At 38.0% G+C, this 115,343-nt stretch carries 102 protein-coding genes, 2 tRNA genes and 1 pseudogene (2 of these 105 only partly in view); 59 read left to right on the top strand and 46 right to left on the bottom strand.

Annotation, left to right across the window (positions count from 1 at the left end; genetic code table 11):
• Both purF and BS34_RS0107345 read left to right on the top strand, forming a co-directional pair.
• Nucleotides 1–617: the 3' end of an amidophosphoribosyltransferase gene (gene purF, locus BS34_RS0107350; RefSeq protein WP_029407884.1), read on the top strand. Its footprint begins 901 nt before the window's first position; the window shows 617 of its 1,518 coding nt (coding positions 902–1,518); the start codon falls outside the window, past its left edge; it ends in the stop codon at nucleotides 615–617.
• A 14-nt stretch (nucleotides 618–631) separates the two neighbouring features.
• A complete protein-coding gene (locus BS34_RS0107345; RefSeq protein ID WP_029407883.1) occupies nucleotides 632–1,810 on the top strand; it encodes an O-succinylhomoserine sulfhydrylase in 1,179 nt (392 codons plus the stop codon).
• 83 nt (nucleotides 1,811–1,893) lie between these two features.
• Here BS34_RS0107345 and yhbY read toward each other — a convergent pair whose 3' ends face one another.
• Complete coding sequence (gene yhbY / locus BS34_RS0107340; RefSeq protein ID WP_029407882.1) at nucleotides 1,894–2,199, bottom strand: ribosome assembly RNA-binding protein YhbY; 306 nt, start codon at nucleotides 2,197–2,199, stop codon at nucleotides 1,894–1,896.
• Between the two features lie 66 nt (nucleotides 2,200–2,265).
• Here yhbY and rlmE point away from each other — a divergent pair, with 66 nt between their 5' ends.
• The 33 genes and pseudogenes from rlmE (at nucleotide 2,266) to BS34_RS0107170 (ending at nucleotide 37,838) form a co-directional block, all read left to right on the top strand.
• On the top strand, nucleotides 2,266–2,886 hold the full coding sequence (gene rlmE, locus BS34_RS0107335) for a 23S rRNA (uridine(2552)-2'-O)-methyltransferase RlmE (RefSeq protein WP_029407881.1): 621 nt from the start codon (nucleotides 2,266–2,268) through the stop codon (nucleotides 2,884–2,886).
• A gap of 359 nt (nucleotides 2,887–3,245) precedes the next feature.
• Nucleotides 3,246–5,225, top strand: coding sequence for an ATP-dependent zinc metalloprotease FtsH (gene ftsH / locus BS34_RS0107330; RefSeq protein WP_029407880.1), 1,980 nt, complete (start codon nucleotides 3,246–3,248; stop codon nucleotides 5,223–5,225).
• Between the two features lie 278 nt (nucleotides 5,226–5,503).
• Nucleotides 5,504–6,343 carry a dihydropteroate synthase gene (gene folP, locus BS34_RS0107325; RefSeq protein ID WP_029407879.1) on the top strand — a complete coding sequence of 280 codons (840 nt, stop codon included), beginning with the start codon at nucleotides 5,504–5,506 and terminating at the stop codon, nucleotides 6,341–6,343.
• 56 nt (nucleotides 6,344–6,399) lie between these two features.
• Nucleotides 6,400–7,737, top strand: a complete 1,338-nt coding sequence (glmM, locus tag BS34_RS0107320; RefSeq protein WP_029407878.1) for a phosphoglucosamine mutase — start codon at nucleotides 6,400–6,402, stop codon at nucleotides 7,735–7,737.
• A gap of 68 nt (nucleotides 7,738–7,805) precedes the next feature.
• On the top strand, nucleotides 7,806–8,561 hold the full coding sequence (gene tpiA / locus BS34_RS0107315) for a triose-phosphate isomerase (protein WP_029407877.1): 756 nt from the start codon (nucleotides 7,806–7,808) through the stop codon (nucleotides 8,559–8,561).
• Between the two features lie 2 nt (nucleotides 8,562–8,563).
• A complete protein-coding gene (secG, locus tag BS34_RS0107310) occupies nucleotides 8,564–8,881 on the top strand; it encodes a preprotein translocase subunit SecG (protein WP_029407876.1) in 318 nt (105 codons plus the stop codon).
• 10 nt (nucleotides 8,882–8,891) lie between these two features.
• Nucleotides 8,892–8,976: transfer RNA gene (locus tag BS34_RS0107305), tRNA-Leu, on the top strand.
• Nucleotides 8,977–9,036: 60 nt separating this feature from the next.
• Entirely contained in the window at nucleotides 9,037–9,393 is a 357-nt protein-coding gene (locus BS34_RS0107300) for an NADH-quinone oxidoreductase subunit A (RefSeq protein ID WP_029407875.1), read from the top strand.
• On the top strand, nucleotides 9,384–9,860 hold the full coding sequence (locus BS34_RS0107295; RefSeq protein WP_029407874.1) for a NuoB/complex I 20 kDa subunit family protein: 477 nt from the start codon (nucleotides 9,384–9,386) through the stop codon (nucleotides 9,858–9,860). The genes BS34_RS0107300 and BS34_RS0107295 overlap by 10 nt, the downstream gene beginning before the upstream one ends.
• Nucleotides 9,861–9,884: 24 nt before the next feature.
• The gene (locus tag BS34_RS0107290; protein WP_029407873.1) at nucleotides 9,885–10,556 is read left to right on the top strand and encodes an NADH-quinone oxidoreductase subunit C; all 672 of its coding nucleotides are present in this window, start codon (nucleotides 9,885–9,887) and stop codon (nucleotides 10,554–10,556) included.
• 12 nt (nucleotides 10,557–10,568) lie between these two features.
• Nucleotides 10,569–11,822, top strand: a complete 1,254-nt coding sequence (locus BS34_RS0107285; protein ID WP_029407872.1) for an NADH-quinone oxidoreductase subunit D — start codon at nucleotides 10,569–10,571, stop codon at nucleotides 11,820–11,822.
• On the top strand, nucleotides 11,819–12,325 hold the full coding sequence (gene nuoE / locus BS34_RS0107280) for an NADH-quinone oxidoreductase subunit NuoE (protein WP_029407871.1): 507 nt from the start codon (nucleotides 11,819–11,821) through the stop codon (nucleotides 12,323–12,325). The genes BS34_RS0107285 and nuoE overlap by 4 nt, the downstream gene beginning before the upstream one ends.
• A complete protein-coding gene (nuoF, locus tag BS34_RS0107275; RefSeq protein ID WP_029407870.1) occupies nucleotides 12,326–13,606 on the top strand; it encodes an NADH-quinone oxidoreductase subunit NuoF in 1,281 nt (426 codons plus the stop codon).
• Between the two features lie 51 nt (nucleotides 13,607–13,657).
• On the top strand, nucleotides 13,658–15,766 hold the full coding sequence (gene nuoG, locus BS34_RS0107270; protein ID WP_029407869.1) for an NADH-quinone oxidoreductase subunit NuoG: 2,109 nt from the start codon (nucleotides 13,658–13,660) through the stop codon (nucleotides 15,764–15,766).
• A 4-nt stretch (nucleotides 15,767–15,770) separates the two neighbouring features.
• On the top strand, nucleotides 15,771–16,832 hold the full coding sequence (gene nuoH, locus BS34_RS0107265; RefSeq protein WP_029407868.1) for an NADH-quinone oxidoreductase subunit NuoH: 1,062 nt from the start codon (nucleotides 15,771–15,773) through the stop codon (nucleotides 16,830–16,832).
• Nucleotides 16,833–16,843: 11 nt separating this feature from the next.
• Nucleotides 16,844–17,335, top strand: coding sequence for an NADH-quinone oxidoreductase subunit NuoI (nuoI, locus tag BS34_RS0107260; RefSeq protein ID WP_029407867.1), 492 nt, complete (start codon nucleotides 16,844–16,846; stop codon nucleotides 17,333–17,335).
• 17 nt (nucleotides 17,336–17,352) lie between these two features.
• Nucleotides 17,353–17,994 (top strand): NADH-quinone oxidoreductase subunit J, encoded by a 642-nt coding sequence (locus BS34_RS0107255; RefSeq protein ID WP_029407866.1) that lies wholly within the window; start codon nucleotides 17,353–17,355, stop codon nucleotides 17,992–17,994.
• Nucleotides 17,991–18,296 carry an NADH-quinone oxidoreductase subunit NuoK gene (nuoK, locus tag BS34_RS0107250; protein WP_029407865.1) on the top strand — a complete coding sequence of 102 codons (306 nt, stop codon included), beginning with the start codon at nucleotides 17,991–17,993 and terminating at the stop codon, nucleotides 18,294–18,296. Before BS34_RS0107255 ends, nuoK begins: the two co-directional genes overlap by 4 nt.
• A gap of 6 nt (nucleotides 18,297–18,302) precedes the next feature.
• Nucleotides 18,303–20,276 carry an NADH-quinone oxidoreductase subunit L gene (gene nuoL, locus BS34_RS0107245; protein WP_038126312.1) on the top strand — a complete coding sequence of 658 codons (1,974 nt, stop codon included), beginning with the start codon at nucleotides 18,303–18,305 and terminating at the stop codon, nucleotides 20,274–20,276.
• Nucleotides 20,277–20,307: 31 nt separating this feature from the next.
• Complete coding sequence (locus BS34_RS0107240; RefSeq protein ID WP_029407863.1) at nucleotides 20,308–21,822, top strand: NADH-quinone oxidoreductase subunit M; 1,515 nt, start codon at nucleotides 20,308–20,310, stop codon at nucleotides 21,820–21,822.
• Nucleotides 21,823–21,845: 23 nt separating this feature from the next.
• Entirely contained in the window at nucleotides 21,846–23,291 is a 1,446-nt protein-coding gene (gene nuoN, locus BS34_RS0107235; RefSeq protein ID WP_029407862.1) for an NADH-quinone oxidoreductase subunit NuoN, read from the top strand.
• A gap of 62 nt (nucleotides 23,292–23,353) precedes the next feature.
• On the top strand, nucleotides 23,354–23,674 hold the full coding sequence (locus BS34_RS0107230; protein WP_029407861.1) for a DUF2818 family protein: 321 nt from the start codon (nucleotides 23,354–23,356) through the stop codon (nucleotides 23,672–23,674).
• Nucleotides 23,675–23,770: 96 nt separating this feature from the next.
• A tRNA-Met gene (locus tag BS34_RS0107225) sits at nucleotides 23,771–23,847 on the top strand.
• Nucleotides 23,848–24,174: 327 nt separating this feature from the next.
• Entirely contained in the window at nucleotides 24,175–26,976 is a 2,802-nt protein-coding gene (locus tag BS34_RS0107220; RefSeq protein ID WP_029407860.1) for a type I restriction endonuclease subunit R, read from the top strand.
• Between the two features lie 241 nt (nucleotides 26,977–27,217).
• Nucleotides 27,218–28,684: a restriction endonuclease subunit S gene (locus BS34_RS12610; protein WP_051640737.1), complete on the top strand. Its 1,467-nt coding sequence runs from the start codon at nucleotides 27,218–27,220 to the stop codon at nucleotides 28,682–28,684.
• Nucleotides 28,681–29,621 (top strand): annotated as a pseudogene (locus tag BS34_RS13120) (Abi family protein). The gene BS34_RS12610 and the pseudogene BS34_RS13120 overlap by 4 nt, the downstream one beginning before the upstream one ends.
• A gap of 115 nt (nucleotides 29,622–29,736) precedes the next feature.
• Entirely contained in the window at nucleotides 29,737–30,651 is a 915-nt protein-coding gene (locus BS34_RS0107200) for a restriction endonuclease (protein ID WP_029407858.1), read from the top strand.
• A gap of 189 nt (nucleotides 30,652–30,840) precedes the next feature.
• The gene (locus tag BS34_RS0107195) at nucleotides 30,841–31,083 is read left to right on the top strand and encodes a helix-turn-helix domain-containing protein (protein ID WP_029407857.1); all 243 of its coding nucleotides are present in this window, start codon (nucleotides 30,841–30,843) and stop codon (nucleotides 31,081–31,083) included.
• A gap of 5 nt (nucleotides 31,084–31,088) precedes the next feature.
• Complete coding sequence (locus BS34_RS0107190) at nucleotides 31,089–32,417, top strand: type II toxin-antitoxin system HipA family toxin (RefSeq protein ID WP_038126311.1); 1,329 nt, start codon at nucleotides 31,089–31,091, stop codon at nucleotides 32,415–32,417.
• An 8-nt stretch (nucleotides 32,418–32,425) separates the two neighbouring features.
• Entirely contained in the window at nucleotides 32,426–33,928 is a 1,503-nt protein-coding gene (locus BS34_RS0107185; RefSeq protein WP_084151587.1) for a type I restriction-modification system subunit M, read from the top strand.
• Between the two features lie 651 nt (nucleotides 33,929–34,579).
• On the top strand, nucleotides 34,580–35,728 hold the full coding sequence (locus BS34_RS0107180) for a glycosyltransferase family 4 protein (RefSeq protein WP_051640736.1): 1,149 nt from the start codon (nucleotides 34,580–34,582) through the stop codon (nucleotides 35,726–35,728).
• 21 nt (nucleotides 35,729–35,749) lie between these two features.
• Nucleotides 35,750–36,616 (top strand): DMT family transporter, encoded by an 867-nt coding sequence (locus tag BS34_RS0107175; RefSeq protein WP_029407853.1) that lies wholly within the window; start codon nucleotides 35,750–35,752, stop codon nucleotides 36,614–36,616.
• A gap of 271 nt (nucleotides 36,617–36,887) precedes the next feature.
• The gene (locus BS34_RS0107170; RefSeq protein ID WP_029407270.1) at nucleotides 36,888–37,838 is read left to right on the top strand and encodes an IS110 family RNA-guided transposase; all 951 of its coding nucleotides are present in this window, start codon (nucleotides 36,888–36,890) and stop codon (nucleotides 37,836–37,838) included.
• 79 nt (nucleotides 37,839–37,917) lie between these two features.
• Here BS34_RS0107170 and BS34_RS0107165 read toward each other — a convergent pair whose 3' ends face one another.
• Complete coding sequence (locus tag BS34_RS0107165; RefSeq protein WP_029407852.1) at nucleotides 37,918–38,757, bottom strand: MYG1 family protein; 840 nt, start codon at nucleotides 38,755–38,757, stop codon at nucleotides 37,918–37,920.
• 585 nt (nucleotides 38,758–39,342) lie between these two features.
• On the opposite strand from BS34_RS0107165, the gene BS34_RS0107160 reads away from it, so the two are divergent.
• Both BS34_RS0107160 and BS34_RS12845 read left to right on the top strand, forming a co-directional pair.
• Nucleotides 39,343–39,912 carry a hypothetical protein gene (locus tag BS34_RS0107160; RefSeq protein ID WP_029407851.1) on the top strand — a complete coding sequence of 190 codons (570 nt, stop codon included), beginning with the start codon at nucleotides 39,343–39,345 and terminating at the stop codon, nucleotides 39,910–39,912.
• Between the two features lie 431 nt (nucleotides 39,913–40,343).
• Nucleotides 40,344–43,265 carry an EAL domain-containing protein gene (locus tag BS34_RS12845; RefSeq protein ID WP_084151586.1) on the top strand — a complete coding sequence of 974 codons (2,922 nt, stop codon included), beginning with the start codon at nucleotides 40,344–40,346 and terminating at the stop codon, nucleotides 43,263–43,265.
• 81 nt (nucleotides 43,266–43,346) lie between these two features.
• Here BS34_RS12845 and BS34_RS0107150 read toward each other — a convergent pair whose 3' ends face one another.
• Together BS34_RS0107150 and BS34_RS12965 are read right to left on the bottom strand one after the other, a co-directional pair.
• Complete coding sequence (locus tag BS34_RS0107150; protein WP_233993165.1) at nucleotides 43,347–44,666, bottom strand: 6-phosphofructokinase; 1,320 nt, start codon at nucleotides 44,664–44,666, stop codon at nucleotides 43,347–43,349.
• Nucleotides 44,667–44,728: 62 nt separating this feature from the next.
• On the bottom strand, nucleotides 44,729–45,919 hold the full coding sequence (locus BS34_RS12965) for a ribonuclease D (RefSeq protein WP_158660987.1): 1,191 nt from the start codon (nucleotides 45,917–45,919) through the stop codon (nucleotides 44,729–44,731).
• 47 nt (nucleotides 45,920–45,966) lie between these two features.
• Here BS34_RS12965 and mpl point away from each other — a divergent pair, with 47 nt between their 5' ends.
• Nucleotides 45,967–47,376, top strand: a complete 1,410-nt coding sequence (gene mpl, locus BS34_RS0107140; protein ID WP_029407847.1) for a UDP-N-acetylmuramate:L-alanyl-gamma-D-glutamyl-meso-diaminopimelate ligase — start codon at nucleotides 45,967–45,969, stop codon at nucleotides 47,374–47,376.
• Nucleotides 47,377–47,528: 152 nt separating this feature from the next.
• Here the strand turns inward: mpl and BS34_RS0107130 are convergent, their stop codons facing one another.
• From BS34_RS0107130 to BS34_RS0107020, 20 genes are all read right to left on the bottom strand, one after another.
• Complete coding sequence (locus BS34_RS0107130; RefSeq protein ID WP_029407846.1) at nucleotides 47,529–50,354, bottom strand: EAL domain-containing protein; 2,826 nt, start codon at nucleotides 50,352–50,354, stop codon at nucleotides 47,529–47,531.
• Nucleotides 50,355–51,293, bottom strand: coding sequence for a cytochrome-c peroxidase (locus BS34_RS0107125; RefSeq protein ID WP_038126309.1), 939 nt, complete (start codon nucleotides 51,291–51,293; stop codon nucleotides 50,355–50,357).
• Nucleotides 51,294–51,533: 240 nt separating this feature from the next.
• The gene (locus tag BS34_RS13225; protein WP_051640735.1) at nucleotides 51,534–51,848 is read right to left on the bottom strand and encodes a DUF4282 domain-containing protein; all 315 of its coding nucleotides are present in this window, start codon (nucleotides 51,846–51,848) and stop codon (nucleotides 51,534–51,536) included.
• A 337-nt stretch (nucleotides 51,849–52,185) separates the two neighbouring features.
• Nucleotides 52,186–53,484, bottom strand: coding sequence for an APC family permease (locus BS34_RS0107110; RefSeq protein WP_199774079.1), 1,299 nt, complete (start codon nucleotides 53,482–53,484; stop codon nucleotides 52,186–52,188).
• Nucleotides 53,485–53,583: 99 nt separating this feature from the next.
• Nucleotides 53,584–53,790, bottom strand: coding sequence for a hypothetical protein (locus BS34_RS0107105; RefSeq protein WP_029407842.1), 207 nt, complete (start codon nucleotides 53,788–53,790; stop codon nucleotides 53,584–53,586).
• Nucleotides 53,791–53,866: 76 nt separating this feature from the next.
• On the bottom strand, nucleotides 53,867–54,328 hold the full coding sequence (locus tag BS34_RS0107100; protein ID WP_029407841.1) for a DUF302 domain-containing protein: 462 nt from the start codon (nucleotides 54,326–54,328) through the stop codon (nucleotides 53,867–53,869).
• 102 nt (nucleotides 54,329–54,430) lie between these two features.
• Nucleotides 54,431–54,628 carry a hypothetical protein gene (locus BS34_RS0107095; RefSeq protein ID WP_029407840.1) on the bottom strand — a complete coding sequence of 66 codons (198 nt, stop codon included), beginning with the start codon at nucleotides 54,626–54,628 and terminating at the stop codon, nucleotides 54,431–54,433.
• 108 nt (nucleotides 54,629–54,736) lie between these two features.
• Nucleotides 54,737–54,919 carry a hypothetical protein gene (locus tag BS34_RS0107090; protein WP_029407839.1) on the bottom strand — a complete coding sequence of 61 codons (183 nt, stop codon included), beginning with the start codon at nucleotides 54,917–54,919 and terminating at the stop codon, nucleotides 54,737–54,739.
• Between the two features lie 127 nt (nucleotides 54,920–55,046).
• Nucleotides 55,047–55,829: a nuclease-related domain-containing protein gene (locus BS34_RS0107085; protein WP_029407838.1), complete on the bottom strand. Its 783-nt coding sequence runs from the start codon at nucleotides 55,827–55,829 to the stop codon at nucleotides 55,047–55,049.
• Nucleotides 55,830–55,874: 45 nt separating this feature from the next.
• Entirely contained in the window at nucleotides 55,875–56,174 is a 300-nt protein-coding gene (locus BS34_RS0107080; RefSeq protein ID WP_029407837.1) for a hypothetical protein, read from the bottom strand.
• A gap of 804 nt (nucleotides 56,175–56,978) precedes the next feature.
• Nucleotides 56,979–57,425 (bottom strand): hypothetical protein, encoded by a 447-nt coding sequence (locus BS34_RS0107070; RefSeq protein ID WP_029407835.1) that lies wholly within the window; start codon nucleotides 57,423–57,425, stop codon nucleotides 56,979–56,981.
• Nucleotides 57,426–57,891: 466 nt separating this feature from the next.
• Nucleotides 57,892–58,419, bottom strand: coding sequence for an elongation factor P hydroxylase (locus BS34_RS0107060; RefSeq protein WP_029407834.1), 528 nt, complete (start codon nucleotides 58,417–58,419; stop codon nucleotides 57,892–57,894).
• Nucleotides 58,420–58,518: 99 nt separating this feature from the next.
• Nucleotides 58,519–59,799 carry a glutamate-1-semialdehyde 2,1-aminomutase gene (gene hemL, locus BS34_RS0107055; RefSeq protein WP_029407833.1) on the bottom strand — a complete coding sequence of 427 codons (1,281 nt, stop codon included), beginning with the start codon at nucleotides 59,797–59,799 and terminating at the stop codon, nucleotides 58,519–58,521.
• Between the two features lie 120 nt (nucleotides 59,800–59,919).
• Nucleotides 59,920–60,579 carry a thiamine phosphate synthase gene (thiE, locus tag BS34_RS0107050; protein ID WP_051640734.1) on the bottom strand — a complete coding sequence of 220 codons (660 nt, stop codon included), beginning with the start codon at nucleotides 60,577–60,579 and terminating at the stop codon, nucleotides 59,920–59,922.
• Between the two features lie 13 nt (nucleotides 60,580–60,592).
• On the bottom strand, nucleotides 60,593–61,096 hold the full coding sequence (locus BS34_RS0107045) for a peroxiredoxin family protein (RefSeq protein WP_029407831.1): 504 nt from the start codon (nucleotides 61,094–61,096) through the stop codon (nucleotides 60,593–60,595).
• A 283-nt stretch (nucleotides 61,097–61,379) separates the two neighbouring features.
• Nucleotides 61,380–62,045 carry a ribose-5-phosphate isomerase RpiA gene (gene rpiA / locus BS34_RS0107040; protein ID WP_029407830.1) on the bottom strand — a complete coding sequence of 222 codons (666 nt, stop codon included), beginning with the start codon at nucleotides 62,043–62,045 and terminating at the stop codon, nucleotides 61,380–61,382.
• 247 nt (nucleotides 62,046–62,292) lie between these two features.
• Nucleotides 62,293–62,790 (bottom strand): hypothetical protein, encoded by a 498-nt coding sequence (locus BS34_RS0107035; protein WP_051640733.1) that lies wholly within the window; start codon nucleotides 62,788–62,790, stop codon nucleotides 62,293–62,295.
• A gap of 116 nt (nucleotides 62,791–62,906) precedes the next feature.
• Nucleotides 62,907–63,443, bottom strand: coding sequence for a copper chaperone PCu(A)C (locus BS34_RS0107030; protein WP_084151584.1), 537 nt, complete (start codon nucleotides 63,441–63,443; stop codon nucleotides 62,907–62,909).
• Between the two features lie 70 nt (nucleotides 63,444–63,513).
• Entirely contained in the window at nucleotides 63,514–64,116 is a 603-nt protein-coding gene (locus BS34_RS0107025; protein WP_029407827.1) for an SCO family protein, read from the bottom strand.
• 31 nt (nucleotides 64,117–64,147) lie between these two features.
• Nucleotides 64,148–66,148 carry a TonB-dependent receptor domain-containing protein gene (locus tag BS34_RS0107020; protein ID WP_029407826.1) on the bottom strand — a complete coding sequence of 667 codons (2,001 nt, stop codon included), beginning with the start codon at nucleotides 66,146–66,148 and terminating at the stop codon, nucleotides 64,148–64,150.
• A 450-nt stretch (nucleotides 66,149–66,598) separates the two neighbouring features.
• Between BS34_RS0107020 and ilvA the strand changes: the two genes are divergently transcribed.
• On the top strand, nucleotides 66,599–68,125 hold the full coding sequence (gene ilvA / locus BS34_RS0107015) for a threonine ammonia-lyase, biosynthetic (RefSeq protein ID WP_029407825.1): 1,527 nt from the start codon (nucleotides 66,599–66,601) through the stop codon (nucleotides 68,123–68,125).
• Between the two features lie 34 nt (nucleotides 68,126–68,159).
• Nucleotides 68,160–68,573, top strand: a complete 414-nt coding sequence (gene arfB / locus BS34_RS0107010; protein ID WP_029407824.1) for an alternative ribosome rescue aminoacyl-tRNA hydrolase ArfB — start codon at nucleotides 68,160–68,162, stop codon at nucleotides 68,571–68,573.
• Nucleotides 68,574–69,092: 519 nt separating this feature from the next.
• Here arfB and BS34_RS0107005 read toward each other — a convergent pair.
• The 6 genes from BS34_RS0107005 to purM all read right to left on the bottom strand — a co-directional run bounded on the left by BS34_RS0107005 (nucleotide 69,093) and on the right by purM (nucleotide 75,025).
• On the bottom strand, nucleotides 69,093–69,845 hold the full coding sequence (locus tag BS34_RS0107005) for a DUF4395 domain-containing protein (RefSeq protein WP_038126308.1): 753 nt from the start codon (nucleotides 69,843–69,845) through the stop codon (nucleotides 69,093–69,095).
• Between the two features lie 391 nt (nucleotides 69,846–70,236).
• Nucleotides 70,237–71,280: a glutathione synthase gene (gene gshB, locus BS34_RS0107000; RefSeq protein ID WP_038126306.1), complete on the bottom strand. Its 1,044-nt coding sequence runs from the start codon at nucleotides 71,278–71,280 to the stop codon at nucleotides 70,237–70,239.
• 476 nt (nucleotides 71,281–71,756) lie between these two features.
• The gene (gene dcd, locus BS34_RS0106990) at nucleotides 71,757–72,380 is read right to left on the bottom strand and encodes a dCTP deaminase (protein ID WP_029407820.1); all 624 of its coding nucleotides are present in this window, start codon (nucleotides 72,378–72,380) and stop codon (nucleotides 71,757–71,759) included.
• A complete protein-coding gene (locus BS34_RS0106985; RefSeq protein ID WP_029407819.1) occupies nucleotides 72,377–73,129 on the bottom strand; it encodes a DUF3108 domain-containing protein in 753 nt (250 codons plus the stop codon). Before BS34_RS0106985 ends, dcd begins: the two co-directional genes overlap by 4 nt.
• Nucleotides 73,130–73,178: 49 nt before the next feature.
• Entirely contained in the window at nucleotides 73,179–73,832 is a 654-nt protein-coding gene (gene purN, locus BS34_RS0106980) for a phosphoribosylglycinamide formyltransferase (RefSeq protein ID WP_029407818.1), read from the bottom strand.
• Between the two features lie 143 nt (nucleotides 73,833–73,975).
• Nucleotides 73,976–75,025, bottom strand: coding sequence for a phosphoribosylformylglycinamidine cyclo-ligase (gene purM / locus BS34_RS0106975; protein WP_029407817.1), 1,050 nt, complete (start codon nucleotides 75,023–75,025; stop codon nucleotides 73,976–73,978).
• A 283-nt stretch (nucleotides 75,026–75,308) separates the two neighbouring features.
• Between purM and BS34_RS0106970 the strand changes: the two genes are divergently transcribed.
• From BS34_RS0106970 to BS34_RS0106940, 7 genes are all read left to right on the top strand, one after another.
• On the top strand, nucleotides 75,309–76,433 hold the full coding sequence (locus tag BS34_RS0106970; protein WP_029407816.1) for a DUF2066 domain-containing protein: 1,125 nt from the start codon (nucleotides 75,309–75,311) through the stop codon (nucleotides 76,431–76,433).
• A gap of 293 nt (nucleotides 76,434–76,726) precedes the next feature.
• The gene (gene hda / locus BS34_RS0106965; RefSeq protein WP_029407815.1) at nucleotides 76,727–77,434 is read left to right on the top strand and encodes a DnaA regulatory inactivator Hda; all 708 of its coding nucleotides are present in this window, start codon (nucleotides 76,727–76,729) and stop codon (nucleotides 77,432–77,434) included.
• Between the two features lie 76 nt (nucleotides 77,435–77,510).
• Nucleotides 77,511–78,092, top strand: coding sequence for a TlpA disulfide reductase family protein (locus BS34_RS12275; RefSeq protein WP_233993163.1), 582 nt, complete (start codon nucleotides 77,511–77,513; stop codon nucleotides 78,090–78,092).
• Nucleotides 78,093–78,143: 51 nt separating this feature from the next.
• Complete coding sequence (locus BS34_RS0106955) at nucleotides 78,144–78,683, top strand: thioredoxin family protein (protein WP_233993162.1); 540 nt, start codon at nucleotides 78,144–78,146, stop codon at nucleotides 78,681–78,683.
• Nucleotides 78,684–78,742: 59 nt separating this feature from the next.
• Nucleotides 78,743–80,170, top strand: coding sequence for a TolC family protein (locus BS34_RS0106950; protein WP_084151583.1), 1,428 nt, complete (start codon nucleotides 78,743–78,745; stop codon nucleotides 80,168–80,170).
• Nucleotides 80,171–80,240: 70 nt separating this feature from the next.
• Entirely contained in the window at nucleotides 80,241–80,783 is a 543-nt protein-coding gene (locus BS34_RS0106945; RefSeq protein WP_051640731.1) for an efflux RND transporter periplasmic adaptor subunit, read from the top strand.
• A gap of 112 nt (nucleotides 80,784–80,895) precedes the next feature.
• Complete coding sequence (locus BS34_RS0106940) at nucleotides 80,896–81,159, top strand: hypothetical protein (RefSeq protein ID WP_029407810.1); 264 nt, start codon at nucleotides 80,896–80,898, stop codon at nucleotides 81,157–81,159.
• A 54-nt stretch (nucleotides 81,160–81,213) separates the two neighbouring features.
• Here BS34_RS0106940 and BS34_RS0106935 read toward each other — a convergent pair whose 3' ends face one another.
• Both BS34_RS0106935 and ylqF read right to left on the bottom strand, forming a co-directional pair.
• On the bottom strand, nucleotides 81,214–82,071 hold the full coding sequence (locus tag BS34_RS0106935) for a 23S rRNA (adenine(2030)-N(6))-methyltransferase RlmJ (RefSeq protein WP_029407809.1): 858 nt from the start codon (nucleotides 82,069–82,071) through the stop codon (nucleotides 81,214–81,216).
• Nucleotides 82,072–82,114: 43 nt separating this feature from the next.
• Nucleotides 82,115–83,059, bottom strand: coding sequence for a ribosome biogenesis GTPase YlqF (gene ylqF, locus BS34_RS0106930; RefSeq protein WP_029407808.1), 945 nt, complete (start codon nucleotides 83,057–83,059; stop codon nucleotides 82,115–82,117).
• A 211-nt stretch (nucleotides 83,060–83,270) separates the two neighbouring features.
• Between ylqF and BS34_RS0106925 the strand changes: the two genes are divergently transcribed.
• Together BS34_RS0106925 and BS34_RS12605 are read left to right on the top strand one after the other, a co-directional pair.
• Nucleotides 83,271–83,828 carry a DUF2058 domain-containing protein gene (locus BS34_RS0106925; protein WP_029407807.1) on the top strand — a complete coding sequence of 186 codons (558 nt, stop codon included), beginning with the start codon at nucleotides 83,271–83,273 and terminating at the stop codon, nucleotides 83,826–83,828.
• Between the two features lie 87 nt (nucleotides 83,829–83,915).
• The gene (locus BS34_RS12605) at nucleotides 83,916–85,187 is read left to right on the top strand and encodes a GGDEF domain-containing protein (RefSeq protein WP_051640730.1); all 1,272 of its coding nucleotides are present in this window, start codon (nucleotides 83,916–83,918) and stop codon (nucleotides 85,185–85,187) included.
• 24 nt (nucleotides 85,188–85,211) lie between these two features.
• On the opposite strand, the gene BS34_RS0106915 is transcribed toward BS34_RS12605, so the two are convergent.
• From BS34_RS0106915 to BS34_RS0106870, 10 genes are all read right to left on the bottom strand, one after another.
• Nucleotides 85,212–85,451 (bottom strand): hypothetical protein, encoded by a 240-nt coding sequence (locus BS34_RS0106915; protein ID WP_029407805.1) that lies wholly within the window; start codon nucleotides 85,449–85,451, stop codon nucleotides 85,212–85,214.
• Between the two features lie 309 nt (nucleotides 85,452–85,760).
• A complete protein-coding gene (locus tag BS34_RS0106910; protein WP_029407804.1) occupies nucleotides 85,761–87,476 on the bottom strand; it encodes a proline--tRNA ligase in 1,716 nt (571 codons plus the stop codon).
• Nucleotides 87,477–87,749: 273 nt separating this feature from the next.
• Nucleotides 87,750–88,250, bottom strand: coding sequence for a DUF2062 domain-containing protein (locus BS34_RS0106905; protein WP_233993160.1), 501 nt, complete (start codon nucleotides 88,248–88,250; stop codon nucleotides 87,750–87,752).
• Between the two features lie 118 nt (nucleotides 88,251–88,368).
• Nucleotides 88,369–89,133: an SDR family NAD(P)-dependent oxidoreductase gene (locus tag BS34_RS0106900; RefSeq protein ID WP_199774078.1), complete on the bottom strand. Its 765-nt coding sequence runs from the start codon at nucleotides 89,131–89,133 to the stop codon at nucleotides 88,369–88,371.
• Between the two features lie 351 nt (nucleotides 89,134–89,484).
• Nucleotides 89,485–91,839: a S8 family peptidase gene (locus BS34_RS0106895; RefSeq protein ID WP_029407801.1), complete on the bottom strand. Its 2,355-nt coding sequence runs from the start codon at nucleotides 91,837–91,839 to the stop codon at nucleotides 89,485–89,487.
• Nucleotides 91,840–91,860: 21 nt separating this feature from the next.
• The gene (locus BS34_RS0106890) at nucleotides 91,861–94,200 is read right to left on the bottom strand and encodes an AsmA family protein (protein WP_029407800.1); all 2,340 of its coding nucleotides are present in this window, start codon (nucleotides 94,198–94,200) and stop codon (nucleotides 91,861–91,863) included.
• Nucleotides 94,201–94,341: 141 nt separating this feature from the next.
• Entirely contained in the window at nucleotides 94,342–94,695 is a 354-nt protein-coding gene (locus BS34_RS0106885) for a YdbL family probable chaperone protein (protein ID WP_029407799.1), read from the bottom strand.
• Between the two features lie 11 nt (nucleotides 94,696–94,706).
• Nucleotides 94,707–94,949, bottom strand: coding sequence for a YnbE family lipoprotein (locus BS34_RS0106880; RefSeq protein WP_084151582.1), 243 nt, complete (start codon nucleotides 94,947–94,949; stop codon nucleotides 94,707–94,709).
• A 110-nt stretch (nucleotides 94,950–95,059) separates the two neighbouring features.
• Nucleotides 95,060–98,272, bottom strand: a complete 3,213-nt coding sequence (locus BS34_RS0106875) for an intermembrane phospholipid transport protein YdbH family protein (protein ID WP_029407797.1) — start codon at nucleotides 98,270–98,272, stop codon at nucleotides 95,060–95,062.
• A gap of 217 nt (nucleotides 98,273–98,489) precedes the next feature.
• A complete protein-coding gene (locus tag BS34_RS0106870; RefSeq protein WP_029407796.1) occupies nucleotides 98,490–98,717 on the bottom strand; it encodes a hypothetical protein in 228 nt (75 codons plus the stop codon).
• Nucleotides 98,718–99,483: 766 nt separating this feature from the next.
• On the opposite strand from BS34_RS0106870, the gene BS34_RS0106865 reads away from it, so the two are divergent.
• Together BS34_RS0106865 and BS34_RS0106860 are read left to right on the top strand one after the other, a co-directional pair.
• Nucleotides 99,484–100,848 (top strand): anti-phage deoxyguanosine triphosphatase, encoded by a 1,365-nt coding sequence (locus tag BS34_RS0106865; protein WP_029407795.1) that lies wholly within the window; start codon nucleotides 99,484–99,486, stop codon nucleotides 100,846–100,848.
• A 318-nt stretch (nucleotides 100,849–101,166) separates the two neighbouring features.
• Nucleotides 101,167–102,117, top strand: coding sequence for an IS110 family RNA-guided transposase (locus tag BS34_RS0106860; protein WP_029407270.1), 951 nt, complete (start codon nucleotides 101,167–101,169; stop codon nucleotides 102,115–102,117).
• A 54-nt stretch (nucleotides 102,118–102,171) separates the two neighbouring features.
• On the opposite strand, the gene queG is transcribed toward BS34_RS0106860, so the two are convergent.
• Nucleotides 102,172–103,440: a tRNA epoxyqueuosine(34) reductase QueG gene (queG, locus tag BS34_RS12270; protein WP_029407794.1), complete on the bottom strand. Its 1,269-nt coding sequence runs from the start codon at nucleotides 103,438–103,440 to the stop codon at nucleotides 102,172–102,174.
• Nucleotides 103,441–103,657: 217 nt separating this feature from the next.
• On the opposite strand from queG, the gene tsaE reads away from it, so the two are divergent.
• On the top strand, nucleotides 103,658–104,140 hold the full coding sequence (tsaE, locus tag BS34_RS0106850) for a tRNA (adenosine(37)-N6)-threonylcarbamoyltransferase complex ATPase subunit type 1 TsaE (RefSeq protein ID WP_029407793.1): 483 nt from the start codon (nucleotides 103,658–103,660) through the stop codon (nucleotides 104,138–104,140).
• Between the two features lie 177 nt (nucleotides 104,141–104,317).
• Nucleotides 104,318–106,033, top strand: coding sequence for an N-acetylmuramoyl-L-alanine amidase (locus BS34_RS0106845; RefSeq protein ID WP_029407792.1), 1,716 nt, complete (start codon nucleotides 104,318–104,320; stop codon nucleotides 106,031–106,033).
• 69 nt (nucleotides 106,034–106,102) lie between these two features.
• Here BS34_RS0106845 and BS34_RS0106840 read toward each other — a convergent pair whose 3' ends face one another.
• Nucleotides 106,103–106,699, bottom strand: coding sequence for a 5-formyltetrahydrofolate cyclo-ligase (locus BS34_RS0106840; RefSeq protein WP_029407791.1), 597 nt, complete (start codon nucleotides 106,697–106,699; stop codon nucleotides 106,103–106,105).
• 387 nt (nucleotides 106,700–107,086) lie between these two features.
• Complete coding sequence (locus BS34_RS0106835) at nucleotides 107,087–107,374, bottom strand: cell division protein ZapA (RefSeq protein WP_029407790.1); 288 nt, start codon at nucleotides 107,372–107,374, stop codon at nucleotides 107,087–107,089.
• A 154-nt stretch (nucleotides 107,375–107,528) separates the two neighbouring features.
• Between BS34_RS0106835 and BS34_RS0106830 the strand changes: the two genes are divergently transcribed.
• The 6 genes from BS34_RS0106830 to BS34_RS0106805 all read left to right on the top strand — a co-directional run bounded on the left by BS34_RS0106830 (nucleotide 107,529) and on the right by BS34_RS0106805 (nucleotide 114,337).
• Entirely contained in the window at nucleotides 107,529–108,116 is a 588-nt protein-coding gene (locus tag BS34_RS0106830) for a UPF0149 family protein (RefSeq protein ID WP_029407789.1), read from the top strand.
• A gap of 67 nt (nucleotides 108,117–108,183) precedes the next feature.
• Complete coding sequence (locus tag BS34_RS0106825) at nucleotides 108,184–109,491, top strand: aminopeptidase P N-terminal domain-containing protein (RefSeq protein WP_029407788.1); 1,308 nt, start codon at nucleotides 108,184–108,186, stop codon at nucleotides 109,489–109,491.
• 74 nt (nucleotides 109,492–109,565) lie between these two features.
• Nucleotides 109,566–110,798 (top strand): FAD-dependent monooxygenase, encoded by a 1,233-nt coding sequence (locus BS34_RS0106820; RefSeq protein ID WP_029407787.1) that lies wholly within the window; start codon nucleotides 109,566–109,568, stop codon nucleotides 110,796–110,798.
• Entirely contained in the window at nucleotides 110,795–112,036 is a 1,242-nt protein-coding gene (locus BS34_RS0106815; RefSeq protein WP_038126305.1) for a UbiH/UbiF/VisC/COQ6 family ubiquinone biosynthesis hydroxylase, read from the top strand. The genes BS34_RS0106820 and BS34_RS0106815 overlap by 4 nt, the downstream gene beginning before the upstream one ends.
• A gap of 51 nt (nucleotides 112,037–112,087) precedes the next feature.
• A complete protein-coding gene (locus tag BS34_RS0106810; RefSeq protein ID WP_084151581.1) occupies nucleotides 112,088–112,972 on the top strand; it encodes a potassium channel family protein in 885 nt (294 codons plus the stop codon).
• 408 nt (nucleotides 112,973–113,380) lie between these two features.
• Nucleotides 113,381–114,337, top strand: a complete 957-nt coding sequence (locus tag BS34_RS0106805; RefSeq protein ID WP_029407784.1) for a LysR family transcriptional regulator — start codon at nucleotides 113,381–113,383, stop codon at nucleotides 114,335–114,337.
• 107 nt (nucleotides 114,338–114,444) lie between these two features.
• Here BS34_RS0106805 and BS34_RS0106800 read toward each other — a convergent pair whose 3' ends face one another.
• Nucleotides 114,445–115,343: the 3' portion of a PhoH family protein gene (locus BS34_RS0106800; RefSeq protein ID WP_029407783.1), read on the bottom strand. Its footprint extends 508 nt past the window's final position; only the last 899 of its 1,407 coding nucleotides appear in the window; its start codon lies off the right edge, out of view — the gene reads right to left on this strand; it ends in the stop codon at nucleotides 114,445–114,447.

Below are 115,343 nucleotides of genomic sequence, written 5' to 3'. Positions count from 1 at the left end.
CGATTCCGGATACTAGCCGTACCTCAGCTTTAGAGTTAGCGTCAAAATTAGAACTTCCATATCGTGAAGGTTTAATGAAAAATCGCTATATTGGACGTACTTTCATAATGCCGGGTCAACAATTGCGTAAAAAGTCAGTTCGTCAAAAGTTAAATCCTATTAATCTTGAGTTTGAAGGTAAAAATGTACTATTAGTCGATGACTCTATTGTGCGTGGTACAACCTCTGGACAAATTGTTGAAATGGCTCGTGAAGCGGGGGCGAATAAAGTTTATTTTGCTTCTGCCGCACCAGCGGTTAGATATCCATATGTATATGGTATTGATATGCCTTCGGCCAGTGAATTAGTGGCGAATAATCGTACAACGGAAGAAATAGCTGAATTTATTGGTTGTGATAAGTTGATTTATCAAGATTTAGAAGACTTGATTGATGCGGTTAGTGTTGGGAATGAAAATATTCCAAAATTTGATACATCATGCTTTAGCGGTGAATACATTACGGGTGACATTTCACCAGAATATTTAGCATCTTTAGACACAAGTCGTAATGATGATGCCCAAACAACAAAAAAAGCGCCAGGACAAGAGACCGTTGGTCTTTATAATGGTAATTAATGACTGGGGTTTAAGTGGACAATTTTGAAATAGAGACACTGGCTATTAGAGCCGGTTATGATCAAACCGCTGAGCAAGAAAATAGTGAGGCCATTTTCCCTACCTCAAGCTTTCGCTATGAATCAGCCGCTCAAGCTGCAGCTCGTTTTAGTGGAGAGGAAGAGGGGAATATCTATTCACGGTTTACCAATCCTACCGTAAGAGCATTTGAGAAAAGACTGGCTTTAATGGAAGGGGGTGAATCTTGCGTTGGTACGGCTTCGGGTATGTCGGCAATTTTATCGACTTTTATGGGGTTATGCCAAGCCGGTGACCATATTGTCTCTTCGCAAAGTATTTTTGGAACCACAAAGGTTCTGTTTACTAAATACTTAGCTAAGTTTGGGGTAGAGGTTACCTTTGTCTCTCAGACAAATATTGCAGAATGGCAATCGGCTATTCAAGAGAATACCAAGGCATTCTTTTTAGAAACACCATCAAACCCATTAACTGAAGTGGCAGACTTAAGTGCGCTTAGCGCTTTAGCGAAAGCGAATGCTTGTTTGTTAATAGTGGATAACTGTTTTTGTACCCCCGTGTTACAAAGACCTTTGGAGCAGGGTGCAGATATTATTATTCATTCCGCAACGAAGTTTATTGATGGGCAAGGTCGAGGAATTGGCGGTGCTGTTGTCGGTTCTGCAGAATTAATTGAGGAACCTGTTAGAGGGTTTATGCGAACAGCGGGCCCGACAATGAGTGCATTTAATGCCTGGATGTTTTTAAAAGGTTTAGAAACATTACCCGTTAGAATGCGTGCACATTGTGAAAGTGCTAGAGAGCTTGCTCTATGGCTTACTAACCATTCTGCAGTTGAATCAGTTTTTTACCCAGGTCTAGAATCTCATCCTCAGTTTGAACTTGCACAAAAACAACAGTCTGCTGGCGGTGGTTTGGTGAGCTTTAAAGTTAAAGGTAGTACAGAGGATGCTTGGAGCGTGATTGATAATACCAATATGTTATCTATTACCGCTAACTTAGGGGATGTCAAAACAAGTATTACTCATCCTGCAACAACGACACATAGTCGAGTTGAGCCTGAAGCAAGGTTGCAAGCCGGAATTACGGATAACTTAATTCGTGTATCAGTGGGATTAGAGTCGATTGAAGATATTAAACAAGATTTGGCAAGGGGTTTAGATAAGCTCGTTTAAATTGTCAGATTGAGTTTTATGGATAGTTTATTGATAAAATATAAAAGGGTTAGGCCTAAAGCTTTAACCCTTTTAAATGCATTTTATCTAGGTAGAGGTAATTCTGTCTCTTCGCTTTGGCGATAGATAACGCAGATTTTACCAATAGTTTGAACAAGTAACGCTCCGGTCTGCTCTAGAATATAGTCAACGATTTTTTTTCTATCTTCACGGTCAGCGGAAGCCATTTTTATTTTAAGTATTTCATGGTGTTCGAGGGTGCTTTCTAGTTCAGCCATCAAACTTTCTGTCACCCCGTTTGCTCCAATAATAATCATTGGGTTTAAGCCATGAGCGATTCCTCGCAAGTATTTCTTTTGGTTTGTTGTAAGTTTTTCAGGTTGGCTCATTGAAATATCCAGTTGAAGTCATTATTAATAATTTAAAGTTTTATATATTGTAGTTGAAAATACATTATGGCGAGAAGTAAATCGAGTGCAGGTTGGTTAAAAGAACATTTTGACGATCCTTATGTTTTAAAGGCAAAGCAAGAAGGATGGCGCTCACGGGCTGTTTATAAGCTTCAAGAGGTTGATGACAAAGATAAGTTATTCAAGCCTGGTATGTGTGTTGTTGATTTAGGTGCCGCTCCAGGAGGTTGGTCTCAGTGGACAACGCATAAGATTGGAGGTAATGGAGAGGTGTTTGCCTTAGATATTCTTCCGGTAGAACCTTTTGCTGGAGTAACTTTTATTCAAGGTGATTTTAGAGAGGATGATGTTTACAATCATTTACTAGCTTCTTTGGATGGGCGTGATGTAGATGTAGTTATGTCTGATATGGCACCCAATATGAGTGGCAATAAAGGGGTTGATATCCCACGAGCAATGTATTTGGTTGAGCTGTGTGTTGAATTGGCGGATCAAGTCTTAAAGAAAAATGGAGATTTGCTAATGAAGGTTTTTCAAGGTGAAGGCTATAATGAATTAATGAATGATCTTAAGTCTAAGTATACCAAGGTCATAACTCGTAAACCCAAGGCTTCAAGAGCGAGAAGTAAAGAAATATACCTGTTAGCACGCGGTAAAAAATCCTAATTAATAAGAGACCTTTGCACGAGAGTATGCGCGAGTAAAAATGGTTAAAATTGACCTGATTTTTGTTGTAAACCTTGTGAATAGCTAGCTATTCCCTGCGTTTTCCGCCGCAATCAGGCAAATTTTCCCTCATTTTTCTTTCGCACCTATCTCGTGCAAAGGTCTCAATAAGCAATGATGATTAAATTTGATAAAACTTCAATAAGTTTTATTTATGAAAAAATGTGATAAAGTAGCCGTATTAAGAAATTAAGCGGTTGAATGTGTTTTAAGAGACTTGTTTACAATTAATTTGTGTAGAATTAGTTGTAAACAAGTCTCTTTGAAAAATACATAGATTAGAAAGAGTAAGGTTAATAATGAAAAACGATATGCTAAAAAATGTACTAATTTGGACAGTAGTAGCGATGGTGTTGATGTCTGTCTTCAATCATTTTAGTACTCAAGGGCAAAATTCTTCTAGTCGCTTAGACTACTCAGATTTTATTGAGCAAGTTCACCTTCAGCAGGTAAGTAAGGTTTCTATTGAAGGCCAAACCATTCGTGGTGTTTACACCAACGGTGATGCCTTTACCACTTATAATCCTGGCGACCCTGGTTTAATGGGGGACTTGTTAGACAATCACGTAAAAGTGAGTGCTCAACCACCAGAACAGCAAAGTGTTCTGATGCAAATATTCATCTCATGGTTCCCAATGCTACTGTTAATTGGTGTGTGGATTTTCTTTATGCGCTCTATGGGTGGCGGTGGAATGGGCGGCAAGGGTGGCCCAATGTCATTCGGTAAAAGTAAAGCAAGAATGCTTACTGATGATCAGAACAAAGTTACTTTAGATGATGTGGCAGGGGCAGATGAAGCTAAGCAAGAAGTTGGTGAAATTGTTGATTTCCTAAAAGACCCAACTAAATACCAAAACTTAGGTGGAAATATTCCTCGTGGAGTGTTGATGGTTGGTCCTCCAGGGACAGGTAAAACCTTATTAGCAAAAGCCATTGCCGGTGAAGCGAAAGTTCCTTTCTTTACTATTTCAGGTTCTGACTTTGTTGAAATGTTTGTAGGTGTCGGTGCTTCACGTGTTCGAGATATGTTTGAACAGGCTAAGGCGCATTCTCCATGTATCATTTTTATTGATGAGATTGATGCGGTTGGTCGTAGTCGTGGTTCCGGTATGGGTGGTGGAAATGATGAGCGAGAGCAAACATTAAACCAAATGCTGGTTGAAATGGATGGTTTTGAAGGCAATGAAGGCGTTATTGTTATTGCTGCGACTAACCGTGCTGATGTACTTGATCCGGCTCTACTTCGTCCTGGGCGTTTTGAACGCCAGGTTAGTGTCGGTTTACCTGATATCCGTGGTCGTGAGCAAATCTTGAAAGTGCATATGCGTAAAGTTCCTTTAGCTGATGATATTGAACCGTCAGCAATTGCTCGTGGTACGCCAGGATTTTCTGGTGCTGATTTAGCCAACTTAGTTAATGAAGCTGCTCTTTTTGCCGCGCGTAATAACCAAAAGTTAGTAACTCAAAAACATTTTGAGCAAGCTAAAGATAAGATTCTTATGGGTGTTGAACGTAAGAGTATGGTTATGAGTGAAAAAGAGCGTCGTATGACCGCTTATCACGAGTCTGGCCATGCAATTGTTGGTTGGGTAGTGCCTGAGCATGATCCTGTTTATAAAGTTAGTATCATGCCAAGAGGAAGAGCTTTAGGTGTCACTATGTATCTTCCAGAAGAAGATAGCTATAGTTACAGTAAGCGTAAATTGGAGAGTCAGCTTTCTAGTTTGTACGGCGGTCGAATTGCTGAAGAGTTAATTTATGGTCCTGATTCGGTAACAACGGGTGCCAGCAATGATATTGAAAGAGCAACAAGTATTGCCCGAAATATGGTAACTAAATGGGGTCTTTCAGATAGTTTGGGGCCTCTTATGTATGAAGAAGAAGACAAGGGCGGCTTTATGGGAACATCTCGTAATGCCAATGTTTCAGGAGAAATTTCTAAAGAAATCGATCATGAAATACGTAATTTGATTGATCGTAACTATCAAAGAGCTACAGATATTTTGAAGGATCACTCTAAAGAGTTAGAAGAAATGACTGAAGCGTTAATGAAGTATGAAACGATTGATGCTCAACAAATTAAAAATATTATGGAAGGTCTTCCTGCAGGTGAACCAAAAGATTGGCAGGATTCTGATGATAATAGTTCTAATTCCTCAAGCGGCACAGAAGTTGAATCGCAATCTGAAACTGAAAAAGAAGCGGATATGGTTAAAGATGACTTGAGTGGTGAAAATTCAGATAAAGATAATGAAAATGGTGAGCCAAAGCTTCACTAAAATTATTTATTAGAGACCTTTGCATGAGATAGGTGCGAAAGAAAAATGAGGAAAAATTTGCCTGATTGCGGCGGAAAACGCAGGGAATAGCTAGCTATTCGCAAGTTTTTCAACAAAAATCGGGTGAATTTTAACCATTTTTATTCGTGCATACTCTCGTGAAAAGGTCTCTATTAATAAATGAAACCCCGAATTTCGGGGTTTTTTTTTGGATAAGATAATCTCATAATTAGTTATTTATATGATTTTATATATTTTTTTAAAAAGAGTGTGCCTCAATGTTTGATTTAAAAAAAGAATTACAAACAAAACATTTAACCAGGCCTGGTACTCCTTTGGTGATGGGGATATTAAATGTGACTCCCGATTCATTCTCTGACGGAGGGTTATTTATCTCTCAAAAGCTCATGGAAGTAAGAGTTGTAAACATGATTGAAGAAGGGGTTGATATAATAGATGTTGGTGGTGAATCTACCAGGCCTGGTGCAGCCATAGTTTCTTTAGATGTTGAGTTGAATAGAGTGTTGCCAGTTATTGAGTGGGTGACTCAACGATTTGATGTCCCTATCTCAATCGATACTTATAAAACACAAGTTATGTATGAGTCCATTCAGGCAGGAGCTAGTATTGTTAATGATGTTAATGCTTTACAGTCTGAGGGTGCAGTTGAATGTGTTGCTCAAGCGGGCGTTAGTGTCTGTTTAATGCATAAAAAGGGCGAGCCAGCCAATATGCAGGTTGCTCCTTCATATGATGATGTGATTGATGAAGTAAGGTCTTTTTTATTGCAAAGAGTAGAAGCTTGTGAAAAGGCTGGTATAGAAAAAAACAGGATAATATTAGACCCCGGATTTGGATTTGGTAAGACTTTAGAGCATAATGAACGGCTGTTTGTAGAGATGTCTGAATTTGTAAATTTAGGTTACCCAATTTTAGCTGGCGTTTCGCGTAAACGAATGATTGGTGAAATCTTAGGTGGCGTAGATATGAGCGGTCGTTTGCATGGTAGTGTAGCGGCAGCGATTTTAGCTGGAATTAAAGGCGCTGAAATTGTTAGAGTGCACGATGTTGGACCTACAGTGGATTCTTTTAAAGTTATCAGTCATTTGAATGCATAGCAGGCCAGCTTTTATTGAAAAGATTTGATTGCTAGTACTTAAGTTAGAAGGTTTTAATGGAAGACGTAAAGAAGAAGTATTTTGGAACAGATGGAATACGTAACCGAGTAGGGTCAGGCATGATTCGTCCTGATCAAATTCTTAAGTTGGGTTGGGCAACAGGCAAGGTGATGAAGGCTCGTGGTGAGTCTAAGGTAATGATTGGTAAAGATACCAGAATATCAGGTTACATGTTTGAATCTGCTTTAGAAGCCGGATTTATTGCAGCAGGTATTGATGTGATGTTATTAGGGCCGATGCCAACGCCAGCAGTTGCTTACCTTGCGCAAACTTTTCATGCTGATGCCGGTATTGTTATTAGTGCGTCTCATAATCCTCATCATGATAATGGAATTAAGTTTTTTTCATCGCAGGGTAAAAAGATTAGTGATGAAATAGAATTAGAAGTTGAAGCGGCTTTTGAAGAAGAGATAGAAGTAGTGCCTTCTGAGTTACTTGGAAAAGCAAGGCGTATAGATGATGCTGCTGGACGATATATTGAGTTTTGTAAGAGTACTTATGACCCGCAGATTAAGCTTGATGGGTTTAAAATTGTTTTAGATTGTTCAAATGGTGCAACCTATCATATTGCTCCTCATGTGTTTGAAGAATTAGGCGCCGAAGTGTTTACGATTGGGGTTGAGCCTAACGGAATCAATATTAATGATGAATGCGGAGCCACGCATGTAGAAAGTTTGCAAAAAGAAGTGTTAAAACAAAAAGCAAACTTGGGTATTGCCTATGATGGTGACGGCGACCGAGTCGTAATGGTGGATGAGTATGGCAAGGTTGTTGACGGTGATCTAATTCTTTATATATTAGCAATGCATTCAGGGTTAATGGTTAAAGGTGTTGTTGGAACGGTAATGAGTAACCTTGGTGTTGAAAACGCACTTAAAGAAAAAGGTATTGATTTTCACCGGTCACAGGTCGGTGATCGCTATGTTATGCAAAAACTTGTAGAGGATGATTTGAATTTTGGCGCAGAGCCATCGGGTCATGTTTTATGTTTAAATAAAATTTCAACGGGAGATGGAATTGTTGCATCATTACAAGTTTTATCGGCATTAATTACTACTGGGAAATCATTGGCCGAATTGACGAGTGAAGTGTCTTTTTATCCACAAATTTTAAAGAATAAACGAGTTGATGATGCACAGAAGATTATGGCGTCATCAGTGCTGATTAATGCAATAACTCAAGCAGAACAACGCCTTGGCAACCAAGGTCGAGTATTGGTAAGAGCTTCCGGTACTGAGCCGTTAATAAGAGTTATGGTTGAAGGTGCTGATGCAGAGTTAGTTGAATTGTTAGCAAATGAATTAATTAATGTAGTGGAATCAGAAATTTCATAAAAATGCAATATTGTTTTTAGTAAAAGAAAAAGCTAATATTGTAAAACTTTTGTGTTGGAGATTAGTAAATGAGAAAGCCATTTGTCGCAGGGAACTGGAAAATGCATGGTTCAAAAGCGTCTATTTTGAGCTTGGTAACAGGGCTAAATGCTAAAGCTGACCAACTTGAAAATGTAGATGTCGCTGTTTGTCCACCTGCAGTTTATATTGACTACACTCAACGAGTACTTTCAGGTGCAGGGATAGCGTTAGGAGCACAGAATATGGCTGTTGAGCCTATTCAAGGCGCTTATACCGGTGAAAATTCTGTTGAGATGTTAAAAGATTTTGCTTGTGATTATGTGATTTTAGGTCATTCAGAACGCAGAGCTATTTACGGTGAAACAGATTCTGAGATTGCGCAGAAAGTTAAAGTTGCTTTAGAAGCCAATGTTACACCTATTCTGTGTGTTGGTGAAACACTGGAAGAGCGTGAATCGGGTGTTATGGAAGGGGTTATTGCAACTCAATTAGATGCCGTTATAAATTTAGTGGGAATCGATGCGTTTGCACAAATTGTTATCGCATATGAGCCTGTTTGGGCTATCGGTACTGGTGTTACTGCTTCTCCTGCACAAGCTCAAGAAGTTCATGCTTTTATTCGCGGCAAGTTAGCTGCGTTAAATTCTGCTGTTGCAGATAAAGTAATTATTCAATATGGTGGAAGTGTAAAACCAGGTAACGCTAAAGAGTTATTTGGTCAAGCAGACATCGACGGTGGATTAATTGGTGGTGCATCATTAGATGCAGACGATTTCATCGCAATTTGTAAAGCGGCGGGTTAAACATGTTTGGAATTGTATTAACAATACATTTAATTATTGCTCTTATTCTTATTGCACTTGTTTTAGTGCAGCACGGAAAAGGAGCAGATGCAGGGGCTAACTTTGGTGGTGGTTCCTCACAGTCTGTATTTGGTAGTGGTGGTTCAGCTACTTTTCTATCAAGAATGACGGCTGTAGTAGCAACAATCTTTTTTATTACAAGCTTGGTTCTAGCTTATATAGGCAGTCAGCAAGCTAAGGGTTACCAAAGTGTTACCCAGACACCTGTAGAACAGGTTAAAGTTGAAAAAGACAATAAAGCGCCAGTTGTCCCTGAATAAAAAGTTTACTGCCGATGTGGTGAAATTGGTAGACACGCTACCTTGAGGGGGTAGTGGCGCAAGCTGTGCCGGTTCGACTCCGGCCATCGGCACCATATTTTTATGCTATTGCATTGATGTGATAGCGAATTAAACCTAGACGAGGTCTAAAACCCATGCTAGAAAATTATCTTCCTGTCTTAGTATTTATCGTGCTAGGAGCCCTTTTTGGGGTAGGTCCAATATTAATCGGATATCTATTAGGTCCGCAAAAGCCAGATGCAGAAAAGAACTCACCTTATGAGTGTGGTTTTGAGGCTTTTGAAGATGCTCGTATGAAGTTTGATGTACGTTTTTATCTTGTAGCGATTTTATTTATTATTTTTGACTTAGAAATTGCATTTTTATTCCCGTGGGCGATTGTTTTAGATGAAGTTGGTACTTTTGGTTTATTAGCCATGGGTGTGTTTTTATCTTTATTGGTTGTTGGGTTTATTTACGAATGGAAAAAAGGAGCGCTGGAATGGGAGTAGAAGGCGTTTTAAAAGAAGGGGTTGTAACCACTTCTGCGGATAAGTTAATCAACTGGGCGCGAACAGGGTCTCTGTGGCCAATGACGTTTGGTTTAGCTTGCTGTGCAGTAGAAATGATGCATGCAGGTGCATCTAGATATGATTTAGATCGTTTTGGAATTATATTTAGACCGAGTCCTCGACAATCAGATGTAATGGTTGTGGCTGGAACATTGGTTAACAAAATGGCACCCGCCTTGAGAAAGGTTTATGACCAAATGGCTGAACCACGCTGGGTTATTTCAATGGGGTCTTGTGCAAATGGCGGTGGTTATTACCACTACTCATATTCCGTAGTACGAGGATGTGACCGAATTGTCCCTGTTGATGTTTATGTTCCAGGATGTCCTCCAACGGCAGAAGCTTTGTTGTACGGTATTGTTCAGTTACAGAACAAAATTAAACGTACCAATACCATTGCTCGATAAGAATTAAAGAAAGTAGACATTACTATGAAACAGTCAGTATTAGATTTACAAAGCAATGTTAATAAAGAGCTAGGTGATTCTGTTGTTTCTTCTAATATCGCATTAGATGAGTTAACAATTGAAGTTGCCCCTAGCAATGCTTTTAATGCTCTTAAACATTTACGAGATGGGTTAGGTTTTGAACAGCTTATTGATCTTTGTGGTGTTGATTATTTAGATTATGGCCAAGCAAATTGGGAAACGATGACAGCGGTTAACAGTGGTTTTAGCCGAGGAGTGTTTGATTTTGCTGAAGATGATTCTTCAGAAGCCGATTCAATGGAAAGGCGTTTTGCAGTCGTTTACCACCTTCTTTCTGTCTCAAATAACCAAAGAATTCGTGTCAAGGTATATCCAGAAACGACTCAAATGCCTACAGTAGATAGTGTTATGGATATTTGGAGTGTAGCAAATTGGTTTGAACGTGAAGCCTTTGACTTATTTGGTATCTTATTTAAAGGGCATCCAGATTTACGAAGAATTCTTACTGATTATGGTTTTGTTGGGCATCCTCTTCGAAAAGACTTTCCGCTGGTTGGAAATGTTGAAATGCGCTACGACGCAGATAAAGGTCGTGTTATTTACGAACCTGTCTCTATAGAAAATAGAGTAAATGTACCTCGTGTGATTCGTAAGCAATCGCCTAGCAACGTGTAATTAGGAATAAAAATGTCTGAAATTCGTAACTATACTCTTAACTTTGGTCCTCAGCATCCGTCAGCGCATGGAGTGCTACGTCTAGTTTTAGAGCTGGATGGTGAGACGATTGTTCGTTCTGATCCTCATATTGGACTATTGCATCGTGGTACTGAAAAACTAGCTGAATTTAAACCCTATAACCAGTCTATTGGTTATATGGACCGTCTTGATTATGTTTCTATGATGGCTAATGAGCATGCTTATGTTATGGCGATTGAAAAAATGTTAGACGTAGACGTTCCAGAACGTGCTCAGTATATTCGTGTAATGTTTGATGAAATTACTCGCGTACTGAACCATTTGATGTGGCTTGGGGCGCATGCTTTAGATATCGGAGCTATGACCGTATTCCTCTATGCCTTCCGCGAACGAGAAGACCTAATGGATTGCTATGAAGCCGTGTCTGGTGCCCGTATGCACGCGACTTACTATCGTCCAGGTGGCGTATATCGTGACCTACCAGATACGATGGCCAAATATGAAGCTTCCAAATGGAACTCTGGCAAAAAACTCGATAAATTAAATGAAACCCGTGAAGGTTCGTTGCTTGATTTTATTGAAGCTTTTACCGAGCGTTTCCCTGGCTATATTGATGAGTATGAAACCCTTCTAACAGATAATCGTATCTGGAAACAACGTACTGTGGATATTGGTATTGTTTCTCCTGAAAGAGCTTTACAGTTAGGTTTTACCGGTCCAATGCTTCGTGGTTCAGGTATTGAGTGGGATTTACGTAAAAAACAACCATACGAAGTGTATGACAAAATGAAATTTGATATACCTGTTGGTGCAACAGGCGATTGTTATGATCGCTACTTGGTTCGTGTTGCAGAAATGCGTGAATCAAACAAAATTATTAAGCAATGTGTTGATTGGCTTAAGGCCAATCCTGGTGAAGTGATGTCATCTGATAATAAGGTTGCGCCTCCTTCACGTGAAGATGCTAAATCGAATATGGAAGCGTTAATACATCACTTTAAACTCTACACCGAAGGGTATACGGTACCTGAAAATGAGGTTTATTCAGCGGTTGAGCATCCTAAAGGTGAATTTGGTATTTATATGGTTTCTGATGGAGCCAATAAGCCTTATCGTATGAAAGTTAGAGCACCAGGATTCCCCCACCTTGCTTCATTAGATGAAATGGTTAAAGGTCATATGATTGCTGATGTAGTTTCAATCATAGGTACCCAAGATATTGTATTCGGAGAGGTGGATCGATGAGTTCGGTAATGACAGATACAACTAATTTTATACAGGGTGATGTTAAGTCCCGTATTGACAAGTGGATTGCAAACTATCCGGCAGACCAAAAAAAGTCAGCGGTAATGCCCGCATTACGTATTGTTCAAGAGTGTCATAATGGTTATCTAACCAATGACCTAATGGACCAAATTGCACATTATTTAGAAATTACCCCAATGGAAGTCTATGAAGTAGCGACCTTTTACGGTAACTATGAGCATGCTCCAGTTGGAGAAATCAAGCTTTGCATTTGTAATAGTATTTCTTGCATGCTTAGAGGTCGTGATGAAATTCTGGCCCATTTAGAGAGTAAGCTGGGAATAAAACCAGGTGAAACAACTAAAGATGGGCGTTTTTCAATCAAAATGGTTGAGTGTTTAGGTGCTTGTGGTGGTGCTCCAATGATGCAGGTTGGCAAAGATTATCATGAGAATCTAACACCCCAAGCAATTGACTTGCTGTTAACTGAGTGGGAGAAATAAATGGTCGCATTAAATGAAAACTGTTTCCGTTTAAATCACCTAGAAAATTCTTGGGATATTGATGTTTATATCGCCAATGGTGGATACGAAGTATGGAAGAAAGTCGTAGCTGGTGAAATTGAACCAAACGAAATTATTGAAGAAGTAAAGACTTCTAATATTAGAGGGCGTGGTGGAGCTGGTTTTCCTACAGGGTTGAAGTGGAGTTTCATGAACCGCTTTGCACCGGGACAAAAATATATTGTATGTAATTCCGATGAAGGCGAGCCAGGTACATTTAAAGATCGTGATATTTTACGTTATAACCCACATGCCTTAGTAGAAGGTATGGCAATCGCAGCCTATGTTATTGGTGCTTCAGCAGGTTATAACTATATTCGTGGTGAGTTCTGGGAACCTTATAAGCGTTTTGATAACGCAATTAATCAAGCTCGAGAAGCGGGCTTGTTAGGTAAAGATATCTTAGGCACAGGCTGGGATTTTGATCTTTATACCCACTTGGGTGCGGGTGCTTATATTTGTGGTGAAGAGACAGCCTTAATTGAGTCTATTGAAGGTAAAAAAGGTCAGCCACGTTTCAAACCACCATTTCCAGCAAGTTATGGTTTGTATGGTAAGCCAACTACAATCAATAATACTGAAACCTTAGCCTCAATTCCTATGATTTTGGCTAAAGGTGGTGATTGGTTTAATGATCTTGGTGTTGAAAACGCCGGTGGAACAAAATGTTATTCAGTATCAGGGCATGTTAATGCGCCTGGTAACTTTGAAGTTAGAATGGGGACCCCATTTAAAGATCTTCTTGAATTAGCAGGTGGAATATGGAAAGGACGCGAATTCAAAGCGGTCATTCCTGGTGGTGCATCAACAGCCATTATTCCTGCTGAAAAAGCAATGGCAATGAATATGGATTATGATTCAATTGCTAAAGCAGGTTCTTTCTTAGGTGCTGGTTCGGTCATTATTATGGATGATCAAACTGACATGGTTAAAACTATGCAAAACTTGAGCCATTTCTATTGGGATGAATCTTGTGGCCAATGTACCCCTTGTCGAGAGGGTACGGGTTGGCTTTATCGTGTATTAACACGCATTGTTGAGGGTAAAGGACGTCCAGAAGACATCGATGCCCTTAAGGATGTATCAGGAAAAATTATGGGTAATGTTATCTGTGGTTTAGGTGATGCGGCAACAATTGCGTTAACCAGTGCATTAGAGCACTATGAGCACGAATTCCAACACTACATTGAGCATGGATGTAGTATTTTCGATCGTACTTAATCGTTTTGATTAGGTGCCGGTAAATACGTAAGAAATTTTAGGTTAATAATTATGGTAAAAGTTGAAATAAACGGTCAAGTTATTGAAGCTCATGAAGGTGACATGTTAATAGATGTTGCTGATGATGCTCAAATCTCCATTCCCCGTTTTTGTTACCACAAAAAACTCTCTATCGCCGCAAATTGCCGTATGTGCCTTGTAGAAGTAGAGGGCGCATGGAAGCCTCTTCCAGCTTGCGCGACTCCAGTTACTGATGGTATGAAGGTACATACTAAGTCGGCAAAAGCTATCGCTGCACAAAAATCAGTTATGGAATTTTTGTTGATTAACCATCCTCTGGATTGTCCAATTTGTGACCAAGGTGGTGAGTGTGAATTACAAGATGTTTCTATGGATTATGGGGATGATGTTTCCCGTTATTCGGAAAGCAAGCGTGTTGTAAGTGACAAAGAAACCGGTTCATTAATTAAAACCGAGATGACTCGTTGTATTCACTGTACTCGCTGCGTACGTTTTGGCCAAGAAATTGCCGGAATGATGGAGTTAGGAGCAACTGGTAGAAGTGAATGGATGGAAATTGGTACTTACATCGAAAAATCAATTACATCTGAAATGTCTGGAAATATGATTGATTTGTGCCCAGTAGGCGCTCTTACATCTAAACCATTCCGTTACACGGCACGTTCTTGGGAATTAAAATCTCACAAGTCAATTGCTGCTCATGACAGCATAGGCTCAAATATTATCATTCACACTAAAGGACAAGACGTAAAACGTGTTGTTCCTAATGAAAATGAATCAATTAATGAAGTTTGGTTATCAGATAGAGATCGTTTTGCCTATGAAGGGGTTAATTGTGAAAGCCGCTTAACTCAACCAATGATTCGCGAGAATGGCAAATGGCAAGTTACTGATTGGGAAACGGCTTTAGCGTTTGCTGTTTCAGGCCTCCAAAATGTACTTAAAACATCTAAAGATATTGGTGTTTTAGCGTCTGCAAATTCAACGGTTGAAGAATTACATTTATTGCAAAAACTAGCTCGTGGTTTAGGAGTTGAAAACCTAGATTATAGACATCGACAAGTTGATTTCAACGCAGATCAACAAGGATTTAATACCCCTTATTTAAAGCATAAATTGGCGGATGTTGAAAAGTTAAATGCAGTATTAATGGTTGGTTCTTACTTACGTAAAGAGTTACCTATTCTTAATCATCGTGTTCGTAAAGCGATACAGGCTGGTGGTAAGGCTTTTGTTGTTAATCCAATGGACTTAACGTTTAACTACAAGGTTTCAAATCAACATAATGATGATGGAATGGTATTGAATTTAGCAGGTATTGCAAAAGCAGCCTACGATTTAAAAGGCTTAGACCAGGCCTGGTTAAATGCAATTAATGCAACAGATGAACAAAAACAAATCGCTCAAACATTACTTGATTCATCTAACTCGAGTCTTATGTTAGGTCAAATTTCGCAAAGCCACGCTGATTACACAGTTATTCAAAAGTTATCAGCGATTATTGCTGATGCCACTGATTCTCAAATCAGTATATTGCCTTTATCTGCTAATGAAGTCGGTGCTCATTTAGTTAACTTTTTACCAAAGACAGGTAAAAATTGTTCTCAGATGTTAAAGGATGGTATGAAAGCCTTTATCAATATGAACATTGAACCTGAAGCCGATAGCTCAAATAGTGAGGCTGCAAAAAATGCGATGTTAAGTGCAGAATTTGTTGTAAATTTAACCGCTTTTGATAGTGAATTCCAGCGTGATTATGCTGACGTAATGTTACCGATTGCTACATTTGCCGAAACGGCCGGTACTTTTGTTAATGCAACAGGACTAAAACAGTCTTTTAAAATGTCTGTTGAACCCAAAGGTGATGCAAAAGCTGCGTGGAAAATAATTCGCGTATTAGGCAATATGTTTAATATTGATGGTTTTGAATACACTCACTCAAATGAAGTTTTGGCTGATGTACTTGATAATCAAATTATGCAAACGAATTTAAGTGATTTAAATTGTGAGTTGCCATCTAAAAATAATGATTCTGAATCAACTTTAGTTTCTCCTTATCAAGTAGATGCTATTGTACGTCGTTCACCATCTTTACAGGCGACTCCAGATGCTAATATTGAAACAATGGGAAGAGGGTAAATAGATGTTTGATGCACTACAAGCCTTTTTATCTGGCTTTTTATTTGACTGGTTAGCAATTGTTATCACGCTTGTTTTACAAGCAGTTTCAGTTGTATTACCGATTATGTTAGTGGTTGCTTGGTTAACTTACGCTGAGCGTAAGGTCATTGGCTTTATGCAAGTACGAATGGGACCTAACCGAGTAGGTCCTCTTGGTTTATTACAACCTATTGCTGATGCGCTAAAGTTAATGACAAAAGAAGTTATTTTCCCAGCGCAATCTAATAAATACCTATTTATTATTGCACCGGTTTTAGCTTTGGCCCCTGCTGTAGCCGCCTGGGCGGTTATTCCTTTTTCTGAAGGTATGCTGGTATCAGATATTAATGCTGGGGTTTTATACGTTTTAGCCGTCTCTTCTATTATTGTTTACGGAACGATTATTGCGGGTTGGGCATCTAACTCTAAGTATGCTTTTTTAGGTGCTTTACGAGGTTCAGCGCAAAAAATTTCTTATGAAATTGCAATGGGCTTTGCCCTTGTTACTGTATTGATGATTGCTGGAAGTATGAATCTAACTGAAATTGTTAACGGCCAAAAAGGCGGGTTCTTTCATTGGTACTTATTACCATTGCTACCTATGTTCTTTGTGTATTTTATCTCTGGTCTGGCGGAAACAAATCGTACCCCTTTTGATGTCATAGAAGGTGAAGCAGAAATTGTGGCAGGGTTTCATGTTGATTACTCTGGTATGACATTTGGTGTATTCATGTTAGCTGAGTATGCAATGATGATTTTAATCTCATTCATGACCTCAATTATGTTCTTAGGTGGTTGGTTATCACCTTTTGAAGGAATTCCTTTTTTAGAGCCTATGTTTGCATGGGTTCCGCAATTGGGTTGGTTGGCATTTAAAGTATCATTCTTATTATTCGTATTTTTGTGGTTACGAGCGACATTCCCGCGTTATCGTTATGACCAACTAATGCGACTTGGATGGAAAGTATTGATTCCATTAACCATTGTTTGGGTATTTGTTGTTGGCGCAATGCAGTACTTTAGCTTTGGTCCTTGGTTTAATTAATGGAGGCTGACATGGGTAAATTTATAAAACATCAAATTAAAACCTGGGGTCTTACTGAGCTTTTCAAAGGGCTATCAGTTACAGGTAAATACTTTTTTAAAAGAAAGATAACGGTTCGTTATCCTGAAGAAAAAACGCCTATCTCTCCTCGTTTTAGAGGGCATCATGCGTTACGTCGTTATGAAAATGGGGAAGAGCGTTGTATTGCTTGTAAGTTATGTGAGGCTGTTTGTCCTGCTAATGCAATCACGATTGAATCAGAAGAGCGTGATGACGGTACTCGTCGAACGACACAATACGATATCGACATGTTTAAGTGCATTTACTGCGGTTTTTGTGAAGAAGCTTGTCCGGTAGATGCGGTAGTTGAAACCCGTGTTTTTGAATATGAGTTCCACGAGCGTGGCCCCCATATTCGTACTAAAGAAGACCTTTTGGCATTTGGTGATAAACATGAAGAGCAAATCGCTGCCGATCGAGCAGTAGATGCAAAATATCGTTAATAGAAAGAGAGATTGCTATGACATTTGAACAATTCATCTTTTATCTGCTGGCGACAATTGCAACTGTTGCTGGACTGATGATGATTTCTGTTAAAAACCCCGTGAAAGCCGCACTTTGGTTAGTGCTTGCATTTATTTCGACAGCGGGTATTTGGATTATGGCTCAAGCTGAATTTTTAGGCTTGGTTTTAATTTTGGTTTACGTAGGAGCGGTAATGGTTCTTTTCCTTTTTGTCGTCATGATGCTGGATATCAATATGGCGATACTTAAGGAGGGGTTTACCAAGTACTTACCATTAGGTGCAATGGCCGCAATTGCAATATTTGCATTAATGTATATGGTATTGGGGCCAGAACATTTTGGACTAGAGGTGACAGGTAACCCAGTTATTCAACCTGCTGATTATAGTAATACTGTTGCTTTAGCTGTCCCACTCTATACCCAACATGCTTATGCATTTGTGTTAGCTGCGGTACTTCTTTTATTAGGGATTGTTGCTGCTATTGCATTAACGCTTAGACGTCGTTCAACGACAGAAGTCCTTTATCAAGATATTGATAAGCAAAATAAGACTTTGGCTGTTGATCGTTTCCGTATGGTTAAGATGGAAGCAGTGGTAGAAAAAGATATTGTTACTAAAGAGGAGGATGACAAATGATCGCATTATCAGATTATCTAATCTTTGGGGCTGTACTGTTCATGATTAGTATGGCGGGTATCTTCTTGAACCGTAAGAACGTGATTGTTCTTCTTATGGCAATTGAATTACTACTGTTAGCTGTTAATACTAATTTAGTCGCATTCTCACACTACCTAAATGATGTTACCGGACAAATTTTTGTTTTCTTTATCCTAACCGTTGCCGCTGCAGAAGCTGCAATTGGTTTGGCTATAATTGTTTTAGTATTCCGTAATCGTAAGAGCATCAATGTTGATGATCTTGGATCACTGAAGGGGTAGTTGTTGATGTTGCATACGATTCTTATTGTTATTCTTCTTGCACCACTGGTCGGCTCATTAGTAGCCGGTCTATTTGGTAGACAAGTTGGGCGCAAAGGTGCGCACTATTCAACAATTACTGGTGTTGCCATTTCAATGGTTTTGGCCGCTTACGTATTTGTTGAATTTGTTTTAAAAGGCGCTGAAGCTTATAACGCAAGCTTATATACTTGGTTAGTCAGTGATGGAGTCAAGTTCGAACTTGGTTTCATGATTGACGAGCTTTCAGCTACGATGATGTTAGTGGTTACATTTGTATCATTGATGGTTCATATTTATACCATTGGGTATATGGATCACGATGAAGATTACGCACATGACAACCCTTACTATCAGCGTTTCTTCAGTTATATCTCTTTATTTACCTTTTCAATGCTTTCATTGGTTATGGCAAATAACTTCTTACAATTATTCTTTGGTTGGGAAGCGGTAGGTTTAGTGTCTTATTTGTTGATTGGTTTTTACATGAAACGTGAATCAGCAATTCAAGCTAATTTAAAAGCCTTTTTAGTCAACCGCGTTGGTGACTTTGGTTTCATTCTTGGTATTGCCTTGGTATTCGTTTATTTCAATACTATGGATTACAACGAATTTTTTGCTCAGCTTGCATCTAATAAAGACGTCATGATTGAAGTCTTTCCTGGTGTTGAATGGTCAATGATTACGCTAATGCTTATTCTGTTGTTTATTGGTGCTATGGGTAAATCGGCTCAAATGCCGTTACATGTATGGCTACCAGAATCAATGGAAGGTCCTACACCTATTTCAGCATTGATCCATGCCGCAACCATGGTTACGGCTGGTATCTTTATGGTGGCACGCTTATCACCTGCATTCGAGCTTTCCGAAGCGGCCTTAAGTTTTGTATTAGTTATTGGTGCTTTAACCGCATTTATGATGGGGCTTCTAGGCTTAATTCAAAATGATATTAAACGTGTTGTTGCTTACTCAACATTATCACAGTTGGGTTATATGACCGCTGCTATGGGAGCTTCAGCTTATGCTGCAGGTATGTTCCATGTATTGACTCATGCTTTCTTTAAGGCATTGCTTTTCTTGGCGGCGGGTTCGGTCATCATAGCGATGCACCACATTCAAGATATTCGTCAAATGGGTGGTATGCGTAAATATATGCCTATTACCTATGCCGCTATGTTAATTGGTTCATTAGCACTTATTGGTTTCCCAGGCTTCTCAGGATTCTTTTCTAAAGATAGTATCTTAATGTCTGTTGACGCTTCAGAACGTTTTGGAGCAACTTTCTCTTATACCTTGCTATTGATGGGCGTGTTTATCACTGCTTTTTATAGCTTCCGTATGTTCTTCCTTGTGTTCCATGGTGAAGAGAGTGAATACGTTAAAACGCATGATATCAAAGAGTCACCATGGGTAGTTACCGTTCCATTAGTCCTACTAGCTATTCCAGCAGCGGTAATGGGGTTACCTTTAATTGAGGGTATGTTTAGTGGCGAATATTTTGGTAACTCTTTATTCATTTTGCCTGCAAATGATGTGATGTTATCTCTGTTTGAACATCATTATCATGGTGTCGTAAACATGATTGTTCATTCCTTTATGACATTACCTGTATTGCTAGCCTTATCAGGTGTATTTTTAGCGTGGTTGATGTATATCAAAATGCCTAGTCTTCCCGGTAAGCTTAAGTCAATGTGCCCTAGAGGTTACTATGTGCTAGACAATGCTTATGGTTTTGATCGTTTAAATGAAATCGTATTTGTTGAAGGTGGGCAGAAGTTAGGTCGTTTCTTTACTAAGTCAGTTGATTCTAAATTAATTGATATCGGTATGGTAACTAATACCTTTATGGCGGTTGCTAACTCGGCGGCTGCTTTGCGCCAGTCCCAAACAGGTTTAATGTATCACTACGCGTTCGTGATGATTTTTGGTCTGCTAGCCATGCTAGTTTGGACTCTGTGGTAATTAAGAAGAATAAGAGAAGGGATTAGAATACATGCTTTCAAGCTATCCTATTTTGAGCACGCTGGTATGGCTACCAATTATTGGTGGTTTACTGGTTTTATTTGCTGGTCGTAATAACGATGCAGTAGCAAAATGGTTATCACTCGCGGTCGCGGTGGTCACGTTTATTCTTTCAATACCATTGTGGACTGATTTTGACACCACAACATCGGCCATGCAATTTGAAGAAAAAGTTGTTTGGATACCTATGTTTAACATTTACTACCATTTGGCGGTAGATGGTCTTTCAATGCCATTGGTATTATTAACAACATTTACCCAGGTACTAGTTATTGCTTCGGCATGGGATGTAATTAAAGAGCGCGTCGAGCAGTACATGGGTGCTTTCTTAATTATGGGTGGTATTATGGTTGGTGTCTTTGTGGCACTTGACTCTATTCTGTTCTATATCTTTTGGGAAGCGTTACTGATTCCAATGTTTATTGTTATTGGTAAATGGGGTGGTCCACGTCGTGTATACGCCACTATGAAATTTTTCCTGTACACCTTCTTTGGTTCGGTATTCATGTTGATTTCATTCATCTATATGTATTACCAATCCGGAAGTTTTGCAATCTTAGACTTCCAAGCAATGCAATTAGGGATGACAGTACAAATCTTAATATTCTTGGCGTTCTTAATTGCATTTGCAGTAAAGATTCCAATGTTTCCAGTACATACATGGTTACCTGATGCTCACGTAGAAGCGCCAACGGCAGGTTCAGTTGTTCTAGCAGCCATTATGCTTAAGATGGGTGGTTATGGTTTTGTTCGTTTTAGTCTACCCATTACGCCAGATGCCTCTATGACGCTAGATTGGTTAGTAATTGGTCTATCGCTAATTGCCATTGTTTACATTGGTATTGTTGCCATGGTGCAAAGTGATATGAAGAAATTAGTCGCTTACTCCTCAATTTCTCACATGGGATTTGTTACCTTAGGTATGTTCGTGCTATACGATATTCTTGAAAAAACCGGTTCTCTTCAAGGAGCTCAAGTTGGTATGGAAGGGGCAATGGTTCAGATGATTTCTCACGGATTCATCTCAGGGGCAATGTTCCTAGCTATTGGTGTACTTTATGATCGTATGCATACTCGTGAGATTTCAGCTTACAGTGGTGTAGTCAATAAAATGCCATGGTTTGTCTTTTTCGCAGTGCTTTTCTCTATGGCTAATGTCGGGTTGCCTGGTACTTCTGGTTTCGTTGGTGAATTTATGGTTATTATCAGTTCATTCAAAGCAAACCTATGGTTTGGTACGCTTGCAGCATTAACACTAGTGATTGGTGCAGCTTATACATTATGGATGGTTAAACGAGTCTATTTTGGCCCTATCACCAATGAAAATGTTGAACAATTGACTGATTTAAACAAACGTGAGTTTGCCATTATGGCAATCCTAGCAGTAGCCGTGGTTGGTTTGGGTGTTTATCCTGCTCCAATAATGGAAGTGATGCACACTTCTGTCGCTAACCTGTTGGTTCAAGCCACAACATCAAAACTGTAAACGGATATAGGTGAATTATTAATATGAATTTTGTTATTCCATCATTTGCACCAGCTATCCCTGAAATGGTGCTTTTAGGACTTATTTCCTTTATTTTGGTCGCAGATACTTTTTGGTCAAAGCGTTTCCAATTTGCAACTTATTATGCAACTCAAATTACACTTGTTGTTGTTGGCTATTTAATTTTAAGTAGCTTCACCACTACTCAAGTGATTACTTTTGATGGCAGTTTTGTTCGTGATAGCTTTGCTGATATTCTTAAGTTATTTACCATTGTTGTCAGTTTGGGTATTTTCTTATTCTCACGCGAATATCTTTTACAACACAAGTTCTATACGGGTGAATTTTTTATCCTAGGACTCTTTGGTGTACTGGGTATGTTCGTCATGATTTCTGCGAATAACATGATTACCATGTATATTGGATTGGAAATTATGTCACTTGCCATGTATGCAATGATTGCTCTAAGAAAAGACTTTAGCCAAGGCTTAGAAGCCGCCATGAAATACTTTGTATTGGGTGCGCTTGCAACGGGTATGTTACTTTATGGTTTTTCTATGATTTACGGTGCAACGGGATCAATTACTTTCCCAGAAATGGCGCAGATCATTGCATCAGGTAACGTTGATAGGGTCGTACTTTCATTTGGTGTTGTTTTTGTTGTTATTGGTTTAGCTTTCAAGCTTGGAGCCGTTCCTTTTCATATGTGGATGCCTGATGTTTATCAAGGCGCACCATCTTCAGTTACACTTTATTTAGGAACCGCGCCTAAAATAGCAGCATTTGCTATGCTATACCGCCTACTCGAAGAAGCTCTACCAGGCCTGGTAGAAGATTGGCAATCACTTATTATTATGATTTCAATCTTATCGATGGTAGTTGGATCGCTTGTCGCAATTGTTCAAGACAACTTAAAACGTATGTTGGCTTATTCGGGTATAGGGCATGTAGGTTTCATATTATTAGGTGTTATTGCAGCGAATCCTGAAGGTTATTCCGCAGCTATGTTTTATGTAATTGTATACGCAATTACGGGTGTTGCCGGTTTTGGTATGATTGTCGCACTTTCTAAAACAGGAAACGAATTTGATAAAATATCTGATTTTATAGGTTTGAATGCGCGTAATCCATGGTTAGCATTTATGATGTTAATAGTGCTTTTCTCAATGGCAGGTATCCCACCATTCATTGGCTTCTGGGCAAAAATTATTGTTATAGAAGAAGTGATTAAAGCAGGCTTTACTTGGATTGCTGTTATTGCTGTTATTATGGCGGTAATCAGTGCCTTCTATTACTTGAAAGTGGTTAAAGCAATGTATTTTGATAAACCTGAAAATGAATCACGTATTGAAACTACCAGTTCAGGTGCAAATTGGGCTGTCAGCTTCTTCGCTTTATCTTTACTAATATTAGGTTTAGTGCCCAGTTCGTTAATTGATTTGTGTTATGAAAGCTTAAAGGCAATATAACTCAAAGACTTGTTTATAAAAAAGCCCGTGAATACGCGGACTTTTTACGTTTAGGAGATATCATGGATTCATCACAAGCTGTATGGTTACTATTAGTCACCGCAATTATTCTGTCAAATATTCCATTTATACTATCAAATAGACTCTTTATCTTTTTGAAAGTCCCAGAGAAATCTATTTGGATAAATTTAGCGGAATGGTTCTTATATTTTATTGTTACCGGTTTTTTTGCCTATGCTCTAGAAAATAAGACGATGGGACACGTCGCAGAGCAGGGTTGGGAGTTTTATACCATCACATTATTTATGTTTATTATCTTTGCTTTTCCTGGTTTTATTTATCGCTACAACCTCAAACAATTCATCAAAAGTAACAAAGTATAAATAAACTGAAATAAAGCATATTAGGGGGTTGTAATATTTCTGTAACCCCCTATAATACGCCCCATCGAAACGGAAACGTTACGAATTAAAAATTGTCGCGGGGTGGAGCAGCTTGGTAGCTCGTCGGGCTCATAACCCGAAGGTCGTTGGTTCAAATCCAGCCCCCGCTACCACATTCTAAAACCAGATATTCTCTTATGAGATGTCTGGTTTTTTTATACCTAAAATATAGTACTCATCCATCGGGTTATGAGCCCGAACGTCGTTAATTAGTATGTAATGTATTACATTTATTTCTAGCCAAAATCAATCGTGTCTCAAGCTATGGATTTATGACTTATCTAAAAAAGAAAAAGTAATATGGTTCAATCAAAAACAGCAGTAATGATTATATTGGATGTTTTAATGGTGTTTTAATGGTATTTTTTACTTATTAATGTAAAAAGTTTGTATACTCAATAAATTGATTTTAGTGAGTGTTTACAGGTTTATTGTTATTGATGAATGTGCTTACCCAGAATGAAAGCCAATCTCGTCAGGAGATTGATCAAAAATTAGAGCAGGCTGGTTGGCTAATTCAAGACAAAGTTAAGCTGAATCTATACGCTGGCTTAGGCATAGCGGTTAGAGAAATGGATACTGACACTGGGCCTGCGGACTACATGCTCTTTATTGATGGCAAAGCCTGCGGCATTATCGAAGCTAAGCGTGAAGGCACATCATTAGGCGGCGTTGCTGAGCAATCTGGGCGTTATGCCACTTCTAATACCAAATTCATTCAACGCTGGGCAGAAGAGGGTGAGCCACTACCATTTCTCTATGAAGCTACTAATCACGAGATTCGTTTTCGTGATGAACGCGATCCCATGCCGCGCTCTCGAGAAGTGTTTCACTTTCACCAGCCCAAAACGCTACTTCAATGGTTGCAAGAGCCAGATACTTTAAGAGCACGTTTACAAACCCTACCAGGCCTGGATATTTCAGGATTGCGTGCATGTCAAATTGATGCCATTAATGGCATAGAGCATAGTTTAAAACAAGCCAAACCTCGTGCCTTACTGCAAATGGCCACGGGTGCGGGTAAAACCTTTACCGCTGTTACGGAAGTGTATCGTTTGGCAAAATACGCCAAAGCCAAAAGTGTGCTGTTTTTAGTGGATCGCGGTAATCTTGGACGCCAAGCTCTAAAAGAATTTCAAAACTACACCGTACCCAATGACGGCCGTAAATTCACCAGCCTGTATAACGTCAACCAACTGGGTACCGCTGGTATTGGCGATGACATCAAAGTCACCATCTCTACCATTCAACGTCTTTACTCACAACTTAGTGGCAATGAATTGGATGATGAAACCGAAGAGCATTCAGGTTATGAAATTGATACCAACCCCAATCAAAAAGCCAAAGAGGTTCAATACAATTCCGCCATTCCCATTGAACAGTTTGACCTAATCATTATTGACGAATGTCACCGCTCTATCTACAACCTATGGCGCCAAGTGCTGGACTATTTTGATGCCTTTCTCATTGGCCTAACCGCCACGCCCACCAAAAAAACCATTGGATTCTTTGGGCAAAACCTCGTGTCGGAATACACTCATGAAGACGCCATTGTCGATAAGGTCAATGTCGGTTATGACATCTACCGCATCAAAACCGAGCTTTCCGAAGAGGGCAATACGTTAGACGCCGGCACCACCGTGCAAATGCGTGACAAACTCACCAAAGCCAAACGCCTGCAAACGCTGGATGAAGAAGAAACTTACCAAGCCACCCAAATTGACCGCAGTGTGATTGCGCCCAACCAAGTCAAAACCATTATTCAAGGCTTTAAAGACCGCTGTTTGCCAGAATGTTTTCCAGAAAGAAACTGGCAAGGCGAAGGCTTGGAGAGGCATATGGAATGGATTCCCAAAACCTTGATCTTTGCCAAAGACGATGACCATGCCGACCGTATTATGGATGCGGTGCGCGAAGTCTTTAACCAAGGCAATGAGTTCTGCAAAAAAGTCACCTATAAAGTCGGTAAAAAAGTCGCCGATGAAACCATTGCCGAATTCCGTACCAGCCCCCGTTTTAGAATCGCCATTACCGTTGATATGATTGCCACCGGTACCGACATTAAACCGCTGGAATGTGTCTTGTTTATGCGTGATGTCAAAAGCCAAGCCTATTACGAACAGATGAAAGGCCGTGGTACCCGCGTGATTGATGCCGACAGCCTACAAAAAGTCACGCCCGATGCCATTGCCAAAACCCGTTTTGTACTGGTGGATGCCGTCGGAGTCACCGAAACCGACAAAACCGAATCCAAATCCCTAGAAACCAAACCCTCCGTTTCCACCTTTAAACTCATGGAACAAATCGCCCGTGGGGAACGTCACTCTGACAGCTTGCGTTCTTTGGGGAATCGTCTGATTCGCTTAGATTTAAAACTCTCTGACAAACAACGTGCCCAAATCAGCAAAATGGCTGGCAAGCCTCTAGCTCTATTAGCCGGTGAATTGATTCACGCCACCAATGAAGACATATTAATTCAACAGGCCTGTATCAAAACGGGCAAAATTGAAGACGACATTACCGATCAAGATATACAACAAAGTTTTCAACCCCAAGCCAATGATTTGGTTAAACCTTTCCACAATCCAGATCTGCGCGAACTGATTGAAGAGCTTAGAAAAGACACCGAACAATTAATTGACGATTCTGCCGATATTTTGGTTGAAGGCACAGGTTATGACAGTGAAAAAGCCGAACAGCTCATCTCCAACTGGCAACAATTTATAAAAGACCATCAAGACGAGCTTGACGCCATTACGCTGATATACCAAAAGCCCTACCAACAGCGCCATCTGAGTTACGATTTAATTGAACAACTCACCGACGAAATCAAACAACCACCGTATAATATCGCGCCACTCGAAGTCTGGAAGGCCTATGAGCAACTGCAAAAAGACAAAGTGAAAGGTGTACCCGCCAAAGAGTTACTGACCAATTTAGTCAGCCTGATTCGCTACGCCACCCAACAAAAAAACCAACTCGAACCCTTTGAAATAACGGTTAATCAAAATTACCAGGCCTGGTTAACTCAAACGGCTAATGCAGGCGCAAACTTTACGGACGAACAACTTAACTGGCTCACTAAAATCAAAGAACAAATTGCCCACAATGCCGAAATGACATTAGAAGACTTTGAATACACACCCTTTAATCAAGATGGTGGCCTAATCAAAGCTAGAAAGCTCTTTGGTAAAGAACTGAATACCATAATACAAGAACTTAACGGCTATTTAATTGCGTAAAGAAAATCAATTTGAAAGTAAGCAGGCCTGCTAAGTTTGTAAATTTTTGACCACGAAGTCACGAAGACACGAAGCGTTAACATTGACGAAACAAACAACACAGGGGCGAAGGCTTTAGCCTTCTAGAGTCTCAAAATAAAGAGAAGCAGGCTAAAGCCTGCGCCCCGAATCAACCTCATTCCCATGCTTAAGGGTAGGAATGTAGAATTTAAAACTTAATGGATACTTAACTGCTTGAATAATGAATCATATTAATCATTTTGAAAAACTTCCTCAGGGTTGGAAGTGGTTGGCAATAAAGGATTTTGGGACTACGACTAGTGGTGGGACACCAAAGAGAGGCAATCCTGAGTTTTATAACGGTGATGTACCTTGGGTGAAGTCCGGGGATTTGAATAACGGAATTTTGTATAAAGTTGATGAATATATATCAGAGCTTGGCCTTCAAAAGTCTAGTGCAAAAATGTTTAACCCAAATACCGTGTTAGTTGCAATGTATGGTGCAACCATTGGTAAGCTATCCATTCTTGGGGTTTCGGCGTCAACAAATCAAGCAATATGTGGAATTTCGTTGCCAGAAAGCTTTGAGCCGAAATATCTTTTCTATTATTTGTTAAGCATTAAAAAGAAGCTTATAGAGCAGGGACAAGGTGGTGCGCAACCAAATATAAATCAGCAAATAATTAAAGAAACTTTTGTACCCGTAGCACCACCAGCCCAACAAAAACAAATCGTAGCGAAAATTGAAGAATTGTTTTCGCATATTGATGCGGGCATTGAGAGCCTAAAAATCGCCAAACAAAAACTCAAACAGTACCGCCAATCCATCCTAAAAGCGGCCGTCACCGGCGAGTTAACCAAAGACTGGCGGGAACAGAATGCCAATGCCGAACAGGGATGTTCAAATGTCGCGGGAGGCACGACGCCGGGAGCGACCAAAATCGAACCCGCCAACCAACTCCTAAAACGCATCCTAAAAGAACGCCGCCAACGCTGGGAACAACAGCAACTAAAACAATTCCAAGCCAAAGGCAAACCACCCAAAAACGAAAAATGGAAAGAAAAATATAAAGAACCTAAGCCTTCTAATGTCGAGTTGTTACCTGTAATACCTGAGGAATGGGTATGGGTAACTCTTCCGCAAATTGGAGAATTGAATAGAGGGAAATCTAAACATAGACCAAGAAATGATCCTTCACTTTACGGTGGCAAGTATCCATTTGTACAAACGGGTGATATTCGTCATGCAAATAGATGGGTGAAAACCTATACCCAGACTTATTCCGAAAAAGGATTATCCCAAAGCCGTTTATGGCCAAAAGGTACTTTGTGTATAACTATTGCAGCTAATATTGCAGATACAGCAATCCTTGATTTTGAAGCTTGTTTCCCAGACAGTGTAGTCGGTTTTTTGCCAATTAATGACACTATAAATGTAGAGTTTGTAGAGTTCTTTATTAGAACTGTAAAAAATGATTTAGAAAAATTTGCACCAGCTACGGCACAAAAAAATATTAACCTAGCAATTTTAGAAACGGTCTCAATTCCATTAGTTTCAGAGGCTGAGCAAAAGGAAGTAGTTCAAAGAGTCGAAGAAAAACTAACCGCCGCCGACCGCTTAATGAAAGAAATCGAAACCAAACTAACTCAAGCCCAACAACAAAAACAAACCATCCTCGCCTCGGCGTTTAAGGGTGAGCTTTTATGAGTAGAACTAAAGAATGGAAATCATTTGATGATCAACTGGCTTTATTAAAAGAGAGAGGGTTGATTGTTGAAAATGATGAGGCTGCATTGGATTACCTAGAACGCGTTGGTTATTATCGGTTGAGTGGTTATTTTTATCCGTTTCGAGAGTTGGAAATTACTTTGCAAGGCGGTTTGAGTTATCAGCGCAATAACCGTTTTATTGAAGGCAGTCGATTTGAAGAAGTTGTTCAGCTGTATGTTTTTGATAAACGCTTAAGATTATTGGCTTTAGATGCGTTAGAGCGTATTGAGTTGGCTATTCGCGTTGATATTGCTTATCTGTTAGGTAAAAGAGATATTTATGCTCATGAAAACTCAGCATGCTTACATGGTAATTTTGCAAAGAAAGTTCTGAAACATTCCGGGAAAACACGCCATGATGAATGGCTCGAAAAATATCATGGGTTTGTTCATCGTGCTAGAAAAGAACAGTTTGTAGCGCACTATTTGAACAAATATCAGAAATGCCAATTTGGGTGGCGATCGAGATTTGGGATTTTGGTGCTCTGTCCAAATTGTTTTCGGGTTTGAATGTCGCCGATCAAGATCAAATAGCGGGTAAATATGGCATTGCAAGTGGTCAAGAATTTGCAGGCTGGTTACGAGGTCTAAACTTTGTTCGTAATGTGTCTGCTCACCATAGTCGCTTATGGAATATTAATATCTTGGAGCGTGCTAAGGTTTGGCAGAAAGATAACGATTGGCAAATGCAAAACAATGCCAGAGCTTTTTACTATTTTTGCCTAATGCAACAAATGTTGACCGTGATATGTCCAAATTCAACTTGGTCAAATAGATTTAAAGAATTGTTAGCGACATTTCCTGAAAATGGAGCGGTTAAATTGTCTGATTTGGGAACGACTGAAAATTGGCAAGATTGGAATTTGTGGCAGTAGAAATGAAAACCGACGCGTACACAAAAAGTGAAGAGGCGCCGGGCGTATTAAGTGCAATTATGCATGTTTTGTTTCATAAAGTAAACATTTTGTTTAACCGTAAAGAGTTTTAACCGTGAATATTCCTGATTTCCAAAGCGTAATGCTTCCCGTAATGAATTGCTTAACTTTTGGTGAAATGGTGAGCAATGCTGATGTGATTAATCACATCAGTGATGAATTCAAGCTCACCGAAGAACAGCGCGCTGAATTATTGCCTTCTGGCAAACAAACCATTATTAAAAACCGTATTGGTTGGGCGATTACGTATCTTAAAAAAGCAGGCCTGCTTAAATCGCCTAAACGAGCGCATATTCAAATTACGGAATTAGGCCAATCTGTTTTGGCTGAAAACCCTGAAAGAATTAATGTTAAGTTCTTAAAACAGTTTGAAAGTTTCCGTGAGTTTCATTCGGTTAAACCTAAAGCGAATGACTCGGCTCAAGAAATTAATCAAGCATTACCCGATACCCCTGATGAACAGTTGCAACAGGCTTATCAATCTTTAAACCAAAGTTTAGCCGAAGAGGTTTTGGAAAACGTTAAACAAGTCACACCACAAGCATTTGAACAGTTGGTAGTCGATTTAATGATTGCGATGGGCTATGGCGGTGCGCGAAAAGAAATGGGTCAAGCCACTAAACTCACGGGCGACGATGGTATTGATGGCATTATTAATGAAGATAAACTCGGTTTAGACTCTATTTATCTGCAAGCTAAACGCTGGGAGAATACCGTTCACCGCCCTGAAATAGATAAGTTTATCGGCTCGTTAACGCGTCAGGGTGCGACCAAAGGCGTGTTTATCACCACCTCTAATTTCTCGCAAGGTGCTAAAGACTCCGTTAATGGCCTAAATTTATCAGTAGTATTAGTAGACGGTCAAACACTCGCAGAGTTAATGATTGAATACAATCTAGGTGTTAGTACCAAAGAAACCTACCAAGTAAAAACCCTCGATTCTGATTATTTTGATGGGTTTTCGTTTTAAAAAATAACCAGGCCTGGTAATTTGTTGTTCAATTTATATTGTTGTTCAATATTTTTGAACAAGACGTTATTTTGAACAGATTATTGTATCTTAGTGTCTGTAATACGCTTAAGCGTATAATTTGCATTTTATACGGTAAAGCGTATAATTTTGTTTTTATACGGTATGGCGTATAAAAGGATAAGTATAATGCGTGTAAACTCTTTAAAAGAATTATCGGTTTTGATTCAAAATCAACGATTAAAAAAGGACTATTCTCAAAATAAGGTGGCTGATTTAGCAAGTATGCGACAGGCCACGGTTTCTAGTTTTGAGGCTAACCCTGCAAATGCTAAGCTAGAAACTTTGTTTAAGCTCTTATCTGCTTTGGACTTGGAGTTAGAGGTGAGTCCAAAAGGGCAAGGCAATTCAGTCAGTGAACTTGATTGGTAAACAGTATGGCTTCTAATCAATTATGGATTTCTATGAATGGCTTACTGGTTGGTGAGTTATTTAAAAAGAAAAGTGGGGCTTTGCAGTTTCAGTACGCCGATGAATGGTTAAGCTCTGCCTTTTCTCGAAGTTTATCTTTGTCTTTACCCTTATCTAAAAAAGTCTATGAAGGCGACGTTCTGTTTAACTTTTTAGATAACTTATTGCCTGATAACGAAGCAATTAGGGCTAAGATGCAGGCACGCTTTCATACGGCAACCATTCAACCTTTTGATCTCTTGGCTGCAGTGGGTAAAGATTGCGTGGGGGCGATACAGTTATCATCTGACATAGAAAAGCCGCTGCAAGTCATTAAGGCTAAATTATTAACTGAAACTGAGATAGCTCATTTATTAAAGGGCTATGCGACCGTGCCTTTGGGTATGCAAGATTCTGATGATGATTTTAGGATTTCGATTGCGGGTGCTCAAGAAAAAACGGCCTTACTTAAAGTGGGGGATCAGTGGTGTTTACCTAAAGGTGCAACACCCACCAGCCATATCTTGAAATTACCGATTGGTGTATTAACGCACAATAATTTAGATTTATCTCAGAGCTGTGAGAACGAATGGTTGTGTATGGAGATTGCCAGAGCTTTTGGTCTACCTGTGGCAAATGCAGAAGTTCTCTCTTTTGACGGTGAAAAGGTGTTGGCCGTTGAACGCTTTGACCGAAAATGGCTTAGTGCCGACAAATTGATTCGTTTACCACAAGAGGATATGTGCCAAGCTTTAGGGATTGCCCCAGCGTTAAAATACGAGGCGGATGGTGGGCCTGGTATTAAAGCGATTATGGATATTTTGCGAGGCTCGCAAAAAGCACAAGAAGACAGAGCTGTTTTTTTTAAAGCACAAATTTTATTTTGGCTTTTGGCGGCACCTGATGGACATGGCAAAAATTTTAGTTTGTTTATTGAAGCCAACAATGCTTATCGTTTAACGCCTTTATACGACATTTTATCAGCCTATCCATTTATGGGTGGGACAGGGTTGCAAAAACAGAAAGTAAAAATGGCCATGGCACTACAGGGTAAAACTAAGCACTTTAAATGGGATAGTATTGTGCCAAGGCATTTTGTTTCGACCGCTAAGGCACTAGGTTATTCAGAAACCTTAGCCTTTGATCATTTTAAACAAATGATGGAAAAAACGGATTCAGTTTTAGAAACCATAAAAACAAATTTTCCAGCAGGTTTTCCAATAGAAATCTCTGAACCTATTTTGAATGGCTTAAAACAAAAATCACAATTAGGACTACGTTTTATCGAGTCCATTGAAACGAATAAAACCAGTTAAGGAAAATTATGTCTAACACCAGTGCATCAGATATGCAGAATTTGGCGATGAGCCGAGAGATTGTCAATAAGGTTTGGAACTACGCACAAGTTTTACGAGATGACGGCGTAGGTTATGGCGACTATGTTGAGCAGATCACCTATCTCATCTTTCTAAAAATGGCAGACGAACGTTCGGCTGAAGGATTGAATGATGTGGGGGTGCCAGATGAATATCAGTGGTCGCATTTGGTGAAAACGGATGGTGATGATTTAGAAATGCAGTATCGTCATACTTTAGAGCATTTAGGGAAAATAGGTGGAATGCTTGGAACCATTTTCCGGAAAGCGCAAAACAAGATTCAAGACCCTGCTAAGTTAGAACGCTTAATCAAAATGATTGATAAAGAGTCTTGGGCAACGTTACCCGTTGATGTAAAAGGCGAAATCTATGAAGGTTTATTGGAACGAAATGCACAAGATGTAAAGGGAGGAGCTGGTCAATATTTTACCCCTCGTTCATTGATTGAGGCGATGGTTGACGTTATGCAGCCTAAACCAACTGATGTGGTGGCAGATCCTGCTACAGGTACAGGTGGTTTTTTGTTGGCAGCGCATGATTACATGGCAAAACAAGTTACCTCTAAAGCCGAAGCTAAGCATCTTAAAAATGAAGCTTTACGGGGTAATGATATTGTGGATTCAGTGGTGCGTTTGTGTGCCATGAACTTGTATTTACATGGGATTGGTGGAACAGAATGCCCAATAGTGAATCAAGATGCCTTAGCCAAAGAAGTAAACGAAAAGGTTGATATGGTTTTGGCTAATCCGCCTTTTGGTAAAAAGAGTTCGATTACGGTAATTAGTGAAAAGTCAGGTAAAGCGGAATCGGAAAAGCTGACTTATGAACGCGAAGATTTTTGGGCTACGACTTCTAACAAACAGCTTAACTTTGTGCAGCATATTGCTAATATGCTTAAAGTGAATGGTAAAGCCGCCGTGGTTTTGCCTGACAATGTACTATTTGAAGGTGGTGCAGGTGAGACCATTCGTAAAAATCTGTTAGAACGAACCAATGTGCATACGTTGTTGCGTTTACCGACTGGGATTTTTTACGCTAATGGAGTGAAAGCGAATGTGGTCTTTTTTGATGCCAAACCGGCTAGCAAAGAGCCATGGACACAAAAGCTTTGGGTTTATGACTACCGAACCAATGTCCATAAAACGCTGAAACAAAACCGTTTAAGTAAAGCTGACTTTTCTGAATTTATTGAACTTTACCAGGCCGATAACTTATCTCAACGTCATGCAACGTGGAGTGAAGAGAATCCAGATGGACGGTGGAGAAGTTATGACTACTCTGAGTTAATTGCTCGAGATAAAACCAATCTGGATATTTTTTGGTTAAAAGATAAATCACTGGAAGACTCAGAAAACCTTCCTGCACCAGAAATCCTAGCTGCTGAGATTGTAGAGCAGCTAGAAGCGGCGCTTAGTGAATTTAGAGAGGTTGAAGGTATTTTAAATCAATAGTAAACACTGTTTTAGTATATGGTTCAAACAGAAAACTCTATTGATGAGAATTGGTATTCTCATTGGTAAATCAAAGTAGTTTTAATAACTATTCACCTTATTTCAGTCTTGAGTTTAGATTATCAGTCAATGTTTTCAATCAACTGAATATTCTATATATATTTACACAAAATAATTGTTTGTAGTGGTGCAGTAATTTTGGCCACCTAAATAGAGATGAAAAAATGCATTTAATATAAAAGGTGACTCAAAATAGACGGCATTATCTAGAAACTGGAATAATCTAATGATGTCTGTGTTTTTTTAACTTACTGAAATATAAGATTTATTTTTGATTTATGATTACTGTCAAGAAGTGACTAAATTCAGTCCCCGCTACCACATTCTAAAACCAGATATTCTCTTATGAGATGTCTGGTTTTTTTATACCTGAAATAAATGGGATGGCTTTTTTGTTGAGCATTCTCGTTTATCTTATTGTTAGTAAGGTAATGCACAAAGTCATTATCACTTTATGCTATTTTATTTTAAGGCTATCCCCATTTAAATAGAATTTTCATCGTTTGTCATAAACGTTTCATGTAGTTATCACTTGGTTATTCTTTTCACTATTTAAGCTAATATAAATCATAATTTTAGTGAGTATTAGCAATGAAAATAGCCTTATTTACCGATACATTAGGGGATTTAAATGGTGTGTCACGTTTTATTCAAGATATGGGTGAGTTGGCAGCTATTAGTGATGTTGAGTTACATATTATTACTTCTACAAGTAAATCGTTACCTGATAAGAACTATATTCATAATTTATCCTACCGTTTTAGAATGCCTATGCCGTTTTATCAAGAACTTGACTTGGTTTGGCCTAATAAGAAATCAATCGTTAACGCATTAAATGAAATTCAGCCTGATGTCGTTCATATTTCTACCCCTGGTCCTTTTGGGTGGTTAGCTAAGAATGCTGCTTTGGAACATCACTATCCTTTGATTGGAACTTACCATACGGATTTTCCGGCATACTTATATGATTTAAGTGGTTGGCAATGGGTAAAGCATAAAACGGATGCTGTTATGGCTAAGTTTTATAAACCATTTATTCATATATTCTCACGTTCAGAGAATTATTTGGAAGTGATGGCGAGTGATATAGAAGTTGACTATGATCGAGCGTCACGACTGTTTCCGGGCACTAACTTACAAACGTTTAATCCTCGTCATAATAATCCCGATATATGGCATCACTACGGTCTTTCTAACCAACGTTTAAAGGTTTTATATGTTGGCCGTATCAATGTTGAAAAGAATATTCCTTTTTTGGTGGAGTTATGGCAACGCTTTTGTGATTTGAATCCTGACATCAAGGCAGATTTAGTCATGGTTGGAGAGGGGCGTTATCGTAAGTGGGCTGATAAGCTAAGGCCTCATCATGCTTATTTTCTTGGTCCGGTAGAAGGGGATAATTTATCGCAAGTTTATGCTTCGTCTGATCTGTTTGTTTTTCCTTCTATCACAGATACTTTAGGGCAGGTGGTGATGGAGGCTCAGGCTAGTGGGTTAGGATGTCTGGTTTCTGATATTGGTGGGCCACAAACTTTGGTTATAGAAGATGAAACTGGAAAAATCATTAAAGCCAATGACCATAACGCCTGGATTGATATTCTTTCTAGTGTTTTAACCGATGATGAATTACGTCAAGAATGGTCAAGTAATAGTCGACAGCATATTGAACAGTATAATATTGTTGATTCGTTTAATCATTTTATTGAAATACATAACAATATTTTACAAAGTAAAGCATGAATTTAGAAAAGCTCACTACCAATGACCTCTAACAATGATAAAAGAGGAGAATTCTACGCTTTAAGTTTGACGTTAATTGAAGCATGGTTTCCGATTTTTGCATTTTTTAGTGTTGCGGCGCTAGGAGGGTTACATGCTTATTTTTATAGCTTATCAATTGCTGTATTCTTTTTATTCGTATATTGGTTGGTAAGAGGTAAACAGTATGAAATTCGGCAACGTTCAGCTTATAAAAACCTTGCTTTAACCAGTCTATACATTACCTCACTATTTGCGCTTACCTTTATTGGTTTACAATATACTTCGGCAACTAATGTTGCCATTATTCTGTTTTTGCAAATTCTATTCAGTTATCTATTCTTAGGTAAAAATCAGGGTGAGTCTTTAAATCGTCAACATTCGGTTGGTGCGGTATTAATGACGGTGGGTGCATTATTGGTTTTATTTCGTGGTACTTGGCAGGTTAATATCGGTGACTTATTAGTTTTGCTTGCGGCAATGATTGCTCCAATTGCTAACGCTTACCAAAAAAAGTCTCGTGCTCAGGTTTCAGCAGAGACTATTCTTCTTGTACGTTCTGTCATCGCTTTACCATTTTTATTTCTTCTGGCCTACTTATTTGAAGATTCACCAACTTGGCAGCAAATTCAGTTGCAATGGCCTTGGTTACTGTTGACGGGTTTTTTAGTTTTTTTTGTAGCAAAAATATTATGGGTAGAAGCAATTCACCTATTACCAATCACTAAAGTTAACGCTCTTTATGCGTTTGCGCCATTGATGACGATGGGACTAGCCTACATCGTTCTGCAAGAAGTGCCGAGTTGGTCGCAAGTGATAGGGGTTTTACCGATATTACTGGGTGGTTATTTAATTACGAGAAAACATTAAAACTACCAGGCCTTATATGTTGAAAGTGTTCTCCAGAAGTGGAGAATTTATTAAGGACGCTTAGTAAAGGGATAAAGAGATCTTGCTACCAGGCCAATGACACCCAGAGTGATCCAGGTTATCAGATTAAGACCTTTATCCCCACACACTATAAACTGAACGGTATCTTAGGCAGGACAAGACTCCTAGCCTGTATTCATAAGGTTAGTATAGCCATAGTGTGAACTTACTAAACGAAATTAAATCCTAGCATAAAATAGGTATTTCGAACATGAAAATATACATCGGCATAGACATCAGCAAAGACACCTTTGACGTAGCGGTTTCAACTCAAAAGCAAAGTGTCACTTTTAATAACACCCCAGCGGGGTTTAAAAAGTTTATCAAATGGATGAGCCTTTTTGATTCTCCACACATCGCGATGGAAGCCACCGGGAAATACTATTTAGGCCTCGCATTGCATCTTTACGAACAAGAATACCCTGTGTATGTGATCAACCCATTTAAAATCAAACATCATGCACAATCCAAACTAAAGCGTGTTAAAACCGACAGTGAAGATGCTAAGCTCATCGCAGATTTTTGTGAAGTACACAAACTCAAACCTTGGCAGCCTGACAGTCCGATTATCGCTAAGCTACAAGAGTTCTCAGCACTTCAATCCTTGTTAATTCAAACAAAAACCCGCATTAAAAACCAAATGCAAAGTTCGACAGAAATTGAAGTACAGAAAATTCAAATAGCTCAGATTAAACAGTTAGAAAAGCAGATTGAAAAGATTCAATCCCAAATGAAAGGCTGCGTTCAACAGGATGTTGAATTGGCTAAGCAGATGGCATTATTAAAGTCCATTAAAGGACTGGGTGAAAAAACAGCGATTGAACTCATCACTCATATCAAAGACATTTATCGTTTTGATAATGCAAAGGCCTTAGCCTGTTACTCTGGTCTTGTTCCACAAATACAGCAATCGGGTAGTAGTTTAAATCGCTCATCGCTTTCAAAAATGGGCAATGCAAATTTAAGGAAGTGTCTCTACATGCCTGCGGTAAATAGTATTGCATACAACCCTGTCTTAAAATCCTTTGCAGACAATCTGAGAAAAAGAGGGGTTGCAGGTAAGAAGATAGTTGCCGCGGTAATGCGCAAATTAATTCATCTGGTTTATGCTATTCTGAAGAGTGGTAAACCCTTTGATCCAGAATATAAGATTGGTGCTTGACTATGAAAATCAAACACGGTATCTGGTAGTTTTATTTTGTGAGTGTTCAATTTCTTGATAATTGACGAGTCTCTAGTAATTAGTTGCTATTGGCTAAAAATAGAGCACTTTCTAAACTTAGAGTTACCGCCATAAATCCAGATTTGTGGCAAAAGATAGTATCTTTTAATCCACTTACTTCATTCAGCTCTGAATCTCTTAAGCCTCTAAAACGTTCTGGCAGATGATTTATTTGGCTATTGCAGTAAACACCAAATTGTTCTTCATTTCTTGGATAAACGACTCTCTTAATTTCAGGGTGAGAGCGAATAAAGTCTTTAAAAGGCAGGTTTTTATCCAGTACTAAAATTCCATTTTCAACCGTCTTTGCATATTCTTCTAATTCAACCAACACTTCAGCTTCTTTGATAGCGGCATTAATGAAGTTCTCCAAAGTGTCATGGGTAAATTCTAAGGCTTTATTAAAGGCGATTTCTTGTTTTTCAGGTTCATCAGAACTTTCATTCATCATTGCAATTAAAAGTGACACAGAAGGGCGAGGGTCTTCTTGATATAGACCGTTATCAACAGCATCAATATCTGCAATCAGTTTGTCATCTACCCACTGTGTTGCAAAGTTGACTTCATAATCACCTTTTAAACCTTTTAGATTAAAGATGCGTTTAGCATAGTGGCGCCAAATTAAACCTGCAGTGGCATAAGGAATACCGTTTGTACGCTCTTCAGTAAAACTATTTTGATGATGATCAAAGCGTAAGGTTTCTGGATTGTATTCAGCGCCTACATCTAAAACGATATCGGCTTGTTTAATAATTTCCTCGTCTCTAGTGCGAGTAATCTCTCGATCTTCAACCATAAGCACCATTGATATGGCAAAAACTTCGTCGGCATGAAAACGGCCAGAGTGAGTAACAAGCATGAATTGTCCTTTGTATCGATAATGGGTAGATAATTGGTTGTTTATGATAGATTATTGCACGAGACGGTTGTTGCACGAATAAAAATGGTTCTAGGTGCCCCTTGAGGGTAAAAAAACCGCCCGATTGTTGGTGTACTCCAAAGGCACTTACGTTGGGCGATAACTTACCAATAGCTAGATATTATGAGCTATTACTAGTTATTAGTAGCTATAAGCTGCATTTTTTACCTAAATCAGATAGTTTTTACCACATTTTTCTTTCGTACCCACTCGTGCGAATATCTCATTGTATTTTAGCGTATTTAATAGACTTTTAGCAGTAAAGCTCTCATGTAGGCAATTTTTTGATAGGTGTTGATAATAAATTACCCATAATATGTTTCTTTATAAACCTACCAGGCCTGGTAAGTCATAAAACTGTCATCTATTTGTTACTTAAGTTTTAAAAAGCTTTTTTAGAATAATCACAAGTTTTGAGTTTGCTTAGGTTTTATTGGTGATTAGCTTGTTAATTTACTTTTCAAGTGATATCTACAAATTATCTAAGCAAATAACATTTATTAGAATTATATTTAGGAAGGTATTATGCGTTTATTCTCTATATTTGCAGCAACGACTTTAACTGCTTCAATGGCCCTAACGGCTTGTAATGCAACAGAAACTAAGCAGGCTGAATCTAAGCCTGCTGCAATGAGTACTTCAGAAGTTGCAAAGACTTCAATTACTTTATTTGAGTCTCATGATGAAGGGCGTATTAATATCTTTTACGACCTACCTACTTTTAAAGGATATAAAGCAGTAGGCGAGACTTCTTTTAGATTGACTCGTATTGGTGCTGGTCCAAATGGTGAAACAGTTGTATTTGGTTTACCTAAAGCAGATAAGAAAAAAGGTGCAAACACTCCAGCAGCTATGCTTTGGGATGGTAAAGCAAGCTACGATGATTTCTACGGTGAAATGTACGCAAATAATAGAATTTATGTATTTGACAACAAAGCTGACATGGACTTCGTTCGTAAAATTGGCGAGCCTGTTTTCATGTTTACAGACATCGGTGCTGGTCCAAAAGGTGAGACAGTTGTTTTTGTTTTAAACAAACACAATAAAAAGAAAAAGCCTACTGACTTAATTGCTAAGTTCAAAAGCTTTCACTAAACGTTAGTTAATATCTAACCTAAAAAAAGCTCGCTATATGCGAGCTTTTTTTTTAATTTTTTTATGAGAGCCTTGCACGAAGTGAGGTGCGAAAGAGAAGGTGGTAATAAATGTGATAAGTAAATGTGATAAGTAAATGTGATAATAATTGCCTGATTTAGGAAAAAATCTAGTCAATATCTAGCTATTGGCAATTTTTAACAAAAATCAGCTGGTTTTTTATCATTTTTATTCGTGCAACTACCTCGTGCAAGGCTCTTTTTTACTCAAATTTATTTTTCAGGTGTTATCGCGATATAGCGAATATTATTTTAAAAACTACATTACAAATAGTAATTGGTTTTTTATGAGTAAAATGTATACTTATTTCAATACGCGCTTTCAAGTAAATAAGTGCAATTACTAAAATTTTCTGTTAGTGGTTAATTTCGATGAATTCAAAGATAAATCAATTAGATTATGACACGCTAATTAACTTATTAAGTCTTTTCCCAAATCCTATCACATTGAATCGTACGCAAATAGATGATCAAAATCAGGAATACGATGAGATCGTCTATGTTAACCCTGCTTTTACTAAAAGTTTAGGTTATGAGGTTGAAGATATTCCTACGGATAGGGTTTGGTTCAAAAAAGCCTATCCTGATGAGTCATATGAAAAATTTATTTCTCAAGAATGGTTTAATGCCCTTAATATTGCACGAGAAAATAAGCAGGATTTACTCGGTATTCCAGCCAGAATTATGTGTGGAGATGGCGTTGAAAAATGGTTTCAAGTAACTTCTCATACAGACCGTTTTGCTATTGGTGAATTTCATCTGATTATTTTCGTTGAAATTGATACACCTGAAGAAACGATTTTAAAACTTCAAAAAACCTCGCAAGAATTAATTACCAAAAATCGATTATTAACCCATAAAGAGTCTGTTTTAAAAGAAACTCAACAAGTCGCCCAAATAGGTAGCTGGGAGATAGATTTACTATCTGGTGCAGTGAGCTGGTCTGAAGAGATGTATAAGATTTATGGAGAGGATTCAGAGCATGTCCCTAATATGGATGATTTTTATTCTCGGTTAACAGAATCTGATGCGACTAAGGTTAAAAGTAAAATTGAATCAGCGATAAGGACAGGTGAACGTCAACATGTCATTATCGATATTACTCGCAAAAACTTACCTAATATTACCGTTGAGATTTTTGGTCAAGCGGTTTATGACCAAAATCATCAACCGGTTAAGGTGATTGGTTCTAGTATGGATGTAACCAGTAGAGTTGCATTACAAAACCAAAATGATGAACTTGCTACTATTTTGAAAAAAACGCATCAAGAACTCTATATCGTTGACCTTGATACGGATAATTATGTCTATGCAAATGAAAGTGCAAGTTTGTGCACTGGATATACTAATGAAGAAATTTTGAGTTTGTCTGTTTACGATTTAAATCCATTACTGACAAAAGATCATGTTAAGCAACTTAAAGCATTAGCAGGAACTGAGTTAGATACAATTAGTAATGTTTCAATGCACAAAAGAAAGGATGGCACCACTTATCCCGTATATGCATCGCTGCAAAGAATTACTTATAACAATAGAAAATGCTATGCAATTTTTGATGCGGATATATCTGAATTAAAGCAAGCAGAAATGGCGTTAAAAGATCAGTTTAACTTGCTTCAAAATATCATTGACAGTATGCCGGTACGAATTTTTTGGAAGAATCTAGAGGGACGATATTTGGGGGCCAATAAGCTATTTCTAGATGATGCCCAAATAACCGATAGTAGTCAGTTAATAGGTAAAACAGATTTTGAACAAACCTGGGCTGAAAAGGATGCAGAGGCTTATAGAAAGGATGACATGTCAGTTATGACGAGTGAAGTTCCTAAGTTATATTTTGAAGAGTCTCAAACAAATAAGCATGGCGAAAAAATTATATTATCGACATCTAAAGTTCCTTTAAAAAATTTAGAGGGAGAGGTGATTGGGCTTTTAGGAACCTATGAAGATATTACTGAAAGAAAACAAATTCAAGAAACCTTAATTGAACAGCAAAATATACTACATCACCAGGCTCATCATGATGCCTTAACCGGTCTTCCAAATCGCTTACTAATTAAAGATAGATTAGATCATGCGATTAAATACTCTAAACGCCACCATTTGAGTTTTGGTCTTTTGTTTATCGACCTAGATCAGTTTAAACAGATAAATGATGCCATGGGGCATGATATAGGCGATGTGGTATTAACTAAAATTGCCAAGAAGCTTCAAAATTCAATTAGAGATTCAGATACTTTAGCTAGATTAGGTGGCGATGAATTTACCATTCTAGTCGAGGAAATCGAATCCGAAGAAGATTTATCTCTATTTGCGGAGAAGATTATTGAAGTTTCAAAAGAAGCTATTGAAGCAGACGGACAAGTCTTTTACCTTTCAAGTAGTATTGGGGTGAGTATGTACCCTAAAGATGCACAGACAGTAGATGAATTACTAAAATGTGCTGATTCTGCGATGTATAAAGCCAAAGAACAAGGTAGGAATAATGTTCAGTTTTATACTGAGGATATGACACAAAGAGCGTTTGAGCATGTGGCCATGCAAGCGAGTCTTAGGCAAGCAATTCAAAATGATGAATTTATTTTATATTACCAGCCTCAAATTAATGCAGAAAATCATTCAATAACTGGGCTAGAAGCTTTAGTTAGGTGGCAACATCCTTCTTTAGGTTTAGTTGCGCCAAACAAGTTTATTCCTTTAGCAGAGTCAACAGGAATGATTGTTGAATTGGATCGACAAGTGATGAAAATGGCCATGAAGCAAGTGGTTCATTGGCATTCTCGAGGAATAAACCCTGGAACGGTATGGATTAATTTAGCCGCAAAACAGATTCAACATCCTGGATTTATTGAGTTTGTTGAAGGTTGTTTAGCAGAAACAAAATGTAAGCCTGAATGGATTGCTTTAGAAGTGACAGAAAGCGATATTATGACCAATTTGGATGATGCAAAAAATGTGCTTGTTAAGGTTGATAAATTGGGGATTAGAATGGCTATTGATGACTTTGGAACCGGTTATTCTTCACTGGCCTATTTAAAGCGCCTACCGGTAAGTAAGTTAAAAATAGACCAATCATTTATAAGAGATTTACCAGAGGATGAGGACGATAAAGCTATTACTAAAACAATCATTACCATGGCTGAAAATTTAGGTTTTGATGTTATTGCTGAAGGCGTAGAAACAATAGAACAACGTGATTTTTTGTTAAAAAACCACTGTTATAATATTCAAGGGTACTTTTACTCTAAGCCTATTCCTAGTGATGCTGTGCCTGAGTTTATTACCAACTTTTAAAGCTGATGGTTTAAAAAATCAGGTTTTCCAATCTAACTAAAATTTATCGCTAATTACTAAGTTTGTCGCTTTATAAGTTTTCTACTTAATAGCCCAAAATTCAGCAAGCTGTTTTGCAACGGGTGTAAAGTGAATAGGCGATATATTTGGTAATCCGTTTTTAAAAGGTGCGCCGTGTTCGCCTTGAATGAGTGGGCGTAAATAATCGAGTGCCTCTTCGGTAATATCCATACCATCTTCTGTTAAAAAATTGTCTGGAACATGTTTCTCTAAATCGGCAACAATATTTAATTCTACAGTCTTAAACTCATAAGAAAACGGATTTGAAGACGTTAGTTTTACAACAGGCAAAACACCATGCTCACCTCTAATGGCTGCATAAACAGCTTCCTTACCTGCATCATAGGCTAGCTGCCAATCTGTTTTTGAAACCATGTGACTAGCCGAACGTTGGCAGTAGTCTGGAATAGCGTAGTGAGTTTTACTGTTTAGGTGTTTACCAACCATGTGCGATAAAGTCGCCGCAACGCCGCCTAACTGGACATAATCGCGTTCGTGTGTGTGCTCAATGCCAGCAATAGAAATGTAATCTCCATTTTCTCTAACTAAACCTTCCGAAACAGCACATACACAGTAACCTTTAGAGGCAATTAACTCATCAAGCTTTTCAAAAAAGGCAGCTTCATTAAACGGGCGTTCAGCCGGCAAAATAATAATGGGTAAATCTTTAACCACATCTTTAGCCAGGCCTGCTGCAATGGTTAGCCAACCTGTATTTCGTCCCATGGCTTCAATCACAAAAAATTTAGAGGAGGTTTGATGCATAGAAATTACATCTAGGGTTGCATTTAGAAAGCTAGTGGCTAAGTATTTAGCTGCACTACCAAAACCTGGACTACAGTGAGAAAAGTCGAGATCATTATCTATGGTTTTAGCTACACCGACACAGGTCATTGGGTGACCATTTTGAGAACAATAATCAGCGACTTTTTGAGCCGTAACCATTGAGCCATTACCACCATTGTAAAAAAAGTAACCAATCTCGTAAGTTTTAAAGACTTCTAACACGCGTTGATATTGTGCTGGGTTGTGCTCTAACGGGTCAAGGTCAAAACGGCACGCTTTAAAAGCCGCTCCAGGCTGATATTTAAGCTGGGCGATTGTTGCTTCGCTAATATCCGTTAAATCTATGAATTCTTCTTCTAAAACGCCTTTTATGCCATTGACTGCCGCATAAGTTTTGCCAAATGTCTCAGGGTGTTTTTGTACGGTTTCAATCACCGCAGCAGCACTGACATTAATAACAGCGGTTACTCCACCAGCTTGAGCGTAGAGTACATTTTTAGCTTGTTTTATTTTTGATGTTTGCTGGTTAGGTTTTGCCGAATGTGCAGTGTTCACAAGTGTTCCTTAGTAAGAAATCATTAATGCATTAATTATGAAGAAGTATACGATGGGTTATTTTACAGTTTCTTGAACAATACCACTTTGTCTTGTTCGATATAAAGTTGAGCTTGACCTAGCAGAAGGGCTTGTAAATCTTGACCGACCAATACTTGTCGCCAACCAGTTAACTTTTTTACCTGCGGTTCACGAATCTGCTCAAGTAGTATAACTTTATTGATGATATGGCTACTAGTCATTTTGTATTCTAAAGCCACTTGCTGTAAAAAAGCATTAGCTAAATGCAATAATATTTCTTCCTGAAGCGTTTCTTTAGCAGGGGACTCTTCAGCTTTAGGCAGGGCGTCTGCGGGTAAATTAAACACCTCGTCAATTAAGGCTATCCACTGCTCTCCGTAAGATTTTACCGAAGACGATTTTATATTGGGGACTTTATATAAAGCTTGAACGGTTTGTGGAGGGCGTTTGGCAATGCCTACAATGACTTCATCACTCATGATCCATTTTTTAGGGCGGTTATGCTCAATAGCATAGAGTTCACGCCATTCAGCCAAGGTATTAACAATGGCCATGCCTTTACCTTTTAAGTTTTTAGTACCTTTAACTTTTTCACCCGCTTTAGCTGGGTTTGGCTTGTAAAGCGTTTCATTTAATAAGGCATCCGAATCTTGTTTGACGGCAGTTAATTGCTCTGCTGTTAGGGTCTGCAGATACTTTTCATATAATGGAGCTAAGAAACGTACATCATCAAGCGCATATTCAATCTGTTTTTGGGTCAGAGGGCGATGATGCCAATTGGTGCGAGTCTGGCTTTTCTCAAGTTGGGTATTTAGCTCGTTTTCAATGACTCTTGCAAACCCAGCTATATCGCCATGTTTTCTGAAAATAGAGGCAATTTGAGTATCAAATATTTGAGTAGGCATAATACCCTCTAATTGATATAACACCTCAATATCTTGGCGAGCAGAGTGAAAGACTTTTGTTACACTGGAATGACTTAATAATGTAACTAAAGCATGCAGCGGCGATTCACCTTGCGCACTTTCTTTAATGGCAATAGGGTCAATAATTACCGCTTGGCCTAAACAATCCTGAATTTGCACTAAGCTTAATTCTGGAAAATAAGTATCAACGCGCACAAATTCTGTGTCAATCGCAATCCATGTGATGGCGGAATTTGCTAGAATCTGTTGGCAGTAATCAGATAGTTGTGATTCGGTTAGAATCGATAGATAGGTTTGTTTAGTCATAACCACAGAGTTTAAGAGTAAGTGACAGTCAGAGCAAGGATAATTCAGTGAAACCACAAAAAATTCATATCTTAGGCATTGCCGGAACATTTATGGGCGGAATCGCTCAAATTGCTAAAGCCATGGGGCATGAGGTTAGCGGATCCGATAAAGCGATTTATCCTCCAATGAGCACTCAGCTTGAACAAGCTGGAATTGACGTTTTAAATGATGACTCAATTGAATTTTTAAAAACCGAACCTGATGATGTGGTCATTGGTAATGCCAAAAGCCGTGGTCATGCAGCTGTAGAAGCGACTTTAAATCATCAACAATCATATACTTCTGGGCCACAATGGCTGGCTGAACATATTTTAAAAGACCGCTGGGTGGTTGCGGTTGCTGGTACACACGGTAAAACCTCAACGGCCTCAATGGTGGCGTGGATTTTAGAATACGCCAAACTCAACCCAGGATTTTTGATTGGTGGTGTGCCAGAGAACTTTGGGGTTTCTGCTCGATTAGGAGATTCGCCTTTTTTTGTTGTAGAAGCCGATGAATACGACACCGCTTTTTTTGATAAGCGTTCTAAGTTTGTACATTATCACCCAAGAACTTGTGTTTTAAACAATTTGGAATTTGATCATGCAGATATTTTTGATTCAGTAGCTGATATTCAAAAGCAATTTCACCATTTAGTTCGAACCGTACCGGGCAATGGCCTGATTGTCATGCCAACAGATGAAGCTAATTTAGATGAAGTGATAGAAAAGGGCTGTTGGACACCCATTGAAAAACAAGGTTCTAACGGAGAGTGGAGTTACAAACTTTATGAAAAAGATGGCTCTGAATTTGAAGTCATGTATCAAGGGAGTTGCTTAGGTCGAGTTTCGTGGCCATTAACAGGCCTACACAATGTGCGTAATGCATTAAGTGCTGTAGCCGCTGCGGTTCATTGTGGTGTCATGGCTCGTGTTGCAGTAGAAGGCTTATCAGAGTTTAAAGGCATTCGCCGCAGAATGACGTTAATTGGTGAAGTGCCATCAGGCAATAAGCAGGGCATTAAAATCTATGACGACTTTGCACACCATCCAACTGCAATAGAAACTACTCTAAAAGGCGCTAAAAACCAGTTAATTAAGCAAAAGGCAAATGAACCTACCAGGCCTGGTAACTCTGGAAGACTCATTGCGGTGTTTGAACCTCGTTCTAATACCATGAGAATGGGAATCCACAAAGCCACGTTACCATTAGCCTTTAAAGAAGCTGATGAAGTCTACGCATTTATAGATGATGATTGGAATTGGCAATTACCGATTGAAGAATTTAGCCAACCGATTCACATACAAAATAGCTATGAAGCTTTGCTAGCCCAGTTAGTGAAAGAATTACAATCTGGCGATACGGTTGTAATGATGAGTAACGGCAGTTTTGGTGGTTTGCACCACAAACTGTTTACGGCCTTAAAAGAGAAATAGAGTAATGGGCTGGGCTTTTCTTGAATTGGCTATTTTGTTGATGATAGTCGGATGGATTGTTTGGATGATCAAACCTCCTAAGAAACATAAATAATGAAACAAAGTTAATAGAGTAACAGGCTTGCTTGTTTAAGTTTCTGGCTTAAAATCGATTAGTTTTTGCTGTACTTTTCTATTAATGTCTCAACGTCAAGCGGTTTACTAAAGAGATAACCTTGTCCAAGATCACATCCACTGTCTCGTAAGAATTGTTCATGTTCTTCTGTTTCTATGCCTTCAGCAACAATATTGTATTTTAAGGATTTTGAAAGGGCGATAATCGCTTCTATGATGGCTTTGTCGGATACACCTTCATCGATTCCACGAGTAAAAGACTGATCTATTTTTATGGTATTAATTGGCAGATGCTTAAGGTAAGACATGGATGAGTAACCGGTACCAAAATCATCAATAGATATTTTAAATCCAGATTTTCTAAAGGCTTGTAGTTTTTCTAAATTAGAAGCGGTATTCGACATTAACAGACGTTCCGTTATCTCTATTTCAATCTCTTCAGGTTGAATGTTGTAACGTTTTAGAATGGCTAAAAAATTCTCCAATAAATCGGGTTCTTTAAATTGCACCGTTGAAACATTGATAGCAACCCATTGTAAAGCGACACCGCTTGCTTGCATCTGTTTTAATTTTTTACAGGATTCTTCAAAAATAAAGTAGCCAAGGCTGACAATTTGACCATTTTCTTCAGCAATTGGAATAAATTTATCTGGTGGGATCATGCCTAATGATTGACAATTCCAACGCACCAAGGCTTCAGCAGAAACAATATGGTTATCTGAGAGACGATACTGTGGTTGAAAAACCATGAATATCTCATTCTCTTTTTGAGCACGTTTGAGTGCAATCTCAATGTTATATCGCTCCTCAAGCTCTTGGGATAAGGATTGGGAATGGAAAACATAATTATTTTTGCCACTCTCTTTAGCTCGATACATCGCACCATCGGCATACTGTATTAGCGTGGAGCCTTCGTGACTATCTTCTGGGTAGATAGCAATACCTATGCTGGCGGTAATTGTAAATTGATGTTCGTTTATATTAATGGGTGCCTGCAAACAGTTAATAATTTTATCTGCAACAATGTTAACCGAGCTTTTTGAGATATCTCCCTCGTGAAGGATTGCGGCAAACTCATCACCTCCCCATCTTGACAAAAAGTCACTTTCACGCAACACAGAACGTAATCGTTCACTCACTTTTTTGAGAACCTTATCTCCAATGCCATGTCCCAAAGTATCGTTAATAATTTTAAAGCGGTCTAGGTCAATATACAGAATTGCAAAACGGTCTTGTTCTCTTTTGCCGATAGATATTGCGCGAGCTATGAATTCTTCAAAACTGGCTCGGTTATACAAACCCGTCAGAGAATCATGGTAGGCCAAATACTCAGCTTTTGCTTCTGATTTTTCAACCGCACGTAAGTCGGTCTGGGCATTAATATAATTGAGGATTTCACCATTGTCATCGTAAACCGATTTAATGGTTGTCCACATGGGTATTTCAGTATCCTTTTTGGTTTTATTAAACAATTTGCCTTGATACAAGCCGTTAAGTAAAACCTCATCCCACATGTGTTTAAAAAAGCTTGGATCATGTTTGGTAGAGTTAAGAACGTTAATATCTTTGCCTTCTACCTCACTTAATGTAAAACCATAAATATCATTAAAGGCTTTGTTGACAGAGATAATTTTTCTTTCTTTATCTGTTACGACAATGACCTCTTGGGTATTTTCAAATACATTAGCAGCTAGTGTTAAAGCTTTGTTTTTTTCGATATATTCGGTGATATCTTGCTTAATGGCTAGGTAGTTAATCAAAGTATTATTAAGATAAACCGGAATAATGGATGCTTTTTCATAAAATAAAGAGCCATCTTTTTTCTTATTTACAAGTTCACCTTGCCAACTTTGACCATCGTTGAGTTGGCCATACATCTCCTCATAAGTTATTTTCGGTTGTAAGCCTGATTTAAGAATATTAGGGTTTACGCCAACGACTTCAGCAAATGTATATCCAGTTGATTTTTCAAAGGCTTCATTTACATAAACAATCTTTCTTTGCGGATTAGTCAAAATGATTGAACTGTCACCGTGTTCCACAGCATATTTAAAGGCCACTAATTCTTTCTGGTTTTTAAGTGATTTTTTATAGTAAACCACAAAAATTGCGAGGCTGATAAGTGAGGCTATAAAAAAGAAAAGGGCGATAAAACGCTGTTTCTTAAGGTCGCTTGCAAATTGATTATCTTGTTGATTATGCAGTGTGTGAAGTTCAGTATATAAAACTCTATTTTGAACCTCTCGAGCAACCTCTTTTAGGCTAGTGAGTCTGTTTACTAATACCTCGGCTTGGGTACAAAAGTTATTCACAATAGCATGGTTTTCTTTTTTATTAATGCGCTTGATATCTTGGAGTTTTTGAAGCACGAGTTCTTTGTTAATTTGTTCGCTATGAGTGAATTGTAAAATTTGAAAGAGACTCTCATTCAAGATACTTTTAAGGTGAGAGCTGATATTTGGGCTTTCGGAAATGCTTCTTTGTAAATCAAAAAGGAAATCAGAGCCGGCAACTAATGAAGCATTGAACGATTTAAAATCTTCTAGGTGTTCAACTTTCTTTTGAAATGCAGATTTTATTGTATTGGTCTCTACCTTTCCATCTTTCTTTAAACGGGTTATCGCGTAGCTAAAATCATCAATATCGCGGTTAATATCATCAAAGTTAGCAACTTTTGTAATCGTTTTTGTATAGGAGTCAAAACGCTGATCTAAAAGCTTCATACTTACGATAGTGTCACGCACTATGTTATAACGCTCTGCATTTTGTTCAATCTTGTTAAGGTAGAAAACCATTAGGAGCAATAATGTAACAAACAGCGATAAAAATAGAGTTACGGGTTCTAGTTTAATTTTAAGCGGCATCTATTGAATACTCTCTTTTGGAAGCTCACCGCTTAAGGATTCTAAAAAGGCGACAATCTTTTTTACCTCATCATCAGTAATTTTGCGCCCAAGTTGATACTTGGCCATGGTTCGTACCGCTTCTGCAAGTTCATAGGTTTTACCATCGTGAAAATACGGCGCGGTTTTTGCCACATTTCTTAAGCTAGGCACTCTAAAGCGATGCTTATCCTGCTCTTTATGTGTTATTTGGTATCTACCTAAGTCAGGACTGTTACTTTTTGTAAAAATACCAAATTTATTAAACGAGTTACCGCCAATATTTATACCATTATGGCAGGCAATACACCCTTTACTTTTAAACAGTTCATAGCCCGCTTTTTGCTCTTGAGTTATTGCATTTTTATCTCCTCTTAAAAATTGATCAAAAGGAGCATTTGGCGTAATCAGCGTTTTTTCATATTCTGCAATAGCATCTGAGAGGTTAAGGGCGGTAAGGCCATCATGATAAATGTTCTGAAATTTTTGTTGGTAATTGGTTTTTTGTAGTTCTTTGATGAGTATTTCTATTTGATGTCCCATTTCTAGTGGGTTTTCTATGGGAACGAGTACTTGTTCTTGTAGAGTTTTTACGCGACCATCCCAGAATTGATAGCGATTAAATACCGCATTAAAAACGGTTGGTGCATTTCTTATACCATGCTGTCCTTTGATGCCAATTGATACCGATAAATTATCATCGCCACCTTTAGCGAGTTGATGACAAACTGCACAATTAATAGTTCCATCTTTAGATAATTTGGGATCAAAAAAAAGTGACTTTCCAAGCTTTACTTTGCTAGGGTTAACATCAATTTTATTGGGAATAGGTTGAATAAGTTCGGACGCATAAACCGCTGTGGCCTGTAACATTGTTAGGGATGTTGTAATGTACAAAAAAAACATTAAAAACGTTTTCATTTTTATTGACTCACAATGGGCGTTTAGTTGGTTGTAATAGTACTATAAAATGATGATTCTGACATATTTATAAGTATTCGTTCATATCGAATTTAGCCATTAATATAAGTAAATTTTTTATTTAAAAAGATATTTTGAAACTCGGATTGCCCTTTTTCTTTACGAATACCTATTCGTCTGAGTGAAGCCACTCCACTGTTTTAAAACATGAATGGTTGGTCATTTTGGTTATGAAACTGGTTACATTGGAGAGTGTAATAGAGCATCGCGTATTTGCATGTAGGCAATCAAAAATTCAAATAGCATTCGCCAAAATAATTCCATAAACAAAAACGAAGTAAGGAAAAAAATGATTAAATTTCGTTTTTGCCGTTTATTTAAGGTTTTTAAGAGGGTTTCTTTTCCTTGTTTATATGCGAGATTAACCAGTTCATATTTTTGAAATAACCAAATCATTAATAACCAGGTTCCAAAGGGTAATATGATTGCACCTAGGTAATAAAAGGTAATTAGAACCTCTATACTAATGAAGCTTTTAAAGGTAAGAAAATCCATTATTGTATGAGTCTCCATAATTTATGGTGCTAACAAATGTAACTTTGGTATGCCTATTATAATCAACACAGATAAGACATTTTTATTAATGTAACGACCTCTTGAAAAGCTCTGTTTATAAATAACCACTAGTTTGATTTTAAGAGCTTAAGCTAAGCAATCCCATTAATTTTTTAATGGAAAGGGGGATTAAATATGAAGATATTTTTGTTTGGTTTAGGTTTTTCACGCTGGAATGTATCGTGCAAAAAACTGGAGTGGTTTCACTTTCTCGCATAAAGGTCTCAAAATATGATTTTTTATCAAAAAAAGAATCGAATTTAAAAAGCTACCAGGCCTAGTTGTTTATCCTTGGTTTAATTTCTCGTTTTGTTATTTTTTGCAATAAAATTTCTGTAAGTGACGCAACAAGAACAAACCCAATAAGAATAAACATAATATTATCTAATTCCTTGCTGACATAAATCAGGGCAAGCACCATCGCAATAAAACTTAGCATGGCGGCCATAAAAACTAAGACTTTAGAACCGCCGGTTTCAGAAATGATTTTTAGATGGCCAATGTGAGTAATGGTATGAATAAACAGTATGGATATTGAACCAATCGCAGCAATCTCAGATAAATCAAATAAAAGAGAGAAGGTAATCACTAAAATCCCACTGATAATTAATCCTTCACGACTATGTCCAATGGGTTTGCCAAAAGGGGCGGGTAATTCACCGTCTTTCGCTAATTGGTAAGTCACGTTGGTTACCGCATATAAATTGGCGTTAATAGCGGATGCTGTGGCAATTAATGCGGTAATGGCAACAATAGTAAATCCAATCTGACCAAAGATAGGTAAGGCTGCTTCTGCTAAGGCAACATCTTTAGCCTCAATGACTTTATCGACGGGTAAATTACCAAAAACAGCAAATGCTATCGCTACGTAAAGCACCATTACTAATACAATAGCGGTCATCATTGAACGTGGGAGCGTTTTAGAAGGGGTGGGCATATCTTCTGCAGCGTTGGTGATTACCCTAAAACCTTCAAATGCAAAAAAGGTAATGGCAAGGCTAAAAAATATGTCGCTTGTTGGAGGGTAATGATTTGTGGATAACAACTCAGGTTTTAAAAAAATAATACCGGCTACCGATAAAACCGATAACACGACAAATTTTATTCCAACGGTAATTCGTTCCCAAATGGCAACATCTTTTGCCCCTTTAAGATTAATTAAAACGAATAAGACAATAATTCCTATTGAAAATAAGTGATGAAACATTGCCGATGTTTCATTCGCGGGTAAAAAGGTAATGGCATAATTTCCAAATGCTTTGGCGATTAAACTTAGGGAAACAATCGCGGCAAAATACAGCATAATTCCCATCGTACCTGTAAAAAAACCTACCCCGTAAGATTGGGCTAAGTATTCGATAATCCCACCCGATGATGGATAACGGGCACCTAATTTACCTAATGAATAACCACTAAATAAAGCAATGATTCCACCAATTATAAATGAGATATAAACAGCACTGCCTGAAATAGCACTAGCCTCACCCAGCAGTGCAAAAATACCAGCGCCGACCATTGCGCCTATCCCCATTGAGACAGCAGACCAGAATCCAATTGGTTTTTTTGAGATATGCACTTTTTTTACTCCAAAAAATTGATGTTTAAGATATTTGTATTAGACAACCTAAAGTATTACATAAAAGATACAAGTCTTAGAACTTAATTTATATTAGCCTTAAGCTTTTACAAAAAAGGGGGTTATTACCAGAGCTACGCCAGTCGCAATGAGTATATACATATTAGAAATGAAATATGGAAAGATAAATAATCCAATACCAATAAAAAGCGGAACAACTGACTTTTGCTTTTTGCCATACAGAAAGTAACCCACGCCAATAGCCCCAAAAAGCATACTCCAAAACAGAAATGATGAATCTTCCATGTTAACTTTTACCGATTTATTTATACAAGAGGTTTAGGAGCATTGAGCTAAGCAGAGATGCGTTAGCTTGTGCAACTTATTTACTTGATGCAGATTTAATTAATTTCGATAATGCATTACCGACTTTGTTGAGGACTTTAATGCAGCCTTGAACATGGTGCCGACTTTTTAAATAGCTAATATCGTTATATGAAATCCACACATCGTTATTACGGTCTTTCCAGATTAGCGCTTTTTGTGGTAAATCAATGGCGATGCTTTGCTGACATTTCATAAGAGGGCTTCCCGCTTTAGGGTTTCCAAAAATAATAAGTTCAGTATTACGTAATTTAATACCAATTTGAGCTGCGCTTTTAGAATGGTTAATTCTATTGAAAATAGCCATGCCTTTTTTATTTAGAATATTTTCTAATCTATCAGCCGTTGTTTTAACATCAAATTGACTTTTAACATTAATCATTCCTTCAACAGCTGGAGCGGCACTAGCTGCAGATGAAATAAACAGCATTAAAAATAGTAGCAATATAAAATTCTTCATATTATTTTCCTTTTAGGTCTGAGCTTATTGAGCTTATAGTGAACTCTTCTTTAAGATGTTACCAGGCCTGTAAATTTCACCGTTAAATTAATCAAATATTGGTTAATCAAATATTGAATCAGACGTTAAAGCTAATGCGATTCCTAATACTAATATTCCACCTAAAATAGAGACGCCAATAGGGATGCCGTAGTACCAACAAACAATCGCACCACCTGCAGTTCCGACACTAAAATAAGATATGATTTTTAGGATTGCAACTAAACCAATTTTTAATAGATCTTTCAAAAAATCAATCACTTAAAATTCCTCAAGTTGAGCATCAATTAAAATCAGCAGGTCTGACGCTTGGAAAACAAGAATTAAATCAGAATAGTCAGTTTAATTTATTTTACGATGTTTTAATTATTAAAAGCGTCCAATACCACCAAATATACCACTAAAAATAGCAGCTAATAGGGTAAAAATAACCCACAAAATAATGATTGCTGGAATGGAAGCGATGGAGACTTTAACCATAAACATGACCATTGACCAAAATGGCATTTTAATGTCAGTAATTTTTACTTCATTCACGCTGTTATTTTCCATTTGTTTTTGAACTCTCTATATGTTGAAAATTTAGTAATGCATTAATTGCATAACGCCTTGCTCAGCCTCAACCAAAAGCAGAGCGAGGAACGATCTGTACTTTTGGTTGTCCGAGTGCATGTGATTGTTATGTGACATTCATTATTCCTCTGCATTGAGGAAACTTTGTACAACCCCAGAATTTCTTACCGACATTTTGACCTTTCTTGGTTTCCCGCAGAACCATTACACTACCGCATTTTGGACAACTCGGGACAGTGCTATTTTCTTTTTCGGCAACGATATTTTTTACATGCCTAACATGCTCGCGATTTGTTTTAAATGATGGAGTAAGCCTTCTATGTTTTATTTGTTTCACGATTTCTATTACTTGTGATTCGCTTAGAACTGGAGTTTTCTTTGATTTGATATACCTCGCATAACCTCCGCCATAGGTCACATTTTCAGGCATGTCTGTTTTAAATGTGCTGTCACCTACAAAAATAATCACAGAATGTACTTGCTGCTCATTTAGACCCAACAAAGACTCAAGGGTTTTCACATGCTTATAATTTTGATGCAATGGATTCTGAAATTTATTTGAATGTTTATAAATCTTCTGAGTCCATGTTTTCTGGTTAGGTCTCCCAAATATCCAGCCTTTCATGTTTTTTGTTTCAACAACGAAAACGCCAAATTCAGAAACGATGATGTGATCTATCTGTGTGCTTCCATCTTCTGTTGGTAGGGTTACGTTCTTGATCAGATGATATTTTTCTTTATCCAGTAAAAACTTTGCTGATAAATTGACGATAAACTCGCCAACCACACCTTTTAACCAAGGTGACTTAAGAACTCCGGCAAGAATCGCAATTGGTATAAGATACCAAAGCGCACTGACTATTTCATTGACGATTGGTGAAAAATCCATTCTACGATCTCGCTTTATTCACATAACGCCCGGTGGAACCGTCGATTATGGTTTTTTATTTCGCTGACGCAATAGCAATACATCAGCAGCATACTGAGCTCTAGCTCCACCATTAACAGATATTCCTTTTTCATTGCACCAACTTAAGAGTTCTTCTAGATCGATTTTTACCTTTTGTATCTTTTTACCTGACGAATGGAAATCTTGAATAGCTTTATTCGCACGCTTTTTCCATTCTTCGTAAGTGTCCTCGAGTTGCTCTGCATCTTCGGATATCTCTAACAGACGCGCCCATTGTTCAGGTTGGAACCAACACAACCCTAATATTTGTTGTTCATTGTCCATTGTCAGATCCTCTTAAGACTATAACGTTTAAGCTAACCAGCAGCGCTTTAGCGCGGTAGGGTTAAGTAAAGGGGGGAGGCAGTACCCTTAAGTTTTAATTCAAGAGAAAATGTAATAATTTCAATAAATTAAGAGATTTTTAGTGTTGCACTTGCAAATTGATTCTAAGCTGACCCCTTTTATTCCACCCTTTTAATAGCGGTCAGATGCAGCGTCTTATTAAATGAAAATAATACAAATCATTTACCATGTTCCTTTCTGAAGCTGTAGTATGCATCGGTAAAAGAAAAAGTGCCCGAAGAGTAGTTTGCAAAGTGCCTTGCCGATGCTTCACCAATTATATACTTGATATTTAGATCTTTGCTACCACGCTCACCAAAGTCTGGAATCTCACTTCCAATAACAGCCTCAACTGGATAACAACGACTCTCTTAGCGTGGAGGGCGAATTTGTCACTAAAGTTTGAGTATCAATAAATTTGTCCACATTGAAAAGGTTTGATGTATCGTCGAAATATACTAAATAGCCGGTATCCCCAAGTTTCAAGTTTATTTCAACTAGCCGCCATTCTAACTCAGATATCGTTTTTTTCATCAATGCATACATCTGATAGGGGTTTTTGCTTGCAGTCTGTGCATAACTCGACGGCGCAATAAGAATGACTAAGATGATAAGAATGCCAATTCTCTTCATATACTCCTCCTTTGTCATTTAACGATTAAGCTCAGTTGCCCCCCAAAAGCGAGTGCGAAGCACCGCTTTTGGGGGGCAACTTGAGTGCCTTGTTAGCAATATTTTATTTCTTTAATTAAAAATAGAGTTAAGTTTATTTTTATCAATATATTTATTTAACCCTGCCATTGCAGCAGATACTTCTGGACTAGAAAAAAGTTCTTTTCCTGCTACTTGGCCTAGCACCATAAAACTAGACTCAAGAGTACTTTGGCCTTCAAACTGAAAAGCTTTTTCGGTTTCATTTTTGCATGAAACAGTTAAAAGTCTCATAATTAATTGTCCAGTTGTTTTATTTGCTGCATCTAGTTGTGTTTCGGAAACAGAGCTAATAGATTTTACTGCTGGGTGACGAGATGCGGCTGTGAACATCCATCTAACTAAAGCGACCCTATCTCTTTGAGAAGTGGATTCAATTAAGCATTTTGATAATTCATTCGTATAAACTCCAGCATGAGCATTAAAGGGGATTATTGATGACATTATGAAAAAAAATAAAATATGTCTAATATTACTCATGTTGTTTCCTTTATTATAATTGCTAACATTTATTATCAGGCAATTTAGCCTGCTTATTTTTATTAAAGTATCTTTCATGTCAAATTAGCAGATTATTTTGTTTTTCTGTCATTTACGAAAGATTTAATTTTATGAATAATACCTTAAAAAAACCAATGTTGCTAGATGAAATGCGTATTAAATTGCGTCTTGAAGGTTATGCGTTTTCTACCGAGAATAGTTATTGATTGGGTTAAACGATTTGTGAAGTTTCATAGTTTTTTGGACAGAGAGTGGATGTTGATTGATGCGAGTGTTCAAATAAAGGGGTCGGTACCCTTAAGTTTTAATTGAAGATAAAGTATAATGATTTCAATAGATTATGGTATTATTTACATTAAAGGGTACTGACCCCTTTAACCTTAAAGGGTACTGACCCCTTTAACCCTTGACCCCTTTAACCCTTTTTCTTTTATGCTTTTGATTTTTAAAACGTAAACTCTGCTAAATCTAAAACATGATTTTTACGATAGTGCTTGATTAAACATTGTGACCACATTTGTGCACGTGTTGGTAAACCATTTTTTAGGTAGAGTTTTACTTGTTGATAAACGGCTTGTTTAAATTTTTCTGAGGGTTGATTGTTTAGGGCGATATTATCAGCACTAAAGTTAAATTCAAAGCCTGCTGATTTTGAAAATATCCATTCTAGGGCTTGAGGTTTAATCTCAACTTGTTCAAATTCGGCTTGGCGTTGTTCTGAGCGGCCGTCTGGTTCATACCAGTAGCCAAAGTCTTCGAGTAATCGGCGTTCTTTACCTGCTACACACCAATGGCTAATCTCGTGTAGAGCACTGGCAAAAAAACCGTGAGCAAAGATGATTCTATGATGTGGGTGTTGGTTATCAGCAGGGCGATAAATAGGTTCTTCTTCACAGCAAATCAATTCGGTATTGTAGGTGTGAATAAAGGTTTGGTTAAAGAGTTTAACCAGAGTTTTAGGGGTGTGTTGCATGATATATTTTTGATTGTTTAAAGTAACCAGGCCTGGTTATTTGGTAAATTACCAGTCCCTAAAAAAGAGGCTTTTAGGCCTGTTACTTTATGTGATGACTTAAAGCGTTGGCATCACTCTACGAGCTGCTGCAATAGTTTTTTCTACATCTTCATCGGTATGTTTTGCAGAGATAAAACCAGCTTCAAATGCCGATGGAGCAAAGTAGATGCCTTCATTTAACATGCCGTGATAGAACTTTCTGAAGCGATCCAGATCCCCTTGACAGACTTGCGCAAAACGTCTGATATTTTGCTCTTCATTAAAGAAGAACCCAAACATTCCACCTACTTGGTTGGTGGTAAAGGGTACATTGTGTTCGTCAGCCGCCGCTTGCAGACCCGCGGTTAATTTAGCGGCTTTTTCTGATAAAGATTCAAAGAAACCGGGTTCACTAATAAGTTGAAGTGTTTTTAATCCTGCAGCCATGGCAAGCGGGTTACCTGATAAGGTTCCTGCCTGATAAACCGGGCCTAATGGAGCGATATGTTCCATAACGGCACGTTTACCACCAAATGCTCCCACCGGCATGCCACCGCCAATGACTTTACCGTAGGTAGTTAGATCGGGTTGCACATTGTAAACACCTTGCGCACCCTGTAATCCAACACGGAAACCACACATAACTTCGTCAAAAATCAGTACCGCACCAGATTCATCACACACTTCACGAAGGGTTTCTAAAAAACCTTCTTCTGGAGGAATACAGTTCATGTTGCCAGCAACCGGTTCAACAATAATACAAGCGATTTGATCACCAATTTCAGAGAAGACTTTACGTACTTCGTCAGAATCGTTGTGGGTAAGTGTTAGCGTTTCTTCTGCCAAAGCAGCTGGAACACCAGGTGAAGACGGTACGCCTAATGTCAGTGCACCAGAACCGGCTTTAACGAGTAGTGAGTCTGAATGGCCATGGTAGCAACCTTCAAATTTAACAATCTTGTCGCGTCCGGTATAACCACGGGCTAGACGAATGGCTGTCATTGTGGCTTCTGTTCCAGAGCTTACCATGCGAACCATATCCATAGAAGGTATTAGGTCACAGACTAAATCAGCCATAGTCGTTTCAATTTCTGTTGGGGCACCAAAACTTAGGCCTTCTTGGGCTTTTTCTTGAACAACTTTAACCACTTCTGGGTGTGCGTGGCCAAGGATAGCTGGCCCCCAAGAACCTACATAGTCAATGTACTGTCGGTCATCAGCATCGGTAAGGTAAGCACCTTTAGCCGCTTTAAAAAACACAGGATCTCCACCGACACCTTTAAACGCTCTAACTGGTGAGTTAACTCCACCAGGAATATGTTTTTGGGCGGCTTCAAATAGTAGATGTGATTTACTCATGGAGATTCCTTTTTCAGTTTGATAAATCGCTAAAGAAACGTGTTTCTTAGCTAAAAATTTAGAGAAGTATTATAGCGTTATTTTTGCTTAAAAATAAGTTCTTGATAAGAGCTAGAAAAATTAGGCTTTTGGAAATAGCCGTTGTATTTTATTTGATTCAACTTGAATGTTTTCAGTAGCAAAAACACCTTGAATGACAGCAACAGCATCTGCTCCCGAATCAATTAAGGTTTTTGCATTGTTTGCGGTAATGCCTCCAATGGCCACAATGGGGATGTTCAAACTTTGTTTAGCTTTAAGTAGTGTGGTTAGCTCTGCTTGTGGTGCATGGGGTTTGGTTTTGGAAGGATAAAAACGGCCAAAAGCAACGTAGCTTGCGCCAAGTTTTTGCATTTGTTTAGCGCGTTCTAAATCGTTATAACAAGAGACACCAATAATGGCGCTGTTGCCTAATTGTTGTCTGGCGCTAAGAATATCGTCATCGTCTTTGCCAAGATGTACCCCATCGGCATTGACTTGTTTAGCCAGTTGGATATCGTCATTAATAATTAACCAGGCCTGGTAGCTTTGACAAAGTGTTTTTAACTGTTTAGCTAAAGTGAGCTTAGTGGCTGAATCATTGGTTTTGTCCCTAAATTGAACAATTTTGGCACCACCTTCAAGACTTAACTGTACTTTTGCAATTAAGTCTTGCTCATTCATGAGGTGGGTATCAGTAATAACGTAGAGACCTGATAGGTTATCAATCGTTGATTTTGTGGGCGTTAAGTTTGTAGACATTTAACCAGCTTTATTAGAGCTGTGGGCTCAACTGTTTAATACGCTCAGTCACCATGTCAAACTTAACTTCACCGACTTGTTGATAGATAATTTTACCGTTAGGCGCTATTAAAAAGCTGGTTGGCGTCAGTAGTACATCACCAAAGGCTTTGGCAATTTTGCCGTCTGTATCCATGACAAAGGTAAACGGATAAGGGTTAGCTTTAATGAATTTTTCAACTTGGGCAACAGGGTCATAATTCATAGAAACAGCAACCAGTTCAAAACGATCCCCTAGGGTTTGTTTCATTTTGGCAAGTTCAGGCATCTCTTTAATACAGCCTGGGCATGAGGTAGCCCAAAAGTTGACTAAAACAGGTTTTAACGGTTTATTTAAATTAATACTTTGCCCTTGGCTACCGGTTACAGTAACTTCTGGTGCTTGACCTAAGCCATCTGAAAATACCGTTAGATAGAGTAGGGTAGCCAATAAAGCGACGACAAAAAGACCAAAAATTTTACTACCAATATTTTCCATGAGTTTCTCTATTAATTTTTATTTGGTTAAAGCTATCTTAAACAATTTTTTGTAGAGATGTTTTTTAACAACTAAATTGTTCAATAAAAAAGGGTCATGAATGACAATGACCCTTTTTTATTAAATGACAGCCCTGTATTAAGGCCCTTTGCAAGAGCTAGTGAATGTATCAAAAAGGCTATATTTCTCTATCTTTAGTCTAAAGAATTCGTTCCATTTTTATTACATTTTCAGCTCGTGTAAAGGTCTTACAGAGTCATATTTTCTTACTTATTCAGTTTTATTATTCAGCCGTAATGGTTTCAACACCGTTAGCCATTCCGCATAAGAAAATATCTGCTTTGCGTGCCGCAAATAAACCGTTTGTTACCACACCTACAATGCTGTTTAGTTCATTTTCTGTCGCAACAGGATCGACAATTTCTAAACCGTGAATATCTAGAATGATGTTACCGTTATCGGTAGTAAAGCCATCTCGTAAAACCGGCTCTCCACCAAAACGTTTTACAATTTCACGCGCAACATAACTGCGAGCCATTGGAATGACTTCAACAGGAAGTGGAAACTTACCCAGTACATCTACTTTTTTACTATCATCCGCAATGCAAACAAACTTATCTGCAACGGCTAAAACGATTTTTTCACGAGTTAACGCACCACCACCACCTTTCACTAGGTGTAAACCAGGGTCGGCTTCATCAGCACCATCAATGTAAACTGACATTTCAGCAACACTGTTTAGGTCAAACACTGGAATTCCATGACCCTTTAGGCGTTCAGCAGTCGCTTCTGAGCTGGCGACAGCACCTTCGATTGTGCCTTTTATTTTGGCTAACTCATCAATAAAGAAGTTGGCTGTTGAACCGGTTCCTACCCCAATGATGGTATCTGGAACAACGTATTCAATTGCTGCTTGAGCCACTTTTTGCTTTAGTTCATCTTGTGTCATGAGTCGACCTCTTCAATTTATTTCTTAAATTTATATTTATATAGTATTTTTATCAGCATCCAATTTTAATCAATTGACATGAGATTGTATAGGGAAGATTACGTGTTAGCATTGATTGCTTTAACGATTTTACAATAGCGGATGTGTAAACATAGAAAACACCAGGCCTGGTTAATTTAGACTGGTGTTTTTTTAGAAAGTTTTCTTAAGATGGATTCTCGCAATACGCTCTAAACAAGAACAAACTTTACTTTTTTAGGGTAGGAGATTCTTGAACTTTTGGAGCTTCATGAATTAACTTTGGAGGTATTGAACCTTCTTTACGTTCATAAGCATCTACCACAATGCCTGATTGAGATACGTAGTACATATCAGGATAAACATGAACTGTTTTAAACGTTAATGGGCGAATTTGTCTTGATTTTTCGCTCACTGGTTTACCCACGGACATGTACATTCCGCACATTGTCATACTAGTAGCGACCTTATGAAGCGGGATGTTTTTGTGATCGGCTTCACTTAATTGAGATCGTAAATCGAGTTCTTTTAAATAAGCTTTGCGTTTTTTATCATCTTTTAGGGTTGAGTAGTCTACACACAGCTGCAAAGTTCCGGTTTTGGACAGTTCGCCATCACGATCAATAATTCGTTTTCCAGCCTCTGTTTGGGCTTGCACTGACGTGATAGTAAAAGCAGAAACTATTAATCCGATAGCAATAGATACGTTTTTGATATTTTTTTTCATTTAACTCTTCTGTTTTGCTAAGTCGAAGTTTAAGGTCGACTATTTATTTGTGGTGGACTATAAACTCAACCACAATATTAAAAATTTAAACCATGATTTTAACAGGAAAATGAAAATTAATTCATGTGCTCGTGACTATGTTCCATCATCTGTTCATGATTATGTTGATGATTATGTTCATGCATTGGCATTTTGTGATTCATCATCATTTTTTTAAAAGATTTAACCGGCATAGATACGGTTTTTGAGCTACCGTCCTCAAAATTAAGTTTAACCTTAACGGTTTGTCCCATTTTTAGAGGTTTATGTGGCCCAATTAACATAATATGTAAACCGCCAGGTTTAAGTTCTGTTTTTCCGCCCGCAGGCACTTCAATAAATGGAATCTGGCGCATACGCATTACACCGTTATCGTTCGTATGGGTATGAAGTTCAACGGTTTTGGCAACATCGGATTCAGCTGAAGTGATTTTTAAGGGCTTATTTGACTTATTCTCAATGGTCATAAAACTGGCACTTGCTGGAGCTCCAGGAGGAACTTCGCGGGCGAAGGGTGCTGAAATATTCGCTTCTTCTGCTTCATTAGCCATAGCGGCTAAAGAGGTTAGAGAGGTGATAACACTTAGAGTTAAAATGCTTAGTGTCTTTTTCATGTGATTTTAGTCCTTTGATTTAATTTGTTTTTATATGTTTGTATATCTTTGTATATATTTGTATTGGTTTTTATTGGTTTTCATATTCCTGAATGGTTTTTGCAAACACATCAGGACTGGTGGCATGAGGAAGTTGTGTTTGCAGTTTACCATCTGGGGTAATGACATAGGTAAAGGCTGAGTGATCAACGGCATAGTTAGTTCCGTTATTTGAATCTTCAACTTTTGCGTACACTACACCATATTGTTTAGCTACTTTAGCAATGGTTTTTGCATCACTGGTTAAACCAATCATATTGGCTTCAAAATAATTTACATACTGTTGTAAACGTTTTGGTGTATCGCGTTCCGGATCAACTGAGACAAATATAATTTGTACACCGTCTTTTTGTTTTTGAGACAGTTGTTGATAAGCTAAAGAAATATTGCCTAAATTTGTGGGGCAAATATCAGGGCAATAGGTATATCCAAAATAGAGTAAAACTACTTTTCCTTTATAGTCTGAAAGCTGCTTTGGACCATCAATTCCATTTAGCGTAAAATTGCCGCCTTGCGGTTTTTCATTACTAATGATTTTTGGTAAGTTTGCTTTATCACTAAAAGGTTGTACCACCCAGGCCGTTCCTAAAATAACGCCTAAAGCGAGTACAAAAATAATAATTTTTGAATTCATTGGAAGCTCTTAGATTAATGTTTTGTCATCTTTAAAATTTAGCATTGAGTTTAGCCCAAACAATACGACCAGGTTCGTAAACCTTATATATATCGCCTTGAGTTGGGTCATATCTGTTTACATGAGTGAAGTAAGCATGATCAAACAGGTTATCAACACCAGCAGTTAACACAATGGTTTTGTTCACTTTATAGCCAGCATATAAGTCTACAGTGCTCCATGCTGGGGTTTCGTCTTCATTAAATTCACTATTAACTTCATCTTGAGCCGTTGCAAAGTTGAAGCGTGCTCCAGTGTTCCAGCTATTAGCGGCATACTCAGCATACAGGTTTCCGTTAAAAGGAGACATTCCTGTTAGGTTACGGTTGTCTGTTTCATTAGTACCGTGAGTTAAGCTAGCATTTCCCCCTAATGTGAGGTGTTGATTGGCTTTGGTTTCTGCAGAAATATCTAACCCGGATATCGTAGCATCTTTATTAAGGTATACGGTATTGGTTCCCGCGGTATTTAGGCTAGCGGTTTGGTTTGAACCTTTGTCTTTTAAGATATAGTTGTTAACAGAATCATAAAATATCGAAGCAGACCAAGTCGTTTTATTAGAACTTTGAGATAACCCGATATCAAATTGATTATGTTGCTCAGGTTTTAAGTCTGGATTCCCTGTCCAGCTTGTGCCTTTTGCAATGAAAAGCTCTGTAGCATCCGCATAACGATGAGTGCGGCTTAAAGCGGCAAATACATTAATATTGTTGTCATACTTGCGCTCATAGCGTAATAGGGCGTTGATATTTGATTGGTCAACTTCTGTTTTTTCAGAATAGTTCTTATAAACGGCTCGGTAATAGTTCTTATTGGTATCATCTGCGTTTGCGGTGTAGTTATCATATCGTAACCCCATAATGACTTTTTGGTTGTTCTTAAACAAAGAGGTCGACTCCAAAAAGGCACTGCGAGTTTCGCTAGAGACATTTGGCCACATATCAAATAAGGCCGTATTTGTGTTGGCGTTATAAAGAGTTGCCATTTTATCTACGCCTTCAAATTGAACACCGTAATCAAGTTGTGTGTGTCCCAACATGCTGGTTAACTTAATTTTTGCACCTTTGGATTGTACATCTGTAAGGGTTTCTTTTCGATTAGCTAAAGTTGTGTCTGGGCGGAAAGAGTAATTGTTCATAACGTGATCAACATCAGAATGGTATAAATCAATATCTAATGCTTGAATATTTTCGGTTAGATCTGTTCCTTTGTAGCGTAAACGGGTAGTCGAACCATCAGAAAGCGGGGCATCCATCTTGGCATCTTGAAATAAGGCATCTTCGGTGCGCGTATTTTCATAAGAAAGGCGCAGTTCGTTATTGTCGTTTGGCGTCCAACCTAAATCGATGTGTCCTTGACGGCTATCGTAACTTGAACGCACTTCGTCACCATTACCATCTGTATAATTATCAGCCGACTTTTTTGACCCTTGAAGAACGATATAGCCTTTGTCTCCACCTGCAGAAACTGTAGCATTCATATCTTGCGTAAGACCGTTATTACTCGTGCCTAAGTTTATTTCACCGTTATAAGGTTTGCCATCTTCAAAAGCAGGCATATTTCTTTCAAATAATACCGTACCACCTGTTCCACCTGTACCGTAAGTAACCGAGTTAACACCTTTAATGACGGTAACATCATCAAAGCTACTCATTTCTGCATAAGCAGTAGGCGGGTCCATGCGGTTAGGGCAACCGCCTTCAATTTTGGCTCCATCAATTAAAATATTTAATTGTGTTTCTTTTTGCCCTCTAATAACTAAATCAACTCCGTGTCCTCCCATTCTTGATGCTTCTACTCCAGAAATTTTACGAAGTGTAGTCCCGGTTTCAGAGTTTCCTGCTTGAAGAATTTTTTTTGCTTCTACGGTTTTTTGTTGGGCCTCTTCTTGAGAAGTCGTCACTTCAATAGGCGTTAAATCTGTTGCAAATGCATAGTTTGGAGTTAAGCAAACAGAAAAAACGGCTAGAGTTATTTTATTGGGTTTGAACATTAAAAAATCCTTTAGAGAGCTACAAGAATGTAAGTTAAAAGTTAGCTAGGGTGAGTTACGTTTACTAAAACCTACCACAACTAATCACAACTTAGATCGATTTAAATTGAGTGTATTGTAGGCACTCACTAATAAAATAGGGTTAAGAGAGTAATGAGAATATGCGGTATATGCTGTTTAAATAATGCGTAAAGCCTTGAGAAAGTTTTGATGGCTTGCGTTCTGTCAATTTTAGGTTAAATAATCGAGTCTTTTTTAGTATAAATGCAGCTTATAAGGTGTGATTAAAGCTTACTAAATCGGTTATTAAAGCTTATAAAACTATAGATAAGCTTAAGTTAGTTGAATGTTATAATGTGACTGCTTTGCACGAGCGCCAATTCGTGTAAAGGTCTCTTTTTATATTATTAATGGCGAGTTTAAGTTTATCCCGCTAATTTAGGATTCCGAATGCCAGCAGAAATCTTGCGTAAAGTATTAACAGCCCCTGTTTATGACATTGCTAAAGAAACACCTTTGGAGCTTGCTCCATTACTGTCAAAACGTTTACAGAATAACATCTGGTTAAAGCGAGAAGATTTACAGCCGGTTTTCTCTTTTAAATTGCGCGGCGCATATAACCGCATGGTTCAGTTGTCTGATAAAGAGAAAGCGGCTGGTGTTATTGCTGCTTCAGCGGGTAATCATGCTCAAGGTGTTGCATTAGCCGCCTCAAAGCTGGGTGTTGAAGCGACTATTGTGATGCCAGAAACAACACCTCCTATTAAAGTAAATGCGGTACGCAACTTTGGAGGCAAGGTAGTCTTAGTTGGAGATTCGTATGACCAAGCTTCTGCATATGCTAAAAAACTAGTTGAAGAACGAAATCTTACCTATATTCACCCTTACGATGATCTTGATGTAATTGCTGGACAAGGAACTGTAGCATTAGAAATGTTGCGCCAGTTTAGCAAGCCTTTGGATGTGATTTTTGTCTGCGTTGGCGGGGGGGGCTTAATCTCGGGGATTGCTTCAGTGATTAAACAGGTTTCTCCTCAAACTCGCATTATTGGGGTAGAGCCTGAAGATGCCGCTTGTATGACAGAGGCCTTAAAGGCCAATGAAAGAGTTGTCTTAGAGGAAGTTGGAATTTTTGCTGATGGTGTTGCGGTGGCTCAAGTTGGAGAGATTCCATTTAGAATTGCCCAAACTTGCGTAGACGAGATGATAACGGTTAAAACCGATGAAATTTGTGCGGCTGTTAAAGATATTTTTGAAGATACTCGTGCAATTGCGGAACCTGCGGGGGCTTTAGCCGTAGCAGGTGCTAAAAAGTTTGTAGAAAAGTATGGTGTTTCAGGTTTGAATATGGCGGCAACGGTGAGTGGTGCTAATATAAATTTTGATCGCTTACGACATGTGTCTGAAAGAACCGAGTTGGGTGAAAAACGTGAAGCGATTTTTGCCGTCACCATTCCTGAAGAGCCAGGCAGCTTTAAGAGGTTTTGTGATTTGTTAGGTGGTAGACGTGCGATTACAGAATTTAACTATCGTTTTTCAGATTCAAAGTGTGCTGTAGTTTTTGTGGGTGTAAGAACCGAAGGCGGAATGGCTGAGCGTAATCATATTGTTTCTGAATTGCAGAGTAATGGCTATCAAATAGAAGATATGAGTGATAACGAAATGGCTAAATTACATCTTCGTTATATGGTGGGCGGCCACGCAAAAGGGGTTAAACACGAACTACTTTATCGTTTTCAATTTCCAGAACGCCCAGGTGCATTATTGCAATTTTTAACCCACATGAGCGAAGAGTGGAACATTAGTTTGTTTCATTACCGTAATCACGGTGCAGCCTATGGTCGAGTATTAGTGGGCGTTCAGGTGCCACCTGAGCAACATGAAGACTTTGAAGCCTATTTGAATGAGTTAGGTTATCCGTTTGATAATGAACAAAATAATCATGGGTACCAACTATTTTTACGTCCGACTAACTAGCAGAGATTTTTGCAAGAGCCGATAAGCTAGAACTATGATTAAGATTTCACACAACGTTTGGCTTGCTAGCTCAGAATTAGCATTTTCCGCTGTTCGCGCACAGGGCGCGGGTGGTCAAAATGTTAATAAAGTGTCGTCGGCTATTCATCTTCGTTTTGATATTAAAGCTTCCTCACTGCCTGAGTTTTATAAAACTCGTCTTTTGGAACTGAAAGATAAGCGTATTACTAAAGATGGAATAATTGTGATTAAGGCGCAAGAGTTTAGAGAGCAAAATTTAAATAGAGAAGCGGCTGTAGAGCGTTTAGTTGAGTTGATTAAGTCTGTTACTATCGTTAAAAGAAAACGTGTTGCGACAAAACCGACAAAAGGTTCGCAAAAACGACGTTTAGAAAGTAAAACCAAACGCAGTAAAACAAAGTCCTTAAGAGCAAAAGTAGACTTCTAAAATAGAGTTCTTTATAAGTTTGAGACTAGTTCTAAATTGTAAAAAAATAAACTTAATCTGACAAGACAACAGTTAATTACTAACCTAACTTGATAAAAATTCATTATCAGATTTGGGTTATTTTCCACTTTTGTGATACTTAATATTGAAGCTTGGGCAAACGCCTTAACTCCCCTTGTAATAAATGGTGCAAGGTTCTTAGTGTAGTGAACGGTAAAAAAACGCTGCTGTTTGAGTACCCCAAGGGCATTTCCTACGGGCACCAGCGAGTTCAGCGTTTTCAGTTCACAAACTTAGAACTTGCCCATTTATGGAGCGGGGTTTGTTTTTTGGTTACTTTTTGCCAAATTGCAAAAAGTAACGGGAAGCCTGAGTGACAATATTTAAGGCAAAGGCTAATATTTAAAAAGGCTTCTCAACCGCTGTACTGTGAAGTGACCCCAATAAGTTAGACAGTTAGAAATGACCAGGCCTGGTCAGTTCAAATGAACTACCAGGCCTGGTTGATTGAAAGCGAGATTAAGAGCTAGCCGTTTCGGCTTGTTTTTCAGCCTCTTGTTTTGCTTTGTGTTTACGAGCAATCTCATCCCAGTCAATATTGTTACATGATTCACACTCTTCTTTAAGTACGCCAACCATAACCAGTAAAGCATGAATTTTACAGCCTACACAAAAACCAAGCGTTGCTTCTAACCACATAAAACCAAAACAAACCCATACTAAAGTTAGTGGAATCCAATAAGGTAAGAAGTTGTAGGTTTCTGGCAATAAGGTCGAGCCAGCAATCTCATTAACCCATCCTGCAACAACGCTTGGATTAAAGAAAACCAAACAAACCAGAATAAATGATGAACCTAGCGTCCAGGCAAAACGTTTTGGAACTAAAGGTTTCCAAACGGGAGGTATTTTACGTGCTAAAAAGGCTGAAATATAAACCGTAGGCAAAAATCTTGAGGTAAAAACAAACATACTGGCAACCATTTCAAACAGGCCATACAAAAGAATGTTTGTTTGAAGAGTCCAGTCGTAAACGCGTCTTGTGGCCTCAACTTGATAAATAATTTGGTCATCCCAGTTTGTATCATAGGTATCCACAGCGGTATTTCCATCAACCACCCAGTGACTTCCAAAAACCGCATCAAAAAGCGTCATTCCCATAAAAATCGGTATTAAAAGTAAAATCCCTGCACGAATTCTTACCGCAACATCGTTAATAAATATAGATTGTTCATTGGGATCTCGGAACCACAAATTTTTAAACACATCGACCATGGTTTGCTCCTTACTTATAGTAACTTCAGTGACAAGTTGGTCTAACTAACTTAATAAATAGGCCATTAACGAATAGAGACCTTTGCACGAGAGTATGCACGAATAAAAATGGTTAAAATTCACCCGATTTTTGTTGAAAAACTTGCGAATAGCTAGCTATTCCCTGCGTTTTCCGCCGCAATCAGGCAAATTTTACCTCATTTTTCTTTCGCACCTATCTCGTGCAAAGGTCTCTAATAGACCGTAGAGTATCTATTTAATTTCATCTAACGTCAATTCAGTTTATTTGATGGCGAAACAAATTAGTTTTATCTAATATCTAAAAACTCTAATATTGTTCTTAACCTAGCTAAAAATTTAAGGTGCAAAAAAGCGATTCGTGCAAAGATTTCTAAAAGTCATTCTGTTTTAAATCACTGAGACGTTTTAGTAAATATTCAAGTTCTGCACGTTTTTCGTGCTTTTCATGAACTTTCTCTTCAATGAAATCCACTACCTTTAGTTGCAGTTTAACTTTATCTAACTTGTTGATATTGCTGATGCCTCCTGGGTTTAGGACGTTTACCTCTAAAATTTTGTCACCAATCATATCGACCCCTACAAAGAAAAGGCCATCTGCAGCCAGGCGAGGACCAATTTTTCGGCAAACAGCCATTTGTGAATCAGTCATTTTATATTTATGTGCGGTACCACCTATTTGGATGTTAGCTCTAATGTCACCTTCTGGTGGCTTTCGATTATAAGCACCAAGAAACTTACCATTTAGCATAAGAACACGTACGTCACCATTTTCAGCACCTTCAATGTACTCTTGAATGATAATGTAGTTAGAATCCCCCTGACCGCTTATGTAAAAATCTAGGATAGAGTTAATGTTCGATTGTGCGTTCTTTTCAAGTACGATAACGCCGTGTCCACCAGAACCTACTAGAGGTTTAAGAATAACTTTGTCCCCAGGCATTTCTTCAATCATTTGGCGGATAAACTCTTTGTTTTTAGAAACATAAGTAATCGGTAAAAAGCTATTTCCTGGATCATTAAAAGTAGTGGTATAAAGTTTATTGTTCGCTTTACGAATACCATCAATGTCATTAATGATGATGCACTCGCTTTTGATTGAATCCAAGAAGTTATAAATGATTGGATCTAATGGTGGATCTTTACGAATCATAAAGCTGTCTAGGGCGTGCAGAGGGGTTAATACCTTTTTAAAAACCACTTTTTTATGGAACTGAATGATGTTGTCAGGAATTTTTTCCATTGATTCAATAACATTTAATAAACCGTAGGCAATATTGTTGCGAACAGTCAAGTTTTCAGGGTACAAAATCGAGACTTTATGACCACGTTTTAGGCATTCGCGAATAATTAAAACGGTGGAGTTTTTGCTTGGATCAATACTTTCCCAATTAGAAATCATAAAACCAATATGCATAATTCTGTTCCTCAATAAAGCTAAATTTAAAGCCATAGAATAAAGTGCTGTTTTATAAAAAATGCACAGAATAACCAGGCCTGGTTATTCGTAAGATAATTTTTTTGAATTATGGGCTTTTTTTGAAAAATGTAAAGAAAATAACGTTAAGAAAAGGTTGGGTGTTAAATGCTTTTTTAAAACTGTAGATAATTTACTACAATTTTGAATTGATGTTTTAGCAAAGAGAATTTTTTTAATTGGCTGAGGATGTTTTTTTTGTTGTTCTATCACTGGCATGCTGATTTTATATCAGTATACCGATATCAATATATGCAGGTAATACTTGCCATTTTCCGCATCATTTTTCACGTATTAGGTATGTTTGAAGGACGAGCCCCTGTGCTTGTAAGAAGCAGGAGAGGGGAAGCAAGTGTTCGATTATTATGGTTTTTATTTGTAAGGTATGCCTAAGTTAATAACTGCTTAATAACTGCTTAATAACTGCTTAATAAGTCTAATTGACGGTCGTGAAGTTTTACATCTTCATTAATTCTGCTAGAAGTTGGGCCTGTTTGGTTTTTATACTTAGCATCGGCACGTTTGTTGTATGGTTTTGATACAGCACTTGAAAGAGTTTCAAAGTTAATGGCACAAATATCCATGCCTGGTCTAAGTGCTAAAGGTAGCTTACCGCTATTGAATATTTCTAATACAATTTGACCATTCCAGCCTGGATCAATTCTGTGAGCGGTAACGTGAACCATGAGTCCTAATCTAGCTAAACTAGAGCGACCATCTAACCAACCGACTAAGTCATCTGGAATGGTAACAGATTCTAATGTTGCGGCTAAAGCGAGTTCTCCAGGATGTAAAAAGAAAGCCTTATCTTCAGGAATAAGTATTTCATCTCCCATGACAGAATCCATGATATTTTGCACTTCATCTTTTGGACCACTTAAATCAATGTACGGAGCAGTATGATCATTGAAGACTCTAAAGCGATTGTCTAATCGTAAATCAACGCTAATTCCCTTTATTTTGTCGTGACTCGGCTCAGGAGTTACAGCAATTTTGCCAACTTTAAGGTGTTGGATAATGTCTTTATCACTTAGTTTCATAATAGTTTTGGTTGCTCCGCAAGCGATAGGGTAATGGTTTTGTCGTCTTTATTTTCTATGCGTATTTTACCTGGAAAATAATTATATTTTGGTAATAACCACAATTCAATTTTTGCATGTTGGCTGGTAAATAGGTATTTAACGGCGGTTAGGCTGTCTTCAGCAAAGTCTAAATCAACAAAATCTTTTGGGTCGGTTGATTTTAAAGTGAGTTTATCCTGAAAATTGGTGTCTTGTAAGGTGAAGTTTTGTAAAGATTGGTTGTTTAATTTAGCGTGTTGAATTGCATAAGCAATCGACATAACATCAAATAATTTAGGCTGGTTTGGCCATTCACGTTTTTTTTCAGGACACAGGACTTTATCTTGTTTTTCGTTGAGCTTTAAATTGATAATTTTTTGCTTAGCTTTATCGTTTTTATAACTAATGCCGAGTTTGTGATAACTTTGCCAGATAAGTTCGTTTTGGGTTTGTTTAAGCTGAATGGTTTCGTGAGAGGAATCTTTAAAAAAGGCGGCTGCAAATCCTGTTGGTTTAGCATCGCTTTTAAGCGTGCAATTTTCGGATTGGCATTGCAAACTGTGTTTTGCTAGGCCAAGATTTAAGCCTAAGGCTTCAACATTAAATTGCGCTTTAAAATTGGGAAGAGGGGTTGCCAGAGCGGTTGAAGATATAAAAAAACTGAAGACGGTGATTGCCAAAAGAGCAAGCGTATTGGTAGCAAGGGGTTGAGTTTTAAATCTATGCATAGTCGTTAACGCCTTTTAAATAGTCAAAAGTAATAGGTTTAGCATAGCCTTAATCAAGTTGGTTTAACAATACTGGATACTTAAGACAGTTTTGATTTAACCAGGCCTGGTTATTCTTTAGTAAGAGCTTGTCTTCGGCAAACCATTGAACAACTAAAGGGTAGGCAAGATGCTCTTGCTGATGAACTTTATCGGCTAGAGTTTGTTCAGTGTCATTTTTTTCAATAGGCACTTTAGCTTGTAAAATAACCGGGCCACCATCTAGTTCGGGGGTGACAAAGTGAATACTCAAGCCATGTTCTTTATCCGCAGCCTCAAGAGCGCGTTGGTGGGTATGCAAGCCAGTATATTTTGGCAATAAAGAAGGGTGGATATTAAGCATTCTACCGAGGTAATGCTCTGTAAATTCAGGCGTAAGAATACGCATGAAACCTGCTAGTACAACTAGGTCTGTTTGTTTTTCATCAATAGCGGTTTGTAATGCTTGATCAAAACTCTCTCGGTTTTCATACTGAGTATGGTCAATGACTAAATTTGGTATACCTGCTTGTTGAGCACGTTGAACACCATATGCATTCGGACGATTAGAGATAACTAATACAATCTCATATAGGTCGGAGTGATTTTTTTGATGGTCAATAATGGCCTGAAGGTTTGTGCCACTTCCGGAAATTAGTACGGTAATGCGTTTAGGTGTTGTCATAGCGAGAGCGTTTTGATTAAGTATTTCTAAGGTTTGAGGGGGGTTGAATTGCACTCAATTAAAACACTGAGTGCAATCAATAGAAAAAGCGCATGGCTTTAACTTTGAGTTAATTTAATATTGAACCATTTAATCTTGCAAATTTAACCTTGAACCAATTTAACCGTCGGTTCAGCTTGTTCTGAGGTTTCGATTTGACCAATGACAGAAACGGTTTCACCCATTTGCGTTAGGATTTCAATGGCTTTCTCTTGTTCGTTGGCATCAACAACAATAACCAGACCAATACCACAGTTTAGGGTACGGTGCATTTCTTCAAACTCGACGTTTCCGTTTTCTTGAATCCAGTCAAATACGGCAGGGCGGTTCCAGCTGTTAGTGTCGATGTTTGCCATGGTGTTTGAAGGCATAACGCGAGGAAGGTTTTCTAATAGACCACCACCAGTAATATGAGATACCGCGTGAATATCGACCACTTTCATTAACTCTAAAAGAGATTTAACGTAAATTTTAGTGGGTGCCATTAGTGCATCAATTAATGGTTGGCCATCCATGTCCATCTGTAAATCGGCATTGCTGACTTCTAGAATTTTACGAATTAAAGAATAACCATTTGAGTGTGGTCCGGTTGAGGCTAAACCAAGCATGACATCGCCTGCTTTTACTTTAGTGCCATCAATTAAATCTGACTTTTCAACAATTCCAACACAGAAACCCGCTAAGTCATAATCACCTTTAGGGTACATACCAGGCATTTCTGCGGTTTCACCACCAATTAATGCACAGCCTGATTGTTGGCAACCTTCGCCAATACCTTTTACAACATCCGTTGCTACAGGAAGATCTAGTTTACCGGTTGCATAGTAATCTAAGAAAAATAGAGGTTCTGCACCTTGTACAATTAAGTCATTAACACACATAGCGACTAAATCAATACCCACTTTGTCATGTTTACCGCTATCAATGGCTAAGCGTAATTTTGTACCAACACCATCTGTTCCTGAAACTAAAATAGGATTTTTATATTTACTCATATCCAGTTCAAATAGAGCGCCAAAACCACCTAAAGATGCTGGAACTTCAGGACGTGTGGTTGCTTTTGCAATAGGTTTAATGGCTTCAACTAGGGCATTACCAGCGTCGATATCAACACCGGCATCTTTATAACTAATGGATTGTGTATTTGTTGTCATAATCTCAAATCTAACTTTTAAAAAATAAATTGATGGGTTGTACTTAAGCCTATCTGTGGCAGTATGTGAACTTTACCGAAGATGTTTTCACGAATAAGAAAGGTTTTACCTCGTTTTTTCGTGCTCCATTTGTGCAAAGGTCTCAATATAAACTTAGAGTACGGTTTCGTTTTTTAGGATTAATTAGCGAACCCTTGAAAAAACCTGACCTTGTCAGGCAAAAGTCTGTACTGACTTTGCGAAAAAATATTATGATATTGTAACGAAATTTAACGAGTCTTATATGAGAAGTTTTCAGCTAATATTAGTCATTATCAGTTTATTGTTTGTGCAGAGCGCACAATCCAGCGATTCAGAGTTCCTGCCGGAGGCGTTTTTTACGATTACATTGCCTTATGATAATGTGGGAATTAACTCTTCAGAACCTTCTGTAAAAAAGCCTGTAAAGGTTTTGGACTCTAAAGTTCTATTGGCAAAACAAGCGCAAAAAGCCATGCAAATTTTATTGTTGCGTTTAAATGGTCGTGAGCAATTAATGGCTTCTAGTGTAGGGCAGGATTATATTAAAAATGCTCAAAATTGGTTGTCGAGCTATAACATTAAGCCCAGAGTAGAAGATGGTGTGAATGTTGGGCAGAATATTGAACTTCATTTTGACCAAGCCAGGCTTAAAAAATCCTTTAAAAAACACCATATCAAATTATGGGCAGCTAATCAGCGGCCACAAACCTTGGTGATGGGAACCTTGGTTCAGCAAGGGCGATTGGTTAAGCTTGATCAGGAAATTTTAGATTATCGGGTGGATGTTGATTATCGAAATTATCCAAAGCAATTAAAGTTACCTATTACGGTTGCTGAAAACCCAAATAAGTGGGTGTTCCCTATAGAAAGTGCGCCTTTAGACACTCGAGTACAAGAGGTTTTAATAGCAAGTAATCATAAGAATCTACTGAGTTTTAAATTATTAGCTTTAGAGAATAAACAATATGAATTGACCTGGTTTTTATTTGCTATAAATGGTTCAACTCTTGCGCACAATGAGACTAAAGGCAAAAATCGTCAAGCCCTAATGCACGATATGTTTAAAGCGGTGATGCAACAGTATGTAAAACTGTCTGCGGTCAAAAATGTTCGTAAGAATCACGTTTATTTAAATGTGCACGGAGTTACTTATGGCCAACAAGTTAACCAACTCGAGGCAGAATTAAAAAAACAGCAACCCATGATTCGTAATGCTCAATTGACGAGTTTACAAACTGATAATGTTCAATTTGATATTGAGTATCAAGGGGATTACCAAGTGCTCTTAAATTGGATAAAAAATTGGTCAAAAGTTGGTTTTGGTCAGGCTTTAAGTAATCAAGAAATTGATGTATTTGTTCGCCCTGAACATTTTCAGCCACAATGAGACCTTTGCACGAGATAGGTGCGAAAGAAAAATGAGGGAAAATTTGCCTGATTCTCGACTTACCCCTTCGGGCGTCGAGTTCTTTGTTTGCGGCGGGAAACGCAGCGAATAGCTAGCTATTCGCAAGTTGTCGCCCAACGGAAGTGCCCTTGGGGTAAAACAAAAATCAGGTGAATTTTTACCCTCAAGGGGTACCTAGAACCATTTTTACTCGCGCATACTCTTGTGCTAAGGTCTCACAATAACACTCAAACTCGGTTAGAGAAATCTACTGAAAACGAAAAGGTTCCATAATGTTTGTACAAATGCCACTTAAGATTGGCTTAAGAGATGATGCGTGTTTTGAAACCTTTGTAACGGAAAAAGAGTCACTGGCATTAGCGTTAAATGCCTTGCAGTCAGCCTTAATAAAAGACAGCGGTAGCGCCTATTATTTATTTGGAAATGGCGGCACCGGCAAAACCCATTTATTACAAGCGGCTTGCCGTTTTGTAACGGAACAGAATAAAACCAGTGTGTTTTTGCCAATTAGTGATGATAGTCTGCCGTTAATTGCAGACGTATTATTGGGTTTAGAGCAAATGCCATTAGTCTGTTTAGATGATATTGATGAAAAAATAGGCGATGCAAAATGGGAATTGGCATTAGCAAATTTGATAACTAAATCGAGTGTACAAGGTCACACCGTTTTATTATCAGGAACGATAGCCATTAACGATTGGAATATTAAAACCCAAGAGTTAGCCAAAGCGTTAATGAATGTATTGCCGATTCAGATGCAAAGTTTAGAAGATAAAGGTGAAGTTATTTCCGCATTACAAAAACATAGTGCCAAGATGGGGTTTGAACTTCCTAGTGAAGTAGGTAATTTTTTAGTTAAACAGTTCTCAACCGACTTACAAGAACTGTTGGCTGTATTAAAACTATTAGAGCAAGCAACTTTGGTTGAAAAACGCCGCCTAACATTACCTTTTGTTAAGCAAGTATTGCAACAGAGTTAATACTTTAAGGAGTGCGCAATGACTTATCTTGCAAGCTTCTTAAAAATACGAGAACAATAAAAAACAAGGATAGAAAATGAAAATTAAACATTGGATGTTAAGTGCCACAATGACATTTTGTGCTCTTTTTTTAGTAATGCAGCAGGCAAATGCTCAAGACTCAAAAAATACAGCCACAGAAAATATTGAGTTTGTGGATTTAGACGGTAAATCAATTCATTTATCAGACTATAAAGGTAAGTGGGTTATTATTAATTTATGGGCCACTTGGTGTCCCCCTTGTTTAGTGGAAATACCCGATTTGGTTATGTTTCAAGAAGCTCACAAGGGTAAAGACGCTGTAGTTTTGGGCGTTAACTATGAAGCCAATGACCCTCAAAAAGTGAAAAACTTTGCAGAGTCACAAATGATTAATTACCCTGTAGTTCGTTTTAAAGGTCGAATTGATGGTAGAACAACACCATTTGGATCTTTAAAAGGGTTACCAACCACTTATATGGTTACGCCAGAAGGTAAGCTAGTCGCTGAGCGAGTAGGAATGGTTGATCAAAAAATGCTGGAAACCTTTATTGAACGTTACGCGAGTTTAAAGACGAATGAAAAGTCTAAACAAGACAAGTCAAAACAAGGTGACTCCAAAGAAGAAAAGTCAAAATAAGAATTCAAGCGAACTCTGTTAAAGTTACTGTTGTCATATAAGGACATAAATATGAAATTCATGCAGAAAATGAGTCAACACTTTATGTTGTTGGTTGCCAGTTTTTTAATGCTAAATAGCCACCAGGCCTGGTCGGAAGAGGCTTTTTTTGATGAAACCTTTGGCAATTATCAAGAAGATTTAGAAACGGCTAAAGAGGAAGGCAAAAAAGGTATTTTTGTTTTTTACTATATGGATGAATGTCCATTCTGTCATCGCATGGAAACCACAATTATGACTGAGCCGGATGTCATTGAATTGTATAAAAGTAATTTTATGAGCATAAAGCATGACATTGAAGGTAGTAATGAAATTGTTGATTTTGATGGAACCTCTGGCACAGCACAAAGTCTTGCGGAAAAAAAATATCGTGTACGTGCCACACCGGTCATGATGATTTTTGATTTAGAGGGTAAACCTCTTGTGAAATACACTGGACCGACTCGAACTAAAGCAGAGTTTAAATGGTTAGCTGAGTATGTCACGGATGGTAGTTATAAAACGCAATCGTTTACCGCTTACAAGCGTAAACGTAAAAAAGCCAGTCGTTAGCTTTTGACGTTAGCTCATCATGGTAAACAAAATTTATAACGAGGTTTAATGCATTGTTAATGTTAAATATTCAATCAAAAAGACGGCTGTTAAAGGTTTTGCCATTCTCTATGTTTTTGGTAGGACAATGCATGGGGTCAACGGTATTGGCAGCGGAAGGACAATCTCAAGCACAATCTCAAACACAAGCTAAGACGGGGCAAGAGCAGGTTATTAATGGCGTTGAAAATGCCAAGAAAAGCGGGCCTTTAACGCCATTACCTAATCCTTTAACATTAAATCTTTTGCTAGATAGTTATGCCAATCAGTCTCCTGAAATTGCCTTGCAGATGGCTAAAATTAATATGGCAAAAGCCACGTTAGAGAGTAATCAAGTCACCAATAGCTGGCAAGCAAATATTGCCGGACGATTAGAGCAACGTGACTTTGCAGAAGAAACTCAACCGCATAACCTTTTAGCACTGCATGTGGGTAAAGTTCTCTATGATTTTGAGCAATCAGACAATCAGCTCCAAGCCGATTCTTTAAGTATTGAACAGCAAAAAACCTGGCTGCAATCGGTTGAAAATAAACAGCGTTTAAATGTCGTTAAGGCCTATTTGAATGTGTTGCTGGCTGATTTTCAGTATCGAATTGATAATGAAGCCATGGCCGTTGAATATGTTGGTTATGATAAAGTGAAAGATCGTCATGCCATTGGACAGTTTTCGGATGTGGATTTACTGGCTGCAGAGCAAGAATATCAAGCCGCTTTGGTTAAGCGTATGCAAGCAGAACAGATGCAACTTAAAACACGTATTGAGTTAGCGAATACTTTGGGGCTACCTAATGAAAGACCTGATGAACTGCGTTTTCCTAAATTAGAGAGCTTTGAAACCCGTTCAATTAAAGAGATAAGTTTAGAAACATTACAAAATCAAGTTCTTGCAAATAACATTCAATTAAAAACATTAGAACAAGCGCAACAAGCGCAAACGTTTGCATTACAAAAAGCTAAAAACACCTCTAGTCCAAGCTTGAGAGCAGATGCTTGGGTGGGGCAACTTTCTAGCTATCCTCAAATAAGAGAAGGCAATTGGAAAGCGTCATTATCAGTAGATGTTCCACTTTATGATGGTGGGGCAAAAAGTTCAGCTACTAATAAAGTGCAAGCACAGTTATCGCAAATTAAAGCCCAATATGGTCAGCTTCAGCAGACTTTAAGATCAGAAGTGGCTGATATCTATTTTCAGTTAACGTTACTGGATGCTGAAAAGAAACAGCATCAAATCTTTGGCGATTATGCCGATTTATATTTAGATTACAGCCGTGCTTTATATGAAAATGAAAGTTCAACTGATTTAGGTGATGCTATGGTTCGTTTATCTGAAGCTAACTACGATATGGTAGCTTGGCAATTTAAACAGGCGCTACTGTGGTTACAATTAGATTATTTACAAGGTAAAACGATTCGCCTAGATAAACCTAGTCCCGCAACGGAAAAATAAAGATTTCTGATAGAGAACTGACTTTTGAAAAGGGCTCTAATAATTAACTTAAAAGTGTTTGAGAGTGTATATGCAATATTTTAAGCAACCGTTTAATTTAAAAAATGTCGGCTTAGCCGTCTTAATTTCAAGCTTTATGGTTGTGTCAACCACTCCCGCGCTTGCTCAAGAAAAGACGATAGTTAAAATTGGTTCATTGGTTTCGGGGCAGGTCACCAAACTTTATGTGTCAGAAGGGCAAACGGTTAAAGCAGGGCAAAAGTTATTAAATTTAGACGGTTCACGCTACCAAGCTAAATTGAGACTTTTAAAATCTCAGCAAAAAGCGGCTAAGTATAATTTGGATGATGCCAAGATTGAACTTGACCAGGCTTTAGATTTATATGACCGAACGGTTACATCTAAACGTACTCGAGATGCTTCACAGTTGCGTTATGATATGGCTAAAGCTAATTATGATAAAGCGCAAGCCGCAGTGGCTATGCACCAGGCCTGGTCAAAGTATGTTTATATTAAAGCCCCTGTGAATGGAATAATAAGTAAAATATTGGCGCCATTAGGCACAACGGTTTACAAAGAAAATACGACTATGCTTGAGCTAGAAGCCGAATAAAGTTTCTACGTATTTAAGCCTTCTACCAGGCCTGGTAGAAATCGACTAAATTTAAAAATTAAGAAGGCTATGTATGAGCTCTTCTTGTGCAAAGGTCTTATTAAGGATTCACATGTTAAAAACACGCTTTAATTACGGTATTAAATATTGGCGTTTAGCGATTCATTTGATTTTTAAAACCAAACATTTTGGTGTTAATAATCTTTGGTGGTCGCAACAACCTTCAGCCATTGGATGGCATTGGTATCAAATACTATTTGGCGTATTGACTATTATGCCGATTGTTAGAAACTACCAATCTCTTAAGGTTCGTAGTTGTTTAGGTTGGTTGCCAGAATCAGAGTGTTTAGCATTAGGCTTTAAACCAAAAGCCTAAAAATTTCTACCTTTTGATAGGCATTAACCATCAGTTGACGTTATTCGTTATTAGTTATTCTTCAACTAATTGAATACAACGATATCGTCCTTGTGTTCCAGCAAGTTGCTTAGCTAAATAAGGCAAGGCATGTTGAGCAGCTTTCATGAGTGTCCAAGGTGGATTAATCACAATCATGCCACTTGAGGTCATTCCTTGTTCTTTATCTCCTGCAATTCCTAATTCAAATAACTGAATATTTTTAATACCACTTTTAATAAAGTCGGCTTCAATTTTATCAACACGATAACGGTCAACAACTGGATACCAAAGGGCATAGGTTCCAGTGGCAAATTTTGCATGAGCTTTGATTAGGGTATCGGTCGCGGTTTGATAATCTTGCTTAACTTCATAAGGTGGATCCATCAAAATATAGCCTCTTCGCTCTTTAGGAGGAAGTTGGCTCATACAGGAGTGAAATCCATCTTTTTGAAAAGCTTTGATACGACGATCACCACGAATATTTTGTAATAAGGTTTTAAATTCACGAGGGTGTAGTTCAAACAAGGACAAACGGTCATGTTCTCGTAAAAGGTGTTGTGCAAACCAGGGTGACCCTGGATAAGTATCCAAATTTGGAGATAGGTTAAAGGATTGAATTAACTCAATATAGTCTTTAACCAGGCCTGGTAGTTCTTCGGATTGGTTATCTTGGGTGGGTAAATCCCAAAGTTTGCCAATGCCGTTTAAGTACTCTTGAGTTTTTTGAGCTTCATTGTCATGCAAAGAAAAAGCCCCGGTTCCAGAGTGGGTATCTAAATAAAAAACCGGTTTTGGTTTTTTAGTCATGTAGTCAAGAATATGGGCACTAATGCTGTGTTTTAAAACATCTGCAAAGTTCCCAGCATGAAATGAGTGTAAATAACTCAACATGATTAAGCCTTTGTTTGATTAAGGTGAGATCTTTGCAAAGGTCTCAACGTTTATTCTTTTTATGGCGAGCACGGCGTTGTTTTTTTAATTCTTCGCGGGCTTGTTTTTTCTCTTCTTTAAGCTTGCGTTGAATTTCAACTTGAGCCCATTCTTCCACAATCATCTCAGGGGTTTCTAGAGAGAGGTTGCCAATAACGTTATCACGGTATTCCATAATTAATATTCTAGAGACTTTATCTAAGTCAACACGGCCACCACCTCGCAAACAACCACGTTGTTTACCAATATCCTCTAAAAGTTCCATATCGGTTTCAGGAAGCGTTGTTAGATTAAAGCGTTGTTTGATCTCCTCAGGATAGGCCTGTAAAAAATATTCAGCCGCATAAGACGCAATATCTGGGAGTTCAAACGCGGTCTCTTTAATACCACCGGTAATAGCCAAACGATAACCACTGTTTTCATTTTCAATGTTTGGCCAAAGCATTCCAGGGGTGTCAATGAGTGTAATATTTTCTTCTAACTTGATGCGCTGTTGGTTTTTAGTGACAGCGGGTTCATTACCGGTTTTGGCTATGGTTCGACCCGTAATGCTATTAATTAATGTAGATTTACCAACATTAGGAATGCCAATAATTAAAGCATGGATGGTCTTAACGCTATTGACTTTTTCAGGCACCATTTTTTTAATTAGGCTTAACAGTTGATCACGTTTATCGGCATTTTGAGTGTTAAAGGCTAAGGTTTTTACACTGCTTTGCTGTTCCATATGAGCTTGCCACAGGTCAGTAATTTTAGGGTCGGCTAAATCTGTTTTACTCAATATTTTAATGGTAGGTTTGTCTTGACGAATCTCTTCAATTAAAGGGTTTTGACTACTAAATGGAATACGGGCATCGAGTACCTCGATAAATACATCGACCTGATTAAAAATTTCACGCACTTCTTTTTGAGCTTTGTGCATGTGTCCCGGGTACCACTGTATAGCCATTGTGTTTTCCTTAAAAATCGTAGTTGGTTGAATTATAGCGTTTTAACAGATTTTATGACTTTAATTATTGTCTTCATATCATTGTATCCATGACGCTATTTCAGAATAGCGTTTTGATGTGTGGTAGTTCCTAATAATGGCTTCTGTTATGCGTTGTAAAGATGCGTTAGAATAGCGCATTATTTTCAAATGTCTCAAAGGTTTATAAGTCATGGCAGGTTCATTGTTTGATCAACTGAAAAAATCAGGGTTAGTGGATGAAAAAAAGGCTCGAAAGGTCAAGCAACAGCAACATCAACAAAATAAGAAAAATCGTGCAAACAAAACCAAAAAAGGTCAAACCGTTGTTAGCGAAGCTTCGAAATTAGCGGCTAAAGCAGCAGAAGATACCGCAGAACGTAACCGTTTATTAAATCAACAACGCCAACAAGAGCAAGCTCAAAAGGCATTGCAAGCTGAAGTAAAACAGATTATTGAATCAAATCAACTTAAAGATTTTGATGGTGAGAGGGTCTACAATTTTGCAGATGGGAAAAAGGTTAAAAGTCTCAGTGTAAATGAAAAGACACTAAGAGGATTAAGCTCAGAAAAACTTCGTATTGCGCGATTTAACAATGGTTATGCATTAGTGACTTCGGAAGCGGCTGAGAAAATTGAGCAACGTGATAAAAGTATCTTAATTTCAACTTCTGGTGTAGATGATTCACTATCAAAAGAAGATCAGGACTATTATGCTCAGTTTGAAATACCAGATGATTTGGTTTGGTAATGTGAATATAGTCAATTTTTTAGTTAATTTTTAAATATAGTGTAAACTAAAATTAATATTAAATTCACACCTGTTTTGGAACTTTAAATGGCGTTTTCTTGCATTAATCCAAAGAATATTGAAAAAGCATTTACTGAGTTTTATCAGTTTATGATGAATTCAGAGCATTTTCATGTTTTTTTTACGGGACAAGATCAGGTAGATGCCTTAATTAAAATTCAGGCTAATAATTTTTATGAAAGCCTATCCATGTCTGATGAGGACTTTATAAAAAATTATGTAGATTTAGGTTTAATGCACGCTAAGATGCAATTACCATTTGAGGATATGGTTTCCGGTTTAAGCATGGTACGCGACAACCTTTTAAAGAACACCTCAATTGATACTAAAAAAATCTATAACATCGTCGAGAAGATGGAGTGTTATTTAGCAAAAGGTTATTTAGTTTATCAATTTGAAGATGTCCTAAACCAATTACAGCTCTCAATCGACAATATTTATGGCGCTTATGCAGAAGAAAATCAAGATGTAGTGACTAGTGCTCTAACTTGGTTTTTGCATATTGTTAAGAATTTTCAGGCAGAGAAAAACCTAGAGTACGCAGACATCTTAACAGCAGATTTATGTCCTTTAACGTCTAAGATTAAGGCGTTAGACATTGAGCCAGAATTAAAACAGCGTATTTTAATGTCTCATACAGAGCAGCACTCTTTGGCACTGAGTATGGCTTTTTTCTTTAGAGAAGAAGACTACATGTTGGCAAACTTCATGTTCGCTAAACTTTTTGCGATTACGGTTTCTCTGAGTAATCAAATAGGTTTAGCCGTTTCTCAACAAGCGATTGAAGAACTTCATTATGATGCCTTAACAGGCTTGTTATTGCGCCATTCATTAGAGACTAAACTACTTAATACGCTCAATCAATCGGCCAGCGCTAACCAATCTGTAGCCATGATGATGCTTGATTTAGACCACTTCAAAAAAATTAATGATACTTGGGGGCATCAGGCCGGTGATAAGGTTCTCGAAGAGTTAGGTCAATTGATTCAGAATAACCAAAGAGAGAATGATCTTGCGTTTCGTTATGGAGGTGAAGAATTTTTACTTTTTGTATCAAATGTCTCTTTTGATAATGCTCAGTCTATCGCTGAACGTATTCGTTTACAGGTAGAGGCATTAACCATTGAGTGGGAAGGTAAATGTATTCCATTAACAATGAGTATTGGGGGAGTCTTTATAGAAGGCGTCCAGTTAGGTGAGTCGATTGATGCTTATATCGAAAAGGCTGACCAAAACCTATATGAGGCTAAAGAGACAGGCCGAAATAAAGTGATTATGTCAAAATTTAAACGCTCTTAATTGTATTTAGCCGGCTTAAATAAACTACTTACCAAACATTCTCGTTAAAAAACGTATAAAAAGAAAAATCGCTGAAGCCATCCACACATATACAATCCATTTAAAAAAATCATAAAAAGAGACAAACTGCGGTTCTAAGTGAGAGAGCCCTTCAACGGTTAAGAGCCCGTTTTCAGCATTGGATAAAGCAATAAGCACAACAATCAAAAAACTGGCCGCAATTAACGCCCCAAGATAAAGAAAAATCTTCTGAAAAATGTCCATGAAAGCTCCTGACTGAATTTAACGAAATAAAACGATTTTGAATGGGATGAATTTTAGCATAGTCACCTTCAATGCACCTTCAATTCAGTTTGATATGTTTTTTTGTAATTGATTTAAAGGGAGGTGAAAGTTCTTATTTTAATAAAGCTTATCTTAAGAAAGCTTATTTTAATAAAAAATATGCAATGCGTTTTTGACACAATCACCAGGCCTGGTTGTTTTGATATTTGAAGTTAAAAAAAGCGGTTATGCTGTTAAGCATACCGCTTTAAATTTGATCTATTTGGCCGATTAAATCTGTATAAAACCTTATTTATTTAGTTGCCCCATTAGGAATTCCATAAATTCATCAGCTTGAATATCTTGAGCTTTTTCATCACGACGATATTTGTATTCTATTTGACCATTATCTAGTCCACGCTCACCAATGACAATTCGGTGTGGGATACCGATTAAATCCATATCAGAGAACATGACACCTGGACGTTCTGAACGGTCATCAAATAAAACCTCAATACCCTTAGCCACTAGTTCTTGATAAATGGCTTCCGCTGCTTCCTTAACACGAGGGGACTTGTGCATTTGCATTGGTACAATGCATACTTGGAAAGGGGCTAGAGATTCTGGCCAGATAATGCCTTTATCATCAAAGTTTTGTTCAATTGCCGCGGCAACAACACGGGTAATTCCAATACCATAACAACCCATTTCTAATACTTGTGAACGACTGCTCTCGTTTTGTACGGTTGCATTTAAGGCTGTTGAATATTTGTTACCTAACTGAAAAATATGTCCCACTTCGATACCGCGACGAATTTCAATTTTACCGTTACCACATGGGCTAGGGTCACCTTTAACGACATTGCGAATATCTGCAATTAACGTTGGTGTAGCATCACGTTCCCAGTTGGCGCCAGTCACATGGAAGTTGTCTTTATTTGCGCCGCAAACAAAGTCGCTCATGTTAGCAGCTGTGCGGTCAACAATAACAGGAATTGTTAGCCCAACAGGACCAATAGAACCAGCATTGCAGCCTGCAGCCGCAAAAATTTCTTCATCAGTAGCCATTTCAAATGGTTCGGCAACTAATTCTAGCTTTTCAGCTTTAATTTCATTTAAATCGTGATCACCACGCACTACAAGAGCAACTACCGGTGCTTGTTCAGTGGCTCCTTTAACTAATAAAGTTTTCACAATTTTCTTTTTCTTAAGCTGCAAGAAATCACACACTTCTTCAATGCTATGTTTGTTAGGCGTTTCTACTTCTGTTAGGGCTTCTGTTGCGGCAGCACGTTCGCCACGAGGGGCTACTGCTTCAGCCAACTCAACATTAGCGGCAAAATCGGAGCCGGTTGAAAAAGCAATATCATCTTCACCTGAATCGGCTAAGACGTGAAACTCATGAGAAGCGTCACCGCCAATTGAACCGGTATCTGCTTGTACAGGACGGAAATCTAAGCCTAGACGGGTGAAGATACGGTTGTAGGCATTAAACATCTCATCATAGGTTACTTGTAAACTAGCCTTGTCCATATGAAAAGAGTAAGCATCTTTCATAATAAACTCACGTGAACGCATTACACCAAAACGTGGACGAATTTCATCACGAAACTTAGTTTGAATTTGAAAGAAGTTTGCGGGTAACTGTTTGTAACTGCGAATCTCTTTACGCACTAAATCGGTAATTATTTCTTCGTGAGTCGGGCCTAGTGCAAATTCACGATGATGACGGTCTTTAATACGAAGTAGTTCTGGACCATAATCCTGAGCACGACCTGACTCTTCCCAAAGTTCCATTGGTTGAACCACTGGCATAAGCACTTCTTGAGCACCTGAACGAGTCATTTCTTCACGAACAATGGCTTCCACTTTTCTTAAAACACGCACACCTAATGGTAGCCAGTTGTATAAACCACCTGCTAAAGGGCGAATGATTCCAGCTCTTAACATGAGTTGATGACTGATAACAATGGCATCAGAAGGAGTTTCGCGAGTGGTAGAAATAAGTAAATTTGAAGTTCTCATGTTGGGATATAGCCTTGAATTTTAATCCATTAAATTTCCGCGTATTTTAGCATGCCAATAGGGATTTGGTTTTGAAAATAAGAAAGGTAATTTAATCTACGCTGATAAGTAAAGAGCTTTGGCTGGTAAATCTAGGTTTATTACCAGGCTAATCAAAATGAGATTAACCAGGCCTGGTAGAATTTATTCTAAAAAATAGAAAAGAATTTTGCACCGAAGGGCATAAATACAAGATTAAAATTCCAGAGGATTAAAATTCGATAAAAAATCGTTTTAGTGTTTAGCGAAGGTACGGCGTAAAAAGCTTGTTACCATTGACAATTTAAAGTAGGCAATCGAAACATACATTAAAGCTCCAATAATGGTTCCTAGTAGCATGTTACCAATATAAAAAGGTTTCCAGATAAGAGGAAAAACTTCATCAAACCAAAGTTCTGAACCTATTGTAATGTGGGCAGAGGCTGCAAAAAGATCAGGGGTGCCTAAAACCCAAGTACCAAATACATAACCTCCATACCAAATTGGCCACATGGTGAGGGGGTTGGTTATCCAGGCTAAAGCGGTAGCTAAAGGGATGTTGGCTCTAAAATAATAAGCACCCACAGAACCTAATACCATTTGAAATGGAATAGGTAACATCATACTGAATGAACCAATAAAACCTGCTCGGGCAAAGGACTTTTTATCACCCGCCCAGTAAATACGGTCTTTGAATTTAGGAAAATACTTATTTAAAAAGGCCGAGCGTTTAGTGGCTCGGCCAATTTGATGCATTTTAAGTTTAAGGAATCTAATCATCTTTCGAGTATATCAGATAATTCTAATCTTTAACTTTCTAAATCATGGCGTTAGTTTGACTAAGGAGGAGTAGGATTATAGGAGTCATTAAAGATTACAGCTGTTTGATGGTTGTTGGGCCTGCTAGAGCTTGATGAACTGGCATTATCTCTATACGATTAATATTAACATGGGCGGGTTGAGCCATTATCCAACGAATGGTCTCAGCGACATCTTCTGAATTGAGCGGAGTTAACCCTGCATAGACATCTTCTGCAAGGTTTTTATCTCCCTTAAAGCGGACTAAAGAGAACTCACTCTCATTTAGCATTCCGGGCTCTACATTAGTAACACGGATGGCTGTACCTAATAAATCAGAACGTAGATTACTTGAGAATTGTTCTACAAAGGCTTTGGTTGCTCCGTAAACATTGGCGCCTTTGTATGCATAACTGCCAGCAATCGAACCAATATTGATAATATGTCCGTGATTACGTTTTACCAGGCCTGGTAGAATTTGGCGAGTTAAAAATGCCAACGATAAACAGTTTGTATTTATCATAGTTTGCCAGTCTAACCAATCGGTTTCTTGCGCTGGGTTTAAGCCTAAAGCCAAACCCGCATTGTTAATTAAAATATCAATGTCTTGGAACGGTTTTGGTAATTCCTTGAGCTCGGTTTTTAACGCTTTGTGGTCATTGATATCGCAAGCGATAATATAGCATTCCGCAAACTCAGACAGTTCTTTTTGCAGCGATATTAATAACGGTTCTCTGCGTGCAAGTAGAATCAGTTTTACGCCTTCAGCAGCTAGTTTTTGTGCGGTAGCTTTTCCAATTCCGGTTGAGGCTCCGGTAATTAAGGCGACTTGGTTTATCATGATGAAATCCGTGGGTTGAGTTAAGAGAGCTTTAATAAAATGGGGTATCCATATTTTGTGATTGATTATCCAGTATTGTAAAAATTAACCACGAAGACACAGAGGCACGAAGATAAAAAAATAAATAAAAGCGATTAGAAAATCATAGTCTAACGAACTTAATTCATGCCTATAAGCTTTGCATTTGAAAAGTTTAAAAGCGATTAATTTATTACGTTTAGTTTGGTTATTCCTTAAAATTAAGTTGTTATTAAATTTTAGAAATCTTCGTGCCTTCGTGGTTAAAAGATTTATTTAATCAATCATAAAATACATATACCCATAAAATGTAGTGTACTGGTTGTTAGTGTATTAAAAAATACGGTTGATTTTTAGTCCGAACCCGGAGTCTTGGGGGGCGTTAATGGCATTGAATTGATACTGTAAATTATCGCTTAAACCGTGTTTATAAAATAACTCTAGGGTATCCGGGTTTAGGCTATTTTGATGTTGGTAGTTAAAGGTTTGATTTTCAATTTCGCCACTCGCACTCATACCTGTAGGTAGGGTTAGCTGAAAAGTTGAATTAAGCAAGGTATTTTCGTTATAAGCCTGTAATCCCCAAGCCGATTGTTTCGATGTTTGTTGCATTACGCCAAATTTGAGTTGCCCCATTTGAGCTTTTTTTACCTGAATATAACTGCCAGAAGCGTGTTGAGAGTTTAGTAACTGCCCTTGTTGTAACTGGCTAAAAAGGTGGATGTTATTATGAGAATATTGTACCGATGCGGTGTTTATCTGAGAGCGATTTTTTTCACCAAAAGAGAAAGTCCCGCTTCCTTGTAATCCCATTAATCCGTCTTGTTCTTGTCGAAGCTGACTGGAGAGCGCAAACGACCAATTTGGGTTTGCTTGATAATGTAAGCCAACCGTTTGCACTTGTGTAAGGATTTTATTTTTATTATTTATGACACGGTTAAAACCGTTATCTTGTTCTTGTACTGCGCTAAACAATATAAAATTCGTTCCTATCTTTTGTTGCATAGCCAAGGTATGACCAAAGTCATTTTGGTTGTTAGAATAAAATTCACTCATTAATGCGTTTAATTGGATTTGCATCAAATCAACCGGGCTATGTTGCTTAAATTCAAAACGACTTTTAGGGTTTTCTATCACTAGCTGTTGCAGTTCTGAGGTGGTTGAGTGATTAATTATTTGCTTAGTAAAGCTCATTGAAAGTTCGTAATTTCCTAGTGAGACTTGGTTAGTAGGATAGGAGTGTGATTGCTTCCAAAAACGGTTCCAATCAAGAGGGCTTTGTTCAATTTGAATGGCTGGTGTTAAGTCTATTAAAAAATCACGATTATAATCATCGAAATAGGCCACTTGCTTAAGACCCGATAAATTCGCTAAGCCACTTAATGAGGCGGGAATTGAAGCAGAAGAACCTCCAGCAGAGTAAGAGGCCATAGTAGAGGTTGATGAACTGGACTTTAAATTGCCAACGGGCGTTAACGCAGCTTCAATATCCATTAGACCAACGCCATAGGTTGCTTGGTCAGAATAAACACCCGTGTCATTTGCCGTATCTTTTAAAATAGACACGGCTTGCTGGGGTGTTAACTGGTTCCATGAAGAGAGTAATAAGGCGACTCCACCACTAACAATAGGCGTTGCCATGGATGTGCCGCTGTAGATAGCGGTACTTGTGTCATCCCCTCCATAAGCGGCTTCAATAGAGACTCCAGGCACAGAAATAAAATTGCTTTGAATATTTGCCATGACAGCATTATCACAAGCTAAATCAGCACCTACTCCGACATCACTACAACTTCCTGGATAGTTTGAGAATGAGGCGATTTTTCCACCGCTATCAAGCGCAATAGCATATAAAATTTGGTCGGAAATGCTACTCTCTATCGCTAAGTTTTGAGCGTCATTATAATTAGTAAAATGTTCTGCCCCAATGGGGTCACCAATCTGATCATCACCCCCATTACCCGCGGCAATAATAAGGACTGTATCGTTATTTTGCAGTGTCGTGAAGTAGGCGTTATATTCACTTGAAGTCCCTCCCATAGTAGAAAGGTTAACCATCTTCGAAATAGAAGCATTTACGATTGGTGTTTTAGAAGCTAGATAGTCAACCGCCTCATGCACGGCTATATTGTAAGCAGAAGTGTTGTCAAAAAATACATTGACGGGGAGCAGGGTTGCTTCGGGTGCAACACCGTATTCTCTACCTAAAGCAATAGAGGAAACATGAGTGCCGTGGTAGTCAGGATCATCAATGTCTAAATAGTCATTGGTATATAGAATTTCATCTGTGGCGGCTAGATATTCAATGCCTCTAGCATCTTGCCAATTCACCCTTGAATTCCCCGAATCATCGTAAAAATCTACGTGGTTAGGGTTAACTCCAGAGTCAACGATTCCAATGGTGATTCCTTGACCTTTATAGCCATCAGCCCATGCAGATGTGGCTTTGGTCACTGTTTGTTGTTCTAACGTTCCAGAAATGGTTGAGGCTGGAAAAGCCGAATAGGTGACGGGAACAAGTGGGTTGGTATCACTGTAAATAACGGTAGGGCTATTATCAGCAGGAATAACATTTGAACCGCCACCTGAACCACCACCTCCACCACAAGCTGTTAGACTTGAAAATACAACGGTGTAAATTAAAGCTCGGGCGAATGGTTGCTTAGATAGACGGTTGACTAACATCATTCATTCGCTCGTAATCGGTTCTTAGAATTTAAAGCCCTTTAAGGCATCTTTAAATTTATCTTCAACTTTTTTCTGAACGTCCTTAACAACCGCTTTTTTCTTTTTCTCAATCTCAGCTTGAGCTTTTTGTGAGACTAATGATTCTAAGTCTAAAGAAATACTTGGGCTGGTTAGTGCACCTTTTAGTTTAACGGGGATTGTGAGTCCGTCTAAATCTTTAAAGTCTGCGCTGCCTTGACCTTTATCGCTCGCAACAATTTTTGTTTTAACTAAGTAGTTTAAAGACTCTTTGGGAAGGTTAACTGTACCACTTCCATTAACTCGCATAAAAGGGGCTTGGGCCGCTAGTTTATTGGTGTTAACAACACCGTTTTTAATGCTTACATCCGCAACTAAAGAGCTAAAGTCAGTTTGCGGTGTTGTATCTGATTTAGCAACGGTTTTGCCACTCATTTTAGCTTGAGCATCGCGGATCGTCTGTGCTAAATTAAAGCCTTTGATAGCGCCGTTTTTTAAATCAACATAAGCGGTACCGTTAAGATGTTTCTTAAATTCTGAAATACGCTCACCCGATGTGGTGATATTGGCTTTCATCGTTCCTGTTCCAGAGAGTTTGTCACTGTCTGCAAAGGCCATTAAGACCTCGCCAATAGGTAGGTTTTTTGTATTGGTTTTTAGACTGTATTTAGGTGTTTTCCCTCTTACGTCTAAACCGGCATTGACTAATACTCGGGTTTTAAAAATATCCGCTTTGAGTGGGTTAATATTTAATTTACCTTTAGCCCCCTTGGTGGTCATAACAATGTTCTTAGGATTAAGTTTATCGAAAGTGGCTTTTCCAACTTTAATTGTGCCGTTAATATCCAGTTTGCGTAATAATTCAACCGGTAATTCAATTTTTGCATCAGCCTCACCTTCAGGAGTAGGGGCTTCAGTAGGTTGTTCTTTTTTAGGTGGTAAGTAACGATTTACGTTAATTTGATTTAGCGTTAAATCATAACGAATTTTAGGTGCGTTAAATTGGCTGACGGCAGCATTACCGGATAATTGTGAGTCATCTAACGTAAGCTTAAGGTTGTTGACGTTTAAAGCCTGCGTTTTAGTTGCAAATTTTACGCCTAGAGAGGCAGCAAATTTGGTTAAGGTTTTAGGGTCAGCCATTTCAGGTAAAGCGACTTTTAACTGTTTAAGAAGTGCTCTTAGGTTAGTTTCTGCAATGTCCAGGTTGGCATTGACAACCGCATCACTCATGATTTGGCTGGCCTCTATATTTCCATTTGCTTTTAAATCTAAGACATTTAGGCTTAGTTTAGGAAGTTTAGCGGTTTGTGCTTTTAGATCAATATCCGCACTGGTGTTTAAGTTAATGCTGGCTTTGCCATTTGGAATAGCTTCACCCGTAACGTCTGAATTTAAAGCGATGGTTTTTGCTTTGAATGCTTGTGTGGTCATATTTCCAGTAAAGTCATTTAGTGTTAACTGACCGCTAACTGAATCTAATGGAAAGTCTTTACCTCCAATGACATCGTAATCAATACTTAAACTGGCTAGTGATAGGGTATTGTTTTCTAGTGAAAAGCTTGGCAAACTTAATTTTGTAGTGGCTTTTTCTACCGGAATGCCATTACCTGATGTGGTATTTTTAACGTTTAAATTACGTATAGCATATTGACCATCTTTGTCTAATTTAGCTTCTAAGTTGATGGCTAGTTTTGTAGTAATGTCTGGTTGACTAATTTGGCTGTCTGCTGAGAGAGCAATAAAGAAGTACTCTCCAAATGTGATTGCACCGCTGGTAAAGTTGAAGTTTTTAAGTGTGATTTTTTGTTGGGTTTGTTGATCATCCCAAAGCACGGTACCATCTTGAATATCAATGCCGCCAAAGTTTAAGGCGGCTAGTTTATCCATAGGGTTTTCAGCAGCATCAACTTCTTTTTTGTCTTCTTGGTCTTGTTCCGTTTTGCTGTTAGCTAAATCATCCCAATTGTTTAAGCCCTCTTTGTTGCGTTCTAAGTTAATAGAAAGGCCATGCAAAGTCAGAGTGTCGACTTCTAATTTTTGGCTTAGTAGCGGTAAAATTGCTGCACCTACTTGAATTTTTTGAACGGTAACAAATGGTTTTTCACTAAAGCCTTTTGCATTGCTCAGTTCTGCAGCTTCTAAATCGATAGATAGGTGAGGAAAAAATGAAAGGCTCATGGTTTCAACTTTAAAATCACGCCCAGTCTCTTTCTTTACAAGGTCGGTGATTTCATCACGATAATCATTAGGATCAACCGTTGCAACGATAACGCCTATCGCAATTATAACAACGGCAATAAGACCTAATAAAACCTTAAGAATTAGACCAAATACTTTCATTTTTTAACTCCACAAAATAAGACAAAAAGATTATAAATAATCTTAACAGATGTTAGGCGCTAATTTTCATAAATTAGCGGTTAAAATACGTAAAAATCTTAATTGTTAAAAGATAAAGGTGACATAAAAAACAAGAGGTTTTTATGGCTTTTTCATCCATTTACCATTTATTTTGATGTATAAACCACTCGGTGTTTTTTCTATCGCTTTTTTGCCTGCTAAAGCTTCAATTTCTGACAAACTTATATTGTGAGTTTTAGCTAGCTTGTTATATTGTTGTTTGCGAGCTTGGTTAATTAATTGTGTTACATTTTGTGCGTTATTTTGGTTTTTGATAACCCCAAGGTAACCATCTGGTTGTTCACCTACTAAGCCTTGCTGCTTAACGCTGCTTAATTGTGACATGGCGGTTGACAAGTTCATCGCCCAAGTTGGGCTTGAAAATGACAGCAGTAAAGTCACTAAAAGAATGTGTATTGGTTTTAAAAAATGCATGTCATTACTCCTTAAAATAAGCCGCTTGATTCGCTAAACATATTGTCTAATTGTTTATCAATTTTAATGAGAATTTCGTGTTGAATTTTTACATTTAAATTAATGTTTATTGGTTCGTTTGGCAAAGCAACCTGAACCGATGGGGTACAAGCCGTTATGTTCAAAAGGGCTCCAATGACCAATGCAAAAGCAAAAGGTTTTGGTGCGGCTTTAAGGTTTTGCTGAAGAGAGCCTGTGGGCAAGGATGAGAGCATGAGTTGTCTCCATTTTTGAGTTATGTTGGCTTAAGTTTAGCAGAGTTATAAGAGATTAGAATCACATTAGGGATGAATTCAGCGTTAATTCATTGTTAATTCATTATTGCTCAATTTGATTGTTGAGTGTTTTGAAGTTTAGATTGAATACGTTTTTTTATGGTTTCACTCACCTGATTGCTGATTTGCATACTGGTAATTAGCGCGGGTAGATCCTCTTCTAATTGAATATTAAAATTAACTTGTCGTCCAGATTCTACCGCAGGGTTTTTACCTTGAAGACTCAGTTTTAATACCAGTTGATTTTTATCGTTATAGGTTATTTTGCTCTGTAGCAAATCATAATGAAAATCTTCTAAGACATTCATCATTAACTGCATACTTTGATGGGTTTGTTTCAAACCGCTTGATGTGGGTTTGTATTGAATTAATCCACCGGGTGATTTAGCTTGTAAAAGCCCTTTTTGTAAAGTGATGAAAGGTTTTTTTAGCAAATTAACACTAAACGGCAAGTTTCCCAAAATGGTACCGGTTCCCTTAATGTCTGCAGAGGGGTATTGTTTGAGTAAGGTTTGAATATCAATGTTCTTTAGATGCAATTGACTGGTAAACGGTTTAGCTAAGTTAATCTCTTGGGAATCTAACCAGGCCTGGCCTTTAAATAATTCGGTGTTTGCATTGTCAATATGTAAGACGCCTTTTATCGGCTGGTTTGCTATGGTTGTATAATCGCCTTTAAATGTGATTGGGCCAACAATTACGCCATGATTAAGTTGTTCAATAGATAACTTTTGCACCTTGGCGATTAATTGATTTTTGGATAGTTCAAATTTTAGCTGGCTTGTTAGTTGGTTAATGGTTGTTTCATTCAATATCCCACTTAAGCCTTTTGTTGATAGGTTTCCCTTAACTTCAAGCTGGTTAATCCAATTGGCGCTATTTTCTATTTTTGCTTGTTTATAGCGCACCGAGCCTTTAGCTTGCAAGATGCCACTTCCAATAGAGACCAGTTTAGGCCAGTCAGCAAAGGTTTTTTGTGGGCTATTACCAGCGAGAAAATAGATGGGAGGGATAAACCAATCACTATAAATTTGGGTGGGTGTATAAAAGGCATTATGAAAAACAACCAGGCCTGCTTTATTTGAAATACTCCCTTTTAATTGAACTTGATTGCCTAAATTAATGGTCTTGTTATTAAGTTTTAAATCTACATTGAGATTCCCCTGGCCTTTCCAAGACTGGGGGAGCAGATGGGCTTGAGTAATTTGATGAGTAGAAAATTGATATTGAGCTTTGAGCTGATGTTTGGTTTGCGTTATTGATTTTGTATCAGTAAACGTTTTTATTACAGGATCTAAGCGTAAGTTTTTAAGTTTTAATTGAAAGTTTTCAGCTTGCGCGATGGGGTGTTGAATATTGCCTGTAAAGGCAACAGATTGAATTTTTCCGGCAATAGAAGCAAGTGATTTAGCGTTGTCTTGTTGAATAGTGAGGTTTTTCCAGCTAAATTTTGCGTTATTAATGGTTAATTGATTATTCGATGCTTTGTTATTTAGTTTGTTCTTTGATTGGTTTTGTGATGTTTTTTTGATTTCGGTTTGTATGAACCCATTGCTTGATTGGAGTTTCCAGGTGTTGCTATTTTTATCTGGGTTAGCTAGGTTAGCTACCCCTTTAAATTTTAATTGGGCTTTAGCCTGCTTGAGCTGAGTTTCAGAGTTTAACTGTAACTTAGGAGAAAATAGGGATAATTCTCCCTTAGCAATTTCTACGGAAGGATGTTTATTTAATGCAATCTTGCCCAGTAAATTTAGGTTAAAGGTAGAATTTTTAATTTGGTTTAAAGGCTGTTTTAACGTTTTACTTTTTAAACTTATCTCAAAAGGGAGTTGAGAAATAAACTCTTTCGTTAACGGAATAGCTTCTTCAGAAAGGCTTGTTATATGATAATTTATGTCATCTAAATCAACGCCATACTGTTGTAATTGTCTATTGATATCCGAGTTTTTAATAAAACTAAGATTACCGTCACTTTCTAATTCATACTGCTTAATCACGCCGTTTTTGGCATTTAGCACGCCATTAATTTTACCTTTAATCATAACCTGGTTTTTTACCGTTACAGGCCGTTGGCTATGAGCAAAAAAATTAAGATTAAATTCCGTGTTTTGTAAAAGGGTAGATAGTAGATCTTGATTTATTTGGTTCGCCTCACCTAAATCAATAGGGTTTAAATTAATAGCGTTTAAATCAATGTCAGCTTTTAGATTGATATTCGCTTTTGGATTAATATTGGCGTTAACTTTGGTGATAATTTTCGTGTTATCTTTAGTGTTATTAGGAGCAATAACTACTGGAAGTGATTGCCCCATCCAGTATTGGCTAATTTGATTAAGCGTTTGCCAATCATTTTGTTTTTTATTTACCAGGCCTGGTAGGTTTTGAATAATAAGCTGAGTTTTTAAATGATTTTTAGTTTGAGTAGACGTTTGATTTTTCCAATCAATAGAGAAAAGTGGCTGGTTATTTTGTTTGTTAAATAAAGAAATAGCACTGTCTAATTGAGTACGGATTAATTGTTGTGATTTTAGGTCAGCTAAAAGTTGTGTATTTGAATGAAAGTTAAGGTTGGGGTGTTTCTTGTCTTGTATATTAAAAGTTAAGTGACTGACCACTTGTTGAGCGTTTATTTGGTTTTTCCAATGGGCTGTCCCACTTAAACTGCAGTTTTGGCTAGAAGGGGATTGACAGGGTTGACTATATTCAATGTGATTTATGTTGATTGTATTTGGCAAATAGGGAAAAACGTTCATTAACGTATTGAGGCTCTTTTCAGTCTCGTCTTTAGGTGTTATGCCTTGTGAACTTAGTTTTACAAATTTAATTGCTGAGGCAATCGCTTGATTGAGTGTTTTTGTATTGGATGTATTGGATGAATAGGGTTGTATATTTGCAGGGGATAGGTTTTGAATTACCGCGGATTCAATATTGATGACATCAATATAGTGGTTTAGATTTTGATTTTGATACTGATTCTGTTCTTCAATACGGATTGCTTGCTTAGAACTGTCATTTATTTTTTTTGTAAATAGCCAACTTATTTCCAGGTTAGTTAACTCGATTTTATAACGATTCTGGAGTGTAAATTCTAGCCTATTAATTTTACTCTGATTTAGCCCCCAAGTACCTAATTGCCAATGTATATCAGAAATTTGGTGTTGTTTAAACGCATCATTTATCCAAAGACGTGCAAATAGAAATAAACTACCAATAATTAACACTAAAATAAGCATAGAAAAGCTTATGGTTTTTAACCACTTCATATTGCAGTTTACTCTTGGTTAATACAGATAGAGACCTTTGCACGAGACCATGAACACATAAAAACAGCTATAATCCTCTATCTTCAAGCTAAAAAATCCGCCCAATAACTGGTTATTATGCGTATTTTTTAGCCTAAATCTAAAGAATTCTATCTTGTTTTTCTTGTGCCCCTGTCTCGTGCAAAGGTCTCAGATAAAAAAATTTTAAAATTAATGCCTAATATTTTTCTTTACACTTAGCAACGGCATTCCAATAAGCTTTGTTGGCATTTTTGTTATTGGTTTTGTTGTCCCACAGGCCACTTTGTTGATCTATACACTTTTCTTCTGCTGATTTTTCACAGCCTGTTAAAAGAAACCCCATAGATAAGGTTGCAACAAGAAAACCTAATGCCGAAATTGATGAAAAAACAGAAATGTTTGATTTGCGTGAGTAAAAAGCCATGTCCAATCCTCTCATTTTAAGTAGTGTGAGACCTTTGCATGAGAGTATGTACGAGTAAAAATGGTTAAAATTCACCTGATTTTTGTTGAAAAACTTGCGAATAGCTAGCTATTCCCTGCGTTTTCCGCCGCAATCAGGCAAATTTTACCTCATTTTTCTTTCGCACCTATCTCGTGCAAAGGTCTCAAAGTATAAAATTCTCTAAGCAAGCATAACGCTAAAATTAAAAAAGGTCTATTTGGGAAGTGCTGATAAAGTTTATGCTTTGCTTATTTTTTTGGTTAACTGATTAGCAGGGTAAATTGGTTGTTAACTAAGTAAAAAAAGTAGTTGTTTTTGAGTATCATAGAAGAGACCTTTTCAAGAGTTGATGAATGGTTAAAAAAGGCGATAATTCTCTATCTTCAGTCTAAAGAATTCTTTTACTTTTTTCTTACATCGCCGACTAGGTCAAAGATCTCATAGAATTAATTTCAAATTGAGACCTTTGCACGAGATAGGTGCGAAAGAAAAATAGGCGTGAGTACCCCCTTGAGGGTAAAAAATTTGCCTGATTCTCGACTTACCCCTTCGGGCGTCGAGTTCTTCGTTTGCGACGGAAAACGTAGGGAATAGCTAGCTATTCGCAAGTTGTCGCCCAACGGAAGTACCCTTGGGGTACAACAAAAAGCAGGTGAATTTTTACCCTCAAGGGGCACCTAGAACCATTTTTACACGTGCATACTCTCGTGCAAAGGTCTCAAATTATCTTATCAAAAGAGAAGTTATGGATTCCATCGAAACGCAACAGTGGACACAACGTTACTCGGATTATTTACAATCGTTACCTTCAAGACCTGCACGTATTGTTTATCAGCGAGATCGAGCTCGTGTTATTCATGCCGCTTCATTCAGACGTTTACAGGCCAAAACTCAAATCTTTGGTTTAAGTGAATCAGACTTTTATAGAACGCGCTTAACTCATTCTATGGAGGTGGCTCAAATTGGGTCAGGCTTAGTTGAACAGTTAATTACCATTGGTATGGATGAAAATGGAGACGATGCGGCCTATATGGAATGGTTGCCGTCATTTTATTTGATTGAAGCCATTTGTTTAGCCCATGATTTAGGGCATCCACCATTTGGTCATGGTGGTGAAGTGGCGCTTAATTACATGATGCGACACTATGGTGGCTTTGAGGGTAATGCACAGACCTTAAGAATTCTAGCTAAATTGGGAGAATATACTCCTAAAAATGGTTTGGATTTATCACGAAGAACGGCTTTAGGCGTGATGAAATATCCTGCCATTTATAATGATGTTATTGCCGCCAATACAACCTATTTAGCACAGCTACAAGAACCACAAGTAGACGATTTTAGAACCCTACAAATGAATCGTTGGTCACCACCTAAGAGTTTATATCTTGAAGAAAAAGCGTTATTTGATTGGGTGCTAGCGCCATTTTCAGTAGAAGATAAGTTACGCTTTACTCAATTAACCGATTGTAAAGGTTGCCATCGTCAAACGCAGTACAAAGCCTTAGATACCACAATTATGGAACTGGCTGATGATATTGCCTATGGAATTCACGATTTAGAAGATGCGCTAGCCATGAAAATGGTAGCTCGTGATTTGTGGCAAACAGAGGTTATGGATAATCCTATCTTTAAGCAATATGCGTTGTGGGATGATGACATGACAAATAAACTCTTTAGTGATTCATCCAAAGGGCGAAAGCATGCTGTCAGTAAAATGGTAGGGATTATGGTTGAGTCTATTTATATGGATGAAAATGATGATTTTGAACACCCCTTATTACGTTATCAAGCCACTTTAAGAGAGGGAGAAGCCGCCGTTTTAGAATTGTTGAAACGTTTTGTTTTTAAAAATGTCATTACCATTCCTGAAGTAAAACAGATGGAGTATAAAGGGCAGTTAATTGTTCTAGAGTTATTTAAATCTTTACGAGCAAACCCAAAGGCCTTGTTACCGTCTGGCTCTTATGAAAAATATTTAAAAGCGGAAAATGAACAAGCCCAACAACGAGTTATTTCTGATTACATTGCAGGCATGACTAATACCTATGCATCCAGACTCTACGCTAAACTCTTTACCCCAACAGAAGGTTCTATTTTTGATCGTTTGTAGGGGGGTATTAGCTGGGGGATATCACCTCGTTCAATATTCTTTCATAGAGTTACCAGGCCTTATATGTTGAAAGTGTTCTCCAGAAGTGGAGAATTTATTAAGGACGCTTAGTAAAGGGATAAAGAGATCTTGCTACCAGGCCAATGACACCCAGAGTGATCCAGGTTATCAGATTAAGACCTTTATCCCCACACACTATAAACTGAACGGTATCTTAGGCAGGACAAGACTCCTAGCCTGTATTCATAAGGTTAGTATAGCCATAGTGTGAACTTACTAAACGAAATTAAATCCTAGCATAAAATAGGTATTTCGAACATGAAAATATACATCGGCATAGACATCAGCAAAGACACCTTTGACGTAGCGGTTTCAACTCAAAAGCAAAGTGTCACTTTTAATAACACCCCAGCGGGGTTTAAAAAGTTTATCAAATGGATGAGCCTTTTTGATTCTCCACACATCGCGATGGAAGCCACCGGGAAATACTATTTAGGCCTCGCATTGCATCTTTACGAACAAGAATACCCTGTGTATGTGATCAACCCATTTAAAATCAAACATCATGCACAATCCAAACTAAAGCGTGTTAAAACCGACAGTGAAGATGCTAAGCTCATCGCAGATTTTTGTGAAGTACACAAACTCAAACCTTGGCAGCCTGACAGTCCGATTATCGCTAAGCTACAAGAGTTCTCAGCACTTCAATCCTTGTTAATTCAAACAAAAACCCGCATTAAAAACCAAATGCAAAGTTCGACAGAAATTGAAGTACAGAAAATTCAAATAGCTCAGATTAAACAGTTAGAAAAGCAGATTGAAAAGATTCAATCCCAAATGAAAGGCTGCGTTCAACAGGATGTTGAATTGGCTAAGCAGATGGCATTATTAAAGTCCATTAAAGGACTGGGTGAAAAAACAGCGATTGAACTCATCACTCATATCAAAGACATTTATCGTTTTGATAATGCAAAGGCCTTAGCCTGTTACTCTGGTCTTGTTCCACAAATACAGCAATCGGGTAGTAGTTTAAATCGCTCATCGCTTTCCAAAATGGGCAATGCGAATTTAAGGAAGTGTCTCTACATGCCTGCGGTAAATAGTATTGCATACAACCCTGTCTTAAAATCCTTTGCAGACAATCTGAGAAAAAGAGGGGTTGCAGGTAAGAAGATAGTTGCCGCGGTAATGCGCAAATTAATTCATCTGGTTTATGCTATTCTGAAGAGTGGTAAACCCTTTGATCCAGAATATAAGATTGGTGCTTGACTATGAAAATCAAACACGGTATCTGGTAACTCTATATTGCCAATTCTGAATTAGTTAATCTTTATCGTTTAATGTTTGTTTTTTTGGAAGGTAATACTTCTTAACAATAAACGGTTTAATCGTTTGATTGTCTTTAATCCCTTGAGTAAGGTTAATGTTTGATATTTCAGAACTACCAGGCCTGGTAACTTCAGTATTTTGTGAATGAATTCTTTGTGATAGTTGATTAATTGCCCACTCTATATGCTCGTCTACCAAGTCATTTAGCGTGCCCATTTTGTTTTGTAGTTGTTCAATCATTTGATTCAGCAAATGAGTGTTTGCTCTTGCATTGCCTATGGCGATGGCTAAATTACGATTCCATTGAATGTAACCGATTCTACGAATAGTAGAGCCCTCTAGTTTTTTTAAGAATTGCTCTTCTGTCCAGCTCCAAAGCTCCAGCAAACTAGCAGAATCTAAATTTTGTTGATCTTTAAAGGCCGTTTCAGCCGTTGGTTGGGTAAATTTATTCCAAGGACAAACGAGTTGACAGTCGTCACAGCCATAAATACGATTGCCAATTAAAGGTCTAAGTTCTTTGGCAATAGAACCTTGAAATTCAATGGTTAAATAAGAAATACAACGACGAGAATCGACTATGGCGTTGCCAACAATCGCTTGGGTTGGGCACTCATCAATACACGCTGTGCAAGGGCCACAGCCTTGTTTTTCAAAAGGTGGGTCGGCAGGTAAATTAAGGTTGGTGTAAATCTCACCTAAAAAAAACCAGGAACCTGCACGGGGGTGAATTATTAAACTATTTTTGCCAATAAAGCCTAAACCCGCTTTTTCAGCAAGAGGGCGTTCAAGTACCGGGGCGCTATCCGTAAAGGCACGGTATTGAAAATTATCACAATGTTCATTGATTTTATTTGCCAGTGCTTGCAAGCGTTTACGAATGAGTTTGTGATAGTCTTTGCCCAACGCATAACGTGAAACATAAGCTTTTTCTGGATTATGGAGCTGTTTGGTTGCCAGTTCAGCATCATTGTCAAAATAGTTTAAACGTACACTAATTACACTTACTGTACCGGGTTCTAGTTCATTGGGTCGAGTGCGTTTAGTGCCATGGCGCTTCATATACTCCATTTCGCCATGAAAATTTTCACCTATCCAGTTAAAATAGCGCGCTTCATAGTCTGATAAATCTGTATCTGAAATACCAATGTCGGCAAACCCGAGTTCTTTACCCCAGATTTTAATTAGAGTCGCTAAATCGGCCACCGTTTTTGACGTTGCTGAAGAAGGGATTGAATGAGAAGGGTGAGATACTGAATTCATGTGACATAGTGTATCAAATAACTAAAAATTATAGACAGACAGACTGAATAAAGGTTGTTTTAGTTGCTTTTTTTTGAATTTTATCCAGAATGCGTTCTTTTTTATGAATTTAAAGCTAATAAATTCATGAAATTAAATTTTGGGTTTTACACTACGAAATACGCGCATGATTTTGTGTTAAAACGTTTATAACAATGTAAGAGATTTTAAGGTAGATATGTCTCAGTTAACGACAGAAATAAAATTGCTAAATGAGTCTGAAAGTATTGATTTTGCAGGGCTGGTGGCAAATATAGTGGCTAAAGAGAATGGCTTTGAAAAAGGCTTAATTTTCTATTTGTATGGGGATTTAGGGGCAGGTAAATCATTCTTCTCTCGAGCCTTTGTACAGCACTTTTTACCGGGTCAAAAAGTGAAAAGTCCAACTTATACTATAGTTGAAAGTTACAATTTTTCTACAAATACGATACATCACCTTGATTTATATAGACTTTGCGATCCAGAAGAGTTAGAGTATTTAGCTATAAGGGATTTGCTGAATGAAAATTTTGTGGCTTTAGTCGAATGGCCGCAAAAAGGGAAGCCAATTTTACCGGCTGCTGATATCGAATTTGAATTTATTTATGAAGATATTGGTCGGACCGTTAAAGTGAATGCGGTTTCTGAAAAAGGTAAATCTTTAGTTGAAAAATTATCTTAAAACAATGGTTGTATGGCGTCTTAGTATTAATGGCAAAGACTTGTATCAGCTGTCAGTTAAATGGCATGCCTGTTTGGCATGGTTTTTGATAAGAATAGCTTAACTTTTTGGAAAAAACATAAAGTTAAATTAAAGTAATACGTGGCATCGTCCGTAAAATCTTAAAAGGCTAACTTAATGAAATCGCTAGATTTAACTCGAAAAACAATTTCTTTTAGTTTGGGCATCTTAATGTTGCTTTGGATGGAAACGGTAGTGGCTAGTAGTCAACTATCAAGCATGCGCATTGGTCAAACAGAAGATAAAACCAGAATTGTTTTTGATTTAAAACAAAATAAAGATTACAAAGTTATCGAACTTAGTAATCCTTCAAGATTAGTTGTTGACTTTGCTAATACTAAAAACGGTCTTTCATTTAAAAATAAACATATCACTGATCCGCGTCTATTTAAAATTAGAGTCTCGGATGATAAAAAGCGTGTTCGCGTTGTTTTAGACTTACATAAAACGCCAGTTTATAAAGCTTTTATTTTGAATTCAAAAGGTACACAACGTTTAGTTGTTGATTTAACAGATAAAGCTATAAAACTTAAACCATCTCGAAAAATTAACGATTTGGTGAAAAAACCTGTCGTTTCTCAAGAGAAGTTAGCTAAAAAACAAAATCAAGCGGTTAAGGTCAAAGCCACTAAAGCTACCAATGTCGCCAAGGTTAATCACAGTGTTCAAGAGCATCATGAAAAGCATAATGAAAAACCCCAATCGCCTTTAATTGCTAAGTCTTCAAAAACTAAAGTGGTTAAAAAGGTGATAAAACCTCATAAAACAGAAGTTAAGCAATCGCTTAAGCAACAAAAATTTGCTGAAAATAAAAAAACGGTTAAACACTCGCTTGTTAAGCCATCTAAAAATGCAACCCCCATTATTCAGCTGAGTAAAGCTAAAACTGAAAAAGCGTCAACGGCGAATAAGGCAACCGAAAGCCTATTAAATAAACAAAGTTCGGCTTTTCCTGTTAAACATGATTTTATTGTCGCGATCGATGCGGGTCATGGTGGTAAAGATACCGGTGCGATTGGGCATAATCGAATTTATGAAAAAAATGCGACATTGCGTATGGCGAAGTCGTTAAAAAAGATAATTGATGGTCAACCAGGAATGCATGCTGTTTTAACTCGTGATAAAGATGTTTTTATCCCTCTGTCAAAACGTGTAAAAATTGCTAAAGAAAAAAATGCCGATTTATTTATCTCTATTCATGCCGATGCATTTAATGATCATTCAGTAAGAGGTGGTTCGGTTTATATTTTATCGGAGCGTGGCGCTAGTAGTACGATGGCGAAACTTTTAGCAAAAAGTGAAAATGCGTCTTTAGATGAGGTGAGTTTAAATGGTTTAGATGACGATGTCGCTTTTGCGTTAAGTGATTTATCAAGAGAAGCGACCGTTAAAGAGAGTCGTAAGTTAGCTAAAACCGTATTAGGTGAAATGCAGAAAAAAGTAAAAATGCATAAGCATTCAGTACAATCCGCAGGTTTTGCAGTATTAAAATCAATTGATATGCCTTCATTGTTAATTGAAACCGCTTTTATTTCTAACCCGCATGAAGCTCGTAATTTAATGAGCCGAAAGTTTCAAATGAAAATGGCTGGTGCCATTGTTGATGGTTTAGCTAAGTATGTGGATCAGAATACTAAAAAGACGCGTTGGGGTGAAACCTTGTATGTTCAGTATAAAGTGCAAAGAGGTGACACACTTTCGCAGATTGCCGCTAACTATGCGGTAACCACGCAAACCCTTAAGAAGTTGAATGGGATTAAGAATGCGAATTCTTTATATGTGGGTAAAAAGTTAAAAATTCCAGTCTCAGAAAAGCTTGTAGCAGGGCTTTAAGAGTTTTAAGTGCTTTAAGTTCTTCAAGGTTTAATCGATGCCTTCCTAAGATAAGCGTCTCTGTGAATCTTAGAATGCCTGATAGCCTTGCTCAGTAATCACACCATTTAATGGCACATCCCACTCTTCATGTGGGAGTTCTGCCGTTTGTTGGCATTGATGAGCCCAACCGATTAGTTGAGTAGAATTGTTGGGTTGATCTAGCTTGAATGCAAATGTTCTATCATAATAGCCTCCACCCATTCCTAACCTGTTTCCCCTTAAGTCAAAACCCACCAAAGGCATAAAAACCCAATCCATAGCTTGACCATTTTGATGTTGACTATGAGTCAAGTGTGGCTCCAAAATACCAAATTGATTTTTTATCATTTCACTTTTAGGCGTGTAATTTGCAAAGGCCATGTGCCATTCATCTTTGGTTTCTAAAACCGGAAGATAGACATTGTGTTGCGTATTGTTCCACAAGTATTGAATCGCTTCTTGAGTACTGAGCTCGCCATCTTGGGATAAAAACAGGGCGATGTTTTGTTTTTTTTGAAAGGCTTTTTCGGTATTTAGTAAGTTAACAAAGTGGTTAAAAGCTTTTTGAGCGTGATGAGTTTGTTCTGAATGGGAAAGGTTGTTGCGTTGCGTTCGAAGATGTTTGCGAATTTCAGAAGGTTTCATGATTTTAGATGTTTCATGATTTAGGGAGCATAATATTGGGTGTTTCATTAATTTTAAGGTTTTTACAATTATTGAAACATTGATGAATTAAAAGAACACAAGCTACTAGACTAAAAGCCCTAGACCGAGAGAGTCCAGGTGGCAGTCTCCTCAAGAAATTTAGGCTTCTCGGGTTAGCAAAGCTAACGAGATGCGCACCATTTCAAGTATCTGACCCCAATATTGTAATTATCGGAACGGGGTTTATGCCTAGTAACCTTGTGCATGTTCATTATAACAAAAGGCAGAATGATAAAATGCTCGGAGCGGCTTTTTTTCATTAAAATTTTTAATAAAGCGGATAAAAAAACAATGATAGATAGGTGGTAATGCTTAGTGTTTTAGGATTTAAGCTTGATTGGATGAGGCTTTTTTGGTGGCTTCACTTGCTACTTGATTAATAACCCCATCCAGTTGATCTTCTAATCGCAAGCTATATTGAGTGGTGTCATCTTTTAATTGTAAATAATCAAAGCAAAGGTTTAGTGCAACCATTAGTATTTTACCTTCACCCTTTAAACCTGGAAGTTGGTCAAGTTTATCTTCTAGAAGAGTTGCAGCTTCAATTAATCTCTCACGCTCATGAGTTTCGCAAGGAATTTCAAAAGTGTGATTCATTAAGGTTAGCGTTAGCACGATGGTACTCCTAGACGGTAAGTGTTTTTATAAGTTACTGAACTTAATCAAGAATTATTTATCTTAAATCAATAGCTAAGTTTGATTAGAAAGTAATTTACTTTTATTGTGATATTATTCCCCAATCATACACGTTTAACAAGAGATAGTTGTAATGGATTTTGAACAAGTTAATGAGGCGATTGCGCCTTTTCCTGAATTAGAGTCACCCGCGTTTATTCAAGGCATGTTGATTGGATTAATCTGTGGTGATAATGATATTCAAGAAGCCGTTTGGGTAAAAAAGTTAATTGAAGAAGCGCAAATTAAATCAGTAAAAGAGTCGTTTTTAAAGGTTTTAGATGAGGTCTTTCAAGAGACCAATAAGGGCTTGAATGGTTCTGGGTTTGAATTGAATTTGTGCATTCCTGATGATAATGAATCTTTAGTGTTTAGAGCGGCCATGCTGGGTCAGTTAAGTGAAGGTGTGCTTTATGGATTGGGTTTAATTGGTGCTCTAAATGATGCAGAGCGAGAGATTCCTAGAGAAGTTCAGGAACTTGTTGATGACTTGGGACAAATTGCCCGTATTGATATTGAAGGTTTAAGTGACTCTGAATCAGTAACTGATATAGAAGAATCTGATTTTATGGAGTTGGTTGAATTTGTGAGAATTGGTATTTTGACGATTAATGAAGAATTAAACCCTTCTCAGGCTGCGCCTATTATGGATGCGGTTCCTGATTCAGATACATTGCATTAAACTGATCAATTACTCATTTTATAAAGCCTAATACTATCTGATAATATTATCTAATAATGGACACTTAATGGATTCTTTCTATTCTAAAAACCGAGATAAACTTTTAAGCCAAATGCCAGAGAATAGCGTCGCTGTCGTCGCTTCTGGAGAGGAACAAATTCGTAATCGAGATGTGGAGTTCGAATTTCGTGCAGAAAGTGATTTTTTCTATTTAACGGGTTTTACTGAACCCGATTCGGTTTTGTTTTTAATCAAACGGTCGGATGATAATCAAGCGGTTCTCTTTTTACGTCCAAAAGATCCTGAACAAGAAACTTGGCAGGGTAGACGATTAGGTGTAGATAGTGCGTGTAAAGCTTTGCAAATTGACCAGGCCTGGTCAATTGACGAGTTAGATGAGCAAGCGTTAGTTTTATTGGAGAATATGGATTCAATCTTTGTAAGTTTTTCTCAATTAACTCAATGGAGTGAATCTATTAATGCTTGGATTGCTCAGCTAAAACAGAAAGTACGTAAAGGTATTGCTGCACCTTCCAATATTTGTGATTTAGATAAAATCTTGCATGAGATGAGAGTGTTTAAATCATCTGAAGAAGTAAATCGTATGCGCCAAGCAGCACAGGCTTCTGTAAAAGGTCATTTAGCGGCAATGAAAGCGGTTAAATCTAGCAAATATGAATATCAAGTGCAGGCTGCATTGGAATCTGAGTTTATGCAGCAAGGTTCACCACGAGTTGCATTTACTTCAATAGTGGCATCAGCAGATAACGCTTGTATTTTGCACTACACAGAGAACCGTAGCAAAATTGATAAAAATGCATTGGTGTTGGTTGATGCAGGAGCCGAAATTGACGGTTATGCTGGTGATATTACGACAACGTTCCCTGCTAGTGGACAGTTTTGTGAAGCTCAAGCAAATTTATATAGTTTAGTATTAAAGGCTCAGCAATCGGCTATACAAATTATTAAGCCTGGCGTGACTTATGATGAAGTGCATCAAACTACATTAAAAGTCTTAACGGCAGGTTTAGTAGAGTTGGGAATATTAAAAGGTAGCCTGAACGACTTAATAAAGCGAGAAGCTTATAAACCCTTTTTTATGCATGGTACGGGTCACTGGTTAGGTATGGATGTGCATGATGTGGGCGATTATAAAAAGCAGGGTGAATGGCGTGAACTTAAAGCCGGAATGGTCTTGACTGTAGAACCGGGTTTATATATTTCTAGTGAGCATTCTGATGTTGATGCTAAGTGGCATAATATTGGAATTAGGATTGAAGATGATGTCTTAGTCACTCCAAAAGGTCACGAAGTGTTAACTAAAGGTTTACCAAGAACGGTCGCTGAGATTGAAGCTTGGATGGCTAAAAATTAAGTTTTATTTGCATAAATGGTAAGAGTCCTTTACAAGGCCTCTATAAATGTGTATTTGATAGAGTATTTATAATAATGGTTAATTCTGATTTAACGTTAAATTCTGATGAACTGAGTTGTGATGTCTTTATTGCTGGAGGAGGACCGGTTGGTTTAATGTTAGCAATTGGGCTATCTGGTTTAGGCAAAAAGGTTGTTATCGCAGAACGTTTTGCACCTAGCTCAGATAATCCCGATGAGGTAAAGAATTCATTTGATGGTCGGGTTTTAGCCTTATCAAAAGGCTCTCAAGTTTTATTAGAAAAAATAGGCGTTTGGTCAAAGCTAAAACCCCATACCACAGCAATAGAGCATATTCATGTTTCACAAAAGGGCTATTTAGGCATTACGACCTTACACGCTACAGAAGTTGATGTTGATGCGCTTGGTTTTAGTGTTCAATCTAATGATTTAGGACGGGTTTTGTGGTCTATTGCCTCTGAATCAGAAAACATGACTTTATTATGCCCAGGTAGTCTAGAAAGCTTTACGGAAAATGAGTCTGGGGTGGAAGTCAAAGTTTCATTAGACTCGGATGGTTTAAAACAGATACAAACCATAAAAGCGCAATTAGTGGTTGGTGCAGATGGCACACAGTCTAAAGTGCGTGAAATATTGCAGTTACCGATTGAAGAAAATTCTTATGATGCTTTTGGTGTATTGGCTCAAATAGAAACAGAACAACATCCCCAAGGATGGGCTTATGAGCGTTTTACTCAAGACGGTCCTGTCGCATTATTGCCCATGCATGACCACTTTCATAAAGCCGTGATGGTTTGCTCTAAAGAAGAGGTTGAGGCAATTAAGGCCTTAAATGATGCGGATTACATTAATTTATTTGCGGAAAAGATGGGGGAACGTTTAGGGCGTTTTACTAAAGTCAGTCCAAGAATTGTTTATCCGTTAAAAGAGACGTATGTTCCTCAAATGACCAAAGGACGAGCTGTTCTAATGGGTAATGCTTCGCATACCCAACACCCTGTGGCTGCGCAAGGATTAAACTTAGGTATACGAGATATCGAAGAATTTTTAAATAGTGTTGATTCAACCGATGATTTAGGTGACCAGGCCTGGTTAAATAATTATGCTAACAAACGAAAACCAGATCATCAAAAAGTTATGGGTTTAACCGATAGTTTGATTCAAATTTTTCAGCACTCATCTCCAATGATAGGTCATTTACGAGGTCTTGGTTTAATGGCGATGCAAGCCATGCCAGGTGTTAAACGTCGATTTTCAAAATTTGCAATGCGAGGCAATCGTGCATGAGTAATTCTAATTTAACGAATGATGTTTGGGATGTAATTGTTGTTGGTGGCGGCATGGTTGGTTCTGCAACGGCTTTGGGCTTAGGTCAGCAGGGGATGAAAGTTCTACTTTTAGAAAAGCAACCTGTTGATTTAGATTGGCAAGAAAACTCGGCTTACCAAGTCAGAGTAAGCGCACTAAGCCGAGCTTCTGAGAAAATTATTAAAAACTTAAAGGCATGGCAAGGTATTGAAAACAGACGTTTTCACCCTTTTACAGCAATGCATGTTTGGGATGAAGTAACACCTGGAGAAGTTCATTTTTCTGCTCAAGATATGCATGAAGATAATTTAGGTTATATCGTTGAGAATAATGTTATTCAAGCTTCTCTCTGGGAGCAAGTGCTTGCTTGTGAAAATATCACCACGCTTATTGATGTAAATATTGATAATCTTGTCTTTAAAAACAACCAGGCCTGGTTGTCTGTAGATAATATTGGAATATTTAAGACGGAATTGCTGGTGGGAGCCGATGGTGCTTTCTCTAAAGTACGACAAATGGCCAATATTGGTTTAGATACTCATGATTATGAACAGTGTGCCGTTGTTGGTTGCGTTAAAACTGAATTACCTCATGAGGACACCTGTTGGCAACGTTACACCAGTAATGGGCCGTTTGCTTATTTATCAATGGGTAATAATGTTAGCTCTATTGCGTGGTATTTACCTTCCGATAAAATGCAATGGGCTTTAGACTTGCCTGATGATGAATTTTCTAAAGAGATTGCTAAGGCTTCTGATTACCGTTTAGGGCAGGTTGTTGAAGTGGCTGAAAGAGGGGCTTTTCCTCTGGTAAGAAGACATGCTGAACATTATGTAAAGCCTAATTTAGCATTAGTGGGTGATGCAGCACACACTATACATCCACAAGCAGGACAAGGCGTGAATTTAGGCTTGTTAGATGCGGCGGCTTTAGTAGAAACGATATTAAATGCAAAACAACTCAATAAACCATGGGGAAGTTTTTCAGTGCTTAGAAAGTATGAGCGTTGGCGCCGTGGTGATAATGCATTAGTGCAACGTTCAATGGAAGGTTTTGACTGGTTTTTTAAACAAGATATGGCATTAAAATCCTATATTCGTAAACCACTTTTACCTCTCGCTAATAAACTGACTCTGGTAAAAAATTGGTTGATGGGGCAAGCATTAAATGGACGTGAAGCCTTACCTAAATTGGCTAAGAGTGAATCTATCCATTAATGAAGATTAACAACAAGTTTAAAAAAATAGACTGAATTTAAGCTGGATTTAATGATTATTAACACACAAAAAATAAATTCCTTTTTAGGCGTAGCAGGCGTTAATCCTTCTGAGCGACTTAAAGCACGACAGATTGGACGTATTTTTGAATTTTTAGTTTTGCTTGCTCTTTTGGTCGTTTTTGCACGTTTACTTATTTTTTACAATGACGGTGTGGTTAAGACAGACTGGATTACTCACGCTATTTGGTTAGTCTTTTTTCTTGAGTTGGTTTTTAATCTCTTTAATGTTGAAAAAAAGATCCGTTATTTAAAAGAGAACTGGCTAAATGTTTTAATTGTGTTAATTGCTTTTCCAGCCGTTGAGTGGGGCAACGATTGGATTGTCGCTGTACGTTCATTACGTTTAGTGTTGTTTTTACGCTTCTTTAATGGTTTCTTTAAAGATATTATTATTGTTCTTGGGCGTAATCGTTTTGGTCAAATTCTTTCGATTTTTGCTTTTATTATTATTGGATCAGGGGCGATATTTGCTTATTTAGAAGATCGCCAGGTTTGGGATGGTGTTTGGTATGCTCTAGTCACTATCACCACGGTAGGGTACGGAGATGTGGTTCCTGTTTCTGATGAGGGAAGAGTTTTTGGCGTGATTTTGATTCTCTTCGGCGTGGTTTTTTTCTCTTTGGTTACAGCCAATATATCTGCTTTTTTAATTGGTTCTGAACAGCGTAAAGTCGAGAGTGATATTTTGTCATATATGAAGTTGACTGAAAAACGCTTAGCCGAACAACAAGCTTTAAATGAAGACCAAGTAGAAAGGATTGTTCTCCATATGAGTACAGAGATAGCTATGCTACGTGAAGAAATTAATGAAATGCATATTAAAACAGCGTCTCAAATTAAAAACACTCAAGATGAAGAAGACCTTACCAAGTAGGGAAATTTCATTGCAAAGTTCTCTTTAAGAGACCTTTGCATGAGATAGGTACGAAAGAAAAATAGGCGTAAGTACCCCTTGAGGGTAAAAATTTTGCCTGATTCTCGACTTACCCCTTCGGGCGTCGAGTTCTTCGTTTGCGGCGGAAAACGCAGGAAATAGCTAGCTATTCTCAAGTTGTCGCCCAACGGAAGTGCCCTTGGGGTAAAACAAAAAGCAGGTGAATTTTTACCCTCAAGGGGCACCTAGAACCATTTTTACTCGTGCATACTCTCGTGCAAAGATCTCTTTAAGTAAGTAAACGCACAAAATAAGCTTATAGAGTGATTAACTTATTTGACATTTAATAGGTAAAGTCCTATATTCATTGCACCAAATTATTTTTATATACCATAAAGGAAATTACGGATGGTAGATAGACGTCTTCAGGTGTTCCACACTGTTGCTAAAGTGATGAGTTTTACTAAAGCTGCAGAAACCCTTCATATGACTCAGCCCGCGGTGACTTTCCAAGTTAAACAATTAGAAGATTTCTTCAATACTCGTCTTTTTGATCGTACTCATAATAAAATTACCTTAACTGAAGCGGGTAAAGTAGTTTATGACTATGCGGATCAAATTCTTGAACATTACGAGAAAATGAATAGTGAAGTTAGAGAGTTAACTGGTGAGGTTACCGGTACATTGGTAATTGGTGCAAGTACTACCATTGCTGAATATATGTTGCCGAGTTTACTAGGCGCATTTAAAAAGCAATTTGAAGATGTAAATATTCGACTTCAAGTTGGCAATACAGATGCGATTGTTTCCATGGTTGAAAACAACATGATTGATCTTGGGCTTGTAGAGGCACCAGTACAAAATAAAAACCTAGAAGTTGATGTTTGTCGTGTTGATGAGATGCAGCTTATTTGTCCTTTGGATCATCCATTAGCTAAGCGTGATAAAGTTACTGTTGAAGATTTCCGTAAATATGGTTATATTTCGCGAGAAGAAGGTTCAGGTTCTAGAACGGTAATTGATTCGTATATTAGAGAGCAGGGCTTTAGCTATAGCGATTTAAATGTGGCTATGGAGTTAGGTAGCCCTGAAGCGGTTAAAATGGCAGTAGAATCAGATGTTGGTTTAGCGGTTGTTTCTCGAACTACGCTTTCAAAAGAGCTCCGCCTTGGAACTTTAAAAGCCATCCCTTTAGATCCTCCAATTTTACGTCCATTTTCTCATGTTCGCCAAAAACACAAGTTCCGTCATAGAGCGGTAGGTGAGCTACTTGAGTTTGCAGTAGAGTATTGTCTAGATAGAGCAACTGAGCTAGGTTTTAGAATTCCTACTGAAGAAGAGCAGTCTCTGGGTAGAATTAAATAAAGGGTAGAACCAATTAAAGATTGAGCATTAAAAGATAATTAAAAGCTTTATCTTCTATTAAAACAAAAAAGGCCCGAAAGGGCCTTTTTTGTTTTACAGATATTGTGTTAAAGATTGTCAGAAGCAAACTCTGCTAATCTTGAGCGCTCGCCTTGTTGAAGAGTAATGTGGGCACTATGTCCCCAATGTTTAAAGCGGTCAACGACATAGGTTAGGCCTGTTGTTGTCTCGGTTAAGTAAGGTGAATCAATTTGCCCAATATTACCTAAACATACCACTTTGGTGCCTTCGCCGGCTCTTGTCACTAACGTTTTCATTTGTTTAGGTGTTAGGTTTTGTGCCTCATCTAAAATAATAAATTTCTTCTGGAATGTTCTACCACGCATAAAGTTCATCGATTTAATTTTGATGCGTTTGCTTAGTAGTTGTTGAGTGCTCTCTTTTTCCCAGTCGGTATATCCATCTGAATCCGTTAGGACTTCAAGGTTGTCCATTAAGGCACCCATCCATGGCGTCATTTTTTCTTCTTCAGTTCCGGGTAAAAAACCAATGTCTTCACCAACCGGAATGGTGGCTCGAGTCATAATGATTTCATTGTAGAGGTTTTGATCTAAGGTTTGCTCAAGAGCGGCGGCTAAAGTCAGTAATGTTTTACCCGTACCGGCAATACCCAGTATAGAGACAAAATCAATATCTGGATCCATAAGGTAATTTAAAGCAATGTTTTGTTCTGCATTACGTGCGGTGATGCCCCAAATTGAGTTGTTAGGGCTTCTAAACTCTTCCATGTATTCAAGAGTGGCTTTACCATGACTAACTTTTCTGACAATGGCATTAAATCCGGCATCATTTTGACTAATTAACCCTTGATTTGGGAACCATTTACATTGTTTATCCGCTTCTAGCTCATAGAAGGTTCGGCTTCCTTCTTGCCATGATTTCATCGAGCTTCCGTGAGTTTCAAAGAAATTTTCTTCAAGATACTCCCAGCCGGTATAAAGCAAAT

The sequence above is a fragment of the Thiomicrorhabdus sp. Milos-T2 genome, from assembly GCF_000702325.1.
GTDB lineage: Bacteria > Pseudomonadota > Gammaproteobacteria > Thiomicrospirales > Thiomicrospiraceae > Thiomicrorhabdus.
The sequence above is the reverse complement of the archived record's forward strand: the minus strand, read 5'-3'. Positions and strand labels throughout refer to the sequence as shown.

Coding starts and splice junctions, on each gene's coding strand:
- tsaE (WP_029407793.1), top strand. CDS start 103,658: ATGTCTCAGTTAACGACAGAAATAAAATTGCTAAATGAGTCTGAAAGT.
- BS34_RS12275 (WP_233993163.1), top strand. CDS start 77,511: ATGAAAATTAAACATTGGATGTTAAGTGCCACAATGACATTTTGTGCT.
- BS34_RS0107220 (WP_029407860.1), top strand. CDS start 24,175: ATGAATGTGCTTACCCAGAATGAAAGCCAATCTCGTCAGGAGATTGAT.
- nuoG (WP_029407869.1), top strand. CDS start 13,658: ATGGTAAAAGTTGAAATAAACGGTCAAGTTATTGAAGCTCATGAAGGT.
- thiE (WP_051640734.1), bottom strand. CDS start 60,579: ATGTCTACAAACTTAACGCCCACAAAATCAACGATTGATAACCTATCA.
- BS34_RS0106810 (WP_084151581.1), top strand. CDS start 112,088: ATGATTATTAACACACAAAAAATAAATTCCTTTTTAGGCGTAGCAGGC.
- BS34_RS0107180 (WP_051640736.1), top strand. CDS start 34,580: ATGAAAATAGCCTTATTTACCGATACATTAGGGGATTTAAATGGTGTG.
- rlmE (WP_029407881.1), top strand. CDS start 2,266: ATGGCGAGAAGTAAATCGAGTGCAGGTTGGTTAAAAGAACATTTTGAC.
- BS34_RS0106940 (WP_029407810.1), top strand. CDS start 80,896: ATGTTAAAAACACGCTTTAATTACGGTATTAAATATTGGCGTTTAGCG.
- BS34_RS0107160 (WP_029407851.1), top strand. CDS start 39,343: ATGCGTTTATTCTCTATATTTGCAGCAACGACTTTAACTGCTTCAATG.
- BS34_RS0107185 (WP_084151587.1), top strand. CDS start 32,426: ATGTCTAACACCAGTGCATCAGATATGCAGAATTTGGCGATGAGCCGA.
- arfB (WP_029407824.1), top strand. CDS start 68,160: ATGATTAAGATTTCACACAACGTTTGGCTTGCTAGCTCAGAATTAGCA.
- BS34_RS0107195 (WP_029407857.1), top strand. CDS start 30,841: ATGCGTGTAAACTCTTTAAAAGAATTATCGGTTTTGATTCAAAATCAA.
- BS34_RS0107285 (WP_029407872.1), top strand. CDS start 10,569: ATGTCTGAAATTCGTAACTATACTCTTAACTTTGGTCCTCAGCATCCG.
- BS34_RS0106880 (WP_084151582.1), bottom strand. CDS start 94,949: ATGCTCTCATCCTTGCCCACAGGCTCTCTTCAGCAAAACCTTAAAGCC.
- BS34_RS0107300 (WP_029407875.1), top strand. CDS start 9,037: ATGCTAGAAAATTATCTTCCTGTCTTAGTATTTATCGTGCTAGGAGCC.
- yhbY (WP_029407882.1), bottom strand. CDS start 2,199: ATGAGCCAACCTGAAAAACTTACAACAAACCAAAAGAAATACTTGCGA.
- BS34_RS0107080 (WP_029407837.1), bottom strand. CDS start 56,174: ATGGACAATGAACAACAAATATTAGGGTTGTGTTGGTTCCAACCTGAA.
- purM (WP_029407817.1), bottom strand. CDS start 75,025: ATGACAACAAATACACAATCCATTAGTTATAAAGATGCCGGTGTTGAT.
- BS34_RS0106815 (WP_038126305.1), top strand. CDS start 110,795: ATGAGTAATTCTAATTTAACGAATGATGTTTGGGATGTAATTGTTGTT.
- BS34_RS0107085 (WP_029407838.1), bottom strand. CDS start 55,829: ATGGATTTTTCACCAATCGTCAATGAAATAGTCAGTGCGCTTTGGTAT.
- BS34_RS0107240 (WP_029407863.1), top strand. CDS start 20,308: ATGCTTTCAAGCTATCCTATTTTGAGCACGCTGGTATGGCTACCAATT.
- BS34_RS0106875 (WP_029407797.1), bottom strand. CDS start 98,272: ATGAAGTGGTTAAAAACCATAAGCTTTTCTATGCTTATTTTAGTGTTA.
- folP (WP_029407879.1), top strand. CDS start 5,504: ATGTTTGATTTAAAAAAAGAATTACAAACAAAACATTTAACCAGGCCT.
- BS34_RS0106805 (WP_029407784.1), top strand. CDS start 113,381: ATGGTAGATAGACGTCTTCAGGTGTTCCACACTGTTGCTAAAGTGATG.
- BS34_RS13225 (WP_051640735.1), bottom strand. CDS start 51,848: ATGGATTTTCTTACCTTTAAAAGCTTCATTAGTATAGAGGTTCTAATT.
- BS34_RS0106825 (WP_029407788.1), top strand. CDS start 108,184: ATGGATTCTTTCTATTCTAAAAACCGAGATAAACTTTTAAGCCAAATG.
- BS34_RS0106865 (WP_029407795.1), top strand. CDS start 99,484: ATGGATTCCATCGAAACGCAACAGTGGACACAACGTTACTCGGATTAT.
- BS34_RS0106900 (WP_199774078.1), bottom strand. CDS start 89,133: ATGATAAACCAAGTCGCCTTAATTACCGGAGCCTCAACCGGAATTGGA.
- BS34_RS0107190 (WP_038126311.1), top strand. CDS start 31,089: ATGGCTTCTAATCAATTATGGATTTCTATGAATGGCTTACTGGTTGGT.
- BS34_RS0107060 (WP_029407834.1), bottom strand. CDS start 58,419: ATGCAACACACCCCTAAAACTCTGGTTAAACTCTTTAACCAAACCTTT.
- BS34_RS0107170 (WP_029407270.1), top strand. CDS start 36,888: ATGAAAATATACATCGGCATAGACATCAGCAAAGACACCTTTGACGTA.
- nuoE (WP_029407871.1), top strand. CDS start 11,819: ATGAGTTCGGTAATGACAGATACAACTAATTTTATACAGGGTGATGTT.
- ylqF (WP_029407808.1), bottom strand. CDS start 83,059: ATGGCTATACAGTGGTACCCGGGACACATGCACAAAGCTCAAAAAGAA.
- BS34_RS0106905 (WP_233993160.1), bottom strand. CDS start 88,250: ATGCATCAAATTGGCCGAGCCACTAAACGCTCGGCCTTTTTAAATAAG.
- BS34_RS0107070 (WP_029407835.1), bottom strand. CDS start 57,425: ATGAGTAATATTAGACATATTTTATTTTTTTTCATAATGTCATCAATA.
- BS34_RS12610 (WP_051640737.1), top strand. CDS start 27,218: ATGAATCATATTAATCATTTTGAAAAACTTCCTCAGGGTTGGAAGTGG.
- BS34_RS0106860 (WP_029407270.1), top strand. CDS start 101,167: ATGAAAATATACATCGGCATAGACATCAGCAAAGACACCTTTGACGTA.
- BS34_RS0106925 (WP_029407807.1), top strand. CDS start 83,271: ATGGCAGGTTCATTGTTTGATCAACTGAAAAAATCAGGGTTAGTGGAT.
- BS34_RS0107230 (WP_029407861.1), top strand. CDS start 23,354: ATGGATTCATCACAAGCTGTATGGTTACTATTAGTCACCGCAATTATT.
- BS34_RS0106970 (WP_029407816.1), top strand. CDS start 75,309: ATGAGAAGTTTTCAGCTAATATTAGTCATTATCAGTTTATTGTTTGTG.
- BS34_RS0107165 (WP_029407852.1), bottom strand. CDS start 38,757: ATGCTTGTTACTCACTCTGGCCGTTTTCATGCCGACGAAGTTTTTGCC.
- queG (WP_029407794.1), bottom strand. CDS start 103,440: ATGAATTCAGTATCTCACCCTTCTCATTCAATCCCTTCTTCAGCAACG.
- BS34_RS0107295 (WP_029407874.1), top strand. CDS start 9,384: ATGGGAGTAGAAGGCGTTTTAAAAGAAGGGGTTGTAACCACTTCTGCG.
- BS34_RS0107020 (WP_029407826.1), bottom strand. CDS start 66,148: ATGTTCAAACCCAATAAAATAACTCTAGCCGTTTTTTCTGTTTGCTTA.
- hda (WP_029407815.1), top strand. CDS start 76,727: ATGTTTGTACAAATGCCACTTAAGATTGGCTTAAGAGATGATGCGTGT.
- BS34_RS0107030 (WP_084151584.1), bottom strand. CDS start 63,443: ATGAAAAAGACACTAAGCATTTTAACTCTAAGTGTTATCACCTCTCTA.
- BS34_RS12605 (WP_051640730.1), top strand. CDS start 83,916: ATGGCGTTTTCTTGCATTAATCCAAAGAATATTGAAAAAGCATTTACT.
- nuoH (WP_029407868.1), top strand. CDS start 15,771: ATGTTTGATGCACTACAAGCCTTTTTATCTGGCTTTTTATTTGACTGG.
- BS34_RS0107105 (WP_029407842.1), bottom strand. CDS start 53,790: ATGGAAGATTCATCATTTCTGTTTTGGAGTATGCTTTTTGGGGCTATT.
- BS34_RS0107130 (WP_029407846.1), bottom strand. CDS start 50,354: ATGCCGCTTAAAATTAAACTAGAACCCGTAACTCTATTTTTATCGCTG.
- gshB (WP_038126306.1), bottom strand. CDS start 71,280: ATGCATATTGGTTTTATGATTTCTAATTGGGAAAGTATTGATCCAAGC.
- BS34_RS0107125 (WP_038126309.1), bottom strand. CDS start 51,293: ATGAAAACGTTTTTAATGTTTTTTTTGTACATTACAACATCCCTAACA.
- BS34_RS0106885 (WP_029407799.1), bottom strand. CDS start 94,695: ATGCATTTTTTAAAACCAATACACATTCTTTTAGTGACTTTACTGCTG.
- purN (WP_029407818.1), bottom strand. CDS start 73,832: ATGACAACACCTAAACGCATTACCGTACTAATTTCCGGAAGTGGCACA.
- BS34_RS12845 (WP_084151586.1), top strand. CDS start 40,344: ATGAATTCAAAGATAAATCAATTAGATTATGACACGCTAATTAACTTA.
- secG (WP_029407876.1), top strand. CDS start 8,564: ATGTTTGGAATTGTATTAACAATACATTTAATTATTGCTCTTATTCTT.
- BS34_RS0107025 (WP_029407827.1), bottom strand. CDS start 64,116: ATGAATTCAAAAATTATTATTTTTGTACTCGCTTTAGGCGTTATTTTA.
- rpiA (WP_029407830.1), bottom strand. CDS start 62,045: ATGACACAAGATGAACTAAAGCAAAAAGTGGCTCAAGCAGCAATTGAA.
- BS34_RS0106845 (WP_029407792.1), top strand. CDS start 104,318: ATGAAATCGCTAGATTTAACTCGAAAAACAATTTCTTTTAGTTTGGGC.
- BS34_RS0106830 (WP_029407789.1), top strand. CDS start 107,529: ATGGATTTTGAACAAGTTAATGAGGCGATTGCGCCTTTTCCTGAATTA.
- glmM (WP_029407878.1), top strand. CDS start 6,400: ATGGAAGACGTAAAGAAGAAGTATTTTGGAACAGATGGAATACGTAAC.
- BS34_RS0107005 (WP_038126308.1), bottom strand. CDS start 69,845: ATGGTCGATGTGTTTAAAAATTTGTGGTTCCGAGATCCCAATGAACAA.
- BS34_RS0106840 (WP_029407791.1), bottom strand. CDS start 106,699: ATGAAACCTTCTGAAATTCGCAAACATCTTCGAACGCAACGCAACAAC.
- dcd (WP_029407820.1), bottom strand. CDS start 72,380: ATGAAACTAAGTGATAAAGACATTATCCAACACCTTAAAGTTGGCAAA.
- BS34_RS0106820 (WP_029407787.1), top strand. CDS start 109,566: ATGGTTAATTCTGATTTAACGTTAAATTCTGATGAACTGAGTTGTGAT.
- BS34_RS0107255 (WP_029407866.1), top strand. CDS start 17,353: ATGACATTTGAACAATTCATCTTTTATCTGCTGGCGACAATTGCAACT.
- BS34_RS0107035 (WP_051640733.1), bottom strand. CDS start 62,790: ATGAAAAAAAATATCAAAAACGTATCTATTGCTATCGGATTAATAGTT.
- BS34_RS0106890 (WP_029407800.1), bottom strand. CDS start 94,200: ATGAAAGTATTTGGTCTAATTCTTAAGGTTTTATTAGGTCTTATTGCC.
- BS34_RS0106945 (WP_051640731.1), top strand. CDS start 80,241: ATGCAATATTTTAAGCAACCGTTTAATTTAAAAAATGTCGGCTTAGCC.
- BS34_RS0107290 (WP_029407873.1), top strand. CDS start 9,885: ATGAAACAGTCAGTATTAGATTTACAAAGCAATGTTAATAAAGAGCTA.
- BS34_RS0107045 (WP_029407831.1), bottom strand. CDS start 61,096: ATGGAAAATATTGGTAGTAAAATTTTTGGTCTTTTTGTCGTCGCTTTA.
- tpiA (WP_029407877.1), top strand. CDS start 7,806: ATGAGAAAGCCATTTGTCGCAGGGAACTGGAAAATGCATGGTTCAAAA.
- hemL (WP_029407833.1), bottom strand. CDS start 59,799: ATGAGTAAATCACATCTACTATTTGAAGCCGCCCAAAAACATATTCCT.
- BS34_RS0106985 (WP_029407819.1), bottom strand. CDS start 73,129: ATGCATAGATTTAAAACTCAACCCCTTGCTACCAATACGCTTGCTCTT.
- nuoF (WP_029407870.1), top strand. CDS start 12,326: ATGGTCGCATTAAATGAAAACTGTTTCCGTTTAAATCACCTAGAAAAT.
- BS34_RS0106935 (WP_029407809.1), bottom strand. CDS start 82,071: ATGTTGAGTTATTTACACTCATTTCATGCTGGGAACTTTGCAGATGTT.
- BS34_RS0106955 (WP_233993162.1), top strand. CDS start 78,144: ATGAAATTCATGCAGAAAATGAGTCAACACTTTATGTTGTTGGTTGCC.
- BS34_RS12965 (WP_158660987.1), bottom strand. CDS start 45,919: ATGACTAAACAAACCTATCTATCGATTCTAACCGAATCACAACTATCT.
- nuoL (WP_038126312.1), top strand. CDS start 18,303: ATGTTGCATACGATTCTTATTGTTATTCTTCTTGCACCACTGGTCGGC.
- ilvA (WP_029407825.1), top strand. CDS start 66,599: ATGCCAGCAGAAATCTTGCGTAAAGTATTAACAGCCCCTGTTTATGAC.
- BS34_RS0107100 (WP_029407841.1), bottom strand. CDS start 54,328: ATGAAGAATTTTATATTGCTACTATTTTTAATGCTGTTTATTTCATCT.
- BS34_RS0106915 (WP_029407805.1), bottom strand. CDS start 85,451: ATGGACATTTTTCAGAAGATTTTTCTTTATCTTGGGGCGTTAATTGCG.
- ftsH (WP_029407880.1), top strand. CDS start 3,246: ATGAAAAACGATATGCTAAAAAATGTACTAATTTGGACAGTAGTAGCG.
- BS34_RS0107175 (WP_029407853.1), top strand. CDS start 35,750: ATGACCTCTAACAATGATAAAAGAGGAGAATTCTACGCTTTAAGTTTG.
- nuoK (WP_029407865.1), top strand. CDS start 17,991: ATGATCGCATTATCAGATTATCTAATCTTTGGGGCTGTACTGTTCATG.
- BS34_RS0106870 (WP_029407796.1), bottom strand. CDS start 98,717: ATGGCTTTTTACTCACGCAAATCAAACATTTCTGTTTTTTCATCAATT.
- nuoI (WP_029407867.1), top strand. CDS start 16,844: ATGGGTAAATTTATAAAACATCAAATTAAAACCTGGGGTCTTACTGAG.
- BS34_RS0106910 (WP_029407804.1), bottom strand. CDS start 87,476: ATGAGAACTTCAAATTTACTTATTTCTACCACTCGCGAAACTCCTTCT.
- BS34_RS0107090 (WP_029407839.1), bottom strand. CDS start 54,919: ATGGAAAATAACAGCGTGAATGAAGTAAAAATTACTGACATTAAAATG.
- BS34_RS0106895 (WP_029407801.1), bottom strand. CDS start 91,839: ATGATGTTAGTCAACCGTCTATCTAAGCAACCATTCGCCCGAGCTTTA.
- nuoN (WP_029407862.1), top strand. CDS start 21,846: ATGAATTTTGTTATTCCATCATTTGCACCAGCTATCCCTGAAATGGTG.
- BS34_RS0106950 (WP_084151583.1), top strand. CDS start 78,743: ATGTTAAATATTCAATCAAAAAGACGGCTGTTAAAGGTTTTGCCATTC.